The sequence below is a fragment of the Bacillus sp. HMA207 genome, assembly GCF_003402455.1.
GTDB classification, from domain to species: Bacteria; Bacillota; Bacilli; order Bacillales; family Bacillaceae_G; genus Bacillus_A; species Bacillus_A cereus.
Map to the genome: position 1 here is coordinate 1,400,324 of NZ_BEZT01000001.1, position 115,343 is coordinate 1,515,666.

Consider the following 115,343-nt stretch of genomic DNA (forward strand, 5'->3'; position numbering starts at 1 on the left):
GTAATAGAGGCACCAAGGACGGAGAAACTTATATTATTAAAAAGAACAGTGAATACTCCAATCGCTCCAGCGCTATATAAAAAAAGCGGAATACCTTTATCGAAATGAATTTTATGTTTGTTTAAGATTAAAACGAAAATAACTGCAATTAAACCGACAAGGTGAATGACCACGCTTGCTGTATACTTGCCAATTAACTCAGATAAAATCCCATTCAATGGAAGCATAACGGCGATGAGCACACCAATAAAGACAGAAAGAAAGTTATACAATGCAATATCCCCTTTGTATTTCATATTTGTAATGACTGTATCATGCTGAAATTGTGTATTACTATGACATATGTCATAGTGGAAGAAGAAAATTTTGATTACAATGGGGATGAGTTGTAAAGGTGGGGGACTATGAAGAAAGTATGTAATTCTATTAAATTAGCAGAGTATATGAAGAAAAATAATATTGATTCATTTTTTAGTCATGATATGAAGCCATATATGGAACTTATATTTTTTAAAAAGAATGAGTTTATTTGTAGAGAAAATGAAGAGATAGATTATTTATATTTCTTTGTTGAAGGAAAAGCGAAAGCGTTTAACACATTAAGTAACGGGAAATCCGTATTACTGTGTTTTTATGATAGTTTGCAGTTACTTGGAGATGTGGAGTTAATTCATTCCCAAAGGATTACTTCAAATGTACAAGTAATGGCAGATTCATATTGTGTTGGTTTACCATTAGGAAAAGTGAGAAATCAGCTATTTCATGATGCGAAATTTTTAAGATGTATTTGTGGATCGTTAGCACATAAGTTAAATCGACTTTCAAAAAATAGTACAATTAATTTATTGTATCCGCTTGAAAATAGACTTGCGAGTTACATGTTAGCAGCAGGGGAACGAGCAGTTCAGCATGAAAATAGAATTGTATTTAGTGGGAATTTAACGGAAATAGCGGAATTGTTAGGAACGAGCTATCGGCATTTGTTGCGAACATTAAATATTTTTTGTGATAAAGAGATAATAAAGAAGAACGATGGATGCTATGAAGTAGTAAACGTAGATGTTTTGAGAGAATTGGCAGCAGATGTTTATAAATAGGAGGAGAGTATAAATGATAACACCTATATTTAGAATTTTTGATATTGAAAAAGCAAAACTATTTTACTTAGGTTTTTTAGGATTTAAACTGGATTGGGAACATCGGTATGAGGAAAATATGCCATTATATTTGCAAATTTCGTTACAGGATGCTGTGATACATTTATCAGAACATCATGGTGATGCCTCACCAGGTGGTGCGATTCGGATCAAAATAGATGATGTAAAGGATTATCATTCTGTATTATTAAGTAAAGAATATGCTTATTCGAAGCCGAATATAGAAAAAACACCTTGGGGTACAATTGAATTAACTGTAATTGATCCGTTTTCAAATAGAATTACACTGTACGAGGAAAAATTGTAGAAATGGAATGAAGAGTAGTTCATAGAGCAGTGAACTGCTCTTTTTTATTTTGAGTAGATATTGAATCATATAAAAAGAAAATGTTATGATTATGGAAACGTATGAATATATGAACAAGTATTCATACGTTTAAGAAGAGGAGGGATTAGAATGAAAGATCTAATTATTATTGGGGCGGGTCAAGCTGGATTAACAATGGGATATTACTTGAAGCAAGAAGGGTATAATTTTTTATTACTTGAGGCAGGAAAACGAGTTGGTGATTCATGGAGAAATCGATATGATTCTTTGCAGCTTTTTACCCCAAGGTCTTACAGTAGCTTGCCTGGTATGACGTTAATAGGTGAAAAAAATGAATTTCCATATAAAGATGAAATTGCCACTTATTTAGAAGAATATGCAAGACATTTTCAATTACCGGTACAATTACAAACGGAAGTTCTAAAAATAAAGAAAGAAAAAGAAATATTTGAATTACATACTCCTACAGAAATTTTACAAACGAAAAAAGTTATTATCGCATCAGGTGGTTTTCGGCAACCGTTTATTCCTTCAGTTTCAGCAAATCTATCATCACATATTTTTCAAATACATTCATCACAATATAGATCATCATCGCAAATTCCTAAGGGAAAAGTACTAGTAGTAGGTGGTGGGAATTCAGGGATGCAAATCGCAGTAGAACTTGCAAAAACGCATGAAGTTACGATGTCTATTAGCCATCCTTTAACGTTTTTACCGTTACAATTTTTTGGGAAAAGTATTTTTAATCTGCTAGAAAAAGTGGGTTTATTGTACGCTGAAATAATTACAAAGAGGGGAAGATGGTTTCAGAAGAGAAAGGACCCTATTTTCGGTTTTGAAGGTAAGAAACTTATTCGTAATGGAGCAATCAAACTGCAAGAAAAAGTAGTAAGTGCATCAGGAAATAACATTATGTTTCAGAATGGTGATACTTATAGTGCAGAAAGCGTTATATGGTCAACTGGTTTTGTACAAAATTATAATTGGATTGAAATTGAACAGGCAGTGAATGAGAATGGATTTCCTAATCATATAAAGGGAATCAGTCCAGTAAAAGGATTGTATTATATCGGATTACCGTGGCAATCTCAAAGGGGTTCCGCACTTATTTGTGGTGTAGGAAAGGATGCAGCGTATGTACTTTCTGAAATCAAAAAAATAGATCAGTAGCGATAACTACTGATCATCCATATGTACATGAATTAGGAGAGGTCAAACATTTATTAACTTTATTATAATAGATTTTTATAGAATTAAAAACTGAAAATTCAAATTTAATGTTGAGAAAGTTTTTTGTATCGAAATATATGAAAAAATAGGGATTTTTATTAAAACAGAAAAAGATATTTCTATTTTAGTAAATTATGATATAGTCTAAATAAGCGTGTTTTTCCATAAATGTAATTATTTTCATTGTAGTTTTGTTTATATGAGGGAAGGAGAAGTAATTATGAAGTTTGATGATCAACGCTTACTAGGAGTACGATTAGGTTCTGTGCTTGTAACAGAGGAAAATCAATATTTAGTAATTAAGAAAAAAGATCATTATGCACTATTAAATATACATAATTTAGAATGCACACATGTTGAAGTGCAGTTAGAACATTTGGAAGAAATGTTGCGGGAAGATTTCCAAGAAAGTATAACGGAGATTATCGCACCAGAACATATAAAAATTGTTGCGAAAAATGTTATATAGATAAAGAAGCTGGAAGGAACAGCTTCTTTATTTTCATTATAAGGGTAACGTTTTTACAACCTCACCAATGATCCCTTCCATTTGATGAACACCTAAATCGGAATTGGTCATAATAACAGCACCATTCCCGCAGTATGGATAACAAACCATCATACATTGAAATCCAACGCCCCATCCAAGTGAATATATTTGTAAGTCTTCATTTGAATCATCTAGAAAAACACCTAGTCCAGTCCATTTTGAGCAACCTTGAGGAGAAATCATGTCTATTACTAATTTTTGAGAAAGTTTTAGTTTACCCTTTCCTTGTAAGGAATGAATGATTTCAATAACTAAAGCTGATAAGTCAGTTGGTGTTGTCCAAATACCTGAAGCAGCTGCGAATGGATAAAATGGATACTTCTCATTTGTTACAGTTCTATCTTTATTATGTCCGCAAGCAAAAACATCGCTTTTATCTATGTCTTTTGGAGAGAAAAGTGTACTATTTTTCATTTGTAGTGGCTGGAAGATGTGTTCTTCTAATAACTGACTAAATGATCTTCCTGTAATATCTTCAAGTAGTAGTTCAATAATACAAAAGTTTGCATCGGAGTAGTGAAATTCGTTTTCTGGTTTATAAGTTATTTCTATCGGTACTGGGCAATAGGATGTTTTACCGGCAAGGAGTTCAGACATGTTTGGTCGCCCATGTGCAAATGTATAATGTCCAAAACTATTAGGAGGATCAATAATTCCAGATTGGTGACTTAATAAATTTCGCAGGGTGACTTTTTTCTGTGAGGTAAATAGGTTGGTAGGTATGTTCCAAGATGTGAGTCTATCATTTATGTCTTCATCTAAATGTATGATTTCTTGATCTGATAACGTTAGTACGAGCATTGTAGTGATGAATTTACTAATTGAACAAGAGTTGAATATAGAATTCGTAGTGACAGTTCTAGTTGTTCCAGATTCAAGCGTTCCAAAGGCAATCGTTTCGTCTAGTTTGCCATCACGTATAATAGCAAGGCTTAAACCTGCAACGGAATATTGATTCATTTTCTCGTATATATTGCTACTTTGTAAGTTCATGGTGACTCCTTTCTTTAAAGACAGAATATTATTTTTATTATACAGTAGTAAAAAAAAGAAAACACTTCGTCATTCACCAATGAAGTGTTTTCTTTTTTAGTTAGTTTGAAGTGAACTTTTGAAAAAATTTGTCTCGGTACATGTACATAACCCATGAGATTGTTATTAAAGAAATAATGATTTGTTTGTTTTTAATTGGTGCATTGAAAACAAGCCAACCAACTATATCAAATAATAAATGTAGCAAGATTGAAAGAACTACAAATTGAAGTAACGTATTTAAAAATCTTTTCATAAAGTGTCCCCCTAAAATAATAGGTTTTATTAACAGTTTGATATAGTGATATTATACATTAAATGTGTATTGTGGTAAAATTTACATAAGTTAGTGGAATAAAGCAAATGAAAGTTAGTAAGGGGGAACATTCATGGAATTCTGGATGGTTATACTGATAGTAGCTGTTGGTTTCATTTATATCGCTGAAAAATTAACTACAATTGAAAAGAAAAATGATGCGCGTTTAAAGAGAATTGAAGATAGATTACAATTAATTACGAAAGAAATGGGAATTATAGAAAGAGAACCTGAAATTAATAAAGAACTACGCCAGCTTGTAGAAGAAGGCAAAAAAATTACAGCAGTTAAGAGAGTAAGAGAAGCTTTTGGTTTTTCCTTACTAGAAGCGAAGCAATATGTTGATAAATTATAAAAAAGATCATCCATTTGGGTGATCTTTTTCACTGCACCATGCGTGTATTTACATAAGCGGCGATAATAAAGTGTCCAATTATAATGTTAGGAATAACGATTGTGACATTAGGAGTAGTGAAGACACTACCGATTGTGGCAATGACACCAGCAATTAAATTATAAAGACCAACTATTTTTGATAACTTCACTTTATCAGGCACACGGCGTTCGTTGAATCCTGATAAGAGCCAAGTGTATTGTTTTACTCCAATGAAATAAGCTAGTGCAAATGAAAGGATTGCCACTATGAATAATGATGGGGAAGCGAAGAGAGTCATTGCAAACACCTCCGTTAATGGGCTATAAATAAATTATAGTCCGAATGTTATAATTTAACAAAATATAATTTTGGTTTTAAGTGTAATAGAAAAATGGAGTATTGGTAATGAGGGGAGATTAAGTATGAATATTGTGGAGTTTCAGAGGTATGTATCAAATTTCAGTAAAGAAAAAGGATTTCAAGATACAACAATTGAAGAGCGTACGATATATATGATGGCGGAATTAGGTGAATTAGCGGAAGTCATATTAAAGCGTGATACAATACAAGATGCGAAAAGAGAAAGCGGTTTAGAAATGTTTGATGTAATTTGGAATGTATGTGATTTAGCAAATAAATTAAATGTTGATTTAGAGAAGGCGTTTGAAGAAAAAATGGAAATTAATAAAAAGCGTGAATGGTAAGTAGAATTTTAATTTGTAAAGATAGGTGATATGAATGAAAAAGAAGCTTATTATAGGAGGAATCTTTACTTTAATTAGTGTAATAAGTGTTGTCGTTTACTTAGTTTTTCAAGGCATATTCATTCCGAATCAAATAAGTGCTGAAAAGTATGAAATAAAAGGTGTAGATGTCGCATCGTATCAAGGGGATATAGATTGGAGAGAGTTGGAAAAGCAAAATATGAAGTTTGCGTTTATAAAGGCTACTGAAGGAAGCTCGTTTGTAGATAAGTACTTTTCAAAAAATTGGACGAATGCGAATAAGACAGATATGCGCATCGGAGCGTACCATTTTTTTAGTTTCGATAGTAAGGGTGAAACACAAGCAGAGCAATTTATACGAACTGTTCCAAAATATAAACAAGCACTGCCACCCGTAATTGATGTTGAGTTTTACGCTAACAAAAAAGATAATCCGCCTAAGCGTGAAGATGTTACGAAAGAGTTGTCGGTCATGATTGAAATGCTAGAAAAACATTACGGTAAGAAAGTAATATTGTATGCAACGCAAGAGGTGTATGATTTATATATAAAGGATGCGTATCCCAAATGTGATATATGGATTCGTAGTGTTCTTACAAAACCGAGTTTATCTGATGAGAGAAAATGGACGTTTTGGCAATACACGAACCGCGGGAAACTAAATGGTTATAATGGGAAAGAAAAGTATATTGATTTGAATGTATTTTATGGGAATGAGGAAGATTTTGAGAATTATGGAATGAAAGATTAAGTTTTAAAGCGTACAAAATTTTGTACGCTTTTTTGTTAATTACATAAAAATATGCAAATAAAGATGGAACAAACATTTGAGATAAATTGTCTAATATAGGTAATAACTATTTAGCTTGAAAGAAAGGGTTGATAACATGAAAAAGAATACGTTGTTAAAAGTAGGATTATGTGTAGGTTTACTAGGAACAATTCAATTTGTTAGCACAATTTCTTCTGTACAAGCATCACAAAAGGTAGAGAAAACAGTAATAAAAAATGAGACGGGAACCATTTCAATATCTCAGTTAAACAAGAATGTATGGGTTCATACGGAGTTAGGTTCTTTTAATGGAGAAGCAGTTCCTTCGAACGGTCTAGTTCTTAATACTTCTAAAGGGTTAGTACTTGTGGATTCTTCTTGGGATGACAAATTAACGAAGGAACTAATAGAAATGGTAGAAAAGAAATTTCAGAAGCGCGTAACGGATGTCATTATTACACATGCGCACGCTGATCGAATTGGCGGAATAACAGCGTTGAAAGAAAGAGGCATTAAAGCGCATAGTACAGCATTAACCGCAGAACTAGCAAAGAAAAATGGATATGAAGAACCGCTTGGAGATTTACAAACCGTTACAAATTTGAAGTTTGGAAATATGAAAGTAGAAACATTTTATCCAGGGAAAGGGCATACAGAAGATAATATTGTCGTATGGTTACCGCAATACAATATTTTAGTTGGAGGCTGTTTAGTGAAATCTACGTCCGCGAAAGATTTAGGAAACGTTGCGGATGCTTATGTAAATGAATGGTCTACATCGATTGAGAATGTGCTGAAGCGATATAGAAATATAAATGCAGTAGTGCCTGGTCATGGGGAAGTAGGGAACAAAGGATTACTTTTACATACATTGGATTTATTAAAATAAGAAATTGTAGAAATACAAAAGAGAGGAGAAATAATTTTCTCCTCTCTTTCTTCTAACTATATTTAAATGCTGAATCTGTTGATTACGTCAGCATATATTACTGAGATTTTAATTCCAAGTATACAAATACTAGTACTGTCATAATTGCTATAACAACATAAGTAGCATCAAGCATTATAAGTGTTTTTAAAGTTTCAGTCATCGTAATTCACCCCTGTTATAAAAATATAACATGATCTTTTTATTGATTAGATAAGAGATCATAAAGATAAAATGTATATGAAATTTCTTAAGTAGCTTCTATATAAATATATCATATAAATAATGTAAGTAATGTTAAGATAATGTAAATGTATTGTAAATAAAAAGGTTTACAGTAAAGACTTTAATAAAAAATGATAGTTCCTTAAAATGACAAATACGCTCTTCTTTCTATTGAATGATAGAAAGAAGAGCGTATTTTTATATCTATTTCATATGTGATGAATTGCAACTATTTGTACATGGGATTCAAAAAATTTTTTCGTTGTATATATTTCTCCAAATTAATTAGCTATTTAAAAGTATCGAAAGATGTGTGTACACTAATGCATATTTTTTAGTGTCAATAAAAATATTATGTCAACAATATGAACTGTCACAAATCTTTATATATTATTGTGATTGATATCACATCACTTTTTTTCAATGGGTATTATGCTTAAGGTGTAATGAATGATTGGGAGAGGGTGGGATGATATGTTTTGTTATCAATGTGAACAAACGCCAATAGGCGGATGTAAAGTAATGGGTGTTTGTGGTAAGAATGAAACGATTGCGAGTTTACAAGATACGATTGTGTTTGGGCTAAAAGGAATTGCAGCTTATCGCACACATGCCGCTCAGCTAGGGTATACGGATGCATTTGTAGATGCAACAACACAAGAAGCTTTATATATGACATTAACAAATTCTAACTTTAACGAACAAGAGCATATTGATATGGCTATGAAAGTGGGGAAATCTGCTTTACGGGTGATGGAATTATTAGATGAGGCACATACGAATCATTTTGGTGTGCCAGAGCCTGTACAAATTACACAAAATCGTGTAGAAGGTAAAGCAATTGTAGTTACGGGCCATAATTTATTTGCATTAGAAGAACTATTAAAGCAAACAGAAGGAAAAGACATTAATATTTATACGCATTCTGAAATGCTACCAGCACACGGATACCCGCAGCTGAAAAAATATAAACATTTAAAAGGAAACATCGGTAAGGCATGGTATGATCAAAGACGCCTTTTTGAAAAATTTACTGGTGCCATATTAGCTACAACGAACTGTGTTATGCCAATTAAAGGCTCGTACTCTGATCGATTCTTTTCATATGAAATTGCAGGTTTAGAAGGTGTACAAAAAATTGGAAATGATGATTTTACACCATTGATTCAAAAAGCGCTAGAACTTCCAGAAGTACATATGGAGTCGGATGAACAGTTAGTGACAGGGTTTCATCATAATACAGTATTATCATTAGCTCCAGAAATTATTGATGCAGTAAAAGAGGGGAAGATAAAGCGTTTCTTTGTTATCGCCGGTTGTGATGCACCGGGAAAAGGCGGAGAATATTATCGTGAATTAGCAACGTCACTTCCGCCAGAAACGGTTATTTTAACAACTTCTTGCGGGAAATTCCGCTTTAATGATGTGGATTACGGTGTTGTACCTGGTACGGAAATTCCGCGTTACATTGATTTAGGACAGTGCAATAATTCAATTTCTACAGTGAAAATAGCGGCTGCTTTAGCTGATGCTTTTCAATGTGAAGTGAATGAATTGCCAGTAAGTATTGTACTATCATGGTTTGAACAAAAAGCGGTTGCCATTTTACTAGGGCTATTTAGTCTTGGGATTCAAGATATTCGCATCGGTCCAAAGGCTCCTGAATTTATTTCACCTGGCGTGCTTGATGTATTACAAGAAACATTTGGTTTAAAACTAATTACAAATGCAGCAGAAGACATGGCTATGATGTTATCGTAACGGAAAAGATGTTTTCACTTAATTGTGGCTTTATAAATCATTTGTATGTGTGTGAGTAAACGCACATACAAATGATTATTAATAAAGAAAATCGCTATATCTATAAAATTTATAGAGCTTTTAAAGTATAACACCACATGCCCATCACCTTAAGATTTTAAGTATCCCCAAAACGAAATTTCTACATGAATATCTATAATTTTACCTCTTTTTCATTTGATTTGAAAATAAGCTTTCTATTTTTAAAAACCAACGATACCACCTCAAATTATAGGAATAAAATCCATTCATTTATTAGGAAAATGGATTGAAAATAATAAGGTAGACTAAAAAGTAAAATATTATTTATGATAATCATTCTTTTATAAAATTTAAATTGGAAATAGCCCTACTCATTTTGATTGCGCATTTTCAAAATGGAGGGGCTTTTTTTACTGTAAAATCAATAACTGCATCTTATTTTTGTTGAAAAAATTCTCATTCTTATTTTGAAAGTGATATGGGTACATTTACATGCACATCAATCTTTTATTATGAAGTGGCCCTTGAATATATTGTTTTTTATTGACAGACATAAAAATGATTTATTTGCTGTATTGATAATTTGTAGACGTTATAATAAAATGTTTATGTATATGTAAACTTAATTTATTTTTGTTTGGTTTTATTGTGAGGTTAGGCAGTGTTAATAACAATAAAATAATGAATATATCACCTGTAAAAAGAATGAAACCAATACGGAGAAGATGATTTTGTTAAAAATTCGAAAAATAAGCGTTATTAGCTCTTGAAGAAAAATGACTAGAAAAATTACAAGCATATGGAAAATAGGGTTATACAAAAAGTCCTAAAGGGGGACGGAATTATGGAGAAAAGAAAGTATTCAGTAACACCACAAGATCGAATGAATTATGTATTAGGTCTTTATTCTGCAGATCAACAAATTAATGCAGTTCTTTATTTTCCTGTAGGTATATCTAAGGAAATACTTGAAGAATCAGTAAGGATAACGTTGCAATTGCAACCAGTTTTGAACAGCCGGTTTGTAGAAAATGATATTCCTTACTGGGAGGAACATTCATCTGACACTAACTCATCTATTTGCTTTTTTGCAGAAGGAAATAATCAAGAACTTGAAATAATGGCAATAGATTTTATTAAGGAACCTGGTGATCGTATTCAGGGGCCTATGGTTCAAACGAAATTATTACGGGGCACTACAATAGATATGTTAGTTGTGAAATTGTCTCATCTATGTTCAGATGGTGCAGGAGTCAAGGAATATATAAAATTGCTTGGAACAATATATACTCACCTTTCATTGGGACGGTCTAAGAAGCAAATTATAAAGGAATTTGATGAGGGAAATGAGAGTTGTCGAGATCAATCACATGTATTCAAATACGCTGGAATATCGGACATAAAAAGTGCGTATCGTCCTAACCAAGAACAACAGGCATCGTTATGGTCTTTTCCATCTCAACCTAACAAAAATAAATTTCCCCAAATGTCCGTACGGCGATTGAGCCATAAGCAAACTCTACGTTTAACCCAATGGACAAAAGCACAACAGGTTACCTTGAATGATGTAATCATGACTGCTTACTTCCGAGTTTTATCACATTTCACTGTGTATGCAGAACCTCGCACTGCAGAAAAAATGATTGGTTTGACAATTGATTTACGTCGATATCTGCCTAATAATACAACTGGTGCTATTTGCAACTTATCCGGTATGGAAATGCCAGTGATTAAAATGGAAGACGATGAAACATTTAAGCAGACTCTTGTTCGAGTTAAACAATCAATGGATAAAATAAAGTCTCAAAATCCAGGTCTTTCTTCAGCAGCAGGAATGGAGTTACTGGCAGAAATGAAGCTATCTACAGTGAAGGAAATGTATAATCAGCAATATGAACAGGCTGTACAGATGGGGATGGCGTTGCCATTACTGACAAATTTGGGAGTGATTGCTGAGGAACCTATTCAGTTTGGTCAAATTCAAGCTGAGGACGGGTATATGGCATCACCTATTATGTATGCACCATTCTTTTCAATGGGAGCAAGCTCTTATAATGGAAGGCTTACATTTACGATCGGTTATCATGCGCCGGATACATCAAAAGAAAAGGTAGAAAAATTTTTAGATAGTGTTGCTAATCAACTATCAGAAATAAAATAAAAGAGAATATAGAGAACAGATTTCTAACAGAATTGTATTTTAGGGGCTCGTATCATGTACGGATAATCTCTGGAAATTTTCTCTGACCGCACTTGCCTTTATGCTTTATATGCAATGGGAATGGTAGTGAGAAACAATTTGTATCGTGAAAAAACAAGATATATCGGTATAAAAACAATAAAACAGAGCTGATTTAAATTACACTTTGAATCAGTTCTGTTTTGCTAGTGTGATGGTCCTTACAACAAAAAAGTAGGCTGTATCCGATTAGGGTAAAGCGGATTTTTAATTTTTTTGAAAATAAAGTTGACATCCATAACTACTTAGTCATACAATGTAGATGTAATAAGTGATACTGAATAGTTCGGATTCACAAAAACTGTTCAGTAAAAAATTCGCCTTAGTACTCTGTGATACTGAATATAAGTCAGACAGAATAGGGGGTAAAGGAGGATCAGGACATGGAAAATTTAACTGAAATGCTGAAAGGTTCACTGGAAGGGTGTGTACTGGAAATCATTAGTCGCCGTGAAACGTATGGCTATGAGATTACCCGCCACCTGAATGATCTTGGGTTTACCGAAGTTGTGGAAGGTACGGTGTATACCATCCTCGTACGATTAGAGAAGAAAAAGCTTGTGAATATTGAAAAGAAACCATCAGATATGGGACCGCCTCGTAAGTTTTATTCATTAAATGAAGAAGGCCGCCAGGAGCTTGAATTGTTTTGGGAAAAATGGGATTTTGTATCGTCAAAAATTAACGTCTTGAAGTCAAAATAGGTTCATAAGATAAAATGTTCCGGCCGATACTTTGGGAATTTCTTGTTCGGTTTTATAAAAAAGGAGGAAAATAAGATGTTAGAAATGTTCAAAAAGTTAATTGGTGATAAAAAAGAGTACAAAATGATGATGGCACGAGTTGAGGCTCTGCCAGAGGACTACCAATTTGTATTTAAGAAAATTCAAAACTACATGTGGAATTTTTCAGCGGGTAACGGGATGGATATGTTACACATACAGTATGAATTAATCGATTTGTTCGAAGCGGGTGCAGCGGAAGGAAGACAAGTGCTTGACATTACTGGGGATGACGTGGCTTCCTTTGCTGACGAACTAGTGGCAAATGCTAAAACTTACGTCTCCAAGTATCGTGAAGATTTGAATGAAAGTATTATGAAGAAATTGAGAAAAAAATAAATGGAATAAGTAGTACAGACTGATTAGCTGGTTACACATATGAATTGCCATCATAGCTATTCAGTTATATTTTTAACTCGGTACTAAGTAATACAGAATATCAGTGATACTAAATAGATAGAGGTAAATAAATAGTCTTCGCAAAACATTTTTATAGGGAGGAAAAAAGTATGAGTCATGCAGCGATTTCTGTAAAAGGCTTGAAAAAATCCTTTAAAGATAAGGAAGTTTTAAAAGGGGTAGATTTTGAGGTGCAGCGTGGAGAAATTTTCGCGCTGCTAGGCTCAAATGGAGCGGGAAAGACGACAACGGTCAACATCCTTTCGACACTAATGAAGCAAGATAGCGGTGAAGTAAGTATTTGTGGATTTGATGTACAGAGTCAATCAGATCATGTTCGTCAAAGTATCAGTTTGACAGGGCAGTTCGCAGCTTTAGACGGTATGCTGACTGGGAGGGAAAACTTGATAATGATCGCCAAATTACGTGGTGTTTCCAATCCTGCTCAAGTTGCTGACAATCTACTTGCAAGATTTAGCCTGACTGATGCGGCAAACCAAAGGGCAGATCAGTATTCAGGCGGGATGAAGCGCCGGCTTGATATCGCGATGAGTTTGATTGGGGCGCCAGCAGTTATTTTTCTTGACGAACCAACGACTGGACTTGATCCTGAAGCGCGAATCGAAGTGTGGGATACAGTCAAGGAACTTGCTGGTAGCGGTACAACTATTTTGCTTACGACTCAGTATTTGGAGGAAGCAGAACAACTGGCAGACCGTATCGCTATTTTGCATGGCGGAAAAATTATTACGACAGGTACTCTTGCTGAACTAAAAGAGATGTTCCCGCCAGCAAAAGTGGAGTATATCGAGAAGCAACCGACATTGGAAGAAATATTCCTTGCGATCATTGGAAAAAAGGAGGAGATGTAAATGAAAAGTAAAACAGGTGTATTACTAGGTCGTTTAATGCGTAACATTATGCGCAGTCCGGATACAATTATTACAGTGGCGATTACACCGATTATGATGATGCTATTATTTGTCTACGTGTTTGGCGGCGCAATAAAAACTGGAACGGAAAACTACGTTAATTATTTATTGCCGGGAATTTTGCTAATGGCTATCGCATCCGGTGTAGCTTACACTTCCGTTCGACTATTTACGGATGTAAAGAGTGGGCTGATGGCACGTTTCATTACGATGCCTATTAAGCGCTCATCGATATTGTGGGCTCACGTTCTAACCTCTCTGGTTGCTAATGTACTTACTATCGTGGTGGTTATTCTTGTTGCACTCTTAATGGGTTTCCGTTCCAGTGCTAATATTCTAGATTGGCTCGCGGTAGCTGGGATACTTGGGATGTTTACGCTAGCGCTAACATGGCTAGCTATCATTCCAGGATTGAAAGCGAGGTCTATGGAAGGGGCGACTGCTTACTCGTACCCGCTAGTTTTTCTTCCATTTATTAGTTCGGCCTTTGTGCCTACCGAAACGATGCCAAAAATTGTTCGTGCGTTTGCAGAGAATCAGCCTGTAACTTCAATCGTGAATGCGATTCGTGCTCTTTTATATGAAGGAACTGTTGGAAACGATATTTGGATTGCGCTCGCTTGGTGCGTAGGTATAATGGTCATCTCTTACTTTTTCGCCAGTAAAGCATTTAAACGTCAGTTAGGGTAAGAAACGTGATAAACGAAACCTTCAGGAATAATATATATTTAGAAAAGCACGGGAGATTTTCCGTGCTTTTATTATTTATCATGCTCTCATTGTAGTAAATGAAATGGTATTTAAAAATAGGATAATTATCCAGTGATAAAGCTTAATATTTGAGGCTCACTGCTTATGGAATGTATAAGCACACTCGTTTTTGTAAATCTGCTAATACTTCATCGGGTATTTCTTTGATTTTAATATCCTTCCCTAGAAAAAGCAGCCAATTTATTATTTCCGTCACTTCATCGGGATTGTTAACATTGATAAAAGTTTTTAAAATGGCTGTGGATTGGTAAGGATTAGTATAAGATATTGAAATTTTTAAAGGATGGTATTTTTTGAACTGGGCAATTGCTTTTGGTCCAAGTTCAAGTACCAAGTTGATTATTTCGTCCTTCTTACTTAGTTTTTCTAAAATCTTTTTCTTATTTAGCCTTTTGTTCGTCGTGTATGGTTCGATATTAATGAGATCATCGACAGGAAACATCATCTTCTTTTCTTTTTTTAAGTCAAACCCTTCAATGATCCAATGGCTTTTTTCTTGATAAAGGTGCAATAGATAAATTGGATAAGTCTTGATTTCTTCATCTTCTTTAATGGTAATCAATAAATGGTTATCCAAAAGAAGGATTTGAATGAGTTTTTCTAACATAGGATGGGGGAGATCAGAAAGCTCAAGTAGATCGGGATTATGAGGGTTAGTCCCTTGGAAAAGCAAGAGTTGATTTAAAAGAACGAGATCATCTTGCTGGGTTTCTGAGATGAGTCCTAGTAGTTTTTCGGCTAAAGATTGACGACTCTTTAGGTAGGGAAGTTGTTGATTCCTCGTAGCCATAAAGGCAATAAAAAGAGCTTTTACTTCATTATCAGTAAAGCGAACAACGGGCAGGATAGAGTTGTGCATAACAAAATATCCCCCGGTCCTCCCAACTTCAGCGACAAGTGGCATTCCCATAGCTTCAATTTCTCTAATGTCTCTAATAGCTGTCGACCGTGATATGTTAAATTCTTGTATAATTTCAGAAATTGTAAAGTGAGAGCGGTTGTTGATATACCGCATAATTGTATTAATCCGTTCAACTTTTTTCATTTTAGTCTCCTAAACAGTATCATTTTTTGATATGGTTTAAAGGTATTATAAACGTATCAGATGAAAAGATAAATCGTTTGATTAATAAAAAAAGAGGCAGGTTTTGAATATGAAAAATTATACGATAGAAGAAAAAGATAGCTTTATTGTGTTAGGTATTGGAACTGAAATTAAGAGTGCATACACAGACTTTGCTGGAATAAATAAAGAAAAGGAAGAATTTTGGTCGGCTGTTAAAGAAGATGGAAGGCTGGACACTTTAAAAGCTTTAGCTACAAATGAATACATTTTTTCCGTGAGCGAAGCGGTGAATAACAAAATGATGTATTATGCGGGTGTCATGACAGAAGCACAAATAGAAGAAGAATCTAGAGTAATCCAGTTTCCGAGGGGAGAATACTTAGTAGTGAAAGGGGAGGGCAAAACGGCTGAAGAGCTAAGTAATAAGTTGACTGGTATCGCCTTCGGTCAAGCTTTACCAGATGCAAATGAGTTTGCTTATGTTGGTGGACCAAATACGACGGTTGAGATGGGGAAAAGAAACGGCTTAGTGTTTGGTGAAATGTGGATTCCAGTTGTTAGGAAGTAAAGTGATAAAAGGTACGAATATGGGAAGTAGAGGCTAACAATCTTGGATTGTTGGCCTTTTTAACATGAATATAATATTCATATGTCTATTGTATTTTTTGCGGCAAGATTAAATAGCTTTTTTGTTACTTTACAATAAAGTATACTTAATATCAGTAATTCATGTAATTAGGGGTGGTTTCTATATTTAGAGAAAATACAAAAAGGATACTTCTGTCATTAGTAACAAATCCAATACTAATAATTGTATATGGGATTTTTTGTTATGAGTTGGCCTTATACTGTAAGTACGGAAGAATGAATTATAATATTTACATTTTGTTATTATGTATAGTACTTTTTATATCCATAACTACATTTACTACAATGCGGGTGATAAAAAATAGAGAATATGAATCTAAAAAATTAACAAATTCAATAGCATGGAGATCCATTTCTATTATCATTATTGTTGCAATTACATCATTTTATGGGATGCAGATTTATAAAAGTGCAATAAATTACAATGGTAAATTGGCATGGTTTATAGAAAAGTTAAAACATGAAAGGTCAGTTAAACTTAAACATAATAATATATATAAGTCTGGAGTAGAAGGTATTTTTGAAGATATAAATAAAAAATATCCTTTGCCAAAGAAATTGTATATGGCAACTGATTTTGATCTTACATTTCATTCAGATGGAACAATCACAGCGTTTGATACATTTGTTTATGGGAAAAATGATGATGGGAAAGAAGAAACTTATTTAATCTCTTATAATAAGAAGAAGTCAGAAGGTATTACTATAATACGAGACGGATACGCAAAGCCTGATTATAATGATGATAAATTAGTAGAACCTTTAATTGAAACGGTTAAGGCGATTCCAGTTAAGCAAACGGTTAGAAAATGGAATGAAAGTAAGTATGGGTTGATTTATTATGGAAAAAGAAATTGGGGATCCAATACAGAGGGAATTATTAATATTACTGAGGATGGTAAGGGGCAGAGTCTTAAAAAAGCAGCTTCTGATATCATTGGATATACTGTATCTATATTTGTCCCTGGAAAAGAGCAAGAGCTAGTCCCTGCTAGATATAATTTAATAAGTGACGCAAGTTGGAGTAAATCAAAGACGCCTCCAAAAGAAGATATGCTTAAAGAGAAGAAACAACAAGATTTAAAGAATGAAAAAGAACAGTTTTTCCTATCGAAAGAAGTTGGTTATAAACTAAATATGACAGATAAAGCATTAGGGAGCGCCTTTTATTCATTAAGCAAGACTAGTGATGAAGGGAAAACATGGGAGGTTATCAATCCAGACCCATTTAATGGGGGGATTGGTAGTGTATCAGGAATCACTTTTATAAATGATAAACTTGGGTTTTTAGGAGCAATTAGGCCTTCTGGTAATGAAGGAGAGTTATATCGCACAGATGATGGGGGAGTATCTTTCAAAAAGGTAGAATATCCGCCGCATGAAGTGAAATTAGATCATACACAGTCCACAATAAGTCCTTTTGATTCACCTAGTATGCCATATGAGAAAGATGGGGTTTTTAATATGTTAGTTGGACAAGGGGCAGATGGAGACTACAATGGCGATAGTAGTGCACTTTATCAATCAAAAGATAACGGAGAGACATGGGAATTTGTAGAAGAAGTGAAAAAGAAATAATCAGAATTTTTTTTGAAAAATAAGGTAACTACTCAGCTATATATTTCATGACGGACAGGAAGAATTTACGAGTGAAATAATTAAAGTTCTTTCTCATGCTGGAGATTGGTTAATATGGTCTACTATTCTTGCATCTTCCATCATGTATACTGTTACTTTATATAAGAATCATCCAGATATCAGAAAAATTATACATGCTCGTTTTGAAGAAATAAAGCAACGAATAAAATATTAATGTAACTAATAAAAAACGTTATTCTTTCTAGTAATTTTGCTTATTTAGAAAGAATAACGTTTTTGTTTTTTAATACTCAAGTAATAGTTTACCTGCAGTTCCTATCATATAATTTATTGAATTTTAATATACGTTATGTATAACAGATATTTACCTTATAAAATAAGGGGGGAATATTATGACTGAGACAAACGAATCTTTAGAAGTTAATTTGAAAAAAGATGTGAAGTTTTCTATTATAATTCCTGCGCATAATGAAGAAAAGTACATTAGAAAATGTTTAGATTCAATTGCAAAGGCATCAGAGGCATATAAAGAGCAAACGGAAGTTATAGTTGTTTTAAATCGTTGCACAGATCAAACAGAGGAAATAGCAAAATCTTATAATTGTGTTACATTGAAAAATAACGATAAAAACTTATCTAAAATTCGAAATGCAGGGGCTAAAATAGCTAATGGAGAAATAATCGTCACTATAGACGCTGATACCATAATGACAGAGTCTATGTTGTCTAATGTAGATAAATATTTAGCTTCAGGTACATACATTGGTGGTGGGGTAAATGGGAAGTTTGAAAGAATATCTTTAGGAATATTTCTCTCCGCAATGTTAATCATAATCCCCTTACTTTTTAAGTACGGAGCTATATCTGTAGGGATTTTTTGGTGCTATAGAAAAGATTTTATGGCAATCAACGGATTTAATGAAAACATGCTTATGGCAGAAGATGCAGATTTCGCTAAACGTTTAAAAGAGTGGGGAAAGAAAAATAATAAGAAATTCGGTACTATTAAAAATGGAATGATAACTTCATGCAGAAGATTTGATACATATGGAGACTGGACTTTACTTAAAAATCCAAAAGTAATTTTAGCTTATCTAAAAGGAAATGATAGAAAATACGCAGATAAGACATATTATGATAACCAAGAAAGATGAAAATGGAGAAAATCTGCAGGGGAGAGCTAGTACTTTTTTAGATATAATGAGAATCCAACTTAATTTAATAGATATTATAAGAAAACCATCAATTTGATTACCCTTTTTCAAATTGATGGTTTTTATTTTTGAAATAAATATGTATTTTTTTATAAAAATATTTTTTGACCCCCATAAAACTTTGTACTCCTCCGAATATGTATAGTGAAAAAAATAAATAGAAGAAAAATGACTATGAAAGAATATAGAAGTATTAATAAAATTACTAGATTAAGTGGCATCCAAAACGGAAGGATGAAATTACCAATTATATAGAGAAGAGTTATTCAAGGATTGCAGATAAAATAGAAAATGAATAAGCAAAACGAACGGTAGAAAATAAGAAAGTAGATAAAAATACAAACTTAACTTTAGTGCCGAGAGAAAAGGAAAAATCATTAAGAAAACGTTAGACTCTAAAAATATAACTAACAGCAAGAAAACAAGACCGAAGAAAAGTACCAAGAAAATCTGGTTAAATGGTCACTTTTGTAGTGGCCATTTTGCTATTTGAAGGAGGCTGGGAGATTACAAGTGTTGAGTTTAGTAATGAAGATCTTAAGAAAACCGAAAATAGAAGATATCGTATGTAACATACAAAACAACGAAGAAGATAAAGAAGCGTTTATCGTACAGTATCAGCCTTTTATTAGAAAATCAATCTCATCTGTCTGCCGCCGATATATTACAGAACAGGATGATGAATATAGCATTGGATTGTTTGCATTTAACGAAGCAATTGAACAGTATTCCTATACAAAAGGAAAATCCTTTTTAGCGTTTGCTGATCTTCTTATAAAAAGAGATGTAATTGACTATATACGTAAGGAGTCTAAACATAACTTTGTCTTTTTAAAAGAAGATGAGCAAGAGGAAATGTTAGAAATGCAAGTGTCGCTTACGGAGTATATGAAAGAGATGGAAAATAGTAACCGTAAGGAGGAAATTCTTCATTTTCAAAGTGTGCTAGCTGAGTTTAAAATCACATTCTCAGAGCTTGCTAAAGAATCTCCTAAGCATCGTGATACGCGTGAGCACTTAATAGAAATTGTAAAAATTATTATAAAAGAAGAGGAAATGATGGAAGAGCTGTTCCGAAAGAAAAAGTTACCGCTTAAACATATTGAACCGCGTGTTAGAGTAAGTCGTAAAACGTTGGAACGACATAGAAAATACATTATTGCAATGTGTATTATTTTTGCAAACAACTATACATATATTCTGGATTACATAAGAGGGGAAAAGCATGATGAATAAAGGAATTGTGATGGATATAAAAAAGCATAGGGTAGTTGTTTTAACACCAAATGGAGAGTTTATTACGTGTAAAAGAAAAGGGGATTCTTGCATGATCGGGGAGGAAATCTCATTTGATGAGCAAGAACAAAAAGCATCGCATTTTTCGATCCCTTCCTTTTTAAAACCTGCATCAATACTTGTTGCTTGTTTTCTATTTGCAGTGCTGTTTTTCTACAACCAACCAGAAGAAAAAGTATTTGCTTACGTCTCAGTTGATATAAATCCAAGTTTAGAGGTGAGCGTAACGAAGGATTTTCGTGTTATAGATTTACAGGCTTGTAATGATGATGGAAGGCGTATTTTAAAAGAATTGAAGCAATGGGAAAATAAACAATTACAAGAAGTAATACGTACTATTATAAAGCAAAGTCAAGAGGATAAGTATTTAACGAATGATAAGCAAGTTATGCTAACAGCAGTTGCAAAGGACAAGGCGCTAGAACCACAGTTAGAAAAGGCAATGAAAGAATTGAAGAAAGAATATGAGTTAAAACATATTACAGTTGAATATCAAAGTAGCACGATGCAAGTACGAGAGAATGCTAGAAAAGCTGGAATTGGCACAGGTGTCTATATAAAGCAAGAGAATGAGAAAAACAAATCGCTTACTCCTCCTGCCACGCCGCCTAATCCGGTGGGAAATGAAGAAGAGGTGCAATCACAGCCGGAGTCATCTCCTGATGCATCAATGGATTTATCTCCTGTAGACGAAAAAAAATATGAAAAGCAAGAGCAGAAAGAACAAAAGAAAACAGAGGAACAGCCATCGAAGCAAATAAAAGAAAACAATGGAAGAGGATCTCAGCAAGAAAATAGAGGGAATCAACAGGAGAATAAAAGTAGAGAAGCTCAACAAGGAAATAATGGGAATCAGCAAGGGAACAACGGAAGAGGATCACAACAAGGGAATAATGGAAATGGGCAAGGGAACAACGGAAGAGGATCACAACAAGGAAATAATGGAAATGGGCAAGGGAGCAACGGAAGAGGATCACAACAAGGGAATAATGGAAATGGGCAAGGGAACAACGGAAGAGAATCACAACAAGGAAATAATGGAAATGGACAAGGGAACAACGGAAGAGAATCACAACAAGGAAATAATGGGAACGAGCAAGGAAACAACGGAAGAGGGTCACAACAAGGGAATAATGGAAATGGGCAAGGGAACAATGGAAGAGGATCCCAGAAAGAAAATGGTGGAAACGAGCAAGGGAACAATGGTAGGGGGTCTCAACAAGAAAATAGAGGCCACCAGCAAGGGAATGAAAAGAAGAATCAATAGAATATGGAAGTGAGAGATTCATTTCAAAGCTAAAAGGATTTCTCTCGCTATTGTGGGCAGTAAAACTCCCATCTCAAAATTTGGCTGGGCAAAGAAGTTAGGTGGGAGTTGGGCTGCTTGTAAATGCCCAATTGGTGAGGGCTGATTAAAGTTACACTTTATTATTTTATAGTTCTATTAAGAAGGAGTATGTGAAAAATATAATGGAGAAAAACATTCAACAAGACAAAGATAAAGAAAAACCTGTTTTTTATGATCCGAAAGGAAGGAGAAACATAGCCTTTATTTCGTTTCTATGTATCTCAATAGTTAGTGTAGGTGTTGTATTCTATTTTTTCTTTCAAAGTATTTTTTCAACACCAGAAATTCCAAATATGAATACCGCTGTACAACAAGATACTAAACTTGTACCAATTAATCAAAAACTTAGTGATCAGCAGTTAAAGAAGGAAGAATTTAACCCAAATACTGAAACGAAGGATAATAAAAATTTGGTGAATCCGCCGAAGGATAGTAAACAACCTAAAGAAGTGTATGGTTTTTACGTAAACTGGGATGAAAATAGTACCGCTTCTTTAAAAGAAAATATCGATTCCTTAACTACGTTAGTACCAGAGTGGTATCATTTAAAAGCAGATTTAACGATTAGAAGTGAGATCAAACCTGAGATAGTAAAGTTGGCAGAAAAAAATCAAGTGAAGATTATGCCTTTGCTTACTAACTATACTGAGGAAGCTTCTGGTCCTGATGGTGGGCTAATTCATAAGTTACTGAATTCCTCAAATGATGTAAAGACAAAGTTTATTAATGATTTAGTAAGCCAAGTTAAAAAGAATCATTTTTCAGGAATTAATATTGACTTTGAGGCCGTACCTGAAAGTGATAGAGAAAACTTAACAAATTTTATGAAAGAACTTACTACGGAATTTCATGAACATGATTTGCTCGTTACACAAGATGTTCCAGCTAATGATAAGGCTTTTGATTATAGTGCGTTAGCAAAAATAATAGATCGAATGATTGTAATGATGTACGATGAGCACTATGGAGCCGGGGAACCAGGACCAATTGCTTCAAATAAATGGTTCCAACATACATTGAAAGAACTGAATATTCCGTCTAATAAGCTTATAGTTGCTTTCGGTAACTATGGATATGATTGGGAAGTAAATAGTAAAGAAGCTGCGAAATCATTAACTTTTTCAGAAGTTATGGCAATGGCTCAAGGTTCAAATATGAAAATTCAATGGGATAAGAGTAGTGGAAATCCTTATTTTAGATATAAAACAGGAGAGAAAGAACATACTGCTTGGTTCTTAGACAGTGTTACTCTCTATAATCAAGTGAAAATTGCAATGGAGAACAATGCAAAGGGCTTTGCATTATGGAGACTAGGAGCAGAAGACCCTACAATATGGAAAGTTTTAAAAAATCCTATTGAGGCACAAAAAAATCCTAATGTATTACATAAAATCAATAGTTTAGATGAAGTAAATTATTCTGGACAAGGTGAAATTTTACAGATTGAGAATGAAAGAAAAAATGGATTGAGAGATTTTAAAGTAGGCAAAGATGGTTATATTACAGATGAAGTATATCAATCCTTACCATCTGCATATGAAGTGCAACGATATGGAAAACCAAATGGGAAACAAGTAGTATTAACATTTGATGATGGACCAGACCCGAAATATACGCCAGAAATATTAGATATATTAAAAGAGAATCAAATAAAAGCTGCTTTTTTTGTACTTGGTGAAAACGCACAACTAAATACTAGTATTGTAAAAAGAATATACGATGAAGGGCATGAAATTGGGAATCATACTTTCAAGCATCCTAACATAGCTGATACGTCTTTACTACGAACGAAAGTAGAACTTAATACGACGCAACGTTTAATTCAGGAAGTAACTGGACATTCTACGGTTTTATTTAGACCGCCATATGAAGCGGATGCTAACCCGGATTCATCAAATGAAATATTGCCTATTTTACGTGCACAAAATATGAACTATACAATGGTAGCGGAAAAAGTTGATCCCGAAGACTGGGCAACACCATCAACAAATGAATTAGTAAGACGTGCTCTTAATCCTATTTATAAGGGAGAGGGAAATATTATTCTTCTCCATGATGCGGGAGGGGATCGTACCCATACAGTAGAGGCGCTCCCAATCATTATTAAAGACTTAAAAAAGCATGGATATAGTTTTGTAACAATTTCAGATTTAATGAATAAAGAACGAGATGAAATTATGCCTCCTGTTTCTTCTGAGGGGAAGCAATATTTACTTTACAATAAAGCTGTCTTTTCAGGAGCTGGATATTTTAAGCATATATTAACAACTATTTTTTATATTGCTATTGGATTAGGGATTTTTCGATTTTTATTCTTAATTTATTTTGCATGGAAGCAGAAAAGAAAAACGTTATCTCGCTATATTAATTCGTCTTATCAACCTTTTGTTAGTGTTGTCATAGCGGCATATAATGAAGAAAAGGTGATAGCCAAGACGATTCACTCAATTTTGAATAGTAATTATAGAGAATTTGAAGTTATTGTTGTGGATGACGGATCGACAGATGGTACGTCAAAAGTAATGAAAGAAACATTTTATAAACACCCTAAAGTTCGTTTCATTCAGAAAGAAAACGGCGGGAAATCATCGGCAATGAACCTAGGGTTTCAACAATCGCGAGGAGAAATCATTGTCACTTTAGATGCGGATACTATTATTGCGCAAGATGCTATTTCTTTAATGGTTAGACACTTTGAAGATCAGAATGTAGCTGCAGTTTCAGGTAATGTCAAAGTGGGGAATAGACGGAATTTGTTAACTACTTGGCAACATGTTGAGTATATTACAGGGTTTAATTTAGAACGTAGAGCTTTTGATGAGTTAAATTGTATTACAGTCGTTCCAGGAGCTATTGGGGCGTGGCGCAAGAAGAATGTAGTTGAATCTGGATATTTAAGCGAAGATACATTAGCAGAAGATACGGATCTTACTATTACATTTTTACGTCAAGGGCATAGAATTGTATATGAAGAAAAAGCGCATGCTTTTACGGAATCACCTGAGGATGTGAAAAGTCTCATTAAACAGCGATATCGTTGGTCATATGGTACACTTCAATGTCTTTGGAAACATCGAAAAGCGTTGTGTAATTCAAAACATAAAACATTAGGGTTTATTGCACTGCCTAATATGTGGTTATTCCAATATGTTCTGCAATTCATTGCTCCTTTTGCAGATATATTAATGATTATAGGACTATTTAGTAGTAATCCGCTAAAAGTTTTAGGGTTTTATCTTGTATTCTTTTTAATGGATCTTCTCGCTTCTCTGTTCGCATTTAAATTAGAGGAAGAGAACCCAAAACCATTGGCATGGTTAATTTTACAACGTTTTATTTATCGTCAATTTATGACTTATGTTGTCATTAAATCTATATTCTCATCGCTTCGAGGAGTAGCGGTAGGGTGGAATAAACTAAAGAGACTGGGGAGTGTTAAACATTCCACGGAACATAAGGAGGCATCATAAAAGAGCAGACTATTTGCTCTTTTTTCATTGATTTTAGTTAGTTGAATGTAGAGTTGTAGCATAAAAACTGCTGCTTCTATAATGAGATTCCTATTCCTCATTAATGGTGAGACATTATGTTAAGCTAATCCTTTAGTTTCGGATTAAATTTTTTTTATATTTTTTTAAAATGACGGACACAAAAACGCATATACCTTCGAATTATATATATGGATAACATAAATATGTATATAAAAGGGGAGAAATAAGATGAAAGAAAAAAAAGAAATGTTTCAAGAAATCGCTGAGGTGTTAAAGGTATTGGCGCATCCAGTTCGTCTATCTTTAGTAAAAATAATGCTTGCAAAAGGTCCTACTAATGTAACAACAATGTATGGGGATTTACAAATGCCTCAAAGTACAATTAGTCAACATTTATCTAAACTAAAAGCTGCTAAAATGGTTACAGGTACTCGGAAAGGATTAGAAATTTATTATGAGGTAACTGACAATCGCACAAAATCAATATTAGCATGTTTAGTTTAAATAATGACTTCTATTTCAAAATAAAAAACGCTATTCTTTTCTATGATTTTACAGAGAGAATAGCGTTTTTTATTTTGAAGGAGTATCTTTTTATTAGCTTGATGGTGATATGGTATTATCTCTAAAATACAAAAATATTGATTTCGCTTTTATTCTTTCTCAGGAGTTTGAGCTCAAAAGGCCGACTATCACTTTGTTTCCAATGAACTGGACAGTGGAAGAACTTATATTTTTGAATAGAGGGCATTCTATGTTTTTGATATATTAATAGTTGGGGAACAAAAATAAGGGGGATATAGAAATGGAATTATTTGATTACTATAAGCGAAAAGGAAAGATGAAACTGTTAATTGGGACGGGTATTTTTATTCTTGCTTTATGCGCTGTATATGAAGATTGGGGACATATTAATTGGGGGCAGTTTATCTTTTTTGTTATCGCTGCTTCTATCTTTTTTGGAATTGGATTTTGGCAGTTAAGAAAAGGAAAGTTGATACAAAAGAATATGATAAAAAGTAATGCAACATTTTGGGATGTTGATACTTTAGTTGTATTAGAATTACCTAAACGAAACAAGCAATTTGGTTTATATCATCCTGATGGTAAGTATATAGCAGGAACAAAGGTGGTTTCATCAAATATTCTTTTTTCAGTAATACCTTTTTTACATAATAAAGATGTTTACGGATTAGAAACGAGTAGCGGGGAAATTCTAGCTTATTTTCATACTGAAGTGGACGGATATGATTGGGTAATTTATGACTCGAATTATAACCAAATTGGTATGTTTAAAGAAAAAATGATACAAGGATTTACTATGATACGAGGTACTTTGATGACAGATAAAGCCACAAAATTGTCAGATGTAGAAGTTGAGTTTGATTTTATTCAAAGTACTCTCCGTACAATAGATGGACGTACATTAGCAATTGGTAAGCAGGGATATATGCCTATAGAATGGAGTGAAAGGTTTATGGGTTTAAATGTACCTACTATTACCTTAGGTTCTAATGCGTCTAATAATGAAAAAATTCTCGGTTTAGGGGTGCTTCTTTATAGCTTACGTACAATTGAGATTAGAAAAAGTAGAGCGAGCGTTTAATGAGGCGGAAGTAGTGTTTATATGCGAAACTTTATAGAAATCTCATTTTTCTAATTGTATCTTTTTAGATTGATGGATGTGGGGTCACGTCCATCAATCTAAGAAAACAAGTTAGCTAAAAAATGATGAAAATAAACTTTATAAAAATAAAAAATATGAATGTAGAGGATTAAACAAAGTATATAGTGCTTTTTTAGTCATGTAATCTTTTAATCTGATGATCTTTTCCCCATTCAAACAGATCATTCATTATTTGCATTAAAGATTTTCCGTATTCACTTATGGTGTACTCAACCTTTGGTGGTACTTCTTGATATACGGTACGATAGATAATCCCATCAGCTTCAAGTTGCCGAAGTTGTTGTGTAAGAACCTTTTGTGTAATGTTTGGGATTTCTCGTTTAATTTCATTTGTTCGCATTTTTCCATCCGATAAAATACATAAAATATGAACTTTCCATTTTCCACCGATTACATCGAGTGTTGTTGCAATTGGGCAATCATCATTTTGATTCATATAACACCTCCAAAGGTACTTCAAGGTTCCTATAGTACCTGAAAGTACGTACTTTTCAATTATATGTAACTCATTCATACTAATACGTAAAGGATTGATTAATTTATAAAGGGGCTGGAAAATGATGAGAACACTTGTAATTGTAGCACACCCTCATATTGAAAAATCAAAAATTAATAAAAGATGGATAGAAGAACTTGAGAAACATTCAGATGAAATTACGGTGCATGAATTATATAAGGTGGCACCCGATTGGGAGTTTAATATTGAAGAAGAGCAAAAGTTATTAGTAGAACATGACAGATATATATTTCAATTTCCGCTTTACTGGTACAGCACACCACCATTATTAAAAAAATGGTTCGATGATGTATTAACATATGGATTTGCGTACGGATCACAAGGAGATAAAGTGAAGGGGAAAGAATTTGGTGTAGCTATTTCTATAGGTGGATTAGAAAAAGACTATGAAAATAGTGGGATTACAATGGATGAGTTGACGAAACCATTCCAAGCTACATGCCTATATACAGGTATGGAATTTATACCTTCCTTTTATTTATATGGTGCAGAATATAAACTAAGTGATGAAGAGATTGATAAAAGTGCACCTGAGTATGTGCAATATGTAATGAACAAGAAGTATTCTAATATATAATGAAAAATAGCCATTTACTTGTGAAGTAAATGGCTATTTTATATTTTTCTTATATTCACTAAGTGTAATCTTTAGTAAATTAATAGTTAATCTGGTAAAATAAAAAGCCTAACATATATAAAGGGGAGTTTTACTTGAGAACGATGCAAAAATTACTACAAAAAAGGGCAATGCAATCACCAAATTTGGAAGCGCTTGTAGGAGGGAAGAAAAGATATTCGTTTCAGCAATATAATGAACGAGTAAATCAGCTTGCACATTATTTGTTACATAATGGTGTGCAAAGAGGAGATCGTATAGGAATACTATGCAAAAATAATCACCCATTTCCAAGCGTTATGATGGCAAGTTTAAAAATTGGAGCGGTATTTATTCCACTAAATCATCAGCTTACTGTATATGAATTAGAAACGATTGTAAAAGAAGCGAAATTAAAAGTGTTAGTTATTGATGAAGAATTTAGTGAAGTGTTATTAAAGGTTGATGCTGTTAAAGAAATTCCTTATGTAATTCAAACGACAAAAGAAGGTTTTGGTTCATTTGAATTAGAGTTGCAAAAACAGCCAACGACAGAACCGAACGTAGAAGTTCATGAAGAAGACGATGCCATTTACTTATTTACTTCAGGAACGACTGGACAGGCGAAAGCATGTGTAATTGGACATAAAAACTTACATCACTATTTTGCTGAAATTGCGGGACAAAGGGAAATCCCAGCAGGTGAACGCTTTTTATCTGTGCATCCATTGTTTCATATGAGTGGCGTGCTTTCTATTTTAAATTGTATTTATCATGGCGTTACGATGATCTTCTTAGCTGATTCGAATCCTGCTCTTATTTGGGATAAGATTGAAGAAGAGAAAATTACTACGATGCTTGCTTTCCCAGCAGTTTATAGTTACATGCTTGATGAACTAAATAAAAAAGAACGTAACATTTCAACCTTTAAAGTAGCACAAAGCGGTGGTACAAAAGTGCCAGAAACACTCATTCAAAAATATATGGAAAAAGGCATATATATGGTGCAAGGCTATGGTAGTACAGAAGGTTGGGTTGTAACCTCATGGCATCCAATGATGGGAAAAGAAAAGATGTCTTCTGTAGGAAAGACCTTGAAAAATGTAGAGGTGAAAATTGTTCATCCGGAAACAGGACATGAACTAACAACAAATGAAGTTGGAGAGATTCATGTGAAAAGTCCATACATGTTTAAAGGATATTGGAATAATGAAAAGGCGACAAAGAAGGTAGTAAAAGATAATTGGTTTAACATGGGTGATGCTGGCATGATAGATGATGATGGATTCCTGCATATTATGGGAAGATATAAAGATGTTATTATACGCGGTGGTGACAACGTATATCCAGATCAGGTAGAAGATGTTATTCATGAAATACATGGTGTTTTAGAAGTTGCAGTAGTTGGAGTTCCGGATGATTTTTGGGGTGAGGTTCCAAGAGCTTATCTTGTGAAGGATGGCGAAACAACATTAACAGAAGAAAGTATTCTTCAGTATTGTAAAGAGAAATTAGCAAGTTATAAAATACCAGAAGTAGTATTCATAGACGAGTTACCGAAAAACGCTTTAGGAAAAGTGTTGAAGAGGGAATTACGAGATGCGGTTCTTGTGAAATAGAAAATTATAAAACGATGGAGAACCCAGTTATGTATAAGGCATGACTGGGTTTTTATGTATCAAAAACATAATGATTTACTAGATTTTGTATTTTGTGTAAAATAATAAAGAATATTCGAAAAACAATTGAGGGAAGAGATATAAATGAAGCTATCGCTATTACAGGTAGAGACAGAGAGACTGATGATCCGTCCGTTCCAAAATGATGATGATGAAAGTTGGTTAGATCAATTTTCTTATTGATTATAAAAATAAAGAAATGGACAAATAAGGGGAAAAGAAAATGAAGACTATAAACGTATTTCATTACGACGCATTTACGAATAAACCAAATAAGGGAAATCCAGCAGGTATTGTATTAGAAGCAGATGGATTAACGGAAGAGGAAATGCAAATTATTGCTGAAAAAGTTGGATATAACGAAACAACTTTTGTTCTTTCCTCAGAAGTAGGAGATATAAGAATGCGCTATTTTACACCTGGTTTTGAAATGGATTTATGTGGTCATGGGACAGTAGGGACGATATATGCCTTGCGCGAAAAAGGTTTATTAGAAGAGAAAAGTAACCTTACGATTGAAACGAAGGCAGGGATTTTACCAATACAAATAGGTGTAAATGAAAATGGAGAAACCTTTATTAAAATGAGGCAGACAGCACCTCAGTTTAAAGATTTTGCAGGTTCAAAAGAAGAATTAGCTCATAGTATTGGTTTAGAAGTAAATGATTTAGATGTAAGTTTACCGATAGTATATGGAAGTACAGGAAACTGGACTGTAATTGTGCCGATTAAAAATCTAGATGCGTGTGAGAGAATGAAACCTAATAATGCTGCATTTCCATCGGTATTAAAAGAAATACCTAATGCTTCTATTCACCCAATTTGTCTAGAAACTTATGATGAACTAGCACAAATGCATGGCCGTCATTTCTCGTCAGCTTATGCTGGGACGATTGAAGATCCAGTGACAGGAACAGCTTCAGGTGTAATGGGAGCGTATTATGCGGAGTATTTAGAGAAAGATTTTGAACATGAATTGGGTTTAATCGTTGAGCAAGGACAGGAAATAAATAAAGATGGCCGTGTAACTGTTTATGTAACGAAAGGGATAGAAAACGAAAAGTTACAAATAGATATTGCTGGAACAGCGGTGTATGTGAAAGAGTTTGAAGTTTTAATATAAAAAAGAAAGCCCGGCATACATCCGGACTTTCATTATCTGTTCAACACTTCAATATACGAAGCATCTCCAGTTGTTCTTAAAGCAGAGCGAAAATTGTTATTTTCTAGCGTTTTAGCGACTTGTTGTAATTGCTGTGCATCATCATGATGGATAAGTAAGCTGTCAGCACCGCTTTCTTCTATATGAATATGTTCGACGTTTCCAATGGCATCATGTACAGCTTTTAAAAATTCAGGTTTCATGGTGTCCTCCTATATGTATGTAACGTTTTTATTTAGTATTTCCTTATTTTTGAAATATAAAAGTAAATGAAAGGAGAAATAAAATGAATATAAAGAAGTTTAACGAACATATAACATCACTATTTGGAGAGGACCTTCATAAATACGGCGATGGTGAATATGGTTTTACTCATATAAGTAAAGATGAATTTCACAAAATCGGTTACACAACAAATTTGACAGTAGAGACGATTGAAGAAGCGTATAAAAATGGAGTCGATATGATAGTTACACATCATGCGCCGTGGCGTTTTTTATTTGGTATGGAAGAGGCTTGTATTGAGAAATTGAAGCAATATGAAATGAATCATTTTTGGATTCACTTGCCGTTAGATTTTGTAAAGTTTGGCACGTGTACTTCGTTATTTAACGAAATTGGGATAGATACAATACTGGAATATTCCACGTATGAGGAAGAAGAACTACCGGGAATAGGAGAATATAAAGAATCGATTCCTTTTTCAAACTTAGTTGGAAAACTTGAAGAAAGAATGGAAGAGAAAGTGAAGAGCTGGAGAAATCACGATAAACCAGTAAAACGAATCGCGATTTTAACCGGTGCAGGAAACAATACAAATTTGATTGAACGTGCATTAGAAAAAGGGTGTGACACGTACATAACAGGTGAAAAAACATTATATACAGTTCAACATGCGAAATTTAAAGGGATTAATTTAATTGTAGGCAGTCATACGTTTACAGAAGTGTTTGGTGTAGAAAGTTTGGCTCATAAATTACAAGACATAGACCCTGCAATAGAAATTATTAGAGTATATGAAGAGCATTTAGAGTGATAAAATCACGTTATCATAAATGAGATATGGAAGAAAGCCATTGTAATAAAATAAAATTGTTGTTTGTTATATTAGGATGGTTGGGAGGATTTCCCTTGCGTTTGTAAAATAATAGTAAAGTTGTCTTTTGAATTAAGGGAATCTTCCGAATTAAAGGGTGAGAGAATGGACATTTCAATAATCACTGCACAACTAGTTAAGGAAAAAGTTATTTCACATTATCCAAATAGCGTAAAAGCATTAAACGGGGGAACGGCAAGTACTATATATTTGTTAGATGAACAATACGTTGTAAAGTTGAATGAATCGGATGTCATACGTGAAGAAGCTTATTTTCTTCAGTTTTATAAAAAGGACGAATTATTTCCAAAGCTTTTATATAAGGAACCTTTAAATCGCTATATTGTTTACTCATTCCTTGAGGGCACAACTTCTTGCAAACTAGGCTATAAACGGAGTGTTCTTTGTAAACTTGTAAAAGAAGTTATCAATGAGTATGAAGTAGCTACAGAGGTTGATGGCTGGGGATGGAAAGAAAATTCGGTTCAATCTTGGAGTGAATTTTTAACAACAAATGTGATAGAAGCTCATGAAAATGTAAGACGTTACATAAGTGAAGAAGAGTATAGAACGGTTCTTAAGTTAGCGAATAGGGACGCTGGAATAAATCAGCCGTTTTTATTGCATGGTGATCTTGGATTTCATAATTTTATATTTCAAGAGAATAAACTGCACGGTGTAATTGATCCTTTACCAGTGTTAGGAGATCCTATATATGATTTAATTTATGCGTTCTGTTCAACTCCGGAAGATTTAACAAAAGAAACGATTGGTTATGCGATGAAACAATGTGTATTTCATAAAAATGACCGTGATTTATATGAAGAAATAGTCATAGGATTATATTTTCGTATAGATACATGTTTACGGCACCACCCGAAAGATTTAAAAGATTATTTAGAAGCTTGGCGTTATTGGATGGGTGAGGTTGAGGTGACTTTATAGTACAAATATTTTTGGGGAGATAGTGAGATGAATGTTGCAGAAGCGAAAAAGGATTTAGCAATAAAAACGAAGAGAGGCTTACCGATTATATTAGCCGGCGTTTTATTTTGGGTAGTTATGAGTATAACAGGATTTGTTCTTTCTGAAAAACAAGTGGTGTGGGTATATTTAATCGGTATGGGCTGTGTGTTTCCTTTTGGCTTAATGATAGCTGCTATATTGAAAATTGATATGTTTGCGAAAGGAAATCCGTTAGGGATTTTGGCTGGATTAATTGGTGGGATAAATGTATTGAATATTCCACTTGTATTACTTGCCTATTTTCAATTTCCAGAATGGTTACCTTTTGTAGTAGCAATGTTAATAGGAGTTCATTTTATCCCGTATGTATGGATTTATGAAAGCAAAAGTTATGGTTTATTATCAGTAGGGACTGTATTCGTAACGTCAGTTTGCGGGATTCTTTTTGCAGAAAAAGGATTTACTGTCATTCCATTATCGGTTACAGTTGTCTATTTACTTACTTTTATAAGTTTATTAATTGAAAATAAAAAAGCAGATCATTATCAACAAAAATCAGCTTAATAAAAATATAGGGATAGGGGAAATTATGATGAAAAATTTCGTTTGTACAACGTGTGGCGTGCAGTATGCAGCGAGTGTAGAAGAACCGGTGAGTTGTCATATTTGTGATGAAGAAAGGCAGTATGTGAATCCGAAAGGGCAGTCTTGGACGACTTTAGAAAATTTGCAAACAGATGATACATATAAAAATGAAATAATCAAAGAGGAAAATGGACTTTATAGTATTACGACAAAACCAGGATTTGCGATCGGTCAAACGGCATTTGTAGTGAAAACAGAGTCATATCGTTTACTGTGGGACTGTATTACGTATTTAGATGAAACGACAATTGCGAAAATAAAAGAGCTTGGCGAATTAGATGCGATTGCATTGTCTCATCCTCATTATTATTCAACGCAAGTAGAATGGGCAGAGACATTTGATGTACCAATTTATATACATGAAGATGATAAAGAGTGGGTGATGCGTCCGAGTAGTCGTATTATTTATTGGTCTGGTGAGTCTTTACAATTAGCTGATGGATTAGTCATTCATCGTTTAGGGGGACATTTTAAAGGTGGATCTGTCTTACATTGGGAAGAAGGTAATGACGGAAAAGGGATTTTGTTAACAGGTGATATTATTCAAGTTGTAGCGGATGAGCGGTGGGTAAGTTTTATGTACAGCTATCCAAACTTAATTCCATTACCAGCGAGAAAAGTGGAAGAAATGGTGAACCGAGTGAAGCTGTTACAGTTTAATCGTTTATACAATGCTTTTCATCGAGTAGTAAAAGAAAATGCAAATGAGGCAGTTGAACGTTCTGCTGAAAGATATATAAAAGCAATAGAAGGAAAGTTGTTTCATACGTAAAAGGAGAGTAGCTTAATGAAAACGTTAGTATGCTTTGGAGATAGTATTACAGCTGATGAAACATTTTTTGATGGAATGCCGAGATTAACACCACGTTTGCAAGAGATGTTTCCGAAGTGGAAAGTAGTGAATGCAGGTGTTCCAGGGGATAATACATTTGATGCGTTAAATAGGATTGAAGAAGATGTAATATCATATAAACCAGATTTCGTAACAGTTTTTCTTGGTACGAATGATGCAGTTTCTTTTTCTCAAGTGTCATTACAAGCATATAAAGAAAACTTAGAGAAGATTGTGAACCATATTTCATCAGATAAAGTACTACTGATTAGTCCTGCACCAGTTGATGAAGAAAGACAGCGTAATAGAACAAATAGAGTGCTTGGTCAGTATGCAGACGTGGTGGAGAAAGTGGCGAGGGAAACAGGAAGTTATTTTCTAAACGTATTCGCTGAAATGATTCAAGAACGGGATTATAAAAGATTTGTAGAAAATGGTGAAAAAGATGGATTACACTTTGGACCAGAAGGCTATGAGTATGTAGCGAGGTTAATTGGTGAAAAGTTAAAAGGAATTTTATAAGGAGCAAAGCACTTAGTGCTTTGCTTTTTCGTATTTCTTTCGCAGTCCATAAACTTATTGATCGCTGTAATTTGGACAGATATTTTGTTTTTTTTATATGCGTAAAAGGTTAGCTCTGTTTTAAAGTAATATAAATTTATTTTTAAAAATTTATATTTCGTAGTTGAAAATTAATATAGTTGTAACTATAATAGTTACAGTTGGTTTGTTATTTTGAAATATATACATTGAATTACAAGAATGAAATGAGTTTTTATGTAAATCAAAAAGCTATAAAAATCTATTAATTTTTATAATAAGATAAAAAGATTTTTGGTTCATACACATTATTAAATATGTTAATTCTAATAGAAAACTAGAGGTGGAAAGATGAAAAATTTTAAAGGTATGTTGATATCATCACTTGCAATTACAACTTTTGTTGGGGTAGGTACGACATTTGTAACAAATACAGTACATGCTGCCAATAACGATTCTAGTAAAATACAATTTCGTTCTAATAAGAGTATAAACACAACAACTAGCTCGAGATTGCCTGTATTATCAATCAATCCTTATGATGAACCTAGATTTTCGAGACAGGGATATCTTGAAGAGGCACCTTTAGGAATTAATGCTCCTTATGCTTGGGGAATTAAAGGAGGAGATGGTCAAGGAGCAACCTTTGTAGATTTGGAAGAAGGCTGGTTATTAAATCATGAAGATTTAGTCGGTCAAAATATTGAATTTATGTCTGGAAAAATGAGTAATGATCTTTCTCACGGTACTTCAGTTCTAGGTGTTGTTTCTGCAGCTGACAATCGGATTGGGAACATTGGGATTGCACCAAAAGCAAAGGCAAAAGTAATTTCAGTGATCCGAGATAATGGGAGAATCGATGTAAGAGATGCTATTTTAAGTGCCGTAGATTCTTTACAGGCTGGAGATGTTTTATTAATAGAAGAATCCTTTAAATATGATGGATATGGAGATGACCCTTTACCAGTAGAAGTATACCCGAGTATATTTAACGCAATTCGCAAAGGTACAGATAAAGGCATTATTATTGTAGAAGCAGCTGGTAATGGTGGGATTGATTTAGATGAATTTAAAGACCGCAATGGTAAACAGATTTTAAATCGAAATAGTCCAGACTTTAAAGATTCAGGAGCTATTATAGTTGGAGCATCTACTGCAAGAGTTCCTCATAAACGTTTAGGTTTCTCTAACTATGGTAGTAGAATTGATGTATATGGTTGGGGAGAGTATGTTGATACATTAGATACATATCAAAATCAAAATAGTAAAGGGCAAAAAGTTACAGATCAGAATATAATGAATCGTTATACTTCTAACTTCCGTGGTACTTCTAGCGCTTCGCCTATAATTGCTGGGGCTGCTGTATCAATTCAAGGGATTGCTAAAGAACATTTAGGTAAGGCATATACACCAAAAGAATTGAGAGCAATTTTAAGTAATCCTAATACAGGCACAAAGTCTAATAACCCATCATCTGATAAAATAGGGGTTTTACCAGATTTAAAAGCGATTTTGTCTAACCTTGGATTTCATAGTGATTTAACTACCAATGATCCTATGGTATTTCCAGATAACGTAGAAAAAAATGAAGGAAAAGAAAATTCAACTTTCGTATTTCCAGGTGAAGAAACAAAAAGAACCGGGGATAAAAATTCAACTGTAACCTTCCCAGAAGAAGATTTAAAACAGGAGGAAAAAGAAGAGGGATTAATTGTTTTTCCTGATTAATAAAAAAATACTACCTTCCATTTGGAGGTAGTATTTTTTATTTCTTGTCATTAACAAGCAGGCATGAAATTTGTATTTGTTTATCTTTCATAATGAACTTAACCACAAAATCGAATGTTTGACTGTTAATTAACTTTTTCTTCTCAATCAATTACATGAATTAATCTAGAAATGCTTGCTGCAATGCTTTCAGTCCATCGCTGTATATACCATGAAACAGATTTATTGCCTCTTCATCACTAACCTCAACAGGAGTGAACGTACCAGACCACTCTACTAATGATGTGTTACTTTCAGTACCTTTTTTCACCCGGATTGTAGATAGATAATTAGTGACTGGAAACGGTGCGTTCATGATTGAATACGTGTAGTAGCGTTCCTTATCATTGAATACTTCTAAGCGTTCTATAATTGTATCACCATCTGGATTAGCTAGATGACGTACACGACCGCCTTCAGTTAATTTACTACTAGGTATATAAGGTAACCAGTCTGGAAGGGAGTTGAAACCTCCGATTAATTGCCATACTTGTTCAGGTGATCCGAAAATTTCCATAGATATAATAGTATATGCCATGTTCATTACGCTCCTTTTCATCCCGGTATTTACGGGTAAGTAATCAGTAGGGGATAAACCGCCCCACTGATTAAAGTTTCACTTTATAGGTCCATAACTTATAGTGAGAATGAATTTTATCGCGGATTTTTTATTTAATATATAATTATAAAGTTAAAACTATATACTTTTAATAATTAAATTATATAATAAATATAGAAATGAAAATTTATGAGCAAGGAAGTTGAAAAATATGACATTAACAATGGGCTTTATTGGATTTGGAAAGTCAGCTAACCGCTATCACTTACCTTATGTAAACACGCGTAATAATATAAAAATAAAAACGATTTTTGTACGTCAAATAAATGAAAAATTAGCGGCTCCATATAAGGAAAAAGGTGTTTACTTCACTACTGATTTGGACGAATTGTTGAATGACAAGGAAATTCAAGTGGTGACGGTCTGTACGCCAGCACATACGCATTACGAATTAGCGAAAAAAGTTATACTTGCTGGAAAATCAGTTATCGTTGAAAAACCATTTTGCGATACAGTGGAACATGCGAAAGAATTATTAGCTTTAGGACGAGAAAAAGATGTAGTAGTTATGCCTTATCAAAACCGCCGTTTTGATGGTGATTTTTTAGCTGTGAAGCAAGTAGTTGAACAAGGATTCCTTGGTGATATTATTGAGATTGAATCACATATTGATTATTTCCGTCCTGGTTCAATCACTCATGAAGCTCCAAAAGAAGAAGGTTCATTTTACAGTTTAGGTATTCATACGATGGACCGCATGATTTCACTATTCGGCCGTCCAGATACGGTGACATACGATATTCGCAATAATGAAATGGAAGGTGCGGTTGATAATTATTTCGATGTTGGTTTACATTACGGAAATCAGTTGAAGATTAAGCTGAAAACGAACCATGTCGTAGCAAAAGATTATCCACGCTTTATCGTCCATGGAACAAATGGATCATTTATTAAATATGGTGAAGATCAGCAGGAAAATGATTTAAAAGCGGGGATTATGCCTGAGAGTGCAGGGTTTGGTGAAGATTCACCGATGTACTATGGAGTTGCTAAATATCGTAATGCAAATGGTGACTGGATTGAAAAACAAATTAAAACGCCGCTTGGTGATTACGGTCGTTTCTATGATGCCGCGTATGAAACAATTATAAATGGTGCACCAAAACTTGTGAAAGACGAAGAAGCGGTAACGAATATTGAAATCTTAGAAAATGGATTTGCTGCCCCATCACCTTCAGTTTACAAACTTGAGGCTTTACATTTGAATGAATAGAAGAGAGTTTGCAGTATAAAGGAGGTATGAAAATGGCAAGCGGATCAACACAAGTAAAATACCTCGGCATTTATCAAAAGATTAAACAGCAAATTTTAGACGGTGAATATAAAATCAACGAAAAAATTCCGAGTAGCCCCGTCCTTGCTGAAGAATTTGGTGTTTCAGCACTTACGATTAAAAAAGCGCTGGATCTATTAGTTAGAGATGGCTACATCATCCGCCGGCGCGGAAGCGGAACAGTGGTGCAAGATTGGCGTCAACAGGAAAAGGCACGAATGATTCAAACTTTAACGGGTACGAAAGCTGTATACGGCAGTGAGGTAGAAAGTAAAATTATCGAGTTTGCGATTGTTGGGGCTGATGAAGTAGTTGCTGAGAAATTGGGAGTTTCAATCGGTGATTTCGTCTATAAAATCATTCGCCTCCGCATCATTCACAGCATTCCGACGATTATGGAGCATACATGGATGCCAATTTCGGTTATCCCAGGTGTTGAGGCTTCTGTTTTAGAGGAGTCGATATACTCACATATTCAAAATAAACTTGGTCTTGAAGTAGGGACATCTGTTGTCAGGGTTAAAGGAATTCGCCCAGATGATAGGGAAAAGCAGTTTATGAACTTAACAAATCAGGATTTCCTAATGCGAGTTGAACAAGTAGCTTATTTAACGGATGGACGAACTTTTGAATATTCTTATGCAGATCATCTACCCGAAACCTTTGAGTTTGAAACAGTCATTACTGCAAAAAATTATAAAGAGATATAAAAATCGGTTGAGGCAAGTATTGTCTCAACTGCTCCTATTATACGTTAATAGAATGCATCCAAGACTTAACATTTGATTTATAGAACTGTAAAGTTTAAAATTACAGTATAGTTTTTAGAAGTGAGTTGTTATCGTCTGTAAAATGTAGATAAATTAAATATTCTCGAATAAATAATATTGCTTGTATTTGATTCTAAACTGTAATTTTTTTTAATACATTTCAATAACCGATGTTTAAAATGTACGTTTCATAACATTAAAGGAGTGAGTTAAATATGGTAATTCTATATACAACAGCAAGCTGTGCCTCATGCCGAAAAGCGAAAGCATGGCTTGAAGAGCATCAAATTGATTATATTGAAAAAAACATCGTATCAAATTCTATGACAGTTGATGAGCTTAAATCAATTCTTCGTTTAACTGAAGAGGGGGCTACTGAAATTATTTCAACTAGATCCAAAACTTTTCAGGACTTAAATATAAATATTGAGGAGCTCTCGCTCAATGAATTTTATACATTAATAATTGAGCATCCACTAATGTTACGTCGCCCAATTATGCTGGACGAGAAAAGATTGCAGATTGGTTTTAATGAGGAAGAAATTCGTAAATTTTTACCACGTAGCGTTCGAACGTTTTTGAACATTGAATTGCAAAAATTGGCTAATTAATAAGTAATATTTTTTAGGGAAAGTGGTATGAAAGGAGGAAGCAGAAAATGATAGAAGTATGTGTTACAGTCAATTATAACGATAGAAATTATCAAACAAATGTTATTGTAAGTAAAGATACGATATGGACAAAAATTAAACAATTGGCAGAAGAACAAGTGAAGAAACAGTGGAGTGTTTAATTTTATTTTCAACTTAAAAAGCTAAATGAAGTTATCAGATATAGGTGGGACCGGATAGAATATAAGAGAATTAATTTTTTATGGCAAGAAGTATTCTATATGTTTTAACGTTCTAACCTATCTGTAATATTTATGGCTACAGTTAATATATGAGAAACAATATTTTTGATCGTAGGAGGAAAACAATGAACAGCGACTTTACCTTGGCCATACACAGTTTAACTTATTTAGCTTTACAGCCAGACCGGATGTCAACAAGTAATGCTATTTCAGAAAGTGCAGGTGTTCATCCGGTACGCATTCGCAAAGTACTAAGTTTGTTAAAAAAACATAAGTTTATACAATCGAAAGAGGGAACTGGTGGAGGTTTTATTTTCGCTCGCGATTTAGATGAAATTAATCTTTGGCATATTTATCAGATAACCTCTGAAGGTGCTTTGCAGCCGAAGTGTCCAGAATCAAACAATCAGTGTGTTGTAGGTTCGAACATGCGAAAAGTTCTTTTCGCTATTTTCTTAGGTGCTGAAGAGCACCTAGGTGAATACTTAAAGAATTATACGATGAAAGAAGTTGTTGATCTTATCAATCAAGAGCGTTAAGCGGCTTAATTATTATATAGCCGTGAGTTCTTAACACTTAAATGTAATGAAAAATATTACAGTATAATTGTTTTTATATCTTTTTTATCGTCACAAAAAATATTTATAGGAAGGTGAAACGGTATGATGTCAAATAATAATCATGTTTTAAAAGTAGGAGATTGGGTTCGTGGAATATCAAATGAAGGTGAATTAATAGTTGGTTATATTGTATCACTTGATGATGTAGAGGATATAGTTACAGTTAGTATTGTGAAACGTGATGGCCAGTACACAATAAACGAAGCGATTTTACTCTTTAGTAAACACGTTAACAAACTCCCTGAATCAAAGGTAATAAATAAGGAACAAATCCTTTATCTTATAGATCTTGCATTATTAACGGGGGATGAAGAATGGTTTATCGAGCTTTCTTCAAAATTAAACTCGATAAAAGAGCTAGTTAATGAGGGATTTTAAAATTTAAACTTTTGAGGGTGCACACAATCCGCCTTATGGAGAGGACACAATTATTTTTCGCATAAAAGGAAATGATGTAAAAATGATTCATTACAAACATAGAGATATCCCTGAAGAAGAGCCGAACAAACTACAATTAAGATGATATTGAAGTGATTTGTTTGTGTATTCCTGATAACGATAATTATGTAAATGAGCTGTCCATATGGGGCAGCTTTTTTGCTTTTTGCTCAGTGTAGCTTTTTAAATTGTATATGAATTCAATATTAATAATATATATCCTAAAATTTGGTTTTTGTATTTTGGGATTTTTTTTCTTTTTACCTACATTAATTATTTATTAGAATATCTTTTATGTTTAAAATAAGATTTTTTGATAAAAGAGGATATAAGTATCTTTATAATAAGTCACCTAGAAAAACAATGTATTATTGTATTTTTTTACTAACTAATTCAGCTTTAAGCGATAAAAACAATGGCTACATGCTAACTGTAAAATATTATCCATATAAAATTATTCCTCTTTAATATTTCTGAAAATATAAAAATATTAATTTTATAAATATACACGTTATAATGAGGGCGTCGAGAGAAATTTTATTATCTCTGGAGAAAATATAAAAAATGCGATTATTAGTAAGAAAGGTGTGTGATTAGAGGCGAAATGTATGTAATGTGCTTCAGTGGCTTGTGTAAGCAATATCATCAGTGCTACCGAAGTTATGAAAGTAATGTATAGAATTGAGAAAGAAACGCCTCGCAAATGAAGAGAGGCCGGTTTAGCTAAAATTACTTTTAAAAGTAAAAAAGAGAAACCATTAAAGTAATACACTGTTATTAGAAATGTTGCAACGTATTTATGAAGTCTATTCTATATTGTTCTCTTAAGGGGTCTTTATATAAAGAGCGGATATTACGAGTAAATTTTTTTGTGAACGCTAACAATTATATTAGGACGCTAATTAGCGAATGTTTCAATTTGGATTCATTATGATGAAGGACATACAATGTGGGGCAACTTGTAAGGAATTCATTTTCCAAAACGGGAATATTTGTTAGGTGCAAAGAGAGATGCAGGAATAGATACAAGGGGGAGTTATTATATGAACGGGAATACTGCAAAGAAAATAGAAGTTCAAGCTGAAAATACCGCACGAAAAAATGAGCAATATGCAGATCCGAAAAAGTGGCATAAGCAGGATACTACATGGGCACTCAGTCTATTTGGAACTGCAATTGGAGCAGGGGTGCTCTTTTTACCGATTAATGCAGGTTCAGGTGGTTTATTATCTTTACTACTAATTACATTACTTGCATATCCAGTTATGTACTACTCACATAGGGCGCTTGCTAAAATGATATACGCTTCTAATTCTGCTGATGAGGGGATCACAGGTACAATTAGAGAGTATTTCGGAAATAAAGCGAGTATCATTTTTAACATCGTATATTTCGGTTCAATTTATACAATCGTACTAATGTATTCGGTTGCGCTTACAAACACTGCAAGTAGTTTTATCGTGCATCAATTGCACATGCCAGAACCTCCAAGAGCTATTTTATCACTTGTATTAGTTCTTGGTCTTATCGCTATACTGAATTTTGGTCAAGATATTACTGTAAAGGTAATGAGTATGTTAGTGTATCCTTTCATAGTTTCTCTACTTTTTATCGCAATATCTTTAATTCCACAGTGGAATACGTCAATGCTTAGTTTTTCAGCTGTTTCAACTGCTTCAACAGGAACAGGCTATTTTGGGACGATATTGATGATTCTACCAATCATCGTATTCTCATTTAATCATTCACCTATGATTTCATCATTTGTTGTGAAACAGAGAGCTACGTATGGAATCGAAGCCACTGATGCTAAATGTGCGCAAATACAAAAGGTTTGTTATATTATGACATTCGCTGTTGTTATGTTCTTCGTTTGGAGTAGCGCATTGAGCTTGACTCCAGATGATATAAAAATGGCAAAAGAACAAAACTTATCAATTCTTTCATATCTTGCTAATGAGCTTAATTCGCCTGTAATCACTATTGCAGCTCCAATTATTGCTTTTGTGGCTATTACAAAGTCTTTCCTTGGCCATTATATAGGAGCATTTGAAGTAATGCGTGACATGATTATTAAGTTCGGTAAATCACGTGGAAAAGATATTGAAGAAAAAACAATTAAGACAGTAATCCTTACTTTTGTTGTATTATCATGCTGGTTTGTTGCTTATACAAATCCAAGTATTCTTGGACTTATTGATTCTCTAAGCGGTCCATTAGTTGCTGCTATCTTATGTCTATTACCGATGTATGCGATTCAAAAAGTTCCAGTACTAGCTAAATACAAAGGGAAAATGAGTAACGTATTTGTTATTATTGTAGGTGTACTTACTGTCTTAGCAAGTATTAAGTCATTATTCTAATTCACTATTATTCGTATTAGTGTAAAAATAGTTAATATGAAAAACTTTTTGGACAAACTTCTCACATTGGAGAGTTTGTCCTTTTTTAGTCATTCTATCAACTTGCCGACAAACAGCCACCTTCCAGGCAGAAGGTGGCTTGTTTCGGTATTAATTTATTTTAACTATTCACGTCTGAATGGCCTTTTTGGAGCAATTAGCTCTAAATTAGTACCATCTGAATCGGGGAAGTAGGCAACTCCTGTATCAAATCCAGTTTTCTAGCCGTCTTCTTGAAAGATAATTGGTTCGTCATCTGGGTGCTATCCTATGCCCATCAAGCTAACAAAATGGATTGCCTCTGAAACAAAAAATGATTTTTATTACTATAAAAAACGTAAAGTATCCGTTTTTAGAAAAAATTAATTTTTATAAATTGATGGAGATATAACTCGATTCTTTTATATATGTAGTTAAATATGATTGTCAGAATGAACTTAAAGTAATTATGATTTCTAGAAATGCGAACTGATGTTTTGAATTGGTTTAAAGTTGCTGGAACAAAATAAAACCAATTGAGCAAAAAAACTTGCAAAAATAAAAAGAGAGATGTATATTAATTGATGTATCAATAATTGATATATCAATTAATGTTTTGACAAGAAAGAAAAGGAACATTTTATGAAGGAAATGTTCGTAAATATCAGTGGAGAAGAACGCAAAATACTTATTCATGTTCTATTACAGATGCAAAAAAATGTAGAGAATATTAAAGAATAGAGAGTGTAGGGGGCAGAATAGTGTGGAAATAATCGCAGCTATTTTAGTCGGGATCGTAGCATTAGAACATTTGTTTATCATGATCCTTGAAATGTTTTTTATTGATTCAAAAGTAGCGAAACGTGCTTTCAAATTACCGAAGCATTTAGAAGGAGATCGAAACGTAGCCATTATGTTTGCAAATCAAGGTTTATATAATGGATTTTTAGCGGCTGGTCTCATTTGGGGACTTGTACTTGGGCTTAATCCAATTGGTTATATGGTGCAATTATTTTTCGTGATTTGTGTGGTGATAGCAGCTATTTTTGGAGGTTTCACATCTAATAAATCAATTATTGTGAAACAAGGTCTTCCAGCTGTTTTAGCACTGGTTGCCCTTTTATGTATGATATAGAATCAAAGTTTCTCAATAAAAGAACTCATTTTTGAAAAGAATACGCTATTCTTTCTTTAGAATTATAGGAAAGGATGGCGTTTTTGTATGTCTATTTCTATATGTAGTGAATTATAACTATTCTCTCAAGGGACTCAACTGCTCTTCAGCTTTTGGATATATTTTCATCCATCTTTGTTTCCTCCTATTGTTGGATAGTGTAATAATTGATAAAAATTTTGATGAAATTGGATTATAACGATTGATCAAAAAAGTTAGTGATTAAAAATATTATTCTTTAGTACATACATTTTTAAGATGTTAAATATATTTCATAATAGTCTCTGTAAGATAGGGATAAGTAGAATAGTACTTTTTATAACTTTGAATGTCATTCATAATAGCACCAGTAAGAAGAAAACAAGCTTTACGGTACTACTAGTTACCAAAGATGTTACAGTAGTTTATTTAGAATCAGATTGATTGAAAGGTTGTACTATATGGCCTAATAATTTCGAAAAAATGCCGGTGTGGCATAAAACAATTATGGAGGTTAAAGATATGAGTACTTCAAATTTGAATGAAATAAGTAAACAAATTTTAAATGAGGAGGAAACACTTCAATTTTCCTCTTTTACAAATGAAGATGCCTTGCAACTAGGTTTATTTATCGTTGAAACAGCAAAGCGAGAGGGGAAATTGATTGCTGTTGATATAACGAAAAATGGTGTGCAATTATTTCATTTCAAGATGACAGGGACAAATGAGGAAAATACGAAATGGATTGAGCGTAAAAAACGAGTCGTTTCCCTGCATGATCGTAGCTCGTATTATATGCAGATACAAAGTGAAATAACTGGGGTCTCCTATAATGAAAAATATCTTTTAGATACTTCAGAATACGCTGCGTTTGGTGGATGTTTTCCTATCAGAATAAAAAACGTAGGGGTTATTGGAATGATAACAGTTTCAGGATTACCACCAGAAGAAGATCACGAATTGGTAGTAAGAGCAGTTAAAAATCATTTGAAGCAATAGTAAAAGTAAATGTGATGGTTAAGTAAAAGCCAAGAATGAACATATTATAGTTCGTTTTTGGCTTTTTATTATTTTTTCTTATAGTCGGCTAAGAGGGTTCTTTTACAGGTAGTACTTAATTGTGCAATGTTCTTTAAATTGCATCGTTTTGTTCGAGTGAGCGAAATTGCTGTAATTGAAGATGCTCTAAATTAATGTGAAATTTGGCGATTAAAGTAGCTACATTTCATATTTGTGTAAATATGAAACAAGCAGGATACATGAATAGAGAATGGATAAAATAGTACCGAATGATGATTAGATTTTATGAATGATGTTATAAGGCTTTTTTTAGGAAAACTGAAGGAAGCAGTGTGTTTAGATTTAGAATGACTGGCAATGGGTGCTAGGAAGTTCAATGATTCAAAAATGAACTCATTTAAACGCATATTATCTTCGAGATGTATCATTTTGAAGAATATTAAAACTTAGGAGGAACGGAATTATGACAAAAGATTTCTATACTGCACTGAAAGAAAGACGTACTTACTATGGGATTAATAAAGAGGTACAAGTATCGGATGAAAAAATTAAAGAAATCGTGGAGTTTGCTGTGAAATATACTCCATCAGCTTTCAATTCTCAAACTGCGCGATTAGTTGTATTATTTGGTGAAGCTCATGATAAATTATGGGATATTACAACTGAAACATTAAGAAAAGTAGTTGGAGATGGAGATTTCTCAGGAACGCAACAAAAAATGGATTCTTTTAAAGCTGGTTATGGAACAGTACTATTCTTTGAAGATGAGGCTATCGTTAAATCGCTTCAAGAAAAATTTGCTGCATATGCTGAAAACTTCCCAATTTGGTCACACCAAGCATCAGGTATGCACCAATTAGTCGTGTGGACAGGTTTAGAAGCAGAAGGATTAGGGGCATCTTTACAACATTATAATCCATTAATTGACGATGAGGTAAAACAAGAATGGAATGTCCCTGCTAATTGGAAACTAATTGCACAAATGCCATTTGGTAATCCAACAGCTGCACCAGGTGAAAAAGAATTCCAACCACTTGAAGAGCGTGTGAAATTTCATAAGTAATATTCGAATGTAATAATACGGTCTAGCTATAGTAGAGTTATTCGCTCTTTTTCGGGAAAGGGCCATGCTATTGATGAAATCGGAAAAATACTATTATATTTAAAAAAGAACAAGGCGATCATTTTTGATTGCCTTGTTTGACATTTGTACAATTAATCTACGCATTAAGCTAACAGCATGAATCATTATTTATATTATCGGGTTATTGTTACCAAACGTTTTTCAAAACTATTTTACCTATTGCTTTATTTGACTCCAAATATTCATGTGCTTGTGCAACTTCATCAAACGTAAAAGGTTTAGAATCTAGCAATGGTCGAAGGTGTCCTTCTTCTACTATTTGCGTTAGTTTAGTTAAAATTTCCCCGCAAGCGTCACGTTTATCTGTATGTAATATTTTTAATGCCATAAAAGTAACGTGCAGAGAGAGTCCTTTTGCGTGTAAAGGAGAGAGGTCATGGGTTGAACGAGCTGCAATAGTTACGACAGTTCCATTGACCGCAGCAGCTTCAAAAGAATGATCAAGATTCTTGCCACCTACTGTATCAAATATAACTTCAAATCCGTTTCCGTTCGTATGTTTTTGTACATATTCTTGAACAGATTCTTCTTTATAATTAATAGCTATATCGGCTCCTAAACGATGGGCTATTTCTATTTTATTTTGCTGAGAAGCTGTTGTGAAAACTTTAGCGCCTGCCCATTTAGCTAGTTGAATGGCTACGTGTCCTACGCCACCAGTAGCTCCATGAATGAGAACATTTTGACCAGGTTTAATATTTGCACGATCAAATAAAGATTCCCAAGCTGTAATTGCAACTAATGGTAGAGCAGCAGCTTCTTCCATTGTTAAATTGTTAGGTTTGTGAGCAATTAATCGTGCATCAGCAAGCATAAATTCTGCAAGTGCACCTCCAGTTTCTTTAAAACCTCCGGCACATCCGTATACTTTATCCCCTGATTTGAATTTCGAAACACCTTCTCCTACTTCAATGACAATACCAGCTACATCGCCGTGTAATATAGCTGGAAACTCAGGAGCGACGGCTGAAACGGCACCACTACGCATTTTTGTATCGATTGGATTTACACTTGTTGCTTTTACATCGATTAGAACATGACCTGGTAAAAGTTTTGGTTTTGAAACTTCTTCTAATTGAAATACAGATGAATCCCCAAAAGAATGGATAATTTGTGCTTTCATAGTTTATACCTCCTGTTTGTGGTTATAGCATAGCAAAGTACGAAAAATAAGTATAATATTTTGAATTTGGTTAGTGAGAATTTTATATAGAGAAGGGGAAAGTACGTGAAATAATGTAACGTACTTGCGAAAGCAATTGTAAAGCTTTATGAAGAAAGGGTAGATGTTATTTTTGCAGCATGATTTATTCATTACGTTTATCCCGCTATTTTCCGGGCAGTAAGACCCCCACCTCAAAATTCAGCGATATCATAGAAGTTAGGTGGGGCAACTGCCTGTAAAAGCCCGATTGGTTCAACTAATAATCAGTGGGGATGAACAAAACCCCCACTGATTAAAGTTTCACTTTATCCGGAGCGACAGGGGGATTTAGCGAAACGCAAAATTTATCCTGCTTTATATAAGCTATTTAGTAATCAAAATATACCACAATCTATTTCGATTATCGGTATCGGCAGAAGGGTAATGTCAGATGTGGAATTTCAAACAAAGGTAGAACAATCCCTTGCTACATTTTCTAGAAGATCTACTGATGATGAATTAGGAGTAGAAGAATTTATTAGCACATTTCGTTATTGTCAATTAAATACAGCGAATATAGAGGACTATCAAGATTTGTTGCGTCTTGTAAAGAGGCGTGAAACAGAATTAAACATTCCTGAAAACCGCATGTTTTACCTATCTGTTATACCAGAAGTATTTGATGTCATTGCTTTAAATATTAAGGAAAGTGGATTGTGGGCTACAAAAGGATTGAACCGTCTTATTATAGAGAAGCCTTTTGGTTATCATGTAACGTCTGCTCGTGAGTTTAATGGGAAAATGATTGAAGATTTTGATGAAACTGACATTTGTTATATCAATCATTATCTTTGAAAATGAATGGTAATTAGGAATACACTTAGAAAAGCATTACGAAATAAATAGTATGTAATGCAAGACATTTTTATTGACGATAATAATTTATATGTTTAATATACTAGACATAAGATTATTTAATTACTAAAAGTAATCAAATATAAAATGTTTCGTTAAATTCTATAAATAAGTAGGTTGTAGTAGAAATGCTTTGAATTGCCACTATTAATATTGGGGACAATGAGAGAGCGAAAGGTATAAAAAGAATTGGAATTAGATAACTCTTTGTTTTTTATGAAAACAGGAAGTATAAGAGTATGAGCTTCTGTACAATTCATTTTTAGTATATTGAAGAGGATTATACAACAAGAGGGGGACTGAACTTGGAATCAATGACCTTTGTTTTATTTGGAGCGACAGGGGACTTAGCGAAACGCAAAATTTACCCCGCGCTATATAACTTATATAGAGATCAAAAGCTTCCAAAGCAAATATCTGTTATCGGGCTTGGAAGACGTCAAGTATCTCACGAAGATTTTCAAGAAAGAATAAAAGAATCAATAGAGACGTTTTCTCGTCAGAGGGAAGAAGGTACTCCGGAACTGGAAGGTTTTTTAGATAATTTTCGCTATTGTCCATTAGATGTGAGTAAGCCGGAAGACTATGAGAGATTATTACAAGTCGTTCGTGAAAGGGAAGAAGAACTACATATAAAAGGTAATAGAATGTTCTATCTTTCAGTTGCTCCTGAATTTTTCGAGACGATTGCTTTAAATATTAAGGAAAGCGGACTTGATAAAACAGATGGATGGAAACGCCTGATGATTGAGAAACCGTTTGGGCACGACCTTGCATCTGCTCGTGAGCTGAATGATAAGCTTAGTCGCACGTTTGAAGAAGACGAGATATACCGTATTGATCATTATTTAGGTAAACCGATGATTCAAAACCTTGAAGCGCTAGAATTTGCAAATCCTGTTCTCCAGTCGATTTGGAATAAAGAACATATAGCGAATGTACAAATCACAGCTAGTGAAACAGTTGGGGTTGAAGAAAGGGCAGGATATTATGACCAGGCAGGAGCCATTCGAGATATGGTTCAAAATCATATGTTACAAATATTAATGATGACTGCTATGAATCTGCCGGAAAAGGTTAATGCATGTGAAATTCGAGAGGAAAAGCGAAAGGTAATGGAGACGCTTCGTAAAGTGAAAAAAGAAGACGTTCAAAACCATATCATTCGCGGACAATACGCTTCAGGAGAGATAAAAGGCGGGCAAGTTGTAGCATATAAAGAGGAACCAGGAGTAAATCCTTCTTCTAACATAGACACATTTGTTGCTGCTCGCTTGTGGATCGATAATCCATTTTGGACTGGCGTTCCCTTTTATATACGAACAGGTAAACGAATGAAAGAAAAGTCTACTCGTATTGTAATCGAATTTAAAAATACGTTAAAACAGCAATATCAAGATAGTAATCCAAATGCAGCACCTAACTTGTTAATAATTGAAATTAGCCCAGGTGAGAACGTTTCATTACAGTTAAATAGTAAAAATCCATTAAAAAATGGAGAAATTGAACCGATGCGTATTAACTTTACTTGTGAGCAAGCAGATGTGGGAGTACCTGAAGCGTATGAAAGACTCATTCATGATGCTGTGAGTGGAGACGCTACATTCTTTGCACATTGGAAAGAAGTTGAATTGTCATGGGAATGGGTACAACCAATTCTTGAAGCATTCGAGGAAAACTTATTACCACTTCATGAATATGAGTCTGGTTCATATGGTCCAGATGCGTCGAATGAATTATTGCAAGAAAGTGGATTTAAATGGTGGTTAGATCAAGAAACGGAAAAATAAGTACTTTCTTTCATGAAAGCATGTAGGGGGACGATTACTATGACACAAAACATAAATCAATTAGCAGTGAATACAATTCGTACGTTATCAATTGATGCTATTAATGCGGCAAATTCAGGTCATCCAGGTCTTCCAATGGGAGCAGCACCGATGGCTTATGCATTATGGGCGAATCATTTAAATTACAATCCTAATCACCCAGAATGGTTTAACCGTGATCGTTTCGTTTTATCGGCGGGACATGGATCTAGTCTGTTATATAGCTTACTTCATTTAGCTGGATATGACGTTTCAATTGATGACTTGAAAAACTTCAGAAAGTTAAATAGTAAAACACCAGGACATCCTGAGTTTGGTCATACTCCTGGAGTTGAAGCGACGACAGGCCCGTTAGGACAAGGGATTGCTAATGCTGTCGGAATGGCAATGGCAGAAGCTCATTTAGCAGCGAAGTTCAATAAGGATGGTCACTCTATTATAGATCACAATACGTACGCATTAGTCGGAGATGGTGACTTAATGGAGGGTGTCGCTTATGAAGCGATGTCAATGGCAGGACATATGAAACTTGGCAAGTTAATTGTACTGTATGATTCAAATGAAATTTCACTTGATGGTGAATTAGGCATTGCTTTCTCTGAAGATATTCAGAAAAGGGCAGAATCTGTACATTGGCAATATGTAAGAGTTGAAGATGGAAACGATGTCGATGCTATTACAAAAGCCATTACATTAGCGAAAGAAAATACGGATCAACCTACTCTTATAGAAATTAGAACCATTATAGGTTATGGAAGTCCAAAAGTTGCTGGAACGAACAAAGCGCATGGTAATCCGCTTGGAGTAGAAGAGGCAACAGCGACAAAACAAGTGTATGGTTGGGATTATGAGGAAGACTTCTTTGTGCCTGAAGAAGTAACAGCTCATTTTAATGAACTGAAACAAAAAGGTATTGAAAAAGAGAATGAATGGAATGAGCAGTTCAACGTATACAGAGAGTCAAACCCTGCACTAGCAGATGAATTAGAAAAAGCGATTACAGGTGAGGTTTTAATCGAAGCGAAAGACATTCTATCCTTTGATACTGAAAAAACGATTTCTACTCGTGTTGCAAGTGGGGAAGCTATTAATCATTATGTGAAAACGATTCCTTCTATTTTCGGTGGAAGTGCAGATCTTTCTCATTCTACGATGACAGATATAAAAGGTGAAGCAGTATATGCAGTAGAATCGTATGCTGGCCGCAATATATACTTCGGTGTACGTGAACATGCAATGGGCGCGGCAGCGAATGGACTGGCTCTTCATGGAGGGGTAAAACCATTCGTAAGTACATTCTTTGTATTTAATGACTATCTTCGTCCATCGATTCGACTTGCTGCACTGCAAAAGTTACCTGTTACTTACGTATTTACACATGATTCGATCGCTGTAGGAGAAGATGGTCCAACGCATGAACCTATTGAACATTTAGCAGCTCTTCGTGCAATTCCTGGTTTAACAGTTATCCGCCCGTCAGATGCAAATGAAACAGCAAGTGCGTGGGCGTATGCATTACAGCAAACGGATGGTCCAGTCGTTTTAGTACTGAGTCGTCAAAATTTACCGGTGTTTAATGAAACGAAAGCGAACATAGAGAATCTCTCTAAAGGAGCTTACGTATTAACGGAAACAAATGAAAATCCGGATGTAATTTTAATTGCGACAGGTTCTGAAGTATCTTTAGCTGCTAGTGCAAAAGCAAAACTAGAAGAAGACAATGTCTCTGTTCGCATCGTTGCAATGCCGAGCTGGGAGTTATTTGATCGCCAATCGAACGAATATAAAGAATCCGTTCTTCCGTCTTCTATAACGAAACGAGTATCTCTTGAGATGGGTGTATCTCTCGGTTGGGAACGTTATGTAGGGCAAGAAGGAAAAGTACTATCAATTGAAACATTTGGAGCTTCAGGTACTGGAGCTGAAGTCATGAATCTATTTGGATTTACGATAGAAAATGTTGTTCAAATTACAAAAAATGTGTTGAATTCTTAAGCTATGACTGTGAATACCTTTCTAGATTTATCAATACTGAATGGTATTCAAAATCGTAGTGATATGAATTTTTAATAAAAGATAATCTGAGGAGGAATTATATTATGCAAGTAGGATTAATTGGGTTAGGTAAAATGGGATTAAATTTAGGGAAAAATTTAATGGATCATAAACATGAAGTAGCAGCATTTGATTTAAATGCAAGTGCAGTGGAAGAAATGAAAGAGTACGGGGCAACAGGTACATCTAGTTTAAGTGAACTTGTTCAGTCATTACAATCACCAAGAATTCTTTGGGTAATGGTACCACACGCTGTTGTTGATTCTGTTATTGATGAGGTTACACCACTTTTATCAAAAGGAGATATTTTAATTGAAGCAGGTAATTCACATTATAAAGAGTCTATCCGCCGATATGAACAATTAAAGAAAGATGGCATTCACTTTATGGATGCAGGAACTTCTGGCGGAATGGAAGGCGCTCGTAATGGTGCTTGTTACATGATCGGAGGAGATCAAGAAGCTTGGGACATCGTTGAACCTATCTTCCGCGATACTGCTGTAGAAAATGGATTTTTATATGCTGGAAAAGCTGGTAGTGGTCACTTCTTAAAAATGGTTCACAACGGAATTGAATACGGTATGATGGCTGCTATTGGTGAAGGATTTGAGATTCTAGAGAAAAGTGAATTTGACTACGATTATGAAAAAGTATCAAGAGTATGGAACAACGGTTCAGTCATTCGCTCTTGGTTAATGGAATTAACAGAAAATGCATTTTCTAAAGATGCAAAACTGGATGAAATTAAGGGTGTTATGCATTCTTCTGGTGAAGGAAAATGGACAGTAGAAACAGCATTAGACCTTCAAACAGCAACTCCTGTTATCGCAATGTCTCTATTAATGCGCTACCGCTCATTAGACAATGATACATTTACAGGAAAAGTTGTAGCAGCTCTGCGCAATGAATTTGGCGGACATGCAGTAGAAAAGAAATAAAGTGAAACTTTAATAAGTAGGGGCTTTATTCCACACCAATCGGGCTTTTACGGGATAAGCATATTAAACATGTAACTCATCAACGTTTAAAAACTGGAGGGAATGGATCATGAAATTTTTTATTGATACTGCAAATCTTGAGGACATAAAAAAAGCATATAAACTTGGAGTTTTAGCTGGTGTTACAACAAATCCTTCTTTAGTAGCAAAAGAGGGCATTAAGTTTGAAGACCGTATTGCAGAAATTTGTCAGGCAGTGCCGAAAGTTGAATCTGTTTCGGCAGAAGTAACGCCAGATGCTGTTACAGCTGAAGAGATGATCGCTCAAGCAGAGGAACTGATTAAGATTAACGGCGGCGATGAAAAAGTTACAATAAAACTTCCGATGACGCTAGCAGGATTAGAAGCTTGTCGCTATCTTACTGAAAAAGGTGTAAAAACGAACGTTACACTTATTTTCACCGTGAACCAAGCACTTTTAGCAGCTCGAGCAGGTGCAACGTATGTTTCGCCATTTTTAGGGCGCTTAGATGATATTTCTGAAGATGGCGTATTATTAGTTGCTAAAATTGCTGAATTATTCGATGTTCATCAATTAGATACACAAATTATTGCGGCTTCTGTTAGACATCCAGATCACGTAACTCGTGTAGCGATGGCAGGTGCTCACATTGCAACAATCCCTTATAAAGTAATCGAGCAACTTGCTATGCACCCATTAACAGATCAAGGTATTGAGAAGTTTGCTGCGGATTGGGCGAAAGCTCCTAAATTATAATGCATAAAAGTGAAGGGGCTTTCCGAAAATTGCTTTTCATGAGAGGACAAATCCTAAGTAACTTCATCGTTTAAACTGGATCCTGAGTTTGTAGTCTTACTACGTGAAAACAGCAGAGAAGAAAGTGTCATTCACTTTTGAAGAAGGAAAATATGCTCGTATGAAGCATGTATAAAATAACACTATAATTATGAAAGAGAAATCCCCTTATCAGAGAGAGTAGTTAACATGTATCTCTGATAAGGGAGATTCTTTTTGTATAAATTATTATTTTGTGAAGATGATTTGTATATCGATATATAAATTCTTACTCATGAAAGAACGATATAGGTTCTCTTAATTGTATAGTAATTTTGAAAGGGTTTACATAAAGGGGTGGAACTGAGTATGAATATGTACCTTTTAATGATTACATTATTATCAATCGTAATTGTTATTTTAGGGGTATCGTGGTGGAGATGGCATGCATTTATTAGTTTAACGATTGCAAGTTTGTTTTTAGCAATTATGTCTGGGATGCCAATGGATAAAATAGTGAGTGCTTATGAAACGGGAGTCGGCAGTGTTCTCGGGCATTTAGTAGGTATTTTAGTATTAGGTACAATTTTAGGGAAAATGATGGCAGAGTCAGGTGCTGGAATGCAAGTGGCAGAGTTCTTTATTAAATCCTTTGGGATAAAAAACTTACCATGGGCTATGTTAATTGCAGGTTTTATTATTGGAATCCCGGTGTTTTTTGAAGTAGGTATTTTAATATTACTGCCGTTAGTAATTTCAATTCATAAAACAACGAAACAAAATATTTTATTAATAGCATTACCAGCAATTGCTGGGCTATCTGTCGTGCACGGTCTTGTTCCTCCGCATCCAGGGGCCATAGTTGCAATTGGTATTTATAAAGCGAATCTTGGGAAGGTACTAATGTATTCACTCATTATTACATTTTTTGCAGCGATTATTGCAGGTCCTATATTTGCGAAATGGATTCACAAACGTGTAATTCCTGAAAATGAGCCAGAATTGATTCGTGTAAATACAAAATCAACGAAATTACCAGGAATAGGGGTTTCATTTTTAGTTATATTGTTACCTGTTATGTTAATGGTTTTAGCTGCAGCAGCTCCTTATGTGCCTCTTTCTAATACTTTGATGAAGATTATCACATTAATCGGTAGTCCTATCATTGCACTATTGATTGCATGTTTTGCGGCGTTCTATTTTCTTGGATTTCGTCAAGGTATCGATAAAAAAGCTATTAAGAAGATAACAGAAGATAGCTTATTACCAATCGGTTCAATTGTTGCGATTATTGGTGCCGGCGGGGGTTTTAAGCAAATTCTTATCGATAGTGGGGTAGGGAATGCTATTGCTCAAATGTCTGAGCATTTAGCTCTATCTCCAATTGTATTAGCATTTATAGTAGCTGGATTAATTCGAATTGCGACAGGGTCAGCGACAGTCGCTTTAACAACAGCAGCCGGTATCGTTTCGCCAATCGTTGAAAATACAACAGGTGTGAATTTAGAATTACTCGTCATTGCAACAGGTGCAGGAGCGTTAATGTTTTCTCACGTAAACGATGCTGGGTTCTGGATGGTAAAAGAATACCTAGGCTTAACAGTGAAAGAAACATTTAAAACATGGACAGTATTAGAAACGTTACTTTCATTTATCGCTTTTGGAGGCGTTTTACTACTCGATATGTTTGTTTAAGATAAAGATGTTTCTATTTAGATAATTGTGGCATACAACGTTATCAATAGATAAAAGGAATGTATTTTTATGGTGGGATACTGTAGCAATTTTTTGTTAGGAGGAAGAGATGGTGAGCTCAAAATATATGATTGGTGTAGACATTGGGACAACTAGTACAAAATCAGTTCTATTTTCTACTGATGGATCTGTTATTGCTAGTCATGGAATTGAATATCCTTTATATTCTCCTACACCTGAAACAGCAGAACAAGACCCAGAAGAAATTTTTCGTGCAGTAATACATACGATTAAAGAAACTGTACGATCAAGTAGTGTACAGCCAAGTGATATTCTTTGTGTCTCTTTTAGTTCGGCAATGCATAGTATCATTGCTGTAGATGAAAAGGGAAAGCCGTTAACGAGATGTATCACTTGGGCAGATAATAGAAGTGCAAGCTGGGCGGAGAAAATAAAGAATGATATGAATGGTCATGAAATTTACCTTCGTACTGGGACACCAATTCATCCGATGTCACCACTTTCGAAATTAGTTTGGCTACAGAATGAGAAGGCAAAGTTATTCGCAAAAAGTTATAAATTCATTTCTATTAAAGAATATGTTTTTTACAAGTTATATAAAGAATATGTAATTGATTATTCTATAGCATCAGCAACAGGGATGTTTAATTTAAAATCTTTAAAATGGGATGAAGAGGCTTTACATGTAGCAGGAATTACAGATGACAAGCTTTCGAAGCTTGTTCCAACAACGCACAGTTTAACAGGATTAGATGAAGAGTTTGCCAAAGAGATGAATGTACTTGTTTCTACGCCTTTTGTAGTAGGAGCGAGTGATGGAGTACTATCTAATTTAGGTGTAAATGCAATAGACCCTGGCGTTGTAGCTGTTACAATTGGTACAAGCGGTGCGATACGTGCTGTAACAAATCGTCCTGTAACAGATCCAAAAGGTAGAATCTTTTGTTATGCGTTAACTGAAGACCATTGGGTAATCGGTGGTCCAGTTAATAACGGTGGTATGATTTTCAGATGGGCTCGTGACCAATTGGGTACTTCAGAGATTGAACTTGCGAAGCGTTTAGGAAAAGATCCATATGAAGTACTTACTGAAATAGCAGCAAAAGTGAATCCTGGATCTGACGGTTTATTATTTCACCCGTATTTAGCAGGGGAAAGAGCTCCTTTATGGAATGCAAATGCACGAGGATCTTTCTTTGGACTCGGATTGCATCATAAGAAAGAACATCTAATCCGTGCTGTTTTAGAAGGAGTAATTTATAACTTATATACAGTTCTTCTCGCTTTAAAAGAGCTAATTGGTGAACCGAAAAAAATTCAAGCGACAGGTGGTTTTGCAAGATCGGAACTTTGGAGGCAGATGATGGCGGATATTTTCCATCAAGACGTATATGTTCCGGAAAGTTTCGAAAGCTCTTGCTTAGGAGCTGCAATCCTCGGTTTATATAGTTTAGGTGAAATAGATACGTTGCATGTAGTTTCTGAAATGGTAGGTGCAGATTTTCATCATGAGCCAAATATGGAAAGTGTGGAAAAATATAAAGATTTAACGCCAATCTATATCCGTTTGTCCCGTCAATTGGAAGAAGAATATGAAAGTATAGCAGCGTATCAAAAAAAGTGGGTTTAAAAGCTATTTACCAAGAAAATATGGTAACGTATAAAGAGGTACTCCGATTTTTTAGGATACTCTTTCAACATAAAATATTTTAAGAAGCATGATGAACGAAAAATATAGGGAGAGAGGGTTATGAAAATGAAGGATAACAAAGAGTTTATTGGATATGTTGGAACTTACACGAAAGAAAATAGCGAAGGAATATATAAATTTACGCTAGATGTAGAAGCAAAAAAAATTAGTAATGTAACACTTGCCGCTAAGCTGGATAACCCTACATATGTAACGATTAACCGAAATAATGAATATCTCTATTCCGTTGTTAAGGAAGGCGAATCTGGCGGTGTAGCTACGTATTCCATTGATAGTCATACTGGAGAACTAAAAGCGAAAAATAGACAAGTAGTAGAAGGTGCTTCTCCTTGTCATATTAGTGTTGATAGTGGAAATCATACAGTAGTTACAGCGAATTACCATAAAGGAACGATTGAGTCTTTTGAAATAAATGAAGAAAATGGAACTGTAAATCCTGCTTCATCTATTATGGCACATGAAGGTTCAGGTCCGAATAAAGAAAGACAAGAAAAACCACATGCACATTACGCGGGATATACTCCTGATGAAAAATATGTAGTGGGCGTTGATTTAGGGATAGATAAAATAATTACGTATGAAGTAAAAGATAGTACATTAATAGAAGTGAATAGCCTGTCTGTGAATCCAGGAAGTGGACCAAGACACATTGCTTTTCATCCAAATGGAAAATACGCTTATGTAATGACGGAGCTTAGTTCAGAGGTTATTGCGCTAACATATAACTCGGAAGAAGGATCCTTTACAGAATTACAGTATATTTCTACTCTTCCAGAACAATTTGATGAAAATAGTCAAGGCAGTGCTATCCATATTTCTTCTGACGGCCGTTTTGTATATGCAGGAAATCGTGGTCATAATAGTATCGCTGTTTATAGCGTAGATCAAAATTCAGGTCAGCTTACATTTGTTGAACATACATCTACAGAAGGAAATTGGCCGAGGGACTTTGTATTAGACCCTACTGAAAAGTTTCTTGTTGCTACAAATGAAAAGTCACATAATCTTGTGTTATTTTCAAGAGATGAATCTACAGGTAAGTTAACACTTTTACAATCTGATGTTGTTGTGCCAGAGCCTGTTTGTGTGAAGTTTTTAAATATATAATTTCAGATGCCTAAACAAAAGCAAAGCGATATCGCTTTGCTTTTTATTATTTCTTTTTCGGTCTACGTACTAATTCGCCGCCGCAGTTTGGACAAACGTTATGTCTTTCTTCTGTACATGGTGCGCAAAATGTACATTCATATACACAAATGTATGCTTCAGAATCTTGTTCGAGCGATTGATCGCAAATTTGACAGTTTGTTTTCATTTCTAGTGCCATAATAAGTCTCCTTTTTAGTTAGAAAATTTATAATTTAATTATAATTCATTAAATAGAAATAGTCCTTTTCAATTGAAAGGAAATCGAATGATAAAGTTATGAATTGAAACGAAAGATGCTGGTTTATTTTAAAATTGATTATTTATTACAGTTGGAATATTATGAAATAGTCAAAAGACAACAGGGGGTATAGATTTTGACTAATCATAACGATCATTTAAAAGCAAACTGCGAAAAATGCTTCGGTCTATGTTGCGTTGCATTACCGTTCGCAGCATCGGTAGATTTTGCAGTGAATAAAGATGGTGGTAAACCATGTTCCAACTTACAATCAGATTTTAAATGTAGTATACATAAAAATCTTAGAGGAAAAGGGTATAAAGGTTGTACAGTATTTGAGTGTTTCGGTGCTGGACAGAAGATTTCTCAGGGTACGTTTAAAGGGATTGATTGGCGGAAAGATGCAAAGCATGCAAGAAAAATGTACGATGCTTTTCCGGTTATGCATCAACTTCATGAAATGCTTTGGTATTTGAATGAGGCGATTCTTTTAAAGGCAACACAGCCAATTCATAAAGAGCTGGAGAACGCAATTGAGGAGACAGAGCGACTTTCGAATTTAAATCCAGATGAGTTAATGAAAATAAATGTTCCAATGCATAGGGCAGAGGTGAACATTCTCCTTTTAGAAACGAGCGAACTAGTATGGAAGGAAATGAATACTGCGCGTAAGAAACGAATCATTCACCGCGGAGCAGACCTTATGGGAGCGAATCTGAAAAAGAAAAATTTACAAGGTGCAAATTTAAGAGGAGCTTATTTAATTGCGGCTAACTTAAATGGTGCAGATTTAAGAGGAGCAGATCTCATCGGAGCAGATTTGCGAGATGCAGATATTCGCGGGGCTGATTTTACTAATAGTATTTTTCTGACGCAAGTTCAAGTTAATGCTGCGAGAGGGGATAAGCATACGAAATTACCGAAATTATTGTCCCGTCCATCGCATTGGAGTGCGTAAAGAGTGAGGAGTGTTTAGTGTGGATATATTTCAGTATTTAGAAGAGATGCAAGAGGATGTCTTTTCGTTAGCAGTAGAGCAAATAGAAGCGAAGTATTATGATATTTGTTGCATGTTGGCGTCTACAGAATGTGCAGAGCGAATTAAAGTAATTGATTTAGAATCATATAAGGAAAGTATTCGAGTAGGTTTGGATGCAACTGTAGAAAGGGCTACTAATGAAGAAGCAAAAGCGATTTATTTTGAGTATGACCTTGATAACGAATGGGATAGTCAGTTCTATATTTGTGAGGAGTATTTTCCAATGGAAGAAGAGGATGACGATTGGGCATCTGAATGGACATATAATATTGAGGGGCCGGGGTCTGTAGAATTAGCAGATATGTATACTGAAAATGGCTTTGACACAAGTGAAAAAGCAGTCGGTATAACTTTATATTTAATTGCTAAAACGCTGTGTAGTTTTATAAGTGTACGTAGTGAAGTGCAAAGTAATATACCGATTTGTATTGGTTTTCACGACCAAGATCCAATTATGCGAACAGGCAGAGACTAAGAATCTCTGCCTGCTTTTTATTTCTTTTCAAAAGTAGTAATGAAAACGCTACATATAATGAGAATACCACCAATGAAAAAGTTACTATTTAATGTCTCATTTAATAAGAGCCAGCCAAGTAATGATCCAACGATAGGTTGGAAGAAGAAAAATAAGGAACCGATGCTTGCATCCATTAATTCTAATCCTTTATTCCAAAGGAAAAAGGCACCTGCTGTTGAGACGATTCCTAAGTATAATACGCCTAATATTACGTACGTATTTACTGTTCCGATAGAGGATGTTTGTAGTTCCCATATCATAAAAGGTGTAATAAAAAAGAGTGAAAAGAATATGGCATACGTTGTAATAACTAAAGATGAAAATCGAGCTGAAGCGGTTTTTACATAAATAGATAGTAAAGCCCACGTAATAGCGGCTCCAACTAAAATGATTGTTCCGATAAAATAATAGCCAATTTCAATGTCCCATCCGATTACGATAATGACACCGATTGTCGCTATTATAGTAGATAAAAGTCTACGAGCAGTTAGTTTCTCTTTCAAAATGAGCGCTGCAAATATAACCATAAATGCAGGTGTAGCTGATGTAACTAACGAGCCTGTATGAGCGTCGGATAATTTTGTTCCGATAAATTGGCATGTGATCGAAATGAAATAGCCGATAAATCCAATCCAAGCGAAGAGGAGCCAATCTTTTTTGCGAATGGTTACTTTTTTCTTTTGCTTTTTCTCAGCTAGTTTTAAAATGCCATACAAAACAACAAAAGCGATAATAAAGCGTAGCCAAACGAGTGTTAGTGGTGGGATAAAATCGAGTACGTATTTGCTAACAACATACATACCGCCCCATATACTTGCTGCTAGTGATAAATATATAGCTCCTAAAATTGTTTGTTTCATGTAAAGTACCTCCGTCTATTTTTAGGGTATTATGAGTTCCCTAAGACGAGGCGTAGTGTATGTGTTATATGATTGCCCGTCTTAGTTTATAGACGGCCTACAGGTTGATCGTTTTCGAATGAAGTGTTGTAGTACATGCGTGCATTCCTCCTCTTTAAGTTATAATGATATTATAACTTAATTTTCTGATTATTGGAGGTTGTTATGAAATATATCGTTATAAAATCACATGTTAGCAATTATCCTAATCCAATTCGCTTAGAAGAGGGGGATGTAGTGAAAATGATAGTGAGTTACGCTGGTCCGGAAAACTGGGAAAACTGGATGTTTTGTCACGAAGAGAAGTATAACCGGAAAGGATGGGTTCCGGAGCAAATTATAAGAAAAGATATGAATGGAACAGGAATTATTATAAAACAATATACTGCGAAAGAATTAAATGTGAGTATTGGAGAAAGATTGATCGGATTAGAAGAATTGAATGGATGGGTTTGGTGCGAAGGAAGAGATGGTGAGAAGGGCTGGATACCAAAGGAAAACTTACAAAAATATTAATAATAATATTTGATCAATAATTAGGAAACATATTTTTGCTTATGAGTATATTGGTTGTAGGATAAAAAGTAGATTAATAGAGAAAGAGGAGGAGATTATTATAACTACAACCGTTATTTCACATTTTTACAATGAAGAGTATTTATTGCCATGGTGGCTTATGCATCATACGAAACTTTTTGATCATGGTATTTTAATTAATAAAGGTTCAACAGATCGTTCCGTTGAGATTTGTAAAAAATTCGCACCGCATTGGGAGGTGCGAGATTCTGTAAATCCAGAGTTTGATGCATATGCGACAGATCATGAAGTGATGAGGATAGAACAAGAAGTACAAGGATGGAAAATGATTTTAAATACGACTGAGTTTCTTTGCGTGCAAGATAAAAATCAGTTTTGGAAATCGCTAAATGAATTGGGGGGGGAGGATGTATTGGCTGGACGGGCTTATTATGGTTGATGATCCTAACTACAACTATCCGGACCTTAACTTTGGAATACCTTTAATGAAACAGCGATTTCATGGTTATTTACCAGAAGATTGGCCGTTATGGAGAAGAGGTAGATTTATTCATAATCATGAGCATGGAAGTTATACGGTTGGAAGACATTTATCTGCGCATGAATCGATGATTTATCCACCTCTTGCCTGTATATTATGGTTTGGGTTTAGTCCGTGGAACGATGCGATGAGAAAGAGAAAGTTACAAATTGGTCCGACTCTTTCTGAAGCTAGTAAGCATGGGGGAATGGGGACGCACCATATTATTACGTCGGAAAGATTAGGAGAATGGTATAAGGAATTAGCGAGAGGAACGAAGGATTTACGTTTTAATGATGCATATCGTTATGTTTTTGTATAAATGATTTCCACCATAAAATTGTTTCTTCAATTCCTGTATTTAGATCGTATGTTGGTTTCCAGTTTACTTCAGTTTTTAAACGTTCTACATTAACCCCGACAAATAAAGGTTCATCTTTAGAGAAAGGGATTGCACCTAGTTTAATTAAATGTTCTTTTCCTATCTTTTTAGCAATGATAGAAGCTAACTTTTTAATTTGTACAGATTGACCAGAAGCGATATTGATGGTGCCTGTAACGCTGTGTTCTAATATTGTTACGAGAGCGTCAGCGACGTCACTCACATGGAGGAAATCTCTCGATTGTTTTCCATGTGTACATAGTGCTTCCTCGTTTTTTAATAAGGAAGTGATAATGTTAGAAACGAGCCGATTACCTTGTTCGTGAGGTCCATACATATGAAAAATGCGGCCCCAACACATGCTGAGGCCTGTTTGTTGTGCATACGTTTCTAGCCAGGAGTGCAGTGCATTTTTACATAAAGAATACGGGGTTTTATAGGAAAGGAGCGGTGAATCTTCAAATAATACGCCGTTAAACCATTCGTACTCTGCGCCAGTACCTGCAACGACAACACGCTTTCCGCCGCATGTTGTGAAGTGTTGAATCAATGAAATACTAGACTTTAGCCAATAGTAATTATTAATAGATACATAGCATGCTGGTGGCACCGCTTCCCAAGCAAGGTGAATGAGATGGCTAGGCTGAACATCCGAAATGAATTGTTTTACTTCGTCATCGCGAAGCAAGTTTACTTTATGCCAATGGCAAGGGAGGTGAGAGGGGTTATTTTTATTATACGTGGCGTGCACTTCATATCCCTTTTGTATAAGTGAATGTACAACATATTTACCTATCCAGCCACTACCACCTGTTACAACAACTTTCTTCATGGCTCGATCACCTCAATTTCTGGAACCGTCACTAAAAATTTACCGCCCCATTCACGAATGAAAGAGCATTCTTTCATAATTTCGTCTTTCAAATTCCAAGGAAGTATAAGAATGTAATCCGGTTTTGTACGTTTAATTTCTGCTGGAGATTTTATTGGAATACGAGTTCCTGGTAAAAGGAGATTTTGTTTGTGAGGATTTTTATCTACTGTATAAGCTAGAAATTCTTTACCTATCCCGCAATAATTCAAAAGGGTGTTTCCTTTAGCTGGAGCACCGTAACCGATAATTTGTTTGTTTAAAGCTTTCGCTTCAATAAAAAACTTTAAAATATTTATTTTCAATTGTTCGATGCGTTTAGAAAAAAGGAGATAGCAATCTAAAGTATCTAACCCGTGGTCGACTTCTTTTTGAATTAATTTTGTAACATTGGAATGGATAGTTGATTGGGCACTTAGATGGTTTACAAAAATCCGTAAGGAACCACCATGCGTTGAAAGTTCTTCTACATCAACAATTTGTAAATGATGATAACTTAAAACTTTTTGAAGGCTTATAAGTGAGAAGTAGGAAAAGTGCTCATGGTAGATAGTATCGAACTGTTTAAAGGATATGAGGTTTAATAAGTGTGGGAATTCAATTGTTATCGTGCCATCTTGTTTTAATAACGTTTTTAAACCGGCAACAAAATCATGCAAGTTTGGAACATGTGCTAATACGTTATTTGCGACGATTAAATCAGCTTGTGGCAATTTTTTTGCTAAGTCATTACTGAAAAAATTCACATGAGTAGGAATTCCTTTTTTGATAGCAATTTCTGCTACGTTTTTCGCGGGTTCAATTCCCAATGTCTCGATATTTTCTTTTTTAAAGTATTGTAATAAGTACCCATCGTTACTTGCGATTTCAATCACTTTTGAATGTTTCGTTAAGTTGAAACGCTTAATCGCCATTTCTACATATTGTTTAGCGTGTAGTAGCCAACTTGAGGAGTAAGAGCTGAAGTATAAATAGTTATGGAAAATATTTTGTGGGGATTCAAATTCATCTAGCTGTACGAGTAAACAAGAGTTACAAACAAATGTGTGCAGCGGATAAAAAGGTTCCATTTTATATGAGCTTTCAGGAGCTACAAATGAATTAGCAAGAGGGGAAACGCCCAAATCTAAAAAAGTGTTGGTTAGTAATGAGTGGCAAAAACGGCATTTTTTCTGTTCCATTTTATAGCCTCCTTATAAATTTTTGAATGCATCGATTTGTTGTCGTGTGAAAGATTCTATATTTTCACCAGATGCATATTTTTTGTACCAATCAACAGTCCAAGCGATAGCATCATCTGTTGATAACTTAGGAGTCCAGCCGAGTTTGTTTACTGCTTTTGTACTATCGAGTGTTAAAACAGGTGATTCATAAGGAGTATTTGTAGAGGAGGAAATGATTGTTAGTGGGTTATTCCATAATTTTATTACAGATTCAATGACATCATGAACGGTTCTGTTAGGTTCATTCATTGGGCCGAAATTCCACGCTTCTGCATATTTAGCATCATTCCAAAGTTTCTCAGCTAAAAGGATATAGCCATGTAGAGGATCTAAAACATGTTGCCACGGACGGACGGCATATTTGTTTCGAATACACAAAGTATGATTGTGCAAATATGCCCGAATGATATCAGGGAATAATCGGTCTTCTGCCCAATCACCACCGCCGATGACGTTACCAGCTCTGACTGAGGCGAGTTTCTGGGTATTAGTGCGGAAGAATGATTTTTGATAGGATGTTGCCGCTATTTCAGCGCAAGCTTTACTAGCGCTATAAGGATCGAAACCTCCTAGTCGGTCATTTTCCACGAACGCTCGGTCGCCACTACCGTCATTCTCATAACATTTATCGCTTGTCACATTAATAATGGCACGTACGCTTTCGACGGACTTTGCTGCTTCTAGCACGTGGACAGTACCTAAAACATTCGTTTTGAATGTATCGATAGGATTTTTGTATGAAGCGGTTACGATTGGCTGAGCTGCTAAATGAAATATTATGTCAGGTTTATGCTGCTTCATGGCATGAAATAAAGAATGGTAATCTGTAATATCGCCTTTCATTGTCGTGCACTCTTTTGCTACGTTACCTTGTTCAAAAATGTTAGGAATGGATGGGGGATGAGAAGAAAAGCCTACTACTTCTGCACCTAAAGAACTTAAGAAAAGGGTGAGCCAGGAGCCTTTAAATCCAGTATGTCCTGTAATAAATACTTTTTTCTTATTCCAAAAAGATGATGAAGCCATATTACCAAACCTTCCACGGAGCGTTATTACTTTCCCATAGCTCGACTAATTTATTTTTATCGCGCAATGTATCCATCGGATGCCAAAAACCAGAATGTTGATACGCGGCCAATTCATTTTTGTTTACTAACTGAACTAAAGTGTCTGTTTCAAAAACAGACTTATCTCCACTAATGTAATTGAAAACTTCAGGATTTAAAACGAAAAATCCACCGTTAACCCATCCGCCATCACCTAATGGTTTTTCTTGAAAAGATGTTACAGACTGTTTATCTAATATGAGAGAACCAAATCTACCAGGAGGTTGTACGGCAGTAACAGTAGCCATTTTTCCATGTTTTTTATGGAATGTAATAAGTTCTTTTATATTTACATTACTTAATCCATCACCATAAGTGAGGCAGAAAGGTTCGTCTCCGACATAATTTTGAATCTTTTTCACTCGGCCACCCGTTTCGGTATTTACACCAGTATCGATTAGTGTAACTTTCCATGGTTCTACACGATGAGAATGGCTAGTAATTGTATTATCGTTTAACTGTATTGTGAAATCAGACATGTGTAAGTTGTAATTTAGAAAGAACTCTTTAATTGCATATCCTTTATAGCCTAAGCAAATAATAAACTCAGTAATCCCGTAATGACTATACAAACTCATAATGTGCCATAGAATGGGCTTTGTTCCAATTTCAATCATAGGTTTCGGTTTTAAATGTGTTTCTTCCCCAATTCTTGTACCGTACCCACCAGCAAGAATAACAGCTTTCATTTTTTCCTCCTAAAATAAAAATTTATTATTTATACAGTATTCATGTTTTATGCAAATGAGATTGTTTTTGATTAAGTGAATGAAAATGTTTGAGGTGATGACGATGCAGAAAATATTACGGTTTGAATTTTGGAAATAATTCTTGATATTCAGGGTTATGACGGAGGTCTTGTGTTAGGTTACTAAGCTCTAAAAAACGTATGTCCAGTACTTCAGGAGATTGACCGTAATGTGTTTGAAGTCCCATTTGAACACCCCTTTTTGAAAGGGTAGGTGTAATTTGTAATTTTCTTGCCTTTGATTGTTCATTCCAAGGGCTAAAATAAAATTTTAAAATAAATGAAGGATAGTCATAAATTATATATCCGTGCCGCGAATGATGTCTACCAGGTAAATATGCACCGTCTAGATGATTGTGAATAAATCTCCAAGCACATCCGAGATTTGGGTTATAAGGGAAGACACCGTGGTATCGCTGTTCTACTAAGGGGATAGAATATCTAGGCTTTGAATAATTATAATTATGATTATCTATCATTAAAATCATTCTAATCGCATACATGTTTTGGCCTAGTGTATGAAGGGATGAAAAAAATTCTTCAGTATTATTACAACAAAAGAATTCAGTAGTATTTAAAACGATTTTCCAACCTGAAACTTCTCTTTCAATTTCCATCACTTCAATATCAGTATTAGTTGGATCAAACTCAAGAAATCTTGAATTTCGTACTTCCCAGTGGGGTGCTAATAGTTTACAAATCTCTACGGAACGATCTGTAGACCCTCTATTAATTAAAATGCCGTGATCGAATATTTTCGTGTGATGCATAAGCCACCATGGAAGTAGGTATTCTTCATTATAAAAATGAGAAATGATTGTCTTTTTCATATTAATTCCCTCCTATACAAGCAATCATTATTAGTAGGATATGCTTTTAAATAAGAAAGGTTAAAAGTGGCAGACAATGTAGTGATTAGGTAGTAGTTTAGTAATTTTATTGTATAAGTGTAGATTACTCGTATTGAATCATCATAGGAGGAGATTGGAATTTTGTATAAATTGTGAATAATAAACCGTCACGTTTGACTGTACAGTTTATGTGTTGTATGATGTAAGTAATATAAACAAGGGGGGAAGATCGTTGGGAAGGTGTATCGAATCGGACAGTTGGCTCTCATGGCTCACGTGTCGAAACGAACGATTGATTATTATACGAATCTAGGTATCTTAAAAGCGGAGCGATCTCAATCTAATTATCGCTATTACGACGAAACAGCATTTGAGACATTACAATTTATTGAGAAGTGCAAAGAAATGCATATGCCGCTTTGTGAGATTAAAGAGAAAATCGAGGAGAAGAAGAAGCTGCTCGGTATCAATGAACACGTTTCGAAACAAGTGAATGAAGTGACAGACCATATTCATCAATTAGAAGTGGAGCTTACTGAGTTAAAGCCGCTTTTAGATGGATTGACTGATTCACAACGTGAAAAAATATCGAAATCTTTATCTGGTCAAACGACAGCTTTAATACAGACACTTGCTCTATTATTATAGAATAAGTGAAATCCGACCTCTTTAATTTTTGTATCGGGCTATGTTTTCTAACAAACAAATAAGAAAACATTATAGTATACAGGAGGTGGACACCTTAGTTTTTTAACTAAGGGGATTCATTGGAAATATTTAATTTAGTCATGGTTGCGATTTTAATCGCATTTACTGGATTTTTCGTAGCAGCAGAGTTTGCGATTGTAAAGATACGTTCAAGCCGTATCGATCAGCTTGTTGCGGAAGGAAAACGCGGTGCTTTAGCAGCGAAAAAGGTAACAACAAATTTAGATGAATATTTATCTGCTTGTCAATTAGGTATTACAGTTACAGCTATGGGATTAGGTTGGTTAGGTGAACCGACAATTGAAAAGTTATTACACCCGTTATTTGAGAAATGGAACTTAAATCCTTCTATTTCATCAGTACTAACATTTGGTCTTGCTTTTATGATTATGACGTATTTACACGTTGTAGTAGGGGAATTAGCTCCAAAAACGATGGCAATTCAAAAGGCTGAAAGGGTAACGTTATTATTGGCAGGTCCATTAATGATGTTCTATAAAGTAATGTATCCATTTATTTGGGTATTGAACGGTTCAGCTCGTGTGATAACTGGTTTATTCGGTTTAAAGCCAGCTTCAGAACATGAAGTAGCTCATACAGAAGAAGAATTACGTCTTATCCTTTCAGATAGCTATGAAAGTGGCGAAATTAATCAAGCTGAATACAAGTATGTAAATAACATTTTTGAATTTGATAATCGCATTGCAAAAGAGATTATGGTACCGCGAACAGAAATCGTTGGTTTCTACCTGGAAGATTCAGTAGAAGAACACATGAAAGTAATCCAAAATGAGCGATACACACGTTATCCGATTTTTGGAGAAGATAAAGATGATATTATCGGTATGGTCAACGTAAAAGATTTCTTTATTCGATATATGACCGAGGATCAAAAAGATTTATCATCTATTCGCTCGTATATGCGTCCGATTATTGAAGTGATGGAAACGACTCCAATTCACGATTTATTACTTCAAATGCAGAAGAAGCGAATTCCGATGGCTGTTTTATATGATGAGTACGGAGGAACAGCTGGAATTGTAACGCTTGAAGATATCTTGGAGGAAATCGTCGGCGAAATTCGTGACGAATATGATGAAGATGAAGCACCACCAATTCAACATGTGAACGAGCAACATATTATTGTTGATGGAAAAGTGCTTATCTCAGAAGTGAAAGATTTATTTGGATTACACATCGAAGAAGATGATGTGGATACAATTGGTGGATGGATTATGATGCAAAATCATGAAATCGAAGAAGGACAACACGTTGAGGCGGAAGGTTATGAATTTAAAGTGTTAGAAAAAGACGCTTACCAAATTAAACGTGTTGAAATTCGTAAGATGGAACAAGAACAAGAAGAAGAGAAAGCAGCAACTGTGTAAGTTGCTGCTTTTCTTCTAAAGTACAAAAAATGAGAACTTAGGAGCGGATATTTTGATTCAAGAAGCCTTACGTGTATATCGATTACAATTGTATGTGATCTTTAGTGGTTTACTACTTATGTGGACGATTACTCCGTTTGGAAAACAAGTGACAGGGTTCGGTATTGGATTAGCAGTAAGCGCCTATTGTCTTTGGTTATTAGCTCGCAGAGTGGAGAAACTCGGAAAAAGTATCGTAATGAAGGAAAAGGCTCCTGGATTAGGAGTTTTAAACCGATTTGCAGCTGCTATTTTAGGAGCTATCATCATGTATGAAATTGAGCATGAAATGGAAATGTGGGCATTCGGTACAGGCATTTTAGGTGGTCACTTTTTAATGATTGCGAATTTAGCTTATGCAAATATGCAGTTAGTGAAAGAAGAAGAGAAGCAAAGGGAACAGGCTTCGAAAAACATAGAGCTATGATGAAAGGGGCCTAATCGGGGTTCCTTTTTTAGTTTAGCGATAATATAAAAGGAATCAAATTAACGACAAATATAATACGCTTCTTTTTTGTGTTTTTCAATAGTATGAAAAATAATAAAAAAATTTTAAAAAACCCATCGATTTCTAAAGGTTATGTATGTTATTATGACAAAAGACTTTTTGAAAGAGGTGGATACCAATGTTACAAGCGCTACTTATTTTTGTGCTTCAAATTATTTACGTTCCAATATTAACAATCCGTACGATTTTGCTTGTAAAGAATCAAACAAGATCCGCTGCTGGTGTTGGATTGTTAGAAGGAGCTATTTACATTGTCAGTTTAGGTATTGTGTTTCAAGATTTATCAAATTGGATGAACATCGTTGCCTATGTCATTGGCTTTAGTGCGGGACTGTTATTAGGCGGTTATATAGAGAATAAATTAGCAATTGGTTATATTACGTATCAAGTTAGTTTACTAGACCGTTGTAATGAATTAGTAGATGAATTACGTCACTCTGGATTTGGCGTTACAGTATTTGAGGGCGAAGGTATTAATTCTATACGTTATCGCTTAGATATCGTCGCAAAGCGTTCTAGGGAGAAAGAGCTTTTAGAAATCATTAATGAAATTGCACCGAAAGCGTTTATGTCTTCGTATGAAATTCGCTCGTTTAAGGGTGGATATTTAACGAAGGCGATGAAGAAAAGAGCGTTAATGAAAAAGAAAGATGAACATGCATCGTAAAAAAGAGGAGTAGTGCTGCATTAAAAGCGCAGTATAAGTCCAAATGTAAAAGGGAGGAATCTATTTTGATGTAGATTCCTCTCTTTTTTATTGTTAATTGAAAAACTAAATCGTATAATTATTTTTTCTACTCATCCTCAAATTAATGATTAGCCATATAACTTGAAAAAATACCGGTATGATAAACGCGATTAATATAACGATAAGTGATATGGATTTAATTTCAGGTGTTTGAATAACACCAGCACCATCAACCTCTCGTAACCAAATAATAGCGGCCCATATTCCAAAAACGATAATCCAAAATAGGTTACCAATCCACCAAGAAATCCATCGTTTTTTCATGTTAGCACCCCTTACATTTATCTACTGTTAAAAGTATATTTTCGTTCGTTACATTTATAATGAAACAACTTTAAAATTAGTTTTTAACTGTATATCTAACTTGTTTGAAGGTTACTATTTCTCCATCATCATTATCATCTTTCGTTTGCAAAAGTTGAACTTTTGGTTTGTAGTCTGTCCGATGAGCGTGTTCGATATCTTTAATGTTAAGCTTGTAGGATTCACCATTCTTTAGCTTTTGTTCTAACACTTTTTTATTAGCAACATAAATAAAAGTTACTTTATTTTCATCAATTCCCTCGGTCTTAATTTCTAACTCATTATCTTTTGCTGTGATCGTTGGTGTTAATAATTCCATACTGCCTTTCCCGCTTTCTAAAGAATTCTCTGCTATAGTTGAACATCCTGATAGTATGATTCCGGTGAATAGAAGAACAAGTAATTTCCTTTTCATAACATCCCCTCCGATTCTATGTGATTTTTGATTTTGGCATTGTTAGACTGCTAGTGTGGAGCGTAAATGTTTAGCTAGTACTCTTTTTATTGTACCATAATATGTAAATTAAAAAAGGCTGTATATCCAATGTAAGAGAGACTGAAAAATTTACTTATTGTTGTAAATTCGTGTGTTTTAGCTTCTATTTCAATCGAAATGTAGACGAGAAAAAGAAATTTTTTTATAGAAATTATAATTTTTACATTTTACTATAATGATAGGGAATAGATGAATTCATTTACTTCGGAGGTAGTTATTTGAACATTAATGAGAAGGCAATTGAAATGTTTGAACAAAATAAATATGAGGAAGCAATGGAACTGTTTCAACAAGCAGTACATGAATCTAGAGACGTACAATCTCTCAATAATCTTGCCTGGATGTATTTTTATGAGGAAGAGAATGATGATAAAGCTCTTGAATTAATAAGAGAAGTTGTTAAGTTGAATCCATCTTCATACTTTCCTTATAACATCTTAGGGGACATTTACATGAAACAAGAAAAATGGACAGAAGCGAAAGAAGCATTACAAAAGTCTATTTCGATTCAACCATCAGATGAAGCATATCATAATGTAGCTGTAGCGCATTATAACCTTGGAGAGCTGGAAAAAGCTTCAGAATTTTTCTTGCGAGTTGCAGGGGATTCGGACTATATCATGTATAGCTATGTAAAATGTTTAATTGATTTAGAACGAACGACAGAAGCAAAAGAGAAGTTAGATACTTTTAACAGGGAATCTGATAATTTTTTAGGGGAAATTCATGTAGCAGATTTATATGTTGAGTTGAATTGCTATAAAGAAGCAATTGAATGGTTCGAAAAGGGATATAAAGAATGCTGGAAAAGTCCTAATTGGATTGGTAGATTTGTGTATGCTCTATATAAAACGAATAATTTCTCCCGTATAAATGAAGTTATACGGGAATCTATCGAAGCGAAAACAGCAGAAATAGAAGATGTTCAGAATGAAGAAGTAGAAGAAAACTGGACAGAAAATGATAAGAAAGAGTTAATTGAGGAATATACAGAAGAGAATAATTGTTATAAAACAATGGTAGAACGTATCAAATCTGGATACGTTCCAGGATTAGAGTTTGAAACTGATTATATAGGAGGTTGCTATTTATTTGGTTGTAAAAGACATAATCACCTTGAATATGAAAAATAAAAAGATTCGACTGTCACATATGATGGTCGAATCTTTTTCGTTATAGGTCGCTTGTATTACATAGGTGTATATCCTCTTTAGAGGCCACTTTTTTTATATTCAAAATATGTAGTGAAATAAAACCAATAAGTCCTATTCCGCCAAAAATAAGCCATGGTGTATACATTCCGCTTAAGTTGGATGTAAAAGATGTACCGGTATAATTACCAATGATAAAACCAAATGCGAGTGATAGTTGATAAAATCCGAAGAAAGTGGCTGTATATGATTCATTACTGTAATTTGCAATAGCGATATCAGCGTTAGGTAATACGAGTGTTTCACCGATTGTAAATAAAATTACACAAATAAAGAGCCAATATGGGTGTTGAAATAAAGGAATGAGTAAAAAGGAAATACTCATTAATAAAACACCGTATTTAATAATCGAAAGTGTGTTGTATTTGTAGAATAATTTTCGGAATAATACCATAAATAGGACGCCTGTTATCGCATTTATCGTAATAACTAGTGTAGCAAGCTGATTGCTATTACTAATGTTTTTCATATGAAGTGGAAGTGCGACAGTAAGCTGAGTAAACATAATATAGAAGAAAATCATGATAAAGGAAAACAGAAGGAAATACTTGTTTTGTAAGATGGCCTGTATTCCTAATGTAATAGACGTGTTTTCAGTAGTGACTTGGAAGTGATTTTTAAGTAAGTAAAAGATAAAAGCAAATAACAGCATAAGAGATCCTGTTAGAGAGAAAGCGTAGAGTGGATCGAGTAAGAGTAAGAATCCTCCTGCAATTGGTCCGATTATTGCACCGCAATTAAAGCTAAGGTTTAAATATGTAAATAAATTTTTTCTCAAATGAGTTGGCTGTGAGCCAAATATAGCGCGAGCGGCAGGTTCGTAAAATGCAGTTCCGAAGCCAATAAGTGCAGAAGAAATAGAAATTGTATAGAAATCAGAGCATATTCCTAAAGCGATAAATCCGATTCCTCTCAAAAATAAACCGGCTATCATCATAATGATATAGCCTATTTTATCAGCAATTAACCCTGAGAATAATGGGATAACTCGTGATTTAATTGTCATAACCGTCAACACTGTTCCTACTTGGACAGCAGAAAAATGAAGAAAGGTTAATAGATAAATAGCTAAAAATGCGTATACTGCAAAATACCCAAAAGACATAAAAAATGAAGAAATAAGCATGAAACGTATCGGTGTTGAGAAACTTTTCATAGAAATCCTCCTAATTATGTAACCAGTAAAATCATTTGATGGTTAACTATTTTATACTATAATTATACATAAAGTCAGAAAAAAGTAAATTTTAAGAAGAAGGTGGATCGAATTGAATCAAAACGCTCCAAATGAACTAGAACATATTCGGGAATTTTTAAATACATGGAGAATACCAAACGATACGAGAGAGCCAATTGATTTGCTGCAAACAGAAGAAGACATAAAGCTTTTTATGAAAGAATATTTTGATGAAGAGTTTCCATTTCATACGATAGAGGAATTAAGAGGTTTTCGAGAAGATATTCGGATGACAATTGAAGGCGAAGGATCATTGCAAAAATGGTTAGAGAAATACCCATTTCATGTACATATAAAGGATGATATGAAAGATATTACATATGAACCGGTATATGAAGAGAATGTGTATACAAAAGTGTTAAGCATTGTGTTAATGTCAATTCAAGAAAATGTATGGGGAAGGTTAAAAGCATGTCCAGATTGTCGCTGGGTATTTTATGATCATTCGCGAAATGGAAGTAAAAGATGGTGCGGTATGTATGCTGGAGAAGAAGGAGGAAGAGCATGCGGTACGATTGCGAAAGTGAAAAACTACCGGGCGAAGAGAAAAGGGCGATCTGGTTATGATATGTAATTAATATTAGAGAAAGAAAAATGGATGGGGGAATGTAGAATATGAAAGGTACGCAAATGTTAGCTTTAAATAAAAAGTGTTGGGATACAGTTGCACCTTATTTCTTTCAAGTGGATTGTTTACCTAAATATGGTCCGTATACGGCGTCTGAAGATGAGATTCGTTTGTTCGATTCAATCAGAAAGAAAAAGGTTCTTGATATTGGCTGTGGAAGTGGGCATTCGTTGCAATATATGGCGGAACAAGGGGCAGAGGAATTATGGGGGCTTGATCTTTCGAGTACACAAATTGAAATAGCGAATAAGACGTTAAAGGAATGGAATCCAAAGTTAGTATGCGGAGCAATGGAAGAAGAAGGAGATATTCCGAAAGGATATTTTGATATTGTATATTCCATTTATGCATTAGGTTGGACTTTGGATTTAAGAAAAACGTTGGAACTGATTTATTCATATGTAAAGCCAGGAGGAAGTTTTATTTTTAGTTGGGAGCACCCGGTATATTCAAACTTACAGTATGGTACGGAAGAAGTTGCTATAAAGTCTTCTTATCATAAGGAAACGCCCATTACGTTTGAAACATTTAAAGGAGAAAATGTACAAGCGACATTATATAAGAGAAAAATAAGTACATACATAAATGAGTTAAATAGAGCGGGATTTAAAATTGAGAGAATAGAAGAGCCTGAACCATCAAGCTCGTTTGATGGAGAACTAGCTGAGCCGTCTACGAAGTATTATTCTTTATATAAAGCTAGAATGGTGCCGACTACTTTTATTATTAAAGCTAGAAAGTAAAGTGTTTTTATAAAAGAAGCCTATGATTTCAAATAGATGAAATGATAGGCTACTTTATTTTAAAAAAATGAGGTCAAAGGTGTACTTTTCTTATAAAAATGCATTTCATATAAAAGGTGTAATTATTTTGGGGAAGGGGGATTGTTGTGCGTCATCATAGAAAGTGCAAAAAATTTGGAGTGGCACTGCCTCTTCCGTTTATAGGAGCAACGGGTCCGACAGGTAATAGTGGTCCAATCGGTCCAACTGGAGGGCATGAAGGTCCTGTTGGTCCTACAGGGGTGACTGGACCGACTGGAGCAACTGGGCCCCAAGGTCCTCAAGGTATCAGGGGAATACAAGGTCCCCAAGGGACAACAGGAGCACAAGGAATACAAGGGGCTATTGGTGATACAGGAGAGCAAGGTATAACTGGCCCGACTGGTCTCCAAGGTGCTCAAGGATTAATCGGTAACCAAGGTCTAATTGGTGATATTGGAGTACAAGGATTAGAAGGAATACAAGGAGCAACGGGTCCTGCTGGTAGTCAAGGTATACAAGGCACACAAGGAATACAAGGGGAAATAGGCGAGCGAGGACAAACAGGGGCACAAGGAATGCAAGGAGAGAGAGGCATAACTGGAGTCTCGGGTGTAACTGGTCCACAAGGCCCTCAAGGTGTTCAAGGAATACAAGGAGAGCAAGGGGCTATTGGTATACAAGGAGAAGACGGCTTCCAAGGTATACAAGGAATTACTGGAGAGGAAGGCCCGCAAGGAGCTCAAGGAATACAAGGGGAAGTGGGTCCAACTGGTTCTACTGGAATGCAAGGTGCCCAAGGTATAAGTGGAATAAAGGGGATAACAGGTGCAATAGGTTTACAAGGACCACAAGGTGTGCAAGGAATACAAGGTATAACGGGAGCAACAGGTTTTCAAGGGATAAAAGGAATAAGAGGTATAACGGGAGCGACAGGTAGCATTGGTATTCAAGGCTCAGAAGGACCACCGGGCGGTCCGACGGGAACAACTGGTCCAATTGGTCCATCTAGTGGGGTGACTGGACCAGCTGGACCACCCGGTCCACCAGGAGGTCCAACAGGTCCAACGGGTGCGACTGGTTCAACAGGTGTAAGCGGTGGGATAGGACCAATTGGAGCGCAAGGAGTGCAAGGTATAACCGGTCCAACAGGTCCTCAAGGTGTAAGAGGAGCGCAAGGTTCCCAAGGTGTAGTTGGAGCAGTTGGAGTACAAGGGGCACAAGGTCCTCAAGGTAACCAAGGTATAACCGGTCCAACGGGTGCAGAAGGTTCTCGAGGAATACAAGGTCCGCTGGGAGTAATCGGTCCAACAGGTGCAGAAGGCCCTAAAGGTATTCAAGGTATTCAAGGTGTAATCGGTCCAACAGGTGCACAAGGAATGGTGGGAATCCAAGGTGTAGCTGGTCCAGCTGGTGTTACAGGAGCGGAAGGAGCTCAAGGTGCACAAGGAATCCGAGGAGTAACCGGTCCTGCTGGATCACAAGGTATACAAGGAGTTCAAGGGATACAAGGAGAAACAGGAGCAGCTGGAATACAAGGTCCTCAAGGTGTTCAAGGGATACAAGGGACTACCGGATTGACAGGCACACAAGGTGCACAAGGTCCTCAAGGAGTGCAAGGAATAATAGGACCGACTGGAGCTATTGGCTTGCAAGGTTCTCAAGGATTACAAGGAATAACGGGTCCAACAGGAGCGCAAGGAGTGCAAGGAATACAAGGAGTGCAAGGAATTATCGGTCCAACAGGTGCACAAGGAATTAGAGGTCCCCAAGGAAGTGCAGGGGAAGTCGGTATAACAGGCCCACAAGGAGTCCAAGGAGCGCAAGGTAGTCAAGGCCCACAAGGCCCACAAGGAAATGTTGGAATTACAGGTGCAACGGGTGAAACTGGGGCTACTGGAGCAACCGGGGCAACTGGACCACAAGGTGTGCAAGGAGTGCAAGGGATTACGGGAATACAAGGAATAACGGGAACGACAGGCAATACAGGTGCAACGGGTCCGCAAGGAATACAAGGTATACAAGGGATTCAAGGGTTGCAAGGCCCAATTGGAGCAAGTGGGGTGACAGGTGCTAGTGGTAGTATAGGCCCAGTTGGAGCACAAGGTAGTCAGGGCCCAAGTGGTGTGGTGGGACCGACAGGAGCAACTGGTAGTGCAGGTTCAATAGGTTTCTTGGGAATAGCGGGAGCGACAGGAGCGACTGGCTTACCTAGCGGGGGGGGTTATTTCTTTTCTACTTCAACGAGTACAATTGCAGCGAATGCGTTAATACCAATTAATTCTGGATCTACAGTTTTTGGTTCTGATGTCAGTTTAACAAATGCAACAACTGTAACGTTAAGTACGCCGGGAATTTATTTAGTAAGCTATTATTTTCAAGGCGATCCAACTGCCGGAAATGAAACAATTTCAGTGAGGCTTACTTTAAATGGAACACAAGTCGCAGGGAGTTTTATTTTTTATGTTACAGGAGGTACTTTTATATTAGAACCAGCAGTTTCGAATACGATGGTCATTGAAGTTACTTCTTCAAATGCAACTTTGTCTTTACAAAATGGTCCGTTAGCTATCGGGCATGTAACGACATTATCTGGTGTGATAACAGCTAGTTTAAATGTATTAAAAATAGTTTGATACGTTAGTTATAACGGGGGAGATGCTTGTGAAGAATCAAGATAAGTGTAGTAAGTTTCAAGCACCTATTCCTTTTCCACCGCCAGGTATTACGGGGCCCACTGGTCCAACCGGTCCAACTGGTGCTTTAGGTGGACCAACTGGACCGCAAGGAATACAAGGCGTACAAGGTCCAATCGGTCCAACCGGCCCACAAGGAATACAAGGAGTGCAAGGGGTGCAAGGAGAAAATGGTCCAACCGGCCCAACTGGTTTAACTGGACCACAAGGTTCTCAAGGTAATCAAGGACCTATGGGAGAACGAGGCCCACAGGGAATACAAGGTGTTCAAGGAATACAAGGAGAAAGAGGTCCGACTGGTCCAACTGGTATTCAAGGGATACAAGGAATTCCTGGCCCAATCGGTCCGACCGGTCCAACAGGAATACAAGGCATACAAGGAATGCAAGGAGAAATCGGTCCAACCGGCCCAACAGGAGTACAAGGAATACAAGGAGTGCAAGGGGAAATTGGTCCGACTGGACCAACTGGAAATACTGGTATACAAGGTGTGCAAGGTAATTTAGGAGGTAGTGGTTTACAAGGTGTAACCGGAATACAAGGAATACAGGGTCCGATTGGTCCAACAGGGCCAACTGGTTCTCAAGGAGTTCAAGGGGAGCAAGGACCAATGGGTCCACAAGGGGAAACTGGTGTTCAAGGTTTACAAGGTCCCCAGGGAGAGATGGGGCAGGTAGGTCCAACAGGAATACAAGGAATACAAGGAGTGCAAGGTGTAATCGGTCCGACTGGTCCAACCGGTTTACAAGGTGATCCAGGTCCAACTGGCCCAACAGGAGCCACTGGGATAACTGGTCCGACAGGTTCTGCAACTGGCCCGACTGGAGCAACCGGTCCAACTGGTCCACCAGGAGGTCCAACTGGTCCAACCGGTCCAGCAGGATCACCAGGGGGTCCAACGGGTCCGACTGGAGCAACAGGGGCAACAGGAGCGACCGGAGCAACAGGAGCGACTGGAATTCAAGGGGTACAAGGAATCCAGGGACCGACCGGAGCAACTGGTGTAACAGGTTTGCAAGGAGTACAGGGACCAATGGGGGCAACGGGTCCAACGGGTGATCAAGGCATTCAAGGTCCACAAGGGATACAAGGAGTAACCGGTCCGACTGGTCCGCAAGGTCTACAAGGAATCCAGGGACCGGCAGGAGCAACCGGTCCGACTGGTCCACAAGGAGTGCAAGGAGCACAGGGGCCAATCGGTCCAACCGGCCCTCAAGGTCTACAAGGCATACAAGGTGAGCAAGGAGTAAGGGGAGCGACCGGTCCAACTGGTTTACAGGGGCTACAAGGAATCCAAGGTCCGAGTGGTCCAACCGGTCCTCAAGGAGTGCAAGGCGTACAAGGTCCGAGTGGCATAACCGGTCCAACTGGTCCTCAAGGAATACAAGGTATTCAGGGACCACAAGGAAGTATAGGCCCAACCGGTCCTCAAGGAATACAAGGTGTGCAAGGTCCACAAGGCCCAACCGGTCCGACTGGTGCAACTGGTCCTCAAGGAATACAGGGAATTCAAGGATCACAAGGAGTAACGGGTCCACAGGGAATACAAGGTATACAAGGAATTCAAGGTGTAATCGGTCCAACCGGCCCAACTGGACCGCAAGGAATTCAAGGGATAACCGGTTCGACGGGTCCAACAGGAGCAACAGGAGCAACCGGACCTACTGGTGCAACGGGTCCCCAAGGTCCTCAAGGAATTCAAGGACCACAAGGAGAAACTGGTCCAACAGGAGCAACCGGACCTACTGGAGCAACGGGTCCTCAAGGTCCACAAGGAATCCAAGGTCCACAAGGGGTAACGGGGCAGGCGGGAGCGACCGGCCCTACGGGAGCAACAGGTCCACAAGGAATCCAAGGAATCCAGGGGCCACAAGGTGTGACGGGAGCAACCGGAGCAACCGGAGCGACTGGAGTGACTGGTGCAACAGGACCGACCGGAATACAAGGCATACAAGGAATAACTGGAGCAACAGGGGTAACGGGGATAACGGGCCCAACAGGTGCCACAGGTCCAACAGGCTTAACTGGAGCAACAGGATCATCTGCTATATCGACAGGTGGCGGATATTTCTTTTCTACATCAACAAGCACAATTGCAGCAAATGCCAACATCCCAATTAATTCTGGATCCACTGTATATGGAACTGGTGTATCTTTAACTAGTGCTACGACAGTCACAGTAACGACGCCAGGAATATATTTAGTAAGCTACTATTTTCAAGGGGATGCAAATGGTGGGAATGAGACAGTATCTGTTAGATTGCTATTAAATGGAACGCAACTAACAGGGAGTTTTATACAAAACGTAACGACATCAACTGTAGTAATCGAACCAGCCATTTCAAATACACTTCTTGTGAATGTGACGAGTGCCAATTCAACATTAATATTACAAAATGGCCCGTTAGGTGTAGGGCATGTGACTACTACAGCAAGCTTAAATGTAGTGAGAATTTTATAAAGAATATAAAAAACACAAGGAATGTCTTTGTAAGACACACCTTGTGTTTTTTAATATTAAATAAACATTTTCTTTATCTTTTCGGTTGAAAAATATGCTGAAAGAAGTATTTGTGATGTAAGTTATCTACAACCTTATTTGCTTGATATGTGCGTTGTTTTTCAATTCGAAGTCTTTGCTCCATCATTTTAATTGCGTGATCAGATAAACGTAACATAATACATTCTCCTTTTCTATAAATATAGGTGACTATTTGATATCGATCCCATATTTATAATTAAGGAGGCAAAATGTGTAACATAGGCAAAAAGCACCTTCCTCTCCCATTACGCTTACGAGGTTAGCTGTCGGACTCGGGAAGTGAGAGTTTCCCTACTTAAAAAAGATTCGCCCCAAGTAGCATAGCTACAAAAATGGTTCCCCCGCTCCAAAATTTGGACTCAGCAAAAGGTTTTATAAAGTAAAAAATAACATAAAGGAGCGAACAAGTCAAATCATTTTGTGTATTCTGTCTTTTTTAGTTGCGTAAGAATCATACCGTCAGGAAGTATTGTATCTGATACTGTAATGAATCCGTGTTTTTTATATAAAGTAATAGCAGGGGTATTCGCTTTACCTGTTTGTACAATATATGTCATTGGAGAGGGAAACATGTTAAATATATAAATTAGGAGTTTCGTTGCGATTCCTTTTTGAAAAAAATCGGGCGATACAACTAGCCTATGGATATCGATTAGTTTTTCTTCTTGTACAAAAGAAATAAAACCGACAAGTTTATTTTCAGAAAAATATCCATAGAATGTTTCAACGCAATTTTGAATATCGTTTACAGTATCATATAAACGAGGTATGGCAGTACTATTTAAGTAGTCTGCTTCAACTTTATAAGCTGGAATTTGAACCTGTAAAATGGATGTTGCTACTTCAAAAGAAGTGGAATTTAACTTAAGAATCATAGATAATGAAGCCTCCTTTAAATATGGTATATGAATATAATTGCTTTATGGGTGAGTTTGACAATATTTTTCTTTTTTGCATATAATATATGTATCTCCATATGTAAAATAGTAGTAAATATATTTCTATAGTGAAATATGATTAGCAATGATAAATACATATGTTTGTATTAAATCATACAAACTATAATAGAAATGGAGGACTAAAAATGGGATGGATTATCACATTAATAGTTGGTGCTATTATAGGTGCAATTGCTAGTTCTATAACGGGTAAAAATTTCCCAGGTGGTATGTTCGGAAATATTATCGCAGGTTTATTAGGTGCTTCATTAGGTGGTAAATTATTTGGAACTTTTGGGCCGTCTTTTGGTGGGATTCATGTCGTGCCAGCATTATTAGGTGCAATCGTGTTAATTTTTATTGTATCATTTGTAGTGAAAGCTGCAAAGAAATAGATATATAGATTATGATGAAGAGCCCTGAATAAGGGCTTTTCATCATTCGAAGAGGTGGTTTCGTTGGAGAAAATAAATATAAGAAAAAGAGATAAGTTAAGAAAGTTTTTTAGAGAACAAAATTATTTGGCGGTATTACTTGGATTTGCGTTATTGTTCATTAATATTTTATTGCTAACAAAAATATCATTTGTTTTTACACCGTTTATCGTATTTTTAAAAACAATTTTCTTCCCAGTACTATTAGCAGGCGTGCTATTTTATATTTTACATCCATTCGTTTCGCTTTTAGAAAAGAAAGGTGTTTCAAGAATCGTATCGATAGCTTCCATATATTTAATCGTACTAGGATTATTTGTATTTTTAGTTGTAACGGTTATCCCTATTATTAAAGATCAAATTGATGCATTAATTGATAACTTACCGTATTTTGGCCATGAGATTGAACAAGCAGCACGTAGATTCGGGGAAAGTAATTTACTCGGTAAAATTCAGGAGAATTTAAATATTAATGTTGCGAATATGGTAAAAGAATACACAGTTGATTTTACAAAGTCATTATCATCAGTAACTGGGAATGTAACTGGATTTTTGAGTACTGTTACAGAGGTTGTTTTGACATTTGTAATGGTTCCATTTATATTGTTCTATCTTTTAAAAGATGGTGAGCAATTGCCGAATCACTTTTTAAAGTTTATTTCAGAGCAAAGACAACCAGCAGCAATGAGAATACTAGATGATATGCATTATGCGATTAGCTCGTATATTAGAGGTCAAATTATCGTCAGCTTATTTATCGGTATTATGCTATTAATTGGTTATCTTATTATTGGTATTAAATATGCGGTATTACTTGCGATTTTAGCGATGATTGTAAATATCGTTCCGTACGTAGGACCAATTATCGCGATTACACCAGCGTTAATTATCGCATTTATCGACTCGCCAGCAATGGTGTTAAAAGTAATTATTGTTATGATGGTTGTACAATTAGCAGAAGGTAAATTTATTTCTCCGCAAGTCATGGGTAAAAAGTTAGATATTCACCCGATTACTATCATTTTTATCATTTTAACTGCCGGAAACTTATTCGGGATTATGGGCATTATTTTAGCCATTCCAGGATATGCGATATTAAAAGTGTTAGTTACACACGGTTATAGATTTGTTAAGTTGAATACGTGAAAAAAAGCGCTAAAACAGTGGGAACTGTTTTAGCGCTTTTTTATTAACAATTCATTTGCATATTGGCGCGCCCATTGATCCGCTTCTAATATAGCATCTAGTGAAGGATCTTTTACGTTATGATGAGCTTCAATTGTTTTGTAAATTGTTTTTTCAATATCGAAAAAGGCAATTTCATTTTTTAAGAATAGCGCATTCGCAATTTCATTTGCTGCATTTAATACAGCGGGAGTAGTACCACCGATTTTGCCACATTCATATGCGTATTGTAGACAAGGGAACTTCTCTAAATCTGGTTTTTCAAAATGTAAACTACCGATTTCTAATAAATTTAATTTTTCATAGGAAGAAGGTAGCCGAGTAGGATAGTGAAACGCATATTGAATCGGCATTCTCATATCAGGAGCACCGAGCTGTGCCATAACTGATCCATCAATAAATTCTACTAAAGAATGAATGATACTTTCTTTATGAATCATTACATTAATTTTTTCATATGGAATATCAAATAGCCATCTCGCTTCCATTACTTCGAACCCTTTATTCATTAATGTGGCAGAATCAATCGTTAGTTTTGCGCCCATTAACCAGTTTGGGTGCTTTAAAGCATCTTTTGCTTGTAATGTTTGCATTTCATCACGTGTTTTATCACGGAATGCACCACCGGAAGCTGTTACAATTAACTTCTCAATCTCTTTATTATTTTCTCCGTTTAAACATTGGAAAATAGCTGAATGCTCACTATCTACTGGAATTAAGCGACATCCGTTTTGTTTCGCTAGTTCAGTTACGATATGTCCAGCTGCAACCAAAGTTTCTTTATTAGCAATAGCGATATCTTTCTTCGCTTTTAATGCTTCAATTGTTGGAAGTAATCCTGAAACACCTACAACAGAGCTTAATACAAGATTTGAATCAGGGTGAGTAGCTACTGCAATTAAGCCATCAGTCCCGTGTGTGATTTTTGTATTTGCTGAAATACGCGTACGAAGCTTGTCTGCTAAGTCTTTTGTCGCAACGCTTACAATACGAGGTTGAAACGTTTTGATTTGTTGCTCAAGAAGATCGATATTATAATTTGCGGTTAAACCGACGATTTTAAAATGTTCAGGATGAGCTGAAACGACATCTAATGCAGATGTGCCGATGGATCCTGTGGAACCTAAAATGGATATATATTTTACCATGAAAAAACCTCCAAAGTTGTTTCGAATATTTCTGCAAACCTATATAATATTAGACAATTGAAGTGGAAATACCTTCTATATAAAATAGAAAATTTTTGTTTGTTTGGAAGTGAAATGTGATAAACTGTAAAAAATAACGAAAAAGCAATGAAAGAGAAGAGTACATATTCGAAACTTTTCAGAGAGCTGATATGTGGTGAGAATCAGTAAGGGATGAATATGGAATGGACTCTGGAGCTTCTAACTGAAATGAGTAGGTAAAGACGGTTACTTCACGTTATTGAAGTATGAAGTGAGCTAATGATAGCTAATTAAGGTGGTACCGCGGGAGTCTCTCGTCCTTTTTTAGGATGAGGGGCTCTTTTTATTTTGAGAAAGGAGGAGTTAGTGTGAGTGAAAAAATAATGTTAACAGGAATTAAGCCGACAGGTTATCCACATTTAGGAAATTATATTGGTGCGATTAAACCTGCATTACAAATGTCAAAGAATAATGAAGGAAAAGCATTGTACTTTATAGCTGATTATCATGCATTAAATGCTGTGCATGATTCAGAAAAGTTCAGCAGTTATACGAAAGAGGTAGCAGCTACTTGGTTATCGCTTGGACTTGGAGAAGATGTTATTTTTTATCGACAAACAGAAGTACCGGAAATTCTAGAATTAGCTTGGATTTTAGCTTGCCTAACTCCGAAAGGTCTTATGAACCGTGCTCATGCGTATAAAGCGAAGGTGGAGCAAAATAAAGAAGCAGGGTTAGAGGTCGATGCGGGAGTGAACATGGGGTTATATACGTACCCGATCTTAATGGCAGCTGACATATTATTATTTCAAGCTACACATGTACCTGTCGGAAAAGACCAAATTCAACATATTGAAATCGCGCGTGATATTGCGACGTATTTTAATCATACATTTGGCACGACATTTACACTTCCGGAGTATGTCATACAAGAAGAAGGAGCAATATTACCTGGCCTTGACGGAAGAAAGATGAGTAAAAGTTACGGAAATGTGATCCCATTATTTGCAGAGCAAGAAAAACTACGAAAGTTAATATTTAAAATCAAAACAGATTCTTCACTTCCAAATGAACCAAAAGAACTAGAAACCTTATTTACAATTTATAAAGAATTTGCGACAGAAGACGAAATACAGTCATTACGTGAAAAATATGAGACTGGAATCGGATGGGGCGATGTGAAAAAAGAGTTGTTTCGCGTAGTAGATCGAGAGTTAGCTGGACCTCGTGAAAAGTACGCAATATATATGAATGAGCCGGATTTATTATATGAAGCATTAGAAAACGGTGCTGAGAAGGCACGCGCTATTGCAAAGGTAAATTTAGCGGAAATTAAAAAACGGATTGGATTTAAGAGGGAACGTTAAGCGTTCCCTTATTTTTTTTGATAATCTGTAATAATCCTCTCAATAACAGGGGGAAGATTATTAGGTAATTCATCAAGTGAAAAGAAGCGTAGTTCTTTTGATTCACTTTGATCGCATACAAGTTCACCATGAAATTCTCGGCAAATATAAACAACGAGTACACCGTGTACTTGATCGCCGTTTGGATAGATTTGAAAGTAATCTGGTCCAGAGTATGTACGGAATAGTTCTGGATTTTTAATAATAAGTCCAGTTTCTTCATATACTTCTCGCTTTAAAGCGTCTTCTAATGTTTCGTTATATTCTAAGGCACCGCCAATAATGCCCCAGCGGTTAAAATCTGTACGGAGTTGCAGCAATACTTCATCTTTTTCATTTAATATAATGGCGTGTGATCCTATTAGAATAAGTGGATGATTTCCTACTAGATTTCTCATATCTTCAATATAACCCATGTCATTGCTCCTTGTATTTAATAATAGTTAGGAAGTTCTTTTAACATTCTTTCTGTTTTACGTGCTGTAAAGGCTAAGTTATGGTCATCTTTCGTTCTGAAAAATAATGTGCGTAAAAAGGTTTTAATATTGGCACATAAAATACAATACTCATTAAGCGAAAGGCGTTTTCTAATTTGAGGAAGCCTTTTTATTTTTTTATGAATAATAGAAATTAAATCGTTCTGAGGAAAATCATGATACAGCATTGCTAGTAATGGAGTAACAATGCGTTCATCTTCGTTATTATGAAAAAGGTCAGATGGAATAAAGATTTTATTTAATAAACAATGAATTAATTCTTCGTACCATTCAAAAGTTGTATACGTATTATGAACAATTTCAGTAAAGGCATCAGATACATGAGCAAGACAATGAGCCCATCCTTTATTTTCGATATAGCCCCGAAAATCTGTTTCTAAGTTTGTGTATGTAATGAGTTTATTTTTTATTTCTTCGATATCCTCCTCTGTACAAAAGTAGTGCGAATTAGCGAATTGGAGTATTAACGCAATTAACGAAACAGTGTAAGAACGTGTGAAAACCCCATCTGTATGTGGGGAGTAAATGTCACAATATAAATACTCATCACTTAAACAAGTTTGCAGAAGTAATTTCAGCTGATCGTCCATAAGGAATTCATGATGAATGAAATGCGCAAAACATTTATATATAAGTTGGTAACGAACGTAGCTATCAGTCGTTCCGATATACTGAAGCATGTTCAAAGTTAACTCATTTACGTCTATATGTTGCAGTTGCGTATAGTCATTTTGTTGTATAAGCTCTAACTGTTGTTGCAATGCTGTAATATCCACTGGAGAACCTCCTCCGCACTTTAAAGATGCGATCTTTTCTAGTATTCTATATATTCAAGGACAATCCTGCTCATGCAAGGAGAACGATTAGAAATTCGAGTATGATATAGATGAGGGAAGAATATGACGACGATAGAACAGTTAGAAAAACATTTTAAAATAAGAAGAAATGCTTCTTCTATTATGATAAAAGAAAATAATGCAGAGATTTTTACAGAAGAGCAATTAGAGGAAATGATGCAATATTGCGTTGCTGAAGCTAAAAAAGATGGATTAGAAAAACTACATTTTGAAATCTCTTCAAAAAGTCCAAATTATGATGTGTATAAAAGATGTTTTGAAACGTATTTATTTGAATATGTTACGGAAAACATGATTGTATTTAAAGATATATACGAAGTAGAAGATGTAGAAAGTGAAATTGATTTTAAGCTTATTGAAGAAGTTGGAGAAGAGGCTTTTTATTCACTGTGGAATGAAGCAACGGGAGAATCAGTCGCTCATGATCAATTTGTGCATATGATGCTACAAGAAATTGGTGAGCAATGGAAAGAACATTGCTTAACAGCGAGTGCCGATGAAGAGCCGATAGGAATTGTAATCCCGCATATTGAAAGAGGTACGTTAGAAGAAGGGAAACTTATGTACTTCGCAGTTACTCCAAATATGCGTAATAAGGGATATGAAGCTGCGTTATTTGCAGGTGCGATGTTTGTCTTAAAGGAAATAGGTGCATCTTATTATATTGGTGAGACAAATATGCAAAATGAGTGGATGAAGGATGTTTTTGAAAAGAACGGATGTCAGCTGCTGAGTTGTACTGAGCGGTATGTGAGGAAGTTTTAGGAGGATGAAGGATGTATACTCTCGAACTCGTATAGCGGGAGGGGACTATATATGTTAAAGCAATCCATGCATTCATTCGTGTTACTGTATCCAAATGTATTGTTAGAAGGCTGGAATGTTGAAAAAGTTTCAGAACGTTATGAAGGTGAAAAGTGGGGAACTTTTTGGTTTCAGGTTGTTACTCCAACTGGGATGTTTCGAGTAAAGGAATTTTTTCTCGATATAATGGAACCAGTATTTCCGGATAGCTGTATTTCTCAAGCAAAAGGAGATTGTTTTCAATATAAAGGGCTTGTGTATTGGAAGGGTATAAATTATAAAGGAAAAGAAAGTTACGTTACATCTATATGGAAAACACAAGTTGAAATTTCTGTTGATCATGGATATGTAAAACAAGACGAAATGGAACGATTTCTATTTGAATTACAACCAGTAAATATGGAGCTTGGGAAAACGATATTACATACATCATTTCACTTATTAAGCTTTCAAGCGAAGAGAAGTGAAATGGGTGAGATAGGAAGATGTAGAGAGTGGAATGCTCCAGATGACGTATCCTATGTAAATTTGTTAATTCATGAAAAACTAAATTGGAAACTTGAATCGGTCGGTTTCGGAAATGACGAAACGCAGTATGTATACTGGGACGAAGTTAATAAACTATATGCACTTTGGGTTTGTAGACATAAAAACAAAGCGTACTATCCTATTTCTTCATGGACAATGAACTATGGCCCAAAACAAATTATAAACGGGTTAGAGTTTTATTCGCACCCTAATCGCGGAACAGTTGTATACGAAGATTTAGGTAATGAACAAATCGCATACGTATTTCGCGGTAATCCATGTACAAATTTTGAACAAGTAAAAGAACTTTTCGCCTGTTTGTAAGATAAAAAGAAAAATGAGAACGACAAAATGGATATTCCCATAATACAATAGGGTAAGATTCAATTATAAGAGAAAGCGTTGGTGAAAGAATGGAGCAGCAAAGAAATTGGCTACAAGCAACTGTAGAAAGAATTGAAGATAATACGTTACAAATAAAGTGGGAAAATAATATAGAAGAAGTTCGTATTTATTGGAGTACTTCACCAGATCATATTGAAGAAAATGGAGAACTACTTGCAACTGTAAATGGAGAATTATCATATACAATTGAAAACCCGAGTGAAAATGAACGTCCATATTTTAGACTAGTAGGAAGTAATGGACAAGCAGTGACAGTAGCTGAGCGTAGATTGCCATTACAAGGTGCGTTTAACTTCCGTGATATGGGTGGATATGAAACGACAGATGGACGTAAAGTGAAATGGGGCAAATTATACCGTTCTGAAGAATTAGCAGGACTAACAGAGTGGGATATCGACTATTTACAAAAGTCTGGTTTAAAGTTAATTTGTGACTATCGTACAAACTTTGAGGTAAAGCATAAGCCAAATCCTGAGATTACAGGTGCTCGTCAAGTGTGCTTACCAGTTATGCAAGACTTAGCGAAAGACTTAAATATAAATGAGTTTTTCCAAGTTGGTGACCTTTCTATGTTAGGAAAACCAGGTGAGTATCTTGTGAAAATGAATCAAGATTTCGTAAGTGGCAACGAGGCATTCGTGAGCTTCTTAAACTTAGCGCAAAACCCGGAAAACTTACCGTTAGTAAACCACTGTACAGCTGGAAAAGATCGTACTGGATTTGGTTCAGCATTATTACTACTTTTACTAGGTGTACCAGAAAAAACAGTAATGGAAGACTACTTACTAAGTAACGGATTCCGTGAAAAGCTAAATGAAAAAATGATGGCCTTTTTAGGTGCGAAATTACAAAACGATGAGAGCAGAGCGATATTAGGTGCAATGTTTGAAGCGCGTGCTGAATACTTGCAAGCTGCGATTGGTGAAATTCAAAAGCAATACGGATCAGTTGAAGCATACGCTGAAAAAGCTCTTGGCTTTACGAAAGATTCGTTAGAGGAAATGAAAGAGTTACTGCTGGAAGAAAAGTAAAAAGAAGGGAGGCTGGTTTTAATTAGCCTCCCTTTCTTATTGTTGTTATAATTAAGCTATGAGAATATAGGAGTTGAGAAAAACATCATGAAATACAAAGTTATATTATTCGACGTAGATGATACATTATTAGATTTCCCTGAAACGGAAAGAAACGCATTACATAATGCGTTTGTACAGTTTGATATGCCTACAGGGTATAATGATTATCTTGCAAGCTATAAAGAGATTAGTAATGGATTATGGAGAGATTTAGAAAATAAAATGATTACGCTAAGTGAATTAGCAGTAGATCGATTTAGACAATTATTTGCGCTTCATAATATAGACGTAGATGCACAGCAATTTAGTGATGTATATCTTGAAAACTTAGGGAAAGAAGTACATCTTATAGAAGGCGCAGTACAATTATGTGAAAATCTACAAGATTGCAAGTTAGGTATTATTACGAATGGATATACGATGGTGCAACAATCAAGAATCGGAAATTCACCTTTATGTAATTTTTTTGATCATATTATTATTTCTGAAGAAGTTGGTCATCAAAAACCAGCACGTGAGATTTTTGATTATGCGTTTGAGAAGTTTGGGATTACGGATAAATTAAGTGTACTAATGGTCGGAGATTCGCTAACTTCTGATATGAAAGGCGGAGAAGACTTCGGCATTGATACGTGTTGGTATAATCCGAGTTTGAAAGAGAATAAGACGAGTGTTAATCCGACTTATGAAGTGGAGAGTCTTCTACAAATTTTAGAAATTGTAGAAGTGGCGGAAGAAAAGGTAGCTTCATTTTAATCGTGCTGATATTTGTCGAAAAATCGATATATTGAAAAAATCGTTGATATATTGTAAGTTGTGATAGATATATTTGAAAAATCGTTGATATATTGTAAGTTGCGATAGATATATTGAAAAAATCGTTGATATATTGTAAGTTGCGATAGATATATTTGAAAAATCGCTCATATAAATTCATATACTAAGATATAGAACAAAAAAATAGAGCTACTATACAAGGTCATTCACGTGTTATAATGCGTGAATTAAATATGCGTATATAAATAGTTTCCTAGCGTGATGCGATGTCATGTATGATTAGTGTAACAACTAGAGGTGAATAAAGGATGTTAACGTTTTTATTTGAGTTAGACAAAAATCTCCCGCAGAAGGATGAGCCACGGTATGATGCTTATTCAAAGGGCTTTATCGAAGGAGATGTAACGATTTGCGCGAGTGACAGCGTATTTTTTCAAAAATCATGTATGAAGGTTGCAGAGCTGGGGATTTATTTAGGTCAGTGGATGGAACAAGTTCAACATGGGCAGAACGTGCCTATGAAATATGAAACGGCTGACCGTGAAGAGGTAATTCTTGGTTTCTTCTATGAAGAGGATCATAATCAATGGACTGTTTTTTCCAGCTGGCAAGAATTTGAACTTCAAGAGCGTATAGCTACTGCAACATTAATAGAGAGTGTTCAACGCTATTTGTATGAGCTAAATAAAGAACTGCGCATGATAGAATATCCTGTGACGTTTGATCAGTACTTAAGAGGAGAGCGAATGATGCAGCTCTCTTACAAACGACCGTGTGATAGCAAAGCAGATACGACACCGATAGAGGTTTATAATGGAAGTGAGCAAGTAGGTGTAGTAAGGGGCTATTATAAAAATACGCTGATGAGAGTGCTGGATTTTATTCCGAAAATTGGTAGTAATATTATTTATGAAATAAAGGATAGTAAGGACAATATTCGCGTCATTGCAAAGGATGTAAGTAGGCAGCGCCAAAGAAGGATTTTAGTAATGTACAAAGATAATCATGATGCAGAGCATGAAATACTTGTATGTGACGGAAAGTTATTGGATGCAAATTTCTTATTTACCTTTACATATAAGGCAGAAGAATATGTTGTTCATAAAACTTTATTTGGAATGGGAAAGTTATTACGAAAGGGCTATGTAATTGCAGATTGGAATATTCGTCTTGAGGAAGATATGTATTACATTGAGATGAATGTATATGATGAAGATTACATGCAGGATCAATACTTGCTATTAGGCGTATTTCATGCGGTTTTATATGGATAATCAATGAGAAATACCGTCATTCTTCTTGGAAAGAATGACGGTATTTTTTTTGTGATTCTTGTGACTGGACGTCTTTAATCAATCCTCAAAAATAAAAATCTCATCAATCGTACTATGTAATGCCTTCGCTATATCGTGAGCAAGTTGTAAGGAAGGATTGTATTTACCTTTTTCGAGATGACTAATTGTTTCACGTCGCACACCAACGCTCTTCGCTAAATCTTCTTGTGTCATGTTCAATTTGGCACGGTATTCTTTTATTCTCGTTACGAATGCCATGGTGCATCTTCCATTTCATCAATTGGTTTATCGAAAAAGAACATAGAAAAGCCGAATGTAAGAATGAGTGTGCCGAAAATAAGAGCGATATCAATCTCTTGTAGCGTAGGGTTTGGAAATAACATTTCAATAAACATAATGATTGTGGTAGTTAGTAACGTAACGATAAATGCATTGCGACACGATTTATTGACAATTTGTTCAAACAGTTCATCGTGTTGAACTGTTCTATACGATGTGAAAAAGGAGAAGAAACAGAACATAGTAAACAATCCTTTTTCATAAAAAAATCCGAGGAAACCGAAGAAACCGAGAAATCCTAAATATTTTATCCAAGTTGTTTTCATGATAGTTCCTCCTTATAGTGTTAGAAATAAATCACGTTATGTTATAAATATATCACATATGGATAGGAATGGTAATAATAGTTTTCCAGTTTGGTTCATAATAATAGTAAAAAGAGGAAATATGCTGCGAAATAAAGAGGATAATATTGTAAAATGGTTGTAAGGAGGGGGAGGAAGAAATGCTAACTTGGATCATGATCGTTGTATTACTTGTAGTGATTACTGTCATTGCGACGGTGTTAATTGGGCGGAATGGTGATGCAAATTATAGCAAAGCGACAAAGGGGAATATTAAACGCTTAACAATGATTTATATTATACTAGCTGTCGTTTTAGTTGTTGGATTAGGGGTGTATATTTATTTTAAAGGTTAAATATACTGAAAAATGTAAAAATCTTAAAATAGAACTATGCTATAATATCAATATAGTTATTTGGTAATTAAGGAAAGGATTGGATGAAATGATTGAAATTACGAATGTGTCAAAAAGTTATAATGGGTCTACCTATGCAGTAAAAGACTTAAGTTTATCTGTACCTAGCGGCGAAATCTTTGGATTTTTAGGACCGAATGGTGCGGGTAAATCAACGACAATTAAGATGATTACTGGTATTCACGGGGTGGACAAAGGGACTATTACGATTAACGGAAAAAATATTATGGAAGAGCCGATGGAAGCGAAGAAGACGTTTGGTTATGTACCAGATAGTCCAGATATGTTTTTACGATTAAAAGGAATTGAATATTTAAACTTTATGGCCGATATGTATGAAGTGCCGAAAGAAGTACGACAAGAACGAATAGAGTCTTTAGCGAAGAAGTTTGATCTTTATAATGCTTTATCTGATCAAATTCAAAGTTATTCGCACGGTATGAGACAAAAAATCGTTATTATTGGTGTGCTCGTACATGAGCCAGATGTATGGATTTTAGATGAACCATTAACTGGGCTTGATCCGAAATCTGCATATATTTTAAAAGAAATGATGAGAGAGCATGCGGATAAAGGAAAGATTGTATTTTTCTCTACACACGTATTAGAAGTGGCAGAAAAATTATGTGACCGCGTCGCGATTATTAATAAGGGAAACCTTCAGTTTAAAGGGAATTTAGATGAAATGAGAGATCATTTTAAATCCAATGAATCACTTGAAAAAATGTTCTTGGAGATGACGGGCAATGAGTAAAATTTGGACGTTAACGAAAGTATTATTGAAATTAAATTATGCAGATTTTATAACAGATAAGAAGAAGCGATGGGCGTATGTATTTTCATTTGCAGCTATTTTATTTGTCGGCTTTTTACTGTTTGGTTCTATCACGCATGCAATGTATGAGGGAATGATACATTTAGGGCAAGATCCAGGAATGATTATCGCAATGGGACTTGCGATTGCGAGTATATGGGTATTTTTAATGAGTATTACGAACATTTTAACTGTATTTTACTACAGCAATGACATTGAAATGTTATTACCATTACCATTAAAACCAGCGCAAATTATTTCAGCCAAATTTTTAACAGTATTAATTACACAATACGTAATGAGTTCATTTATTTTATTACCGATCTTTATTACGTACGGTTTAAAAAGTGGCGCATTTATTACATATTACATATATATGATTTTCATTTACTTACTCTTCCCAATTGTGCCGTTAGTACTAGCTTCGTTACTGATGACAGTTATTATGAGGTATACAAATATAGCGAAAAATAAAGACCGAGGAAATATATTTATTGGAATCGTAAGTATACTATTTATTGTAGGAATTAACGTATTTTTGCAGTGGAAAAATAAAAGTTCGTTTTCTGAAGATGCAATTGCGGATTACCTTGCAAACAACCAGTCTTCTCTTTTAGTACAAATGACAAACTATTTTCCAACTACATATTTTGGAGCAGTAGCATTAGTAGAAAATGCAAATTGGAAGGGACCTTTATATGTAATAATCTTTGCAGTTATTTCATTTGTCTTCTTTGTGTTGTTTTATTACATAGCAGAGCGTACATATTTAAAAGGGGTTATTGGACTTTCAACGAGTACAGCAAAGAAACAAGTTATTTCGGCGGAAGGTTTACAGAAATCAACAGTACAAAGTTCGCATTTAAAAGCGTATGTGAAAAAAGAATTTAAAACGTTATTCCGTACACCACAATTTTTCTTAAATTGCATTGTACAAACTTTCGTTATGCCAATTATGTTGTTCTTTATTTTATTTGTGCAAGATGGAAATTTAAAGTTTATTACAGAGTATATTAACAATTCAGAGACAACGGGATTTGCAATTGGTGTTGGCCTTTGTGCATCGTTATTTTTAATGGGTAGTAACGTCATTGCAACAACGTCATTTTCGCGAGATGGAAGCTCTTGGTTTGTGAATCGTTATTTACCAGTAAAGGCTTCGGATATCTTTTTTGCGAAAGCAATCACTGCTTGGTTAATTAATGTGATCATTTTAGCAGTATTCGGTATTACGATGGCAGTTGTAGCTGGGATTTCTCCAGTCTTTATGATACTGTGGTTTTTACTAAGTGCGAACGGGTTGTTATTAATTAATTTAATCGGAACACGCTGGGACGCGCAAACTGCAGATATTCATTGGGATACAGAGCAGAAATTATTTAAAAGTCGATATACAACTTTGTGGAATTTTTTAGCTAATATTTTAATAGCTTTAATTATTGTGGGGGGAGTAAGTGTATTATACTTCTTCCTTCATGTCGGACTGTGGGTTATGTTTATCGTTTTATTTGTAATGTTTACGATTGTAAATTATATCTTTATTAAAATGTTAAAATTAGGTGCTGAACGTATACTGTCAAATATTCAATAAGAAGATAGATCCTCTGTATTCATGCAGGGGATCTGTGTATAGATGGAGGAGAAAAAGGTGAAGAAAATAGCAATTGTAACAGGGGCAACTCGTCTGAATGGAATTGGTGCAGCTGTATGCAAGGTGCTTGCTCAAAAAGGGATAGACATTTTTTTCACGTACTGGCCAAAGTATGATAAAGCGATGCCATGGGGAATGAGTGATCAAGAACCCTTTTTGCTGAAAAAGGAAATTGAAAGTTACGATGTTCGATGTGAAATGGCAGAAATCAATTTATCGCAGTCTTATTCGCCAAATCGTTTGTTTTATATGGTATCAGAACGGTTAGGTGATCCATCTATTCTAGTTAATAATGCAGTATATTCTACTCATACGAGAATTGAGGAATTAGATGTAGAGCAGTTGGATAAACATTATACAGTTAATGTTCGGGCTACTATGCTATTAAGTTCATTGTTTATAAAACATTATTCACTTAAAACGGGCGGGAGTATTATTAATCTTACTTCAGGACAGTCAGTAGGTCCAATGCCAGATGAACTAGCATATGCAGCAACGAAAGGGGCAATTGAAGCATTTACAAAGTCAGTAGCACCAGTTGCGATGGAGAAGGGGATTACAGTGAATGCTGTAGATCCAGGACCGACGAATACAGGATGGATTACAGAGGAGCTGAAGCATCATTTAGTATGGAAGTTCCCGCAAGGTAAAGTAGGAGAACCGGTGGATGCTGCGCGCTTAATTTCTTTTTTAGTAAGTGAAGAAGCGAAATGGGTTACTGGGCAAGTCATTCACTCGAATGGTGGTTATTCATAAAAATATTATGTTAACAAATGTTGAGAAACAAAAAACGAAAGAAAATTTTATTTTTTTTGTATAAATAAAATGTCAAGAAAGATAAAAATTTGATAGAAGAGTATATCGTCATATGAAGATAGTAATTCTTAATGTGACAATATACTCTTTTTCTTTTACTTGCGAGTAGAAAAATGAAGTAGAAGAAACTCGAATATTAAAATGAGTTTATCAGTTTTTGTACGTATTATTATGAAGATTACTGTCGGAAAGATGATAATTCGTATGAAAAGGGATTTTTTAAGGGGGAATCGAATCGTAAAGGGGAGGATAAATTATGTAAAACATAGGGGGATTTATATGAAAATGAAAAAGGTCGCTATCGCATCGATAACAATTGGTACAATGCTTACTATGGCAGCTTGTAGTCCTTCAGCAGATAAAGAAACGGAAAAGAAAGAGCAAGTAACTGCGCAAAATGATGGAGAAGCAAAAACGACAAGTGCAGATGAAGCGTCAAAAACAACGAAAGATACTGAAAAAGAAACAAATACTTCTTCAAATGAAAAAACAGATAAGGATGCAAAAAATACGAAAGAATCATCAGGGACAGAAAGTAACGGCAAAACGTCAACTCAAAACGAAAATGTAAAAACAAAAGAAAAAGAGACGACAGGAAAAACGAATGATCAAACGACTAGCGGGAAAACAACAGATCAAAGTACAAGTACAAGCACAAACAATAATGGAAAGACAACGAAAGATCCGAAGAAAAGTGTTGCTGTGAAAACGAATGTTAAAGAAGTTGTAGCATTAATTGATAGCTTGGACAAGCAGTTAGCTGCTAATCCAAAATTGGAAACAGTGAATAAGCTTGGCAAACAAATTAATGAAAAGTGGGATGTGATTGAAAAAGAGCTAGAAGCATCACATCCGACGGATTCTAAAACAATCGGTCAAAGTATGTATCCGTTAATTGTAGGAGCGGAGAAAGAAAAAATCGATATTAATAAAATGAAATCATTAACGACGAAAACGAAAAAAGATTTAAATCAGTTATTGACGAAACTTTCATAGTTTCAAAAGCCTACTCGTGTGAGTAGGCCTTTTTTAGTTTGTTGTAATGTGCACAGTATAACTTATTTATTTTCATTTTCAATTACGATGCGAAAGGAACTGAATGCTTGTTGACTGATATAATCTTCTTCGCTAACTTTATAAGGAAATGGAAAAGCGACGAGTTGCAAATTACTTTCCTGATCCACTGAAGGCAATGTGAAATTAAAGATTTGTCTTGTTTCAGGTGCAACCTTAGTATAAACGACTTTTCTATTGTTAAATATTTCAACTTGTTTCCAATCTTTAAAAGCCACGATTGCGTAAGTCATTTCATCATTTGTTTCATTACCGTTTGATAAAATTAATTGCTTGCCTTCCTTTTCAAAGAAGACAGTTTGTAAGTTCTCTTCACGGTTCGTAACAAATACTGGTTCGTAAAGACCATCTTTTAAAATAGCATCTGGATTTATAAGGGAGAGTTTTATTTTTTCGTTTTCTTTCTGAAGAGGATGCATTGAATATCGCATACTTAGAATATCTTCTAAAATAGCTGCTTTATTTAAGTTATTATCTTTTAATTTGTATTCAGGTTTTTTAATTATTAAAAAGGTTAATTCACTTGCATTAGGAGAAGTGCGTAAAGAGATTTTCGTAGTAATTGAACTGTTTGGTTTCATATCAAAAAAATAGTGTGATATTTCATTAGTAGTATCTTCTATTTTAAAAGGTTTTTGTTCGTAATCTTCTAGAACAATTAATCCATATTTTCGGTTTTCATTAATAGTATGTACGAATGATAATGTTACATTAATTTTATTATCCTCACTAGTAATTGTACTACCATTGTTAATATGTTGGCCTTGATTATCCTTCAATCCGTAAGAAATAGTATTGGTTTGTTGCTCTCGTTTATTTTCTATGGAAGGTGGATGAGGTTGTATGAATGAAGTATTGAACAAAATATAAATTGTAAGTAATGAAATAAGTAAAACACCGCTAATAATATATATTTGTTTCATAAATAGCACCTCAATATATGTAAAATATTAGAGAAAAAAGATATGCAAGATGCATATCTTTTTTCTCTTTCTTACCAGAAAGCTTTTGTTTCGTGATTCACATCATTATAACCACTTAATTTATAGGTATGATTACCGATAGCGTAATCATCTCCATAATAAATGCTTGTGTTGGTCGCTGTAGCACTTACAAAGGATGATTTTTTTGCACTATTACTTTTCGTATTCACTAATGAGCCATCGCCATTGAAAGTTCTTGCTTTTGCATAAACATAGTCTTCGGTCGTAGTTGATTTCGATTTAGCAACTGCATAGGGGTTACCAAAAAAGGGAGTATATACGCTAATGTTAGAGTCATTCTTAGGTGCAGCTGCAATAGTCAAACTAGGAACACTAGATGTTTTTGTTGATTGAATTGTATCAAAGTCAACTAAAACGGGCTGCTTGTCTACAGTATCGACCTCTGAAGCACTTGCGTTATTAGTAAAACCAAAACCTAAAACCGCTAACCCTAAAGTTGTCACCGATAAAGATTTTTTCATATTCACTAATTTTCCCACCTTTTTAAATTTTTGAGTTCGAACTCAATTCATACAATATATGAAAATTTCGAAACTCTCAATGGTTTATTCCATACTTAACTTTTCTTTTACTTTCGATTCAACATGTCTTCATTTGCAAAAAAGCGAATATATCTTCTAATGCTTAGCCAGCAAGGGATACAGGTTTAACTTTATGAAATTCGTGTAAATTTAAATCTATTCATGTCAGAATCTCTGTTATTTTTAAGTTCATATGGGAAACTTATTAAAAAAAGGATGGTGACAAAAATGACAATCGATCGAATTTGTACAATTGGACCCGCAAGTAATAATAAAGAAACGTTAGCACAGTTAATAAAGAATGGTATGAAAATTGTTCGACTGAATTTATCGCATGGCACGCATGAAAGTCATAAAGACATCATTCGTTTAGTGAAATCATTAGATGACTCTATTAAATTTTTGGGTGATGTACAAGGACCTAAAATAAGATTAGGTGAAGTGAAGGGAGAGCAAATTACACTTCAGGCAGGAGATTCTTTTATTTTACATACACAATCAGTTACAGGGAGTAATACAGAAGCGAGTGTTGATTATGAAGGAATTGCGAATGATGTAAAAGTAGGCAGTAGAATTTTAATTAATGATGGAGAAGTTGAATTAATTGTTGAAAAGATAAGTACGGACAAAATAGAAACGAAGGTAAAAACAGGTGGCAATATCTCATCTCATAAAGGAGTTAATTTACCAGATGCGGCTGTTCGTTTACCAGCTATTACAGAGAAAGATAAAAAAGATATTCAGTTTCTTTTAGAGGAGAATGTTGATTTTATCGCGTGTTCTTTCGTAAGAAAACCTAGTCATATAAAAGAAATACGAGATTTTATACAACAGTATAAAGAAACGTCACCTAATATAATTGCAAAAATAGAAACGATGGAAGCAATCGAGAATTTTCAAGATATATGTAAAGAAGCAGATGGAATTATGATTGCAAGGGGCGATTTAGGAGTAGAGTTACCGTATCAATGCATTCCGCTTTTACAGAAAATAATGATTCAGGAATGTAATCGAACGAATACATATGTCATTACAGCAACACAAATGCTTCAATCTATGGTAGATCATTCTATTCCAACAAGGGCAGAGGTGACTGATGTGTTTCAAGCTGTACTGGACGGAACGAATGCAGTTATGCTTTCAGCTGAAAGTGCATCAGGAGAGCATCCAATCGAAAGTGTAAGAACATTACGTCTCGTTTCAGAATTTGCGGAACATGTTAAAAAAGATGGACCTTTTGCGATGAAAGATGTACTGCAATTACTGCGTGAGTCTCTGGATGAGTAATAAATAAAAAGAGGGCGGATATACATCCGCCCGCGTGTTTTTCATTCATACTATTCTTGCTCTTGCTCATCCAAAATCTTTTCAAACGCAGCAGATACTTTATCAAACTCTTCATCATTTTCAATGTATGAAAACTCATTATCTTCTTCTACTTTCAAAAAGAAAATATCAATGTCTTCCTCAGTTTCTGTTTGGATATCTTCAACAAAGGCAACTGCAATATATTCTGCACCTTCGACATCCATCGCTCCAAGTACTTCTACTTCTTGCTCTTCGTTATTCTCATCACTAAGAGTAAACACTTCGCCAACTTCAATATCAGACATATTCATTCTCCTCCTGTTCGACTCTAAAAATAGAGCACTCAAACTGTATACATACTAACATATCTTTCCATGAAAAACCAAATTCATACGTAAGAAAACAATTCATTCTTCTTTAGTATGAGTATACAGCTATTAGGAGCATTATTTGTCTGTGCTATATTACTTAATCCATTCAACAATTGTATCCATAGTCTGTCTTGTTTTATCACGCTTTGGCTCTTCTTTACGGTAACCAAAGGCAACCATAACTGATACTTCAAGATTATCGCCTTGTATAATGCCTTCTTGACGAAGTAAAGAATCTACTTCCTCTTTATCAAATCCTTCTATTGGACAAGAATCAATACCGATTTGAGCTGCGCTCGTCATCATATTACCTAAAGCAATATAAGTTTGTTTAGATGCCCAATCAAATACAGCACGATCGGATTGTAATAAGTTAAAATCTGATTCCTGGAACTTTTTGAAGAATTCATATCTAATTTTTTGAGTGTCTTCAGGCAATCCAATAATATCGTTCATCATATATTTAATATACTCTGCATCATAATGCATATCTTTAATGTTTCTTGAAAGAACAATAACAAAATGACTAGCTGTTGCAAGTTGCCCACCAGCGCCCCATGAATACGGTTGTAGTTTTTCTCTTAATTCTTTATTTTGTACGACAATAAATTTCCAAGGCTCATATCCAAAAGAAGAAGGAGATAATCTGCCTGTTTCTAAAATGAATTTGAAATCCTCTTCTGAAATTTTGTGCATAGGATCGAATTCTTTACATGCATGTCTGAAATGAAAAGCCTCCATAATCTTTTCTTTTGTAATTTCATTTGTATTTGTCATAAAAGTTCCTCTTTTCATGAATTTATTTTTGTAAGTAAATTATATTTTTAAAGTAACACAGATACAAGTACGCACATTTATGTGGTATAGTATCAAAAAAGATACTATTGATAAGGGAAGGGATTTATTATGGATTGTTCAAATGAAAATAATATAAATTACCCATTTTTAAATAAATATTCTTGTCCAGTTGAAGCTATGGTTGAGGTGATTGGAGGGAAATGGAAAGGGGTAATTTTGTATCATTTATTAGATGGTACAAAGCGGTTTAATGAATTAAAAAGATTAAAACCAAATATCACACAAAGGATGTTAACACTGCAGCTGAGAGAACTTGAAGCTGATGGGATTATACATCGTGAAGTATACCGTGAAGTACCACCTAAAGTTGAATATTCGTTAACTGAGCTTGGTGAATCACTACGTCCAGTGATTCTATTAATGATGGAATGGGCAACTCATAATATGGAGAAGGTTTTGGAGAATAGGAATACGAAAAATAATAGTTAAGAGTTGAAATTGATATAGACGAGTTATGTGAAATAGTTGTAGAAATAAAAGGTGTTTCCATACGTGAAAACACCTTTTATTTCTATATTTTTTACTTTTTAACTTCAACTGCTGAAGTTGGAAAGTTATTTAAGTTTGCAGTTTGACCATACCAATCAGCATGTTTAAAAACAACACCTTTTCCATATCCGTCAGTTGAAGTACGTTCCCATAGTGTTGTTGAGTAGCTAGCAGTAGGAGCTGCTGTACGTACAGAAACAATTTGATTTTGCCAACTAGCAGACAAGTTTTTATAACCGCTACTTAGAGAAAAATACTCGCTACCTTGATTTGTAAGTTTATAGAAGTCTGTACTACCAGGTCCGCTTCCTCCAACACCAAGGGGAGTGATTGAATGATTCAACCTTTGTTTATCTTTTTCAATAAAAGACTCTAAACTTTCTTTGCTCGAAAATCCATAAGATAACCAGTCTCCATTTTGATTTTGTTTCGGTAGAACTAACGTTATTTTTACGTCTTCCTTTGATGGAGCACTCAATTTGTTAAACGAATCAACAGTCTTTTCATCTACAGTTACATATTCGAAAGAGGAAATCGTATAATCTTTTTCGGTACTAGCTGATACTGATCCCAGTCCTCCAGTTAACGACGAGACAGTTAATAATGCACCTGCTACCAACTTTTTCAGCATGGATTCATCTCCTTAAAACTTAGATTTTTTACATAACTAAAATGTATGTTAATTTGAATGTTTTATAAATATTTAGAAATTTATAAAAATTAAACAGAATATTCTTTTATTATTCTGAAGTAAGGAAAGTAATTAAAAATGAAAAAAGGTTTACTTAAAAAGTAAACCCTTTTTGCTGACCTATTTCAAAACTCAATGGATGAAAGTTTCATTTTATCCATCTATGAATCATACACTTCTTTTGCATTCGTAGAAGCAGCATCTAATAAAAGGAAAATGGCTGCTATCATATGTAGAAAGATGTCTATATAAGGAAAGAAGGCAACTAGAGTAACGATAATACCGATATACTGAGGGTACGTATTCATGCCTTCTTTTTTAGCTAATAAAATAGTAGTGATATGAAAAACAATCAATAGTAGTAAAGGTAACCCATATAGGTTAACAAGACTTGGAAATACATAATAACAAGGAAGTAATAAAAGATGATAGATCCCTGTAGTCCACTTTAGTGCTTGAATGTAGGTTTTCAAAGTTAATCCTCCTAAAACAATTCATATCTATATATTACCAAAAATAATAGGTAATTGGATATTGTTTATTTGTATTTTTAATAGATTATAATAATTTTATGTAAACTAATTGTTAGGTATCTATAAAATAGAAAAACCACCCAAACGAGGGTGGTTCGTATTATAAATAACTACTTAAAGAAGAAATCGGAACCTTCACTTCACTACCTTCCTTCATATTCCGCAGCATAACGGTTTCTGTACTAAGTTCGTCTTCCCCAATAATAAGCACATAAGGTATATTCTCTTTATTGGCATAATTAAGGGCGCGTTTTAATTTGCGTCCTGCTAGTTCAAGTTCGACTTTTAAGGAAGTGGTGGAACGTAATTGCTGGGCAATTTGTAAGCATTGTAACTCTGTCCCAAGCGGGATGATAAATAGAGCCGCTGTAGATGAGATTGTTTCTTTCTGCGATAGTGCTGTATAAATAACGTCTAAACCGAATGAAATACCGACTGTTGGATAGTTTATATTATCACCACGGAAAGCTCCGATAATGTTATCGTATCGACCACCGCTACCGATGCTAGATGTAATCGATCCATCTTTTAAAAAGATTTCATATACAGTACCTGTATACATTGTGAGTCCTCGCGCTAAAAACGGGTTGAATATCGTATTTTCATTTATTCCAAGGGCGATTAAATATTGCTGTAATTGTTGTAGTTCGTTTACTCCATCGGCAACGAGTGGATTATTGAAAGTTTCTTTAAAGTCAGCGATAGTAAGCTTTAGACAAGATAATACGGTATTACATATCGTATCAGCCATTTCTTCAGAAATTCCGCGCTCTAATACATCTTTTCGTACACCATCAATCCCAATCTTTTCGATTTTATCTAATGATAAAATGACGTCACTTGTTAACTCAGTAGGGATGTTAATGGCCTGAAGAATACCATTTAACAATTTTCGGTTATTATATTGGATCGTTATCTCTAAGTTTAACGTTCGGAACAGTTCAAACGCCATACCCATAAGTTCAGCTTCTGCCATGACAGACTCAACACCGACGATATCAACGTCGCATTGTATAAATTCACGAAATCTTCCTTGTTTAATTGGCCCATCTCGAAATACTTTCCCAATCTCATAACGTTTAAAAGGGAGGCGGAGGTTCGGATTCATTGCCACAACTTTTGCGAATGGAATAGTTAAATCGTATCGTAAGGCGAGCTCACGTTTCCCTTGATCCTGAAGTGTATATATTTCTTTTAATATTTCATCGCCACCGCCGTACTTGTAAGACATAAGCTCATACATATTTAACGTCGGCGTTTCTAAAGGTTTGCATCCGTATCGTTCAAACGTATCTTCACAAGCTCTTTTAATTTTATTTCGCAGCACTTGTTCTTCTGGTAAATAGTCTTTCGTTCCTTTTACATTTCTCATTTCCATCATAATCACTCCTTTTTTAAATTAAAAAAAGCTATGCAGGTATAAAAATACCCACATAGCTTTATGAACGCTTCGTGGGTCAACAGGAAAAGCCCTGTACCCACGAAGAAAAACTTTTCTTCGGATACACGGCGTTACGTATGATGATGAAGTTGGAAAGAAGTATTAAAATTTCGCATGACAAATCTCTCCTTAACGTAAGTTTTTCCAAATTATATCAGATGATTTTTGAATTATCAATATTTTTAGTTTTGAAAAATACGTGAAGTTATGTAGGAGAAATGGAAAAGGGTGTATAATAAAGGAAAACTTAATGATATGAAATAAAGTTTTAAGGAGAACGTTATGAAAAAAGATAAAACAAATGCGATGCGAATATTAGATAAAGAAAAAATTGAATATTCGATGATGTCATATGATCCAGACGATGGGAAAATTGATGGCGTATCAGTAGCCGAGAAAATTGGACGAGAAGTGAGAGAAGTATATAAAACGTTAATCGCTCAAGGGAATAGTAAAAATTATCATGTGTTTATTATTCCGGTAGATGAGGAACTAAATTTAAAAGCTGCCGCAAAAGCAGTAAGTGAAAAGAAAATTGAAATGATTCCTGTTAAAGATATTACGAAAGTGTCAGGATACATTCGCGGCGGTTGTTCACCAGTTGGAATGAAAAAGTTATTTTCTACATGTATCGATGAAAGCGCCCAATTACTTGATAAGATGATAGTGAGCGGCGGGAAAATTGGTATACAAATTGAGCTGAAAGTTGATGACTTGGCGAAAGTGACGAGAGCGCAGTTTGGAGAGGTAACGAAGTAAATATACATAGGAAAAGAAGTTCTGGTTTTATCCCGCTATTCGCCGGGCAGTAAGTAAGACCCTCACCTCAAAATTCAGCGGAAGCAAAGAAATTAGGTGGGGATTAATTGCCCGTAAAAGCACGATTGGTGAGGGCTGATAATCAGTGGGGATGAACAAAACCCCCACTGATTAAAGTTTCACTTTATTGAATTTAGATAATAATTTATAGGATAGTTAGTCCATTATGGGGCTGATTGTCCTTTTTTATTTACAAACTGGATAAAGATTGAATGTTTAGTTTGATATAGGCATGTAATCTGAATTGTTTGTTTGGCTTTGGGAGGAGGACAAAGGCTCGGTGCGAGGACTTTAAATAAGTTACTCTTAAAGATAGACAAGTGACGGGAGAGTGTTTAATGGAGGTTCAAGAAATACCCTAAGAAAGCACGTATTGGGGGGCAGTGTTTTGGCCCCCATCGGCTAAAAGTATGAAAGATTTTATACAGTTTTTTTGCTAATCCAGTAACAAACAAGAACACTAAAACCGCGTTAGGATAGGAATGTATAAAAAATGTCTAGATTCATAGAACTAAAAAAGAAGTTTCACTTGTGAGAGCAGGGTTCTCCTTTTTCATTGCTACTGATAATGAGACGTTATGTTAACTAATTTTGAATATCGTATACAGACTAAAAACAGAGAAAACTTCCTGTTGTGTAGGGTATTTTTTCTGTTTTTTTGATGATAGTTGTTAACTGATTTCTCACATTTCAAAAAAACTACTTTTTTGTTTGCTTGTCCACACCATTTCACCTCTTTGTGAATTTTATAGTATTAAAGGAGGTGAAAAGAATGAATGAAGATATTATTTCAATTGGAGCAAATTGTATAGTGAGAATTAGAAACAGATTCTTTCTTCTAGTAGAAATTGAAGTGGAATTTGGAAATGTAGCCATAGAGGAATTTGTTTTTATTCGAATATCTGAGCAAGAAGCTAGAACATTGTTAGCAGGGGGTATTCAACGTTGTACTATTTCCAATTGTATTCCTAGGTCTCATGATGATTTAGAAGTAGAATTCATTTGTGTTTTAATCGTAGGTGGGGAAGCATTTGCGGTTTTTGATGTAGAAGACGATGTTGATGAAGCTGTACTTGTTCCAATTTCATTAAGAGAAGCCGAGCGTTTAATCTGTAGAGGAGCAAGACGATGTACAGTTATTAATAGATAAGAGTAAGCCTTTTGGGTACTAAAGAGGTTTCATTTTGTGTGGCTTCTTGTAAGAATGATTATGTAAATATGAATATCCTCCAGAGTACTTAACTGGAGGATATTTTTTAGACTTCTAGATGTATTAACTACTGATAATGAGACGTTATATTAATTAGGTTTGGATATTGTATACATCGTCTTTTCTTCAACTAAGAGTGCAGATTCATACAGTAAAAATTACTTTTTTAACTATAAAATAAGAAGAAATGAACCTATATTACTACTGATAGAGCTATGTTATAATGAAAATAAGGGTTTTATCCTTATTTTCATTATATAGGAGAGTGTTGAACATGATTATCAAGTTCATTCGTTTACGTTAATTTTAAACACAATTCGTTATGCCCGACTATTTTTTTCGAAATGTGTGGGTTTATTTGGTTGTGTCTTTTTTTATTAACTAAATACGAATGAAATGAGGAGTTAATCATGACTGAAAAGATTATTAAAATTAATAAAATTGATATATGTACAGAGAGCTTTGGCAATTCAGCAGATCCAGCAGTCTTACTAATTATGGGAGCCATGTGTTCAATGGTTTATTGGGATGAGGAATTTTGTCAACAATTAGCTGATACGGGCCGATATGTTATTCGTTATGATAATAGAGATGTCGGACGGTCAACTACTTATGAACCGGGGAGTTCCCACTATACTGTGGTAGATATGGCTGATGATGCGATTGGGGTACTCGATGCATATCATATTGACGAAGCACATATTGTTGGAATGTCATTGGGTGGAATGATTGCTCAAATTGTAGCCTTAAGGAACCCTGAGAGAGTTATAAGTATAACTTTGATTGCATCAGGTATTTTTGGTTCTGAAGATAACGACCGAAATTTGCCTCCGATCGATGAAAAGATACTCGCTTACCATACTAATGCGGCCAAACTAAATTGGTCGGATGAAGAATCTGTTGCAAATTACTTGGTTGCAGGATCAGCATTACTTTGTGGTTCAAAGCATAAATTCGATAAGAAGAGGGCTTATAAGCAGGTAGAAAACGAAATAAAACGGGCAAATAATCTACTCAGTATGTTTAATCATTCCCTTCTTAAAGGTGAGGATTCTTATGAGGGGAGATTAAAAGAAATCAATATACCTACTTTGGTTATCCATGGTACAGAAGATACAGTGCTTTCATACGAGCATGGTCTTGCTCTTGTTAATGAAATACCGCATGCTGTGTTACTACCCTTAGAAGGATCGGGTCACGAGATTCACTGTGACGATTGGAATCATATAATCAACGCTATTTTGAATCATACTTCAGTCCTGTAATCATTATAGAAATCGTATAAAACAAAAAATATTTGGAAAAAGGGTTACAATCGAATCTGTAACCCTTTTTTTCTATTAAAAATCAATTTTAGAACTGTTACTCATTTAAAGAATAGTAATACGCTTAGTTATTGGTATTTATTTCCAATGATGAAAATTATGTAAATAAGCTGTTCACTGGATTCCCATAGAAAACTGTGGTGAGATGAGATTTTTGATTTTGAAGTACTTCAAAATCTTAGCTAGATGGCTATGTAGCGGTACCCACATTAAAAATGCAGGAACATATCAAATATGTTCCTGCATTTAATTTTATTAAGTTTAATATCTATGACCTAAATATAATAGAATTTGGAGCTTCTTTTTATTTTAAATAAATTGGGTAATTAGATTATAACTTTAATATTTGTGATTGAATATAATAATAATATAATGGAGGTGATGTTATATGGCTCTTACTACAGGACCAATTGAAAACGTAGGAAATCAACCTGCTAATGCAAGTAAAGTTAGGGTGAAGATCCTTAACCGTACTGCGGGCCCACTTACTGGAGTAGCTAGAGTTTTTAGACTTGACGGTTCATTAGTATTAATTGAACAGGTAAACTTCAATGTGAATTCTAATGCTTCTACTTTTGCAACTCTAAGTTTAGTTCATCCTGCTCTTGGACAAGCATTTGAATATGAAGTTCAAATTGTTCCTAATCAACCTGGTGGACTATATAGTGTTTATGGACTAACAGCTGAAAATGTTATTATTACTGCACAACGTGTTGTGAACTCAGAATTGACACAGTTTCTTTAATTAAAATAGATTGGTGCCTACATGGTATCCAATCTATTTTTGTACGTATTATTCAGAGAAAGAATGGTTTTACACAAAAATAAAGATAGTTATGGAAAAGGGAAAAGTCGAGCTATCATCTTAATTTTTATTATTTCTGTCTTAGACCGTATCTGTTTTGTGGCACGGTTTTCTTTGAATGCATTTTATTCAAACTGTTTTTTAAAGTATTTATCAAATATGCATTATTGCATAAATAAATTTAAATTTATAAGTTAATATTAAACTACTTTTTAGTTGTAAAGAATATGTTAATAATCTTTATAAGAAAAGGATATTCCTTGTAAAAAGTGAAATTGTTTGGAATGTGAATAAACAAAAAGTTTAGAAGTGATACAGACTGGATAGAGTCTTGTATTAAATAAACAGAAAAGGGGTATGGGTTTCTAAAAGGTTTCGGGGGTTAGAAAGCACTTTTTAGTTAATAGCTTTAAATTATATTTTAAAGGGGAATGGGTATATGAAGTTTCGAAATACAAAGATTGCTATGGTTACACTGTCTTCATTTTTTATTTTAGGTTCTGCATCTCTATCATTCACAGATACTATACACGGTGAAGTAGCTTCTGCATCAGCACAAGAGATTATTGTGAAAAATTATGATGATACATATTATAATAACGCAATAGGAAAAACGGGGTTAGAATTAAAGAAGGAACTGCATAATATTATTGATAATCATACAAAGCTATCATACAGTGCGGTTTGGGAAGCAATAAGAGATACTGATGAAGATCCAAATAATAAAAATAATGTGATACTCTTATATACTGGTCGTTCGCAAGGGAAACTTACGAATGGATCAGGAGTAAATAACTGGAACCGAGAGCATGTTTGGGCAAAATCTCACGGTGACTTTGGAACGACTGCAGGACCTGGAACAGATCTACATCATTTAAGAGCGACGGATGTATCTGTAAATAGTTCACGTGGAAATCTAGATTTTGATAATGGTGGTGTGAATCATTCTGAAGCGACAGAATGTAAATATGATAGTGATTCTTGGGAACCTCGTGATAGTGTAAAGGGAGATATTGCTAGAATGCTGTTTTATATGGCTGTTCGTTACGAGGGAGACAACGGCGAAATAGATTTAGAACTAAATGAAAAAGTGAATAACAATAAAGATCCATACATGGGGAAACTATCTGTCTTATTAAAATGGAATGAACAAGACCCGGTCGATGATTTAGAGCGAAAGCGTAATGAAGTGATTTTTACAAAATATCAACATAACCGCAATCCTTTTATTGATCATCCAGAATGGGTAAATAAAATCTGGAACTAAGATTTTTAAAGGTATTATATTTTGATAAAAGGGATTGATCATTATGATCAATCCCTTCTTATATTTTTACTAGAATAAATGATTTTTATAGGACTAGTGAGGGAAATAGAATAGATATTTATATGGAACGATAGTACTTATTTATCTAGTTAAGTATTTAGTAAGGTCCCCACTCAATATTCACCCCAACAATAAGAAAAACAAGTCCAATGATAAACCAAATGAGTGCAAGTGGAGCCATGAAACGAATCCATTTTCCATAAGAAATCCCGCTTGCTGCGAGAACGCCCATTAAAACACCGGAAGTTGGATTTAAGCAGTTTACTACACCTTCTCCGAGCATAACAGCTTGTACTGTAACTTGGCGTGTAATGTGCATAAAATCAGCTAATGGAGCTAATATCGGAATAAAAATAACCGATTCTCCTGTCCCGGATGAAATGAGGAAATGTAATGCGGCACTACTCACATACATGCCGATAACACCAAATACAGGGTTTTGTCCTTCGAGAGCTTGTGCGAGTTGGTTAACAATTGTATCAAGCAATTTTCCTTGTTCTAAAATGACTGAAATACAGCGAGCCATTCCGACAATTAAAGCACCGTAGATAAGGTTTTGGCAGCCAGTTAGAAAAGTAGAAGCGATATCGTTTGCTTTCATGCCACCTATTATTCCGGCTGTAATTGCTATGAAAATAAAAGTAGCGGTCATTTCTGCGTCCGTCCAATGTAGACGAAAAGCGCCTATTAAAAATGCAATTAATGATAAAGCTGAAACGAGTAAAATTAATTTATGACGTATCGTCCAAGGAACTTCCTTTTTCTCTGCTTCTTTTTCGCTTGAAAGAGCGTTACTTGGAAACCAGTTGTCGCCAAGGATGCTTCCTTTATTCGATTTTTTCAAGCGCTTTACATACCAATTTATATATAGAATGGTAGCAAGTAAAAAAGATATATAAATTGCTGTGCGTAAACCAATTCCCGAAAACATCGGAAGTTCTGCGATCTTTTGTGAAATGCCTAAAGGTGAGGGAGATAAAATAGTAGCATTAAAACCAGCATAAGTACCTAAATAAATAATTGCTACACCGACGATAGCGTCCCATTTTAACGTGCGTGCAACGATGATGCCGATGGGGATAAAACCGATAACTGAGTTAACGATAATACCAGTCGTTCCAAGAATAGAAAAAAGCGCAGCAACTATACAAATGAAAAGTAATTGCTGATTACGAAATTTGTTAATAACATGATAGATTAAACCGTCAAGAGCACCTGTTTTTTCAAGAATTGCAATGGCTCCACCTGTAAATAAAATTAGAAAGATAATAGGAGCAGCAAGTGTCATTCCTTTTTCAATAGCGGTAAAAAAAGAAACAAATCCTACGGGTGATTGCGGAACAGAATGGTAGCTACCTGGTATTGTCGTTGTAACGGTCCCGTTTGTAACCCTTTTAAATTCTCCAGCAGGAACGAAGTACGTAGCAATGGCGCAAAGTAAGGCAATAAAAAATAGTAGTACGTACGCATCAGGCATTTTAAACTTTGGTTTACTAGGTTGTTTTTTTGCCTCAGTTTGTATTTGCATAAAATCCCTCCTTCTTTACTTGGTTAATTTTTAATATTCTGAATTTAATCTGTGAAATAGATTATAATAAAGGTAGCTTCTTAAGGCAATAGTTTTTGTATCCTTTCCCGTACATACAAATTATTGCAATATTAGACAGGGAAACGATAATAAGCCAAGAATATGTTATGTAGAAAGAAAAAGGAAAAGAGGGAACAAGATGTGGAAAACTACTGATCTATGTGATGAATTTGAAAAGGAATTACAAATATGTCGCCAGTCTTTTCGGTCTTTTGGGAAGAAAGAACAATTCCACGGGAAAATTGCAACTGTAAAAGTGAAAGATGATAATGTACTAGTGAAGGAAGGATTGCAAACATTACCAGAAGGAACAGTATTAGTTGTTGAGGGCGGAGCGTCTACTAATTGTGCGTTACTTGGTGATAATTTGGCAGCTATTGCGGAAGAAAGAAAGCTAGCAGGAATTATTGTGAATGGGTATGTTCGTGATTCTAGTGAACTAAAGAATATTAATATTGGTATTTTAGCGTTAGGAACGATGCCAAATAGAAGTGTGAAAGAAGGAAAAGGAGAACGAAATATTTCATTGCACTTTGGACAAGTGGATTGGAATCCAAATGAATATGTTTATGCGGATGAAGATGGCGTCATTATTAGTGAAAAGAGTTTACATCGTTAAGAGTTAATAAGTTATTATTCTTAGAAAATAAATCCGATAAAGCATGGACAAAATTCTTTGTCAATAGTAAAATAATACAGAAATTTAAAATTTACAGAATGTATAGGTTTATCGTTTTACGATAACTTAAATGGAAGTAAGTTGTGCCAAGAAAAGTGAATGTTATCACAATGATACGTTCATAAACAAAATTATTTTTCCTATACAAATATAGCCGCGAATAATGCGGGTAGGAGGTGTTGTACATTTTTGTTCGACACTTACAAAAAGAGAGTGTCAATCGCACGCCCTTGAAGGGCCTTTTTTTGTGTAAATGGTAGTAAGGGAGGAAATTTTGGGATGGCAATGTTGAAAAAGTGGCTGCTTACGTCGTTAATGGCAGTGACACTTGTATTTGTTTCTTTTGCGAATACAGTACATATTACGTTTGCTGAAGGAAATACAGCAAAACTTGCAATTATTGGGGAATCACAAAAGGGCATTATGTTATGTCCGAAAGAAGAGCAAATTAAAGATGGGGAAACAGCTTTAAGTTTGCTGCAAAAGGTCATGGGGGACAAAGTAGAATCTGAAACAATGTCGTTTGGAACATATGTAAAAGAAATCGATGGTTTAATGGCCGGGGCTACAAGTGCTTGGCTATATGATGTAAATGATAAGTCTGCAGAAGTCGGAGCAGATAGTTATAAATTAAAATCTGGAGATGTTGTTGTCTTTCGCTTTGTTTCAGACTGGAGCAATATAAGCCAGGAAACATTGAAAGAAACGTTAGATAAGTTCGGGACGTGTAAAACAGAAGAACCTAACGGTGGCAAACCAGAAGAACCAAAGACGGATGATCCAAAACAAGAAAAACCAGAAGAACCGAAGACGGATGATCCAAAACAAGAAAAACCAGAAGAACCAAAGACGAATGATCCAAAACAAGAAAAACCAGAAGAACCAAAGACGGATGGTTCAAAACAAGAAAAACCAGATGGTACAAAAACAAATGATGAAAAACCAGAACAACCAAAGCAAGAGAACATTCAAAATCCAAGTGCACAATTAAACGAAGCCATTTCTAAAACATCAGATAAGATGTTACAAGATGGAATTGAAAGTGACTGGGTAGCTGTAGCGCTTTCTCGTTCTGGAAAGAATGTGCCAATTGAGGCAAAATTAAATTATGTTAAGTCAGTAACTGAAAAAGTAGAAAAGCGCATTAATCGTTTTTCAGCGACAGATTTAGCTAGAACAATTATTATGATGAATGCAATGAGTGCAGACCCTAAAAATGTAGGTGGACATAATTTAGTTCAAAAATTGTATGAGTCAGATAAAGTGAATTCTGTTACAGGTTATGCATTTGCTTTACTTGCATTTGATACGAAAAAGTATGAGATTCCAGTTGAATCAAAATGGAACAGAGTTGCTCTAGTGGAAGCACTGTTAAATAATCAGCATACAGACGGTGGATGGACTTATAATAGTTCAGGTAGTAAAGATAGTGCTAGTAGCGTTGATGTAACAGGTATGGTTTTATCAGCATTAGCTCCTTATCAAGAGCGATCAGATGTGAAACCAGCTATACAAAAAGCTGTTGCGTATTTATATAACGAACAGCTGCAAAATGGCGGTTTTTCAGCTGATGGACAAGAAAATTCAAATAGTACTGCGCAAGCAATTATTGGATTATCGCTTGTTAAAGATGTAGATCAAAATCGTCTTCATAAGGCAATGCAAAACCTATTATCATATCAACTTTCAAATGGTGAATTTAAATGGTTACCAAGTGATCAAAATGGTAACGGAATGGCTACAGAACAGGCTCTTTTAGCATTACTTCAATTTAAGGAAATGGGAAAATCTATTTATGATTGGTCTAATGTAGACGCTGGTAATGTAATTAAGCCAAAACCGATTGAAGAGCCAGAAAAGGTCGTTGAACCAGAAAATAATGTAGTAGAAAAAGAAGTTATTGAAGAACCGAAAGAACAAAAACAAGTACAACAAGAAACAAAAGATGAAAATCTAAAAGTAGTTGTAGATAACGAACCGGTTAAGAATAAAAAAATCGGAAACGGTAACAGTCTACCAAAAACAGGAGCATCTTCTCATGGTGCAGCAACAGAAGTAGGTATGGGTGTATTATGTATTGCTTCTGCATATGTATTATGGAGACGTAAAGCAGCTTAACAAAAAATTAGGAGCAATTATTTGCTCCTAATTTTCGTATGAAAGGTGAGAGATAGAATGAGTAAGGTGAAATGGTTCA

The 115,343-nt window shown here is 35.1% G+C and carries 118 protein-coding genes, 5 pseudogenes, 1 riboswitch and 1 other annotated feature (2 of these 125 running past the window's edge); of the genes and pseudogenes, 88 read left to right on the forward strand and 35 right to left on the reverse strand.

Annotated elements, in window-relative coordinates:
* On the reverse strand, positions 1-296 hold the 5' portion of the coding sequence (locus HMAS_RS07380) for a DMT family transporter (RefSeq protein ID WP_002024519.1). 151 nt of this gene lie to the left of the window's left edge; only the first 296 of its 447 coding nucleotides appear in the window; its start codon is at positions 294-296; the stop codon falls past the left edge of the window.
* A 108-nt stretch (positions 297-404) separates the two neighbouring features.
* Between HMAS_RS07380 and yeiL the strand changes: the two genes are divergently transcribed.
* The 4 genes from yeiL (at position 405) to HMAS_RS07400 (ending at position 3,187) form a co-directional block, all read left to right on the forward strand.
* Positions 405-1,097 (forward strand): transcriptional regulator YeiL, encoded by a 693-nt coding sequence (yeiL, locus tag HMAS_RS07385; protein ID WP_000754830.1) that lies wholly within the window; start codon positions 405-407, stop codon positions 1,095-1,097.
* Positions 1,098-1,110: 13 nt separating this feature from the next.
* Positions 1,111-1,464 carry a glyoxalase superfamily protein gene (locus HMAS_RS07390; protein ID WP_000632403.1) on the forward strand — a complete coding sequence of 118 codons (354 nt, stop codon included), beginning with the start codon at positions 1,111-1,113 and terminating at the stop codon, positions 1,462-1,464.
* Positions 1,465-1,614: 150 nt separating this feature from the next.
* Positions 1,615-2,658 carry a flavin-containing monooxygenase gene (locus tag HMAS_RS07395; protein WP_044306814.1) on the forward strand — a complete coding sequence of 348 codons (1,044 nt, stop codon included), beginning with the start codon at positions 1,615-1,617 and terminating at the stop codon, positions 2,656-2,658.
* A 280-nt stretch (positions 2,659-2,938) separates the two neighbouring features.
* The gene (locus HMAS_RS07400; RefSeq protein WP_000666948.1) at positions 2,939-3,187 is read left to right on the forward strand and encodes a hypothetical protein; all 249 of its coding nucleotides are present in this window, start codon (positions 2,939-2,941) and stop codon (positions 3,185-3,187) included.
* Between the two features lie 36 nt (positions 3,188-3,223).
* Here HMAS_RS07400 and HMAS_RS07405 read toward each other — a convergent pair whose 3' ends face one another.
* Together HMAS_RS07405 and HMAS_RS07410 are read right to left on the reverse strand one after the other, a co-directional pair.
* Positions 3,224-4,261 (reverse strand): serine hydrolase domain-containing protein, encoded by a 1,038-nt coding sequence (locus HMAS_RS07405; RefSeq protein WP_044306815.1) that lies wholly within the window; start codon positions 4,259-4,261, stop codon positions 3,224-3,226.
* 100 nt (positions 4,262-4,361) lie between these two features.
* Entirely contained in the window at positions 4,362-4,556 is a 195-nt protein-coding gene (locus HMAS_RS07410; protein WP_006929474.1) for a hypothetical protein, read from the reverse strand.
* 133 nt (positions 4,557-4,689) lie between these two features.
* Here HMAS_RS07410 and HMAS_RS07415 point away from each other — a divergent pair, with 133 nt between their 5' ends.
* Positions 4,690-4,971: a hypothetical protein gene (locus tag HMAS_RS07415; protein ID WP_000397724.1), complete on the forward strand. Its 282-nt coding sequence runs from the start codon at positions 4,690-4,692 to the stop codon at positions 4,969-4,971.
* Between the two features lie 28 nt (positions 4,972-4,999).
* Here the strand turns inward: HMAS_RS07415 and HMAS_RS07420 are convergent, their stop codons facing one another.
* Positions 5,000-5,290: a DUF3784 domain-containing protein gene (locus tag HMAS_RS07420; protein WP_044306816.1), complete on the reverse strand. Its 291-nt coding sequence runs from the start codon at positions 5,288-5,290 to the stop codon at positions 5,000-5,002.
* A 124-nt stretch (positions 5,291-5,414) separates the two neighbouring features.
* Between HMAS_RS07420 and HMAS_RS07425 the strand changes: the two genes are divergently transcribed.
* From HMAS_RS07425 to HMAS_RS07465, 9 genes are all read left to right on the forward strand, one after another.
* Positions 5,415-5,696 carry a MazG nucleotide pyrophosphohydrolase domain-containing protein gene (locus HMAS_RS07425; protein ID WP_044306817.1) on the forward strand — a complete coding sequence of 94 codons (282 nt, stop codon included), beginning with the start codon at positions 5,415-5,417 and terminating at the stop codon, positions 5,694-5,696.
* Between the two features lie 34 nt (positions 5,697-5,730).
* A complete protein-coding gene (locus HMAS_RS07430; RefSeq protein ID WP_065224187.1) occupies positions 5,731-6,468 on the forward strand; it encodes a GH25 family lysozyme in 738 nt (245 codons plus the stop codon).
* Between the two features lie 136 nt (positions 6,469-6,604).
* Positions 6,605-7,378 carry a BcII family subclass B1 metallo-beta-lactamase gene (bla2, locus tag HMAS_RS07435; RefSeq protein WP_025708834.1) on the forward strand — a complete coding sequence of 258 codons (774 nt, stop codon included), beginning with the start codon at positions 6,605-6,607 and terminating at the stop codon, positions 7,376-7,378.
* 738 nt (positions 7,379-8,116) lie between these two features.
* Positions 8,117-9,403 (forward strand): hydroxylamine reductase, encoded by a 1,287-nt coding sequence (hcp, locus tag HMAS_RS07440; RefSeq protein ID WP_025708832.1) that lies wholly within the window; start codon positions 8,117-8,119, stop codon positions 9,401-9,403.
* Between the two features lie 865 nt (positions 9,404-10,268).
* On the forward strand, positions 10,269-11,585 hold the full coding sequence (locus tag HMAS_RS07445) for a condensation domain-containing protein (RefSeq protein WP_000415478.1): 1,317 nt from the start codon (positions 10,269-10,271) through the stop codon (positions 11,583-11,585).
* 461 nt (positions 11,586-12,046) lie between these two features.
* On the forward strand, positions 12,047-12,367 hold the full coding sequence (locus HMAS_RS07450; RefSeq protein ID WP_000429487.1) for a PadR family transcriptional regulator: 321 nt from the start codon (positions 12,047-12,049) through the stop codon (positions 12,365-12,367).
* Between the two features lie 75 nt (positions 12,368-12,442).
* Positions 12,443-12,784, forward strand: coding sequence for a DUF1048 domain-containing protein (locus HMAS_RS07455; protein WP_000891986.1), 342 nt, complete (start codon positions 12,443-12,445; stop codon positions 12,782-12,784).
* A 170-nt stretch (positions 12,785-12,954) separates the two neighbouring features.
* Positions 12,955-13,716 (forward strand): ABC transporter ATP-binding protein, encoded by a 762-nt coding sequence (locus HMAS_RS07460; protein ID WP_000017473.1) that lies wholly within the window; start codon positions 12,955-12,957, stop codon positions 13,714-13,716.
* On the forward strand, positions 13,717-14,466 hold the full coding sequence (locus HMAS_RS07465; RefSeq protein WP_000837816.1) for an ABC transporter permease: 750 nt from the start codon (positions 13,717-13,719) through the stop codon (positions 14,464-14,466).
* A gap of 163 nt (positions 14,467-14,629) precedes the next feature.
* Here HMAS_RS07465 and HMAS_RS07470 read toward each other — a convergent pair whose 3' ends face one another.
* On the reverse strand, positions 14,630-15,592 hold the full coding sequence (locus HMAS_RS07470) for a helix-turn-helix transcriptional regulator (protein WP_044306819.1): 963 nt from the start codon (positions 15,590-15,592) through the stop codon (positions 14,630-14,632).
* Positions 15,593-15,701: 109 nt separating this feature from the next.
* Between HMAS_RS07470 and HMAS_RS07475 the strand changes: the two genes are divergently transcribed.
* From HMAS_RS07475 to HMAS_RS07520, 9 genes and pseudogenes are all read left to right on the forward strand, one after another.
* Positions 15,702-16,181, forward strand: coding sequence for a GyrI-like domain-containing protein (locus tag HMAS_RS07475; RefSeq protein ID WP_000801022.1), 480 nt, complete (start codon positions 15,702-15,704; stop codon positions 16,179-16,181).
* 173 nt (positions 16,182-16,354) lie between these two features.
* Complete coding sequence (locus HMAS_RS07485) at positions 16,355-17,839, forward strand: WD40/YVTN/BNR-like repeat-containing protein (protein WP_074619281.1); 1,485 nt, start codon at positions 16,355-16,357, stop codon at positions 17,837-17,839.
* Between the two features lie 43 nt (positions 17,840-17,882).
* Positions 17,883-18,074: pseudogene (locus HMAS_RS07490) on the forward strand (hypothetical protein); the annotation flags it as partial.
* Between the two features lie 178 nt (positions 18,075-18,252).
* Positions 18,253-19,014, forward strand: a complete 762-nt coding sequence (locus tag HMAS_RS07495; protein ID WP_048535870.1) for a glycosyltransferase — start codon at positions 18,253-18,255, stop codon at positions 19,012-19,014.
* Between the two features lie 573 nt (positions 19,015-19,587).
* A complete protein-coding gene (gene sigI / locus HMAS_RS07500) occupies positions 19,588-20,310 on the forward strand; it encodes an RNA polymerase sigma factor SigI (RefSeq protein ID WP_002082432.1) in 723 nt (240 codons plus the stop codon).
* Positions 20,300-21,637, forward strand: coding sequence for an anti-sigma factor domain-containing protein (locus HMAS_RS07505; protein WP_116344738.1), 1,338 nt, complete (start codon positions 20,300-20,302; stop codon positions 21,635-21,637). Before sigI ends, HMAS_RS07505 begins: the two co-directional genes overlap by 11 nt.
* A gap of 203 nt (positions 21,638-21,840) precedes the next feature.
* A complete protein-coding gene (locus HMAS_RS07510; RefSeq protein WP_061113143.1) occupies positions 21,841-25,188 on the forward strand; it encodes a glycosyltransferase in 3,348 nt (1,115 codons plus the stop codon).
* A 249-nt stretch (positions 25,189-25,437) separates the two neighbouring features.
* The gene (locus HMAS_RS07515; RefSeq protein WP_000660066.1) at positions 25,438-25,713 is read left to right on the forward strand and encodes an ArsR/SmtB family transcription factor; all 276 of its coding nucleotides are present in this window, start codon (positions 25,438-25,440) and stop codon (positions 25,711-25,713) included.
* Between the two features lie 301 nt (positions 25,714-26,014).
* On the forward strand, positions 26,015-26,815 hold the full coding sequence (locus HMAS_RS07520; protein WP_006924244.1) for a hypothetical protein: 801 nt from the start codon (positions 26,015-26,017) through the stop codon (positions 26,813-26,815).
* Between the two features lie 193 nt (positions 26,816-27,008).
* Here HMAS_RS07520 and HMAS_RS07525 read toward each other — a convergent pair whose 3' ends face one another.
* On the reverse strand, positions 27,009-27,332 hold the full coding sequence (locus tag HMAS_RS07525; RefSeq protein WP_001072958.1) for a winged helix-turn-helix transcriptional regulator: 324 nt from the start codon (positions 27,330-27,332) through the stop codon (positions 27,009-27,011).
* A gap of 124 nt (positions 27,333-27,456) precedes the next feature.
* Between HMAS_RS07525 and HMAS_RS07530 the strand changes: the two genes are divergently transcribed.
* The 4 genes and pseudogenes from HMAS_RS07530 (at position 27,457) to HMAS_RS07540 (ending at position 30,810) form a co-directional block, all read left to right on the forward strand.
* Entirely contained in the window at positions 27,457-27,990 is a 534-nt protein-coding gene (locus HMAS_RS07530) for an NAD(P)H-dependent oxidoreductase (RefSeq protein WP_016123075.1), read from the forward strand.
* 143 nt (positions 27,991-28,133) lie between these two features.
* Positions 28,134-29,627: a class I adenylate-forming enzyme family protein gene (locus HMAS_RS07535; RefSeq protein WP_080350264.1), complete on the forward strand. Its 1,494-nt coding sequence runs from the start codon at positions 28,134-28,136 to the stop codon at positions 29,625-29,627.
* Between the two features lie 144 nt (positions 29,628-29,771).
* Positions 29,772-29,864, forward strand: a pseudogene (locus HMAS_RS27905) (N-acetyltransferase); the annotation flags it as partial.
* Between the two features lie 46 nt (positions 29,865-29,910).
* Positions 29,911-30,810: a PhzF family phenazine biosynthesis isomerase gene (locus HMAS_RS07540; protein WP_048535858.1), complete on the forward strand. Its 900-nt coding sequence runs from the start codon at positions 29,911-29,913 to the stop codon at positions 30,808-30,810.
* A 32-nt stretch (positions 30,811-30,842) separates the two neighbouring features.
* Here the strand turns inward: HMAS_RS07540 and HMAS_RS07545 are convergent, their stop codons facing one another.
* On the reverse strand, positions 30,843-31,052 hold the full coding sequence (locus HMAS_RS07545) for a hypothetical protein (RefSeq protein ID WP_000801653.1): 210 nt from the start codon (positions 31,050-31,052) through the stop codon (positions 30,843-30,845).
* 83 nt (positions 31,053-31,135) lie between these two features.
* Between HMAS_RS07545 and HMAS_RS07550 the strand changes: the two genes are divergently transcribed.
* The 6 genes from HMAS_RS07550 (at position 31,136) to HMAS_RS07575 (ending at position 36,656) form a co-directional block, all read left to right on the forward strand.
* Positions 31,136-31,885 carry a Nif3-like dinuclear metal center hexameric protein gene (locus HMAS_RS07550; RefSeq protein ID WP_048535856.1) on the forward strand — a complete coding sequence of 250 codons (750 nt, stop codon included), beginning with the start codon at positions 31,136-31,138 and terminating at the stop codon, positions 31,883-31,885.
* A gap of 165 nt (positions 31,886-32,050) precedes the next feature.
* Positions 32,051-32,890, forward strand: coding sequence for a phosphotransferase (locus HMAS_RS07555; protein WP_025708814.1), 840 nt, complete (start codon positions 32,051-32,053; stop codon positions 32,888-32,890).
* Between the two features lie 27 nt (positions 32,891-32,917).
* Positions 32,918-33,475 (forward strand): DUF7010 family protein, encoded by a 558-nt coding sequence (locus HMAS_RS07560; RefSeq protein WP_001099749.1) that lies wholly within the window; start codon positions 32,918-32,920, stop codon positions 33,473-33,475.
* A gap of 25 nt (positions 33,476-33,500) precedes the next feature.
* Positions 33,501-34,328 (forward strand): MBL fold metallo-hydrolase, encoded by an 828-nt coding sequence (locus HMAS_RS07565; RefSeq protein WP_070180363.1) that lies wholly within the window; start codon positions 33,501-33,503, stop codon positions 34,326-34,328.
* A gap of 15 nt (positions 34,329-34,343) precedes the next feature.
* On the forward strand, positions 34,344-34,910 hold the full coding sequence (locus HMAS_RS07570) for an SGNH/GDSL hydrolase family protein (RefSeq protein ID WP_000855202.1): 567 nt from the start codon (positions 34,344-34,346) through the stop codon (positions 34,908-34,910).
* Positions 34,911-35,279: 369 nt separating this feature from the next.
* The gene (locus HMAS_RS07575; protein ID WP_025708810.1) at positions 35,280-36,656 is read left to right on the forward strand and encodes a S8 family peptidase; all 1,377 of its coding nucleotides are present in this window, start codon (positions 35,280-35,282) and stop codon (positions 36,654-36,656) included.
* A gap of 160 nt (positions 36,657-36,816) precedes the next feature.
* Here the strand turns inward: HMAS_RS07575 and HMAS_RS07580 are convergent, their stop codons facing one another.
* Positions 36,817-37,233, reverse strand: coding sequence for an SRPBCC family protein (locus HMAS_RS07580; RefSeq protein ID WP_000331939.1), 417 nt, complete (start codon positions 37,231-37,233; stop codon positions 36,817-36,819).
* A 232-nt stretch (positions 37,234-37,465) separates the two neighbouring features.
* Here HMAS_RS07580 and HMAS_RS07585 point away from each other — a divergent pair, with 232 nt between their 5' ends.
* From HMAS_RS07585 to HMAS_RS07620, 8 genes and pseudogenes are all read left to right on the forward strand, one after another.
* The gene (locus HMAS_RS07585; RefSeq protein WP_000176641.1) at positions 37,466-38,527 is read left to right on the forward strand and encodes an oxidoreductase; all 1,062 of its coding nucleotides are present in this window, start codon (positions 37,466-37,468) and stop codon (positions 38,525-38,527) included.
* Positions 38,528-38,559: 32 nt separating this feature from the next.
* Positions 38,560-39,297, forward strand: a complete 738-nt coding sequence (locus HMAS_RS07590; RefSeq protein WP_000146278.1) for a GntR family transcriptional regulator — start codon at positions 38,560-38,562, stop codon at positions 39,295-39,297.
* A gap of 275 nt (positions 39,298-39,572) precedes the next feature.
* Positions 39,573-39,968, forward strand: coding sequence for a transcriptional regulator SpxA (gene spxA / locus HMAS_RS07595; RefSeq protein WP_000236190.1), 396 nt, complete (start codon positions 39,573-39,575; stop codon positions 39,966-39,968).
* A 47-nt stretch (positions 39,969-40,015) separates the two neighbouring features.
* On the forward strand, positions 40,016-40,150 hold the full coding sequence (locus tag HMAS_RS07600) for a BA3454 family stress response protein (RefSeq protein WP_000573532.1): 135 nt from the start codon (positions 40,016-40,018) through the stop codon (positions 40,148-40,150).
* 185 nt (positions 40,151-40,335) lie between these two features.
* On the forward strand, positions 40,336-40,749 hold the full coding sequence (gene saiR, locus HMAS_RS07605; RefSeq protein ID WP_001083465.1) for an Rrf2-family transcriptional regulator SaiR: 414 nt from the start codon (positions 40,336-40,338) through the stop codon (positions 40,747-40,749).
* 123 nt (positions 40,750-40,872) lie between these two features.
* Positions 40,873-41,208: an IDEAL domain-containing protein gene (locus HMAS_RS07610; RefSeq protein WP_000987462.1), complete on the forward strand. Its 336-nt coding sequence runs from the start codon at positions 40,873-40,875 to the stop codon at positions 41,206-41,208.
* Between the two features lie 7 nt (positions 41,209-41,215).
* Positions 41,216-41,353: pseudogene (locus HMAS_RS07615) on the forward strand (DUF3888 domain-containing protein); the annotation flags it as partial.
* A 958-nt stretch (positions 41,354-42,311) separates the two neighbouring features.
* Positions 42,312-43,631 (forward strand): aromatic amino acid transport family protein, encoded by a 1,320-nt coding sequence (locus HMAS_RS07620; protein WP_001014190.1) that lies wholly within the window; start codon positions 42,312-42,314, stop codon positions 43,629-43,631.
* Between the two features lie 164 nt (positions 43,632-43,795).
* Here HMAS_RS07620 and HMAS_RS28390 read toward each other — a convergent pair.
* A pseudogene (locus HMAS_RS28390) lies at positions 43,796-43,930 on the reverse strand (VOC family protein); the annotation flags it as partial.
* Between the two features lie 482 nt (positions 43,931-44,412).
* Between HMAS_RS28390 and HMAS_RS07630 the strand changes: the two are divergent.
* From HMAS_RS07630 to HMAS_RS07640, 3 genes are all read left to right on the forward strand, one after another.
* Complete coding sequence (locus HMAS_RS07630) at positions 44,413-44,784, forward strand: DUF1304 domain-containing protein (RefSeq protein WP_000402472.1); 372 nt, start codon at positions 44,413-44,415, stop codon at positions 44,782-44,784.
* Between the two features lie 501 nt (positions 44,785-45,285).
* A complete protein-coding gene (locus tag HMAS_RS07635) occupies positions 45,286-45,801 on the forward strand; it encodes a heme-degrading domain-containing protein (RefSeq protein WP_116344739.1) in 516 nt (171 codons plus the stop codon).
* Positions 45,802-46,285: 484 nt separating this feature from the next.
* Complete coding sequence (locus tag HMAS_RS07640; protein ID WP_000158938.1) at positions 46,286-46,885, forward strand: nitroreductase family protein; 600 nt, start codon at positions 46,286-46,288, stop codon at positions 46,883-46,885.
* A gap of 208 nt (positions 46,886-47,093) precedes the next feature.
* Here HMAS_RS07640 and HMAS_RS07645 read toward each other — a convergent pair whose 3' ends face one another.
* Entirely contained in the window at positions 47,094-48,089 is a 996-nt protein-coding gene (locus HMAS_RS07645; protein WP_000647252.1) for a zinc-dependent alcohol dehydrogenase family protein, read from the reverse strand.
* Positions 48,090-48,473: 384 nt separating this feature from the next.
* Here HMAS_RS07645 and HMAS_RS07650 point away from each other — a divergent pair, with 384 nt between their 5' ends.
* The 8 genes from HMAS_RS07650 (at position 48,474) to HMAS_RS07685 (ending at position 59,177) form a co-directional block, all read left to right on the forward strand.
* Positions 48,474-48,965, forward strand: a complete 492-nt coding sequence (locus HMAS_RS07650) for a hypothetical protein (RefSeq protein ID WP_071739363.1) — start codon at positions 48,474-48,476, stop codon at positions 48,963-48,965.
* A gap of 365 nt (positions 48,966-49,330) precedes the next feature.
* Entirely contained in the window at positions 49,331-50,815 is a 1,485-nt protein-coding gene (gene zwf / locus HMAS_RS07655; RefSeq protein WP_016122892.1) for a glucose-6-phosphate dehydrogenase, read from the forward strand.
* Between the two features lie 39 nt (positions 50,816-50,854).
* The gene (gene tkt / locus HMAS_RS07660; protein ID WP_116344741.1) at positions 50,855-52,849 is read left to right on the forward strand and encodes a transketolase; all 1,995 of its coding nucleotides are present in this window, start codon (positions 50,855-50,857) and stop codon (positions 52,847-52,849) included.
* Positions 52,850-52,953: 104 nt separating this feature from the next.
* Positions 52,954-53,847 carry a phosphogluconate dehydrogenase (NAD(+)-dependent, decarboxylating) gene (gene gnd / locus HMAS_RS07665; RefSeq protein ID WP_001195911.1) on the forward strand — a complete coding sequence of 298 codons (894 nt, stop codon included), beginning with the start codon at positions 52,954-52,956 and terminating at the stop codon, positions 53,845-53,847.
* A gap of 109 nt (positions 53,848-53,956) precedes the next feature.
* Positions 53,957-54,625 carry a fructose-6-phosphate aldolase gene (gene fsa / locus HMAS_RS07670; RefSeq protein WP_000667676.1) on the forward strand — a complete coding sequence of 223 codons (669 nt, stop codon included), beginning with the start codon at positions 53,957-53,959 and terminating at the stop codon, positions 54,623-54,625.
* A gap of 387 nt (positions 54,626-55,012) precedes the next feature.
* On the forward strand, positions 55,013-56,338 hold the full coding sequence (gene gntP, locus HMAS_RS07675) for a gluconate permease GntP (protein WP_116344742.1): 1,326 nt from the start codon (positions 55,013-55,015) through the stop codon (positions 56,336-56,338).
* Positions 56,339-56,447: 109 nt separating this feature from the next.
* The gene (gene gntK, locus HMAS_RS07680; protein ID WP_025708800.1) at positions 56,448-57,989 is read left to right on the forward strand and encodes a gluconokinase; all 1,542 of its coding nucleotides are present in this window, start codon (positions 56,448-56,450) and stop codon (positions 57,987-57,989) included.
* 120 nt (positions 57,990-58,109) lie between these two features.
* On the forward strand, positions 58,110-59,177 hold the full coding sequence (locus tag HMAS_RS07685) for a lactonase family protein (RefSeq protein WP_025708798.1): 1,068 nt from the start codon (positions 58,110-58,112) through the stop codon (positions 59,175-59,177).
* A 46-nt stretch (positions 59,178-59,223) separates the two neighbouring features.
* Here HMAS_RS07685 and HMAS_RS07690 read toward each other — a convergent pair whose 3' ends face one another.
* Positions 59,224-59,397, reverse strand: a complete 174-nt coding sequence (locus HMAS_RS07690) for a DUF1272 domain-containing protein (protein WP_001162788.1) — start codon at positions 59,395-59,397, stop codon at positions 59,224-59,226.
* 196 nt (positions 59,398-59,593) lie between these two features.
* Here HMAS_RS07690 and HMAS_RS07695 point away from each other — a divergent pair, with 196 nt between their 5' ends.
* Positions 59,594-60,415, forward strand: coding sequence for a pentapeptide repeat-containing protein (locus HMAS_RS07695; RefSeq protein WP_000181428.1), 822 nt, complete (start codon positions 59,594-59,596; stop codon positions 60,413-60,415).
* Positions 60,416-60,434: 19 nt separating this feature from the next.
* Positions 60,435-60,971, forward strand: a complete 537-nt coding sequence (locus tag HMAS_RS07700; RefSeq protein ID WP_000350936.1) for a hypothetical protein — start codon at positions 60,435-60,437, stop codon at positions 60,969-60,971.
* A 17-nt stretch (positions 60,972-60,988) separates the two neighbouring features.
* Here HMAS_RS07700 and HMAS_RS07705 read toward each other — a convergent pair whose 3' ends face one another.
* A complete protein-coding gene (locus HMAS_RS07705; RefSeq protein ID WP_000814764.1) occupies positions 60,989-61,873 on the reverse strand; it encodes a DMT family transporter in 885 nt (294 codons plus the stop codon).
* Positions 61,874-62,077: 204 nt separating this feature from the next.
* On the opposite strand from HMAS_RS07705, the gene HMAS_RS07710 reads away from it, so the two are divergent.
* Both HMAS_RS07710 and HMAS_RS07715 read left to right on the forward strand, forming a co-directional pair.
* Positions 62,078-62,428 (forward strand): SH3 domain-containing protein, encoded by a 351-nt coding sequence (locus HMAS_RS07710; protein ID WP_116344743.1) that lies wholly within the window; start codon positions 62,078-62,080, stop codon positions 62,426-62,428.
* 160 nt (positions 62,429-62,588) lie between these two features.
* A pseudogene (locus tag HMAS_RS07715) lies at positions 62,589-63,291 on the forward strand (glycosyltransferase family 2 protein).
* On the opposite strand, the gene HMAS_RS07720 reads toward HMAS_RS07715, so the two are convergent.
* The 5 genes from HMAS_RS07720 to HMAS_RS07740 all read right to left on the reverse strand — a co-directional run bounded on the left by HMAS_RS07720 (position 63,260) and on the right by HMAS_RS07740 (position 68,129).
* Positions 63,260-64,183 carry an NAD-dependent epimerase/dehydratase family protein gene (locus tag HMAS_RS07720; protein WP_000758375.1) on the reverse strand — a complete coding sequence of 308 codons (924 nt, stop codon included), beginning with the start codon at positions 64,181-64,183 and terminating at the stop codon, positions 63,260-63,262. The pseudogene HMAS_RS07715 and the gene HMAS_RS07720 sit on opposite strands and share 32 nt — an antisense overlap.
* Positions 64,180-65,403: a class I SAM-dependent methyltransferase gene (locus HMAS_RS07725; RefSeq protein WP_000435776.1), complete on the reverse strand. Its 1,224-nt coding sequence runs from the start codon at positions 65,401-65,403 to the stop codon at positions 64,180-64,182. The genes HMAS_RS07720 and HMAS_RS07725 overlap by 4 nt, the downstream gene beginning before the upstream one ends.
* A gap of 12 nt (positions 65,404-65,415) precedes the next feature.
* Complete coding sequence (gene rfbG, locus HMAS_RS07730) at positions 65,416-66,471, reverse strand: CDP-glucose 4,6-dehydratase (protein WP_000168654.1); 1,056 nt, start codon at positions 66,469-66,471, stop codon at positions 65,416-65,418.
* Between the two features lies 1 nt (position 66,472).
* On the reverse strand, positions 66,473-67,240 hold the full coding sequence (rfbF, locus tag HMAS_RS07735; protein ID WP_000648807.1) for a glucose-1-phosphate cytidylyltransferase: 768 nt from the start codon (positions 67,238-67,240) through the stop codon (positions 66,473-66,475).
* A gap of 115 nt (positions 67,241-67,355) precedes the next feature.
* Positions 67,356-68,129: a glycosyltransferase family 2 protein gene (locus HMAS_RS07740; RefSeq protein ID WP_000750973.1), complete on the reverse strand. Its 774-nt coding sequence runs from the start codon at positions 68,127-68,129 to the stop codon at positions 67,356-67,358.
* Between the two features lie 261 nt (positions 68,130-68,390).
* Here HMAS_RS07740 and HMAS_RS07745 point away from each other — a divergent pair, with 261 nt between their 5' ends.
* The 4 genes from HMAS_RS07745 to HMAS_RS07760 all read left to right on the forward strand — a co-directional run bounded on the left by HMAS_RS07745 (position 68,391) and on the right by HMAS_RS07760 (position 71,460).
* Positions 68,391-68,798, forward strand: coding sequence for a MerR family transcriptional regulator (locus HMAS_RS07745; RefSeq protein ID WP_000285635.1), 408 nt, complete (start codon positions 68,391-68,393; stop codon positions 68,796-68,798).
* 119 nt (positions 68,799-68,917) lie between these two features.
* Entirely contained in the window at positions 68,918-70,246 is a 1,329-nt protein-coding gene (locus HMAS_RS07750; RefSeq protein ID WP_000402258.1) for a hemolysin family protein, read from the forward strand.
* A gap of 52 nt (positions 70,247-70,298) precedes the next feature.
* The gene (locus HMAS_RS07755) at positions 70,299-70,712 is read left to right on the forward strand and encodes an ATP synthase subunit I (RefSeq protein WP_116344744.1); all 414 of its coding nucleotides are present in this window, start codon (positions 70,299-70,301) and stop codon (positions 70,710-70,712) included.
* Positions 70,713-70,911: 199 nt separating this feature from the next.
* Positions 70,912-71,460: a DUF2179 domain-containing protein gene (locus HMAS_RS07760; RefSeq protein WP_000938438.1), complete on the forward strand. Its 549-nt coding sequence runs from the start codon at positions 70,912-70,914 to the stop codon at positions 71,458-71,460.
* Between the two features lie 105 nt (positions 71,461-71,565).
* Here HMAS_RS07760 and HMAS_RS07765 read toward each other — a convergent pair whose 3' ends face one another.
* Together HMAS_RS07765 and HMAS_RS07770 are read right to left on the reverse strand one after the other, a co-directional pair.
* The gene (locus HMAS_RS07765; protein ID WP_000747695.1) at positions 71,566-71,805 is read right to left on the reverse strand and encodes a DUF3923 family protein; all 240 of its coding nucleotides are present in this window, start codon (positions 71,803-71,805) and stop codon (positions 71,566-71,568) included.
* Between the two features lie 76 nt (positions 71,806-71,881).
* Positions 71,882-72,259, reverse strand: a complete 378-nt coding sequence (locus tag HMAS_RS07770) for a hypothetical protein (protein WP_000823781.1) — start codon at positions 72,257-72,259, stop codon at positions 71,882-71,884.
* 299 nt (positions 72,260-72,558) lie between these two features.
* Between HMAS_RS07770 and HMAS_RS07775 the strand changes: the two genes are divergently transcribed.
* Positions 72,559-73,473, forward strand: a complete 915-nt coding sequence (locus tag HMAS_RS07775) for a tetratricopeptide repeat protein (RefSeq protein ID WP_025708783.1) — start codon at positions 72,559-72,561, stop codon at positions 73,471-73,473.
* A gap of 40 nt (positions 73,474-73,513) precedes the next feature.
* Here HMAS_RS07775 and HMAS_RS07780 read toward each other — a convergent pair whose 3' ends face one another.
* Positions 73,514-74,707 carry an MDR family MFS transporter gene (locus HMAS_RS07780; RefSeq protein WP_116344745.1) on the reverse strand — a complete coding sequence of 398 codons (1,194 nt, stop codon included), beginning with the start codon at positions 74,705-74,707 and terminating at the stop codon, positions 73,514-73,516.
* 112 nt (positions 74,708-74,819) lie between these two features.
* Between HMAS_RS07780 and HMAS_RS07785 the strand changes: the two genes are divergently transcribed.
* The 4 genes from HMAS_RS07785 to HMAS_RS07800 all read left to right on the forward strand — a co-directional run bounded on the left by HMAS_RS07785 (position 74,820) and on the right by HMAS_RS07800 (position 81,334).
* Entirely contained in the window at positions 74,820-75,362 is a 543-nt protein-coding gene (locus tag HMAS_RS07785; RefSeq protein WP_006922529.1) for a CGNR zinc finger domain-containing protein, read from the forward strand.
* A gap of 41 nt (positions 75,363-75,403) precedes the next feature.
* Positions 75,404-76,159: a class I SAM-dependent methyltransferase gene (locus tag HMAS_RS07790; protein ID WP_025708778.1), complete on the forward strand. Its 756-nt coding sequence runs from the start codon at positions 75,404-75,406 to the stop codon at positions 76,157-76,159.
* 146 nt (positions 76,160-76,305) lie between these two features.
* A complete protein-coding gene (locus HMAS_RS07795; protein WP_025708776.1) occupies positions 76,306-78,813 on the forward strand; it encodes a collagen-like protein in 2,508 nt (835 codons plus the stop codon).
* 22 nt (positions 78,814-78,835) lie between these two features.
* Entirely contained in the window at positions 78,836-81,334 is a 2,499-nt protein-coding gene (locus tag HMAS_RS07800; protein WP_116344746.1) for a BC_3345 family exosporium-associated protein, read from the forward strand.
* Positions 81,335-81,407: 73 nt separating this feature from the next.
* Here HMAS_RS07800 and HMAS_RS27625 read toward each other — a convergent pair whose 3' ends face one another.
* Together HMAS_RS27625 and HMAS_RS07805 are read right to left on the reverse strand one after the other, a co-directional pair.
* On the reverse strand, positions 81,408-81,551 hold the full coding sequence (locus HMAS_RS27625; protein WP_000945243.1) for a hypothetical protein: 144 nt from the start codon (positions 81,549-81,551) through the stop codon (positions 81,408-81,410).
* A gap of 96 nt (positions 81,552-81,647) precedes the next feature.
* A riboswitch (cyclic di-AMP (ydaO/yuaA leader) is annotated at positions 81,648-81,790 on the reverse strand.
* 38 nt (positions 81,791-81,828) lie between these two features.
* Positions 81,829-82,290 carry a GNAT family N-acetyltransferase gene (locus tag HMAS_RS07805; protein WP_000601226.1) on the reverse strand — a complete coding sequence of 154 codons (462 nt, stop codon included), beginning with the start codon at positions 82,288-82,290 and terminating at the stop codon, positions 81,829-81,831.
* A gap of 209 nt (positions 82,291-82,499) precedes the next feature.
* On the opposite strand from HMAS_RS07805, the gene HMAS_RS07810 reads away from it, so the two are divergent.
* Positions 82,500-82,748, forward strand: coding sequence for a GlsB/YeaQ/YmgE family stress response membrane protein (locus HMAS_RS07810; protein ID WP_000539727.1), 249 nt, complete (start codon positions 82,500-82,502; stop codon positions 82,746-82,748).
* A 63-nt stretch (positions 82,749-82,811) separates the two neighbouring features.
* Positions 82,812-83,933, forward strand: a complete 1,122-nt coding sequence (locus HMAS_RS07815) for an AI-2E family transporter (protein ID WP_000411484.1) — start codon at positions 82,812-82,814, stop codon at positions 83,931-83,933.
* A gap of 29 nt (positions 83,934-83,962) precedes the next feature.
* On the opposite strand, the gene HMAS_RS07820 is transcribed toward HMAS_RS07815, so the two are convergent.
* Positions 83,963-85,120: a 1-deoxy-D-xylulose-5-phosphate reductoisomerase gene (locus HMAS_RS07820; protein ID WP_025708771.1), complete on the reverse strand. Its 1,158-nt coding sequence runs from the start codon at positions 85,118-85,120 to the stop codon at positions 83,963-83,965.
* A 138-nt stretch (positions 85,121-85,258) separates the two neighbouring features.
* Positions 85,259-85,466, forward strand: a binding site (T-box leader).
* 43 nt (positions 85,467-85,509) lie between these two features.
* On the opposite strand from HMAS_RS07820, the gene HMAS_RS07825 reads away from it, so the two are divergent.
* Positions 85,510-86,508 carry a tryptophan--tRNA ligase gene (locus HMAS_RS07825; RefSeq protein ID WP_001290888.1) on the forward strand — a complete coding sequence of 333 codons (999 nt, stop codon included), beginning with the start codon at positions 85,510-85,512 and terminating at the stop codon, positions 86,506-86,508.
* 8 nt (positions 86,509-86,516) lie between these two features.
* Here the strand turns inward: HMAS_RS07825 and HMAS_RS07830 are convergent, their stop codons facing one another.
* Both HMAS_RS07830 and HMAS_RS07835 read right to left on the reverse strand, forming a co-directional pair.
* A complete protein-coding gene (locus HMAS_RS07830; protein WP_000540463.1) occupies positions 86,517-86,963 on the reverse strand; it encodes an NUDIX hydrolase in 447 nt (148 codons plus the stop codon).
* A gap of 17 nt (positions 86,964-86,980) precedes the next feature.
* On the reverse strand, positions 86,981-87,820 hold the full coding sequence (locus HMAS_RS07835) for a DUF2785 domain-containing protein (protein ID WP_000355451.1): 840 nt from the start codon (positions 87,818-87,820) through the stop codon (positions 86,981-86,983).
* 123 nt (positions 87,821-87,943) lie between these two features.
* Between HMAS_RS07835 and HMAS_RS07840 the strand changes: the two genes are divergently transcribed.
* The 5 genes from HMAS_RS07840 to HMAS_RS07865 all read left to right on the forward strand — a co-directional run bounded on the left by HMAS_RS07840 (position 87,944) and on the right by HMAS_RS07865 (position 92,762).
* On the forward strand, positions 87,944-88,666 hold the full coding sequence (locus tag HMAS_RS07840) for a GNAT family N-acetyltransferase (RefSeq protein WP_116344747.1): 723 nt from the start codon (positions 87,944-87,946) through the stop codon (positions 88,664-88,666).
* Between the two features lie 51 nt (positions 88,667-88,717).
* Positions 88,718-89,557, forward strand: a complete 840-nt coding sequence (locus tag HMAS_RS07845; RefSeq protein WP_000917826.1) for a hypothetical protein — start codon at positions 88,718-88,720, stop codon at positions 89,555-89,557.
* Between the two features lie 89 nt (positions 89,558-89,646).
* The gene (locus HMAS_RS07850; RefSeq protein WP_000437803.1) at positions 89,647-90,669 is read left to right on the forward strand and encodes a tyrosine-protein phosphatase; all 1,023 of its coding nucleotides are present in this window, start codon (positions 89,647-89,649) and stop codon (positions 90,667-90,669) included.
* Positions 90,670-90,756: 87 nt separating this feature from the next.
* Complete coding sequence (locus HMAS_RS07855) at positions 90,757-91,467, forward strand: YjjG family noncanonical pyrimidine nucleotidase (protein WP_000875926.1); 711 nt, start codon at positions 90,757-90,759, stop codon at positions 91,465-91,467.
* A 329-nt stretch (positions 91,468-91,796) separates the two neighbouring features.
* Positions 91,797-92,762, forward strand: coding sequence for a tubby C-terminal domain-like protein (locus HMAS_RS07865; RefSeq protein ID WP_000955103.1), 966 nt, complete (start codon positions 91,797-91,799; stop codon positions 92,760-92,762).
* Between the two features lie 78 nt (positions 92,763-92,840).
* Here the strand turns inward: HMAS_RS07865 and HMAS_RS07870 are convergent, their stop codons facing one another.
* Positions 92,841-93,041: a helix-turn-helix transcriptional regulator gene (locus HMAS_RS07870; RefSeq protein WP_000896323.1), complete on the reverse strand. Its 201-nt coding sequence runs from the start codon at positions 93,039-93,041 to the stop codon at positions 92,841-92,843.
* Positions 93,029-93,388 (reverse strand): DUF3796 domain-containing protein, encoded by a 360-nt coding sequence (locus tag HMAS_RS07875; protein ID WP_000859224.1) that lies wholly within the window; start codon positions 93,386-93,388, stop codon positions 93,029-93,031. Before HMAS_RS07875 ends, HMAS_RS07870 begins: the two co-directional genes overlap by 13 nt.
* Before the next feature lie 179 nt (positions 93,389-93,567).
* Between HMAS_RS07875 and HMAS_RS07880 the strand changes: the two genes are divergently transcribed.
* From HMAS_RS07880 to HMAS_RS07900, 5 genes are all read left to right on the forward strand, one after another.
* The gene (locus HMAS_RS07880) at positions 93,568-93,762 is read left to right on the forward strand and encodes a hypothetical protein (RefSeq protein WP_000958863.1); all 195 of its coding nucleotides are present in this window, start codon (positions 93,568-93,570) and stop codon (positions 93,760-93,762) included.
* A gap of 88 nt (positions 93,763-93,850) precedes the next feature.
* Complete coding sequence (locus tag HMAS_RS07885) at positions 93,851-94,576, forward strand: ABC transporter ATP-binding protein (protein WP_000570206.1); 726 nt, start codon at positions 93,851-93,853, stop codon at positions 94,574-94,576.
* Positions 94,569-96,227, forward strand: coding sequence for a putative ABC transporter permease subunit (locus tag HMAS_RS07890; protein ID WP_000036886.1), 1,659 nt, complete (start codon positions 94,569-94,571; stop codon positions 96,225-96,227). The genes HMAS_RS07885 and HMAS_RS07890 overlap by 8 nt, the downstream gene beginning before the upstream one ends.
* 57 nt (positions 96,228-96,284) lie before the next feature.
* Positions 96,285-97,043, forward strand: a complete 759-nt coding sequence (locus HMAS_RS07895) for an SDR family oxidoreductase (protein WP_000716965.1) — start codon at positions 96,285-96,287, stop codon at positions 97,041-97,043.
* Between the two features lie 339 nt (positions 97,044-97,382).
* Positions 97,383-98,099 (forward strand): hypothetical protein, encoded by a 717-nt coding sequence (locus tag HMAS_RS07900; RefSeq protein ID WP_000782545.1) that lies wholly within the window; start codon positions 97,383-97,385, stop codon positions 98,097-98,099.
* Between the two features lie 62 nt (positions 98,100-98,161).
* On the opposite strand, the gene HMAS_RS07905 is transcribed toward HMAS_RS07900, so the two are convergent.
* The gene (locus HMAS_RS07905) at positions 98,162-99,100 is read right to left on the reverse strand and encodes a hypothetical protein (RefSeq protein WP_000810153.1); all 939 of its coding nucleotides are present in this window, start codon (positions 99,098-99,100) and stop codon (positions 98,162-98,164) included.
* Positions 99,101-99,171: 71 nt separating this feature from the next.
* Positions 99,172-99,648 carry a hypothetical protein gene (locus tag HMAS_RS07910; protein WP_001056353.1) on the reverse strand — a complete coding sequence of 159 codons (477 nt, stop codon included), beginning with the start codon at positions 99,646-99,648 and terminating at the stop codon, positions 99,172-99,174.
* Positions 99,649-99,930: 282 nt separating this feature from the next.
* Between HMAS_RS07910 and HMAS_RS07915 the strand changes: the two genes are divergently transcribed.
* A complete protein-coding gene (locus HMAS_RS07915; protein ID WP_000151083.1) occupies positions 99,931-100,989 on the forward strand; it encodes a pyruvate kinase in 1,059 nt (352 codons plus the stop codon).
* 50 nt (positions 100,990-101,039) lie between these two features.
* On the opposite strand, the gene HMAS_RS07920 is transcribed toward HMAS_RS07915, so the two are convergent.
* Positions 101,040-101,321 (reverse strand): DUF1292 domain-containing protein, encoded by a 282-nt coding sequence (locus tag HMAS_RS07920; protein ID WP_002005464.1) that lies wholly within the window; start codon positions 101,319-101,321, stop codon positions 101,040-101,042.
* A 153-nt stretch (positions 101,322-101,474) separates the two neighbouring features.
* Positions 101,475-102,158 (reverse strand): NAD(P)H-dependent oxidoreductase, encoded by a 684-nt coding sequence (locus HMAS_RS07925; protein ID WP_000185709.1) that lies wholly within the window; start codon positions 102,156-102,158, stop codon positions 101,475-101,477.
* Positions 102,159-102,287: 129 nt separating this feature from the next.
* On the opposite strand from HMAS_RS07925, the gene HMAS_RS07930 reads away from it, so the two are divergent.
* Positions 102,288-102,668 (forward strand): winged helix-turn-helix transcriptional regulator, encoded by a 381-nt coding sequence (locus tag HMAS_RS07930; protein WP_000340659.1) that lies wholly within the window; start codon positions 102,288-102,290, stop codon positions 102,666-102,668.
* A gap of 91 nt (positions 102,669-102,759) precedes the next feature.
* On the opposite strand, the gene HMAS_RS07935 is transcribed toward HMAS_RS07930, so the two are convergent.
* The 3 genes from HMAS_RS07935 to HMAS_RS07945 all read right to left on the reverse strand — a co-directional run bounded on the left by HMAS_RS07935 (position 102,760) and on the right by HMAS_RS07945 (position 105,330).
* Positions 102,760-103,359, reverse strand: a complete 600-nt coding sequence (locus HMAS_RS07935) for a hypothetical protein (protein ID WP_000914421.1) — start codon at positions 103,357-103,359, stop codon at positions 102,760-102,762.
* Between the two features lie 221 nt (positions 103,360-103,580).
* Entirely contained in the window at positions 103,581-103,892 is a 312-nt protein-coding gene (locus HMAS_RS07940; RefSeq protein ID WP_000860724.1) for a hypothetical protein, read from the reverse strand.
* A 160-nt stretch (positions 103,893-104,052) separates the two neighbouring features.
* Positions 104,053-105,330 (reverse strand): histidine--tRNA ligase, encoded by a 1,278-nt coding sequence (locus HMAS_RS07945; protein ID WP_116344748.1) that lies wholly within the window; start codon positions 105,328-105,330, stop codon positions 104,053-104,055.
* A gap of 345 nt (positions 105,331-105,675) precedes the next feature.
* Here HMAS_RS07945 and ybaK point away from each other — a divergent pair, with 345 nt between their 5' ends.
* The 5 genes from ybaK to HMAS_RS07970 all read left to right on the forward strand — a co-directional run bounded on the left by ybaK (position 105,676) and on the right by HMAS_RS07970 (position 110,819).
* Positions 105,676-106,152 carry a Cys-tRNA(Pro) deacylase gene (ybaK, locus tag HMAS_RS07950; protein ID WP_000710857.1) on the forward strand — a complete coding sequence of 159 codons (477 nt, stop codon included), beginning with the start codon at positions 105,676-105,678 and terminating at the stop codon, positions 106,150-106,152.
* 832 nt (positions 106,153-106,984) lie between these two features.
* Positions 106,985-107,362 (forward strand): hypothetical protein, encoded by a 378-nt coding sequence (locus HMAS_RS07955; RefSeq protein ID WP_001001282.1) that lies wholly within the window; start codon positions 106,985-106,987, stop codon positions 107,360-107,362.
* A gap of 470 nt (positions 107,363-107,832) precedes the next feature.
* On the forward strand, positions 107,833-108,687 hold the full coding sequence (locus HMAS_RS07960; protein ID WP_025708764.1) for an alpha/beta fold hydrolase: 855 nt from the start codon (positions 107,833-107,835) through the stop codon (positions 108,685-108,687).
* A gap of 448 nt (positions 108,688-109,135) precedes the next feature.
* Positions 109,136-109,492 (forward strand): ATPase, encoded by a 357-nt coding sequence (locus HMAS_RS07965; protein WP_116344749.1) that lies wholly within the window; start codon positions 109,136-109,138, stop codon positions 109,490-109,492.
* A gap of 499 nt (positions 109,493-109,991) precedes the next feature.
* Positions 109,992-110,819 carry an endonuclease I family protein gene (locus HMAS_RS07970; protein ID WP_000672188.1) on the forward strand — a complete coding sequence of 276 codons (828 nt, stop codon included), beginning with the start codon at positions 109,992-109,994 and terminating at the stop codon, positions 110,817-110,819.
* 157 nt (positions 110,820-110,976) lie between these two features.
* On the opposite strand, the gene HMAS_RS07975 is transcribed toward HMAS_RS07970, so the two are convergent.
* Entirely contained in the window at positions 110,977-112,407 is a 1,431-nt protein-coding gene (locus tag HMAS_RS07975; RefSeq protein WP_001166965.1) for a YfcC family protein, read from the reverse strand.
* Between the two features lie 199 nt (positions 112,408-112,606).
* Between HMAS_RS07975 and rraA the strand changes: the two genes are divergently transcribed.
* From rraA to HMAS_RS07990, 3 genes are all read left to right on the forward strand, one after another.
* On the forward strand, positions 112,607-113,086 hold the full coding sequence (gene rraA, locus HMAS_RS07980; RefSeq protein ID WP_000266044.1) for a ribonuclease E activity regulator RraA: 480 nt from the start codon (positions 112,607-112,609) through the stop codon (positions 113,084-113,086).
* Between the two features lie 339 nt (positions 113,087-113,425).
* Entirely contained in the window at positions 113,426-115,264 is a 1,839-nt protein-coding gene (locus HMAS_RS07985) for a DUF4430 domain-containing protein (RefSeq protein ID WP_001241088.1), read from the forward strand.
* Positions 115,265-115,321: 57 nt separating this feature from the next.
* A protein-coding gene (locus tag HMAS_RS07990; RefSeq protein ID WP_000048898.1) for a DUF4430 domain-containing protein crosses the window boundary here: on the forward strand, positions 115,322-115,343 show its beginning. The gene runs 818 nt beyond the window's last position; the window shows 22 of its 840 coding nt (coding positions 1-22); it begins with the start codon at positions 115,322-115,324; its stop codon lies off the right edge, out of view.

What these genes read in the sequence shown, in the direction of transcription:
- HMAS_RS07725 (WP_000435776.1), bottom strand. Translation starts at nt 65,403, where the DNA reads ATGGAACAGAAAAAATGCCGTTTTTGCCACTCATTACTAACCAACACT.
- HMAS_RS07515 (WP_000660066.1), top strand. Translation starts at nt 25,438, where the DNA reads ATGAAAGAAAAAAAAGAAATGTTTCAAGAAATCGCTGAGGTGTTAAAG.
- HMAS_RS07955 (WP_001001282.1), top strand. Translation starts at nt 106,985, where the DNA reads ATGAATGAAGATATTATTTCAATTGGAGCAAATTGTATAGTGAGAATT.
- HMAS_RS07925 (WP_000185709.1), bottom strand. Translation starts at nt 102,158, where the DNA reads ATGACAAATACAAATGAAATTACAAAAGAAAAGATTATGGAGGCTTTT.
- HMAS_RS07705 (WP_000814764.1), bottom strand. Translation starts at nt 61,873, where the DNA reads ATGAAACAAACAATTTTAGGAGCTATATATTTATCACTAGCAGCAAGT.
- HMAS_RS07535 (WP_080350264.1), top strand. Translation starts at nt 28,134, where the DNA reads ATGCAAAAATTACTACAAAAAAGGGCAATGCAATCACCAAATTTGGAA.
- HMAS_RS07505 (WP_116344738.1), top strand. Translation starts at nt 20,300, where the DNA reads ATGATGAATAAAGGAATTGTGATGGATATAAAAAAGCATAGGGTAGTT.
- HMAS_RS07495 (WP_048535870.1), top strand. Translation starts at nt 18,253, where the DNA reads ATGACTGAGACAAACGAATCTTTAGAAGTTAATTTGAAAAAAGATGTG.
- HMAS_RS07390 (WP_000632403.1), top strand. Translation starts at nt 1,111, where the DNA reads ATGATAACACCTATATTTAGAATTTTTGATATTGAAAAAGCAAAACTA.
- gntP (WP_116344742.1), top strand. Translation starts at nt 55,013, where the DNA reads ATGAATATGTACCTTTTAATGATTACATTATTATCAATCGTAATTGTT.
- HMAS_RS07610 (WP_000987462.1), top strand. Translation starts at nt 40,873, where the DNA reads ATGATGTCAAATAATAATCATGTTTTAAAAGTAGGAGATTGGGTTCGT.
- HMAS_RS07645 (WP_000647252.1), bottom strand. Translation starts at nt 48,089, where the DNA reads ATGAAAGCACAAATTATCCATTCTTTTGGGGATTCATCTGTATTTCAA.
- HMAS_RS07475 (WP_000801022.1), top strand. Translation starts at nt 15,702, where the DNA reads ATGAAAAATTATACGATAGAAGAAAAAGATAGCTTTATTGTGTTAGGT.
- HMAS_RS07850 (WP_000437803.1), top strand. Translation starts at nt 89,647, where the DNA reads ATGGAGCAGCAAAGAAATTGGCTACAAGCAACTGTAGAAAGAATTGAA.
- HMAS_RS07915 (WP_000151083.1), top strand. Translation starts at nt 99,931, where the DNA reads ATGACAATCGATCGAATTTGTACAATTGGACCCGCAAGTAATAATAAA.
- HMAS_RS07620 (WP_001014190.1), top strand. Translation starts at nt 42,312, where the DNA reads ATGAACGGGAATACTGCAAAGAAAATAGAAGTTCAAGCTGAAAATACC.
- HMAS_RS07410 (WP_006929474.1), bottom strand. Translation starts at nt 4,556, where the DNA reads ATGAAAAGATTTTTAAATACGTTACTTCAATTTGTAGTTCTTTCAATC.
- HMAS_RS07845 (WP_000917826.1), top strand. Translation starts at nt 88,718, where the DNA reads ATGTTAAAGCAATCCATGCATTCATTCGTGTTACTGTATCCAAATGTA.
- HMAS_RS07415 (WP_000397724.1), top strand. Translation starts at nt 4,690, where the DNA reads ATGGAATTCTGGATGGTTATACTGATAGTAGCTGTTGGTTTCATTTAT.
- HMAS_RS07550 (WP_048535856.1), top strand. Translation starts at nt 31,136, where the DNA reads ATGAATATAAAGAAGTTTAACGAACATATAACATCACTATTTGGAGAG.
- HMAS_RS07960 (WP_025708764.1), top strand. Translation starts at nt 107,833, where the DNA reads ATGACTGAAAAGATTATTAAAATTAATAAAATTGATATATGTACAGAG.
- HMAS_RS07465 (WP_000837816.1), top strand. Translation starts at nt 13,717, where the DNA reads ATGAAAAGTAAAACAGGTGTATTACTAGGTCGTTTAATGCGTAACATT.
- HMAS_RS07585 (WP_000176641.1), top strand. Translation starts at nt 37,466, where the DNA reads ATGACATTAACAATGGGCTTTATTGGATTTGGAAAGTCAGCTAACCGC.
- HMAS_RS07685 (WP_025708798.1), top strand. Translation starts at nt 58,110, where the DNA reads ATGAAAATGAAGGATAACAAAGAGTTTATTGGATATGTTGGAACTTAC.
- bla2 (WP_025708834.1), top strand. Translation starts at nt 6,605, where the DNA reads ATGAAAAAGAATACGTTGTTAAAAGTAGGATTATGTGTAGGTTTACTA.
- HMAS_RS07470 (WP_044306819.1), bottom strand. Translation starts at nt 15,592, where the DNA reads ATGAAAAAAGTTGAACGGATTAATACAATTATGCGGTATATCAACAAC.
- fsa (WP_000667676.1), top strand. Translation starts at nt 53,957, where the DNA reads ATGAAATTTTTTATTGATACTGCAAATCTTGAGGACATAAAAAAAGCA.
- HMAS_RS07870 (WP_000896323.1), bottom strand. Translation starts at nt 93,041, where the DNA reads ATGGCATTCGTAACGAGAATAAAAGAATACCGTGCCAAATTGAACATG.
- HMAS_RS07885 (WP_000570206.1), top strand. Translation starts at nt 93,851, where the DNA reads ATGATTGAAATTACGAATGTGTCAAAAAGTTATAATGGGTCTACCTAT.
- ybaK (WP_000710857.1), top strand. Translation starts at nt 105,676, where the DNA reads ATGAAAAAAGATAAAACAAATGCGATGCGAATATTAGATAAAGAAAAA.
- HMAS_RS07555 (WP_025708814.1), top strand. Translation starts at nt 32,051, where the DNA reads ATGGACATTTCAATAATCACTGCACAACTAGTTAAGGAAAAAGTTATT.
- HMAS_RS07545 (WP_000801653.1), bottom strand. Translation starts at nt 31,052, where the DNA reads ATGAAACCTGAATTTTTAAAAGCTGTACATGATGCCATTGGAAACGTC.
- HMAS_RS07765 (WP_000747695.1), bottom strand. Translation starts at nt 71,805, where the DNA reads ATGAAAAAACGATGGATTTCTTGGTGGATTGGTAACCTATTTTGGATT.
- HMAS_RS07395 (WP_044306814.1), top strand. Translation starts at nt 1,615, where the DNA reads ATGAAAGATCTAATTATTATTGGGGCGGGTCAAGCTGGATTAACAATG.
- HMAS_RS27625 (WP_000945243.1), bottom strand. Translation starts at nt 81,551, where the DNA reads ATGTTACGTTTATCTGATCACGCAATTAAAATGATGGAGCAAAGACTT.
- HMAS_RS07830 (WP_000540463.1), bottom strand. Translation starts at nt 86,963, where the DNA reads ATGGGTTATATTGAAGATATGAGAAATCTAGTAGGAAATCATCCACTT.
- HMAS_RS07905 (WP_000810153.1), bottom strand. Translation starts at nt 99,100, where the DNA reads ATGAAACAAATATATATTATTAGCGGTGTTTTACTTATTTCATTACTT.
- HMAS_RS07400 (WP_000666948.1), top strand. Translation starts at nt 2,939, where the DNA reads ATGAAGTTTGATGATCAACGCTTACTAGGAGTACGATTAGGTTCTGTG.
- HMAS_RS07920 (WP_002005464.1), bottom strand. Translation starts at nt 101,321, where the DNA reads ATGAATATGTCTGATATTGAAGTTGGCGAAGTGTTTACTCTTAGTGAT.
- HMAS_RS07430 (WP_065224187.1), top strand. Translation starts at nt 5,731, where the DNA reads ATGAAAAAGAAGCTTATTATAGGAGGAATCTTTACTTTAATTAGTGTA.
- HMAS_RS07580 (WP_000331939.1), bottom strand. Translation starts at nt 37,233, where the DNA reads ATGGCATATACTATTATATCTATGGAAATTTTCGGATCACCTGAACAA.
- HMAS_RS07740 (WP_000750973.1), bottom strand. Translation starts at nt 68,129, where the DNA reads ATGAAAAAGACAATCATTTCTCATTTTTATAATGAAGAATACCTACTT.
- HMAS_RS07900 (WP_000782545.1), top strand. Translation starts at nt 97,383, where the DNA reads ATGAAAATGAAAAAGGTCGCTATCGCATCGATAACAATTGGTACAATG.
- HMAS_RS07865 (WP_000955103.1), top strand. Translation starts at nt 91,797, where the DNA reads ATGTTAACGTTTTTATTTGAGTTAGACAAAAATCTCCCGCAGAAGGAT.
- HMAS_RS07985 (WP_001241088.1), top strand. Translation starts at nt 113,426, where the DNA reads ATGGCAATGTTGAAAAAGTGGCTGCTTACGTCGTTAATGGCAGTGACA.
- HMAS_RS07820 (WP_025708771.1), bottom strand. Translation starts at nt 85,120, where the DNA reads ATGGTAAAATATATATCCATTTTAGGTTCCACAGGATCCATCGGCACA.
- HMAS_RS07405 (WP_044306815.1), bottom strand. Translation starts at nt 4,261, where the DNA reads ATGAACTTACAAAGTAGCAATATATACGAGAAAATGAATCAATATTCC.
- HMAS_RS07875 (WP_000859224.1), bottom strand. Translation starts at nt 93,388, where the DNA reads ATGAAAACAACTTGGATAAAATATTTAGGATTTCTCGGTTTCTTCGGT.
- HMAS_RS07720 (WP_000758375.1), bottom strand. Translation starts at nt 64,183, where the DNA reads ATGAAGAAAGTTGTTGTAACAGGTGGTAGTGGCTGGATAGGTAAATAT.
- HMAS_RS07590 (WP_000146278.1), top strand. Translation starts at nt 38,560, where the DNA reads ATGGCAAGCGGATCAACACAAGTAAAATACCTCGGCATTTATCAAAAG.
- HMAS_RS07525 (WP_001072958.1), bottom strand. Translation starts at nt 27,332, where the DNA reads ATGAATCAAAATGATGATTGCCCAATTGCAACAACACTCGATGTAATC.
- HMAS_RS07930 (WP_000340659.1), top strand. Translation starts at nt 102,288, where the DNA reads ATGGATTGTTCAAATGAAAATAATATAAATTACCCATTTTTAAATAAA.
- gnd (WP_001195911.1), top strand. Translation starts at nt 52,954, where the DNA reads ATGCAAGTAGGATTAATTGGGTTAGGTAAAATGGGATTAAATTTAGGG.
- HMAS_RS07520 (WP_006924244.1), top strand. Translation starts at nt 26,015, where the DNA reads ATGGAATTATTTGATTACTATAAGCGAAAAGGAAAGATGAAACTGTTA.
- HMAS_RS07810 (WP_000539727.1), top strand. Translation starts at nt 82,500, where the DNA reads ATGGGATGGATTATCACATTAATAGTTGGTGCTATTATAGGTGCAATT.
- tkt (WP_116344741.1), top strand. Translation starts at nt 50,855, where the DNA reads ATGACACAAAACATAAATCAATTAGCAGTGAATACAATTCGTACGTTA.
- HMAS_RS07530 (WP_016123075.1), top strand. Translation starts at nt 27,457, where the DNA reads ATGAGAACACTTGTAATTGTAGCACACCCTCATATTGAAAAATCAAAA.
- HMAS_RS07790 (WP_025708778.1), top strand. Translation starts at nt 75,404, where the DNA reads ATGAAAGGTACGCAAATGTTAGCTTTAAATAAAAAGTGTTGGGATACA.
- HMAS_RS07760 (WP_000938438.1), top strand. Translation starts at nt 70,912, where the DNA reads ATGTTACAAGCGCTACTTATTTTTGTGCTTCAAATTATTTACGTTCCA.
- HMAS_RS07970 (WP_000672188.1), top strand. Translation starts at nt 109,992, where the DNA reads ATGAAGTTTCGAAATACAAAGATTGCTATGGTTACACTGTCTTCATTT.
- HMAS_RS07945 (WP_116344748.1), bottom strand. Translation starts at nt 105,330, where the DNA reads ATGGAAATGAGAAATGTAAAAGGAACGAAAGACTATTTACCAGAAGAA.
- HMAS_RS07880 (WP_000958863.1), top strand. Translation starts at nt 93,568, where the DNA reads ATGCTAACTTGGATCATGATCGTTGTATTACTTGTAGTGATTACTGTC.
- rfbG (WP_000168654.1), bottom strand. Translation starts at nt 66,471, where the DNA reads ATGGCTTCATCATCTTTTTGGAATAAGAAAAAAGTATTTATTACAGGA.
- HMAS_RS07965 (WP_116344749.1), top strand. Translation starts at nt 109,136, where the DNA reads ATGGCTCTTACTACAGGACCAATTGAAAACGTAGGAAATCAACCTGCT.
- HMAS_RS07560 (WP_001099749.1), top strand. Translation starts at nt 32,918, where the DNA reads ATGAATGTTGCAGAAGCGAAAAAGGATTTAGCAATAAAAACGAAGAGA.
- HMAS_RS07425 (WP_044306817.1), top strand. Translation starts at nt 5,415, where the DNA reads ATGAATATTGTGGAGTTTCAGAGGTATGTATCAAATTTCAGTAAAGAA.
- HMAS_RS07635 (WP_116344739.1), top strand. Translation starts at nt 45,286, where the DNA reads ATGCCGGTGTGGCATAAAACAATTATGGAGGTTAAAGATATGAGTACT.
- HMAS_RS07800 (WP_116344746.1), top strand. Translation starts at nt 78,836, where the DNA reads ATGCTTGTGAAGAATCAAGATAAGTGTAGTAAGTTTCAAGCACCTATT.
- HMAS_RS07890 (WP_000036886.1), top strand. Translation starts at nt 94,569, where the DNA reads ATGAGTAAAATTTGGACGTTAACGAAAGTATTATTGAAATTAAATTAT.
- HMAS_RS07450 (WP_000429487.1), top strand. Translation starts at nt 12,047, where the DNA reads ATGGAAAATTTAACTGAAATGCTGAAAGGTTCACTGGAAGGGTGTGTA.
- HMAS_RS07975 (WP_001166965.1), bottom strand. Translation starts at nt 112,407, where the DNA reads ATGCAAATACAAACTGAGGCAAAAAAACAACCTAGTAAACCAAAGTTT.
- HMAS_RS07420 (WP_044306816.1), bottom strand. Translation starts at nt 5,290, where the DNA reads ATGACTCTCTTCGCTTCCCCATCATTATTCATAGTGGCAATCCTTTCA.
- HMAS_RS07540 (WP_048535858.1), top strand. Translation starts at nt 29,911, where the DNA reads ATGAAGACTATAAACGTATTTCATTACGACGCATTTACGAATAAACCA.
- HMAS_RS07510 (WP_061113143.1), top strand. Translation starts at nt 21,841, where the DNA reads ATGGAGAAAAACATTCAACAAGACAAAGATAAAGAAAAACCTGTTTTT.
- HMAS_RS07565 (WP_070180363.1), top strand. Translation starts at nt 33,501, where the DNA reads ATGATGAAAAATTTCGTTTGTACAACGTGTGGCGTGCAGTATGCAGCG.
- HMAS_RS07455 (WP_000891986.1), top strand. Translation starts at nt 12,443, where the DNA reads ATGTTAGAAATGTTCAAAAAGTTAATTGGTGATAAAAAAGAGTACAAA.
- HMAS_RS07600 (WP_000573532.1), top strand. Translation starts at nt 40,016, where the DNA reads ATGATAGAAGTATGTGTTACAGTCAATTATAACGATAGAAATTATCAA.
- hcp (WP_025708832.1), top strand. Translation starts at nt 8,117, where the DNA reads ATGTTTTGTTATCAATGTGAACAAACGCCAATAGGCGGATGTAAAGTA.
- HMAS_RS07780 (WP_116344745.1), bottom strand. Translation starts at nt 74,707, where the DNA reads ATGAAAAGTTTCTCAACACCGATACGTTTCATGCTTATTTCTTCATTT.
- yeiL (WP_000754830.1), top strand. Translation starts at nt 405, where the DNA reads ATGAAGAAAGTATGTAATTCTATTAAATTAGCAGAGTATATGAAGAAA.
- HMAS_RS07805 (WP_000601226.1), bottom strand. Translation starts at nt 82,290, where the DNA reads ATGATTCTTAAGTTAAATTCCACTTCTTTTGAAGTAGCAACATCCATT.
- HMAS_RS07840 (WP_116344747.1), top strand. Translation starts at nt 87,944, where the DNA reads ATGACGACGATAGAACAGTTAGAAAAACATTTTAAAATAAGAAGAAAT.
- HMAS_RS07935 (WP_000914421.1), bottom strand. Translation starts at nt 103,359, where the DNA reads ATGCTGAAAAAGTTGGTAGCAGGTGCATTATTAACTGTCTCGTCGTTA.
- HMAS_RS07710 (WP_116344743.1), top strand. Translation starts at nt 62,078, where the DNA reads ATGAAATATATCGTTATAAAATCACATGTTAGCAATTATCCTAATCCA.
- HMAS_RS07855 (WP_000875926.1), top strand. Translation starts at nt 90,757, where the DNA reads ATGAAATACAAAGTTATATTATTCGACGTAGATGATACATTATTAGAT.
- HMAS_RS07460 (WP_000017473.1), top strand. Translation starts at nt 12,955, where the DNA reads ATGAGTCATGCAGCGATTTCTGTAAAAGGCTTGAAAAAATCCTTTAAA.
- HMAS_RS07445 (WP_000415478.1), top strand. Translation starts at nt 10,269, where the DNA reads ATGGAGAAAAGAAAGTATTCAGTAACACCACAAGATCGAATGAATTAT.
- saiR (WP_001083465.1), top strand. Translation starts at nt 40,336, where the DNA reads ATGAACAGCGACTTTACCTTGGCCATACACAGTTTAACTTATTTAGCT.
- rfbF (WP_000648807.1), bottom strand. Translation starts at nt 67,240, where the DNA reads ATGAAAGCTGTTATTCTTGCTGGTGGGTACGGTACAAGAATTGGGGAA.
- HMAS_RS07570 (WP_000855202.1), top strand. Translation starts at nt 34,344, where the DNA reads ATGAAAACGTTAGTATGCTTTGGAGATAGTATTACAGCTGATGAAACA.
- HMAS_RS07690 (WP_001162788.1), bottom strand. Translation starts at nt 59,397, where the DNA reads ATGGCACTAGAAATGAAAACAAACTGTCAAATTTGCGATCAATCGCTC.
- HMAS_RS07640 (WP_000158938.1), top strand. Translation starts at nt 46,286, where the DNA reads ATGACAAAAGATTTCTATACTGCACTGAAAGAAAGACGTACTTACTAT.
- HMAS_RS07770 (WP_000823781.1), bottom strand. Translation starts at nt 72,259, where the DNA reads ATGAAAAGGAAATTACTTGTTCTTCTATTCACCGGAATCATACTATCA.
- rraA (WP_000266044.1), top strand. Translation starts at nt 112,607, where the DNA reads ATGTGGAAAACTACTGATCTATGTGATGAATTTGAAAAGGAATTACAA.
- gntK (WP_025708800.1), top strand. Translation starts at nt 56,448, where the DNA reads ATGGTGAGCTCAAAATATATGATTGGTGTAGACATTGGGACAACTAGT.
- HMAS_RS07575 (WP_025708810.1), top strand. Translation starts at nt 35,280, where the DNA reads ATGAAAAATTTTAAAGGTATGTTGATATCATCACTTGCAATTACAACT.
- spxA (WP_000236190.1), top strand. Translation starts at nt 39,573, where the DNA reads ATGGTAATTCTATATACAACAGCAAGCTGTGCCTCATGCCGAAAAGCG.